Source organism: Halomonas sp. ANAO-440 (assembly GCF_019915905.1).
GTDB lineage: Bacteria > Pseudomonadota > Gammaproteobacteria > Pseudomonadales > Halomonadaceae > Halomonas > Halomonas chromatireducens.
On sequence record NZ_JAHXBV010000021.1, the window covers coordinates 1 to 115,343 of the forward strand.

Below are 115,343 nucleotides of genomic sequence, written 5' to 3' on the forward strand. Positions count from 1 at the left end.
CGCGCCCAAGGCGGAAGCCAAGCCCGAGCAGCCGAAGGCCGAGCAGCCCGGTGAGGCAGACGCGGATGCCGACGCCCCCAAGGACGAAACGCCGGCACAGCGCCGTCGGCGCCGTCGCGCTCACAACGATCCGCGGGAGATCCGCCGTCGTGAGCAGGAAGCCAAGGCCCAGGATGGCAAGCAGGGCTGACGCCCGCCTGCCGTAAAGGAAACGCCCGCGCATTTGCGCGGGCGTTTTCGTTTCGATGGCTGTCTTTCGACGACGGGCGAGCGACGACGGACTATCTATGACGGACTGTCCATCACGAACTATGGAGGCAGTGGCAATCAGCCCGCCAGGCGTGGCTCGCGCTCGAGTTCGACACTGAAACGCTCGGCCACCTGGCCGGCCACCGCTGCGGCAAAGTCCAGCAGCTCTGCGGCGCTGCCGCCACCAAAGTGGACCAGCACCAGGGCCTGGCGGTCGTGTACGCCGAAGTGCCCTTGCCGCCAGCCCTTGAGGCCACAGCGTTCAATCAGCCAGCCAGCCGCCAGCTTGATACGACCATCCGGCTGGGTGAAGTGCGGCAATTCCGGATAGGCCGTCAGCAGTCGATCGGCTGCCTCCCGGCTCACCAGGGGGTTCTTGAAGAAGCTGCCTGCATTGCCGAGCAGTGCCGGGTCGGGCAGCTTTTCGCGGCGCACCCGGCAGACGCCCTCGGCCACCTGCAGTGCCGTCGGAGCGTCGCCGACCCGGCTGGCCAGGTCGCCGTACTCGAGCCGCGGACGCGGCGTTCGGGAGAGGCGGAGCACCAGGCGGGTGATTACCACCCTGCCCGCGAGCTCATGCTTGAAGATGCTGTCGCGATATCCGAAGGCGCACTCCCCTGGCGTCAACACCTGTTCACGAGCGTCGTCCATGTGGATCAGGTGCACGGCCTCCAGCACATCGCAGAGCTCCACGCCGTAGGCGCCGATATTCTGGATCGGTGCGGCGCCACAGTGTCCCGGGATCAGCGCCAGGTTCTCGATGCCCCATAGCCCGTCAGCGGCCAGGGCCATGACCAGCGCATGCCAGTTGACCCCGGCCCCGGCATGCACCAGCACCTGGTCCGGCATCTCCTCCAGCCACCAGTCATCCAGGGCCGGCTGCAGCACCAGCCCCGGCAGCCGCTCCGGCAGGATCAGATTGCTGCCACCGCCCAGTAACGTCACCGGCGAATCCTGCTGCGTGGCCTGCATCAGGAGCGCCTGCAGCGCATGAACGCGGTTCGGTGCCGCGAAGGCCTCGGCGACACAGGGCAGCCCCAGGGTGTTGGCGCGGCTCAGGTCATGGTCGGTCAGGATCTCACCGCTCAAGACGGCTGCGCCTCGAGTCGCTGGCGAATCTCCTCGATCAGCCCCCTGGAAGCCGCATCAACCAGGTCCAGTACCTCCTCGAAGCCCTGCTCGCCCCCGTAGTAGGGATCGGGCACCTCGCGCCCGGCATGGCCGGCGAAGTCAAGAAACAGCCCCACATGGGCCCGGCAGCCGGCGGGGCGCTGCTCGTGCAGCGCCGCCAGGTTGGCCTGATCCATGGCCAGCAGGTAGTCGAAGCGGTTGAAATCGTCTGCCGCAAGCTGGCGAGCCCGCAGGCTGCCCAGGTCGACGCCCCGCCGCATGGCGGCTTCATGGGTCCGGGGGTCAGGCGCCTTGCCAACGTGCCAGGCAGCGATGCCGCAGGAGTCGACCTCGACCCGTTCGGACAGGCCGGCGGCTTCCAACTGCTGGCGAAAGACGCCTTCGGCAGTAGGGGAACGGCAGATATTGCCAAGGCAGACAAACAGTACGCGCATGGCGAGCTCCTCAGTGATTCCGGGCCAGCAGCGATCTGACCCGCTCAAGATCCTCGACGGTATCCACCCCGGCAGGATTGGGCAGCGCCGCCAGGGCGACCTGAATGGCATGGCCGTGATGCAGCGCCCTCAACTGCTCGAGCTGCTCGAGCTGCTCCAGGGGCGACGGCGTCCAGTCGCCATATTGCGCCAGGAAGCCGGCGCGATAGGCATACAGCCCTATGTGGCGCAGCCATCCATCGGTCTCGAGCCAGTCGGGGCGCGAGGCGAACGCCTGGCGGTCCCAGGGGATGGGGGCGCGGGAGAAATAGAGAGCCCGTCCGGAGAGGGCCCGCACCACCTTGACCACATTGGGATTGAACAGCGTGCCCACATCGGCGATCGGCTCGGCCAGGGTTGCGATGGAGGCCTCGGGGTCGTCGAAAAGCCTTGCCGCCACCTGATCGATCAATTGCGGCGGGATCAGCGGCTCGTCGCCCTGAACGTTGACCAGTACCGCTTCGTCCGCAAGGCCCAGCCGTTCGGCCACTTCGGCGAGTCGATCGGTACCCGACGGATGGTCGGCCCGGGTCATCACGACCTCGGCATCGAAGGGCGCCAACGCTTCGCGGATACGGGCATCGTCTGTCGCCACGATCACACGCTGGGCGGCGCTTTCACAGGCACGGCGCCAGACGTGCGCCACCATGGGCTCGCCGGCAATGTCGAGCAGCGGCTTGCCCGGCAGCCGCGACGCAGCGAAGCGAGCCGGGATCACGGCAATGAACGCATTGGCCGCGTCCCCCATCAGGCGCCTCCCATGCGTCCGGGTGATGTCGGCAGCTTTTCATCGACATCCAACTGACGGGCTTCTTCGGGCAGCATGACGGGGATACCATCGCGAATCGGATAGGCCAGGCCATCGTAGAGGCAGTGCAGTTCCTGGGCCTCACGATCATACTTGAGCTTGCCCTTGCACAGCGGGCAGACCAGCATCGCCAGCAGTTCCTTGTCCATCTTGTACCTCCGCGGTGAACGGTGACCGTCGCCAGACAGTGGCCACGGTATCGTATAGGTTATCGTAGCGCTTCCAGCCGAGCATCCAGCCATGCCGCGAATCCGGCATCCGGCTGCGCTTCCACCTCCAGCACCCAGCTGTCGGCCGGCGCAAGGAACTGGCATTTCTCGGCATCCTTGGCCGTCATCACCACCGGCAGCCCGTCGTCAAAGGCAAGGTCCCGCGCGGTGAAGGCGTGATGGTCGGCCATGGCATGAGGCCGGACCTCTATTCCCATCTCTGCCATAGTGGCGAAGAAGCGGCCCGGGTTGCCGATACCCGCCACCGCATGGACCGGCCCCGAGAAAGGCAGCGGCAAGAGAGGAAAGCGTGAATCGTCCTGCAGTGCGCGCCACTGCATCGGCGCCAGCCGAAAGGTCCAGCCCCGCTCGGGCATGGAAAAGGATGGGGCGCCGTTGACCAGCACCGCATCCACCTCCTCCAGTCGGGCCAGCGGCTCGCGTAGCGGACCTGCCGGGAGGCAGCGTCCATTGCCGAAGCCACGCCGTCCATCGACGATGACCAGCTCCATATCACGGCCCAGCGCCAGGTGCTGCAGCCCATCGTCACTGATCAGGATATCGCACCCCGCCTCGACCAGCGCCTTGCCGCCACGCGGACGATCCGGGTCCACCACCACGGGCAGCCCGGTCTGGCGTGCCAGCATGCGCGGTTCGTCGCCACAGCGATCGACCGGCGTCGTCTCGGTCACCCGCAGCGGGTAGTCGGTGGCGCTGCCGCCATAGCCCCGCGAGACGATACCCGGGCGCCAGCCCCGCTCGGCCAGGTGCCGCCCCAGCCAGGCCACCATTGGCGACTTGCCGGTGCCACCGAGAGTCAGGTTGCCGACCACGATCACCGGCACCCCGGCCCGCCATGTCCTGCGCCTGCCGCTGCGGTAGGCGGAGACCCGGCGCGCCACCGCGAGACGGTAGAGGGATTCCAGGGGACGCAGCAGCCTGAGCCAGCCAGCGCCGCCATAGGCGGCTTCCAGCCAGCGCTCTGCCACCCTCCCCTTCATGGCGTCGGGGTCTCCTGGAACTGCAGCCGGTGGAGAGCGGCATAGGCACCGTCTCGGGCCAGCAACTGATCGTGGGAACCCTGTTCGACGATACGGCCCTGCTCCATGACCAGGATGCGATCGGCCCGCTCGATGGTGGAGAGCCGATGGGCGATGACCAGAGTGGTCCGGCCCCGGCACACCGTCTCCAGCGCCTGCTGGATATAGCGCTCCGACTCGGTGTCCAGCGCCGACGTGGCCTCGTCGAGGATCAGCAGCGGCGCATCCTTGAAGATAGCCCGGGCGATGGCCAGTCGCTGACGCTGGCCGCCGGAGAGCATGACTCCGTTGTCGCCTACCACAGTGTCATAGCCCTGGGACAGCGGTTCGATGAACTCGTGGGCATGGGCCGCCCGAGCGGCGGCCTCGATGGCAGCCGGGTCCGCATCCGGAACGCCGTAGGCGATATTGTCGGCGATGCTGGCATTGAACAGGGTGACCTGCTGAGAGACCAGGCCGATCTGGCGTCGCAGCGGCGCCAACCGATACTCGTCAATGGGCACGCCGTCTATCAGCACGCGCCCCGCAGTGGGACGATAGAAGCGCGGCAGCAGCCCCACCAGGGTCGACTTGCCACTTCCCGAACGCCCCACGATGGCGATCATCTCACCGGCCTTGACCGTCACGTCGATGCCCTTGAGTACCTCGGGCTGGTCGTCGCCATAGCGGAAGTGCACGTCCTGCAGCTCCACCTGCCCCTCGAGCCGTCCCGGCTCTCGGGTGCCTTCATCGCGTTCGGGAGGCACTTCGAGCAGCCCGAACAGCTCGGCCGCGGCGGCGATGCCCTTCTGGATCTCGCTGTTGACCTCGGTGAGCTGACGCACCGGCTTGGCCATCAACGAGGCAGCGGTGATGAAGGCGACGAATTCACCGGGGGTCATGTCGTCGAGCAGGGCCGGGGACATCGCCAGCCAGACCAGCACCGCCAGCGACAGCGCCACCAGCAGCTGGATGACGGGCGTGCTGATGGCCTTGGTCAAGGCCTCCTTCATGCTCTGCTGGCGATTGTAGTTGCTGGCCTCGGCGAAGCGGGCCTTTTCATACTCCTCGGCCCCGTGGGTTCGCACCACGCGATAGCCGGAAAGGGCCTCCGATGCCACGTGGGTAACGTCGCCCATGGAGTGCTGTATACGCTGTGAAATGCGCCGGAAGCGCTTGCTCGCATATCTCACTACTCCCGCGATCAGGGGAGTCACGGTCATGAAGAGCAGCGTCAGCATCCAGTTGGTCCACATCAGGTAGCCCAACAGGCCGATGACGAACAGGCCTTCACGCAACACGATGGTGACCGCCTTGGTCGCCGCTCCGGTCACCTGCTCGACATGATAGGTGACCCGGGAGATGAGATGGCCGCTGGAGTGGGAATCGAAGAAGCGGCCCGGCAGATGCAACATGTGGTTGAACACATCGCAGCGCAGCGCATGCACCACGTTACGCGCCACGTTGCTCATGAAATAGGTGCCGAGAAAGGTACCCAGCCCCCGGGCGGCAAACATGCCGACCACGAACAGCGGCAGAAAAAGACGAAAGGCGGCGTCCGGGCTCTGGATACCATCGATCAGGCGCTTCATCATTTCCGCCAGGGCGGTACTGGAAGCGGCGTAGATGGCATAGCCGACAATGGCGAGGCCAAAGGAAACCCAGTGGGGCTTCACATAGCCCAGCAGGCGCTTGTATAGGGTCCAGCCCGAATCTTGGGTACCGGGTCGTGTCACGGTGTCTCCGCTTGGGTAGGTGTAGCCTGGGGCTCACGGGTCGCGATTCGCACCTGCCGGATGCCCAGCGCGCCTGCCTGGTCCAATGCACGCACCACGTCCGCATGCATGGCCCGCGCGTCGGCCTCGAGCACCAGGCCGTGCATGCGTGCCTGCTCTGCTTCGGCAGTCAGCGCCTGGTTCAGCTCGGCGGCGCTCAGCTCGCGCTCACTCAGCCGATAGCGCCCCTGCTCGGTAACGACCAGGGTCACCGGCGACAGCTCCAGGTCGGCGCCCGCCACGCTCTCGGGCAGTTCGAGCTCCAGCGCCTGGCGGGTTTCGAAGGTAGTGGACACCATGAAGAAGATCAGCAGCAAAAAGACGACGTCTATCAGCGGAGTGAGGTTGACCTCCACCGGGTCGCGGCGACGGCGCGCAAATCTCACGACTGCTTGCCCCCCGGCGCGAGGCGACCATCGGCCTCGACACGCTCCCCCTCGCCGCCATCGGACAAGGTCACGTTGCCCTGATAGTGGGCGATGAACTCGACCACCTGGCTAGCCTGCTCCTCCATGCGCACCGTTATATCCTCGACCCGCCGCTGAAAATAGCGATGGAACATCAGCGCGGGAATGGCCACGGTAAGGCCCGCCGCCGTGGTCACCAGGGCGCGGGAGATGCCGCCGGCCAGGTCGGCGGTACGGCTTGCCCCATCGCCGGCAACGATGACTGAAAACACCTCGATCATGCCTACCACGGTCCCTAGCAGGCCGATCAGGGGCGTGATGGCCGCAATGGTTCCAAGAGGGCTCAGGAAGCGCTCCATATCATGGATTACAGCGGTCGCGGCCTCCTGCAGGCGGGCACGCACCTGCTCATGACCCAGGCGGGCATTGCGCAGGCCGGCGGCCAGCACGCCGCCCAGCGGTGAGTGCCCCTCGAGCCAGTAGAGATTGACCTGGCCACGGGATACCAGGGAGCAGACCTCCTGCCCCAGGCCATAGGGTGCAATACGCTTGGCGCGCAGGGTCCACAAGCGCTCGATGATGATAACCGTTGCCAGCAACGAACAGCCCAGCAGCGGAATCATCAACCACCCCCCGGCGATGAGCGCATCCATCATGTTCATCCAACCCCTCCTTACGTAGCCACGACGGCTGCGGTCAGTGGGGCGATTCTACCGCATGGCACTCACCTTCGACACCGCTGCGGCGCCAGGGCATGACACGCGTGGCCTGAATGAAGGACTCCCTTTCTCTTCCGAGCCAAAGGGTCACGGCCCCGTCGAGAGCGGTACTCCACTGGCAGCTCCCCGCTCGACGAAAGCGTCGCACCACTTCATCGTGCGGATGACCGAAGGCGTTATGGCGACCGGCGCTATAGATCACGTGTCGAGGCGCCAGGGACTGAACCAGCTGAGGCCCCGAACTTGTCCGGCTGCCATGATGGCCCGCCAGCAGCGCCGTCACCGGACGCTCGACGTCGAGCAGAAAGGCACGCTCCACCTCGCGGCCGACATCGCCGGTGAGCAGCAGTCGATCAGCCCCCACCGTCACCTCAAGGACGCAGGAGCGATCATTGCTGGAAAGTGCCGCGGTATCCTCGGGCGGCCACAGCACCCGATAGGTCACCCCATCGCGCTGCCAGTGCTGCCCCCGGAGACAAGGTGTAAAGGGTACGTCGATCGTCTCCCCCGGCGGTGCGAGAAACTCACCCACGAGATGCTCCTCCGCCAGCAGCGGCACCCCACCAGCATGATCGATATCATCATGGCTGACCATGACGCGGTCGAAGCGCTGCCCTGGCGGCCACAGCGCAGCCAGCGGAGCGAAGCCGGACGCGAAGCGCGGCCCGGCATCATACAGCATGCGGTAGTTGGCGCTGCGCAGCTCCACCAGTTGACCCTGCCCAACATCCTGTATCCGCACCCGCAGCGAACCGGGCTCCTGGGTTGGCTCCGCCAGCCCCAGCATCGCCGGTACCAGCAGCAGACTGCCACCGACACGCAGCGTCGCCGCCAGTCCCGGGAGTGCCCATAGCAGGGCGATCAGCCCCAGCATGAGCGCCAGCGGCAGAATCATCTCTGTTGACGGCCACCACAACGGTAACCAGGCGACCGCGAGTTCGAGCAATGCGATCAACGCCAGAGTGATGCGCTCGAAGAGCCACCAGCACAGAGTGGAAAGCACCGGCACCGGCGTGAGCAGCCAGCCCAGCAGACCCAGCGGGACGAGCAGGGAGCTGACGACCGGTACGGCCACCAGGTTGACGACCGGTGCGGCGGGGGCCAGCCGAGCGAAGGCAAGCAGCACAGCTGCCGCCATCAGCGGCGCCAGCAACAGCTGGGTTCGCAGCAGCGCCCAGGCCCATCCACGGGCGCCTGCAGGCCGCGGCCGCCCCTGCCAGATCACGATCAGCAGCGCCACGGCGATAAAAGACAGCCATAAACCGGGGCGCCACACCGATAGCGGGTCCAGTACCACGATCAGCCCCAGCGCCAGCCACCAGGCCTGCCACGGACCCGGCGCATGGCGGCCGCTGGCCACCCAGAGACCGATCAAGGTCATGATCATGGCCCGCATGGCCGGGGGCTGCAGCCCTGCCAGCCAGGCATAGCCGATGGCCACTACACCGGCCAGCCACCAGGGCCAGACCGCCAGCCGCCAGCGCCGTGGAGCGACCAGCCGTGCAAGCCCCCGCGCCATGAGCAGTGTAAAGGTCGCCACCAGCCCCACATGCAGCCCCGAAATCACCATCAGGTGTGTGGTGCCACTGGCATTGAGCAGATCCCACTCTTCCCGCGTAAGACGCTCACCCGCACCCAGCGTCAGCGCCGCCAGCCAGCGTGTCGTCAGCGGCGGCAGCTGTCGTGCTTCGAGATGCGCCAGTGCCAGCCGCCGCGGGGAAACATCCGCCGGCTGAATACGTTCGGGCGGTGGTTCGCTGCGTACATAGCCGGTGGCCTGAATCCCCTCGCGCCACAGCCAGGCCCCGTAGTCGAACGCCCCTGGGTTGGCGAAGCCACCGGGGGGGCGCAGCCGAACGGTCAGGGCCCATCGTTCTCCCGGTGACATCTCGGGGGCCTGGTAGTGGCTGAGACGCACTCGGCGCAGCCGATCGCAGGGCAGACCCTCGTCCGCCAGGGGACGGCACTCCTCGACGCGCACCAGCAACCGCGTCAAGTGATCCTCTTCCTCGACAGATTCCAAGCGCCCTTCCAAGGCCAGATCGACACGCAGCAGGCCCAAGGGCAGATCGCCCCCCTTGGCCAGGAGAACCTGCCCCGCCGTCAATGCCACGAGCAGGACCAGTCCCACGCCTCGCCAGTTGCCTCTGGCCAGCAGCAGCAAAAGCGCAAGGCACCATAGTTCCACCAGGCCCTGAGGCACCCACCAACCCAGACCGACACCCGCCATGGCAGCTAAAGCTGCCGGTAACGCCATGCCAATTCGCATTCCCTTGCCCTTATCCCCGCCCCCCGACTGTCCACTCAGCGAGCCGCTGAACAATAGCCGGCCAGCCCTGGCATATCGACGCTTTCCTCCTGCCAACACCCACATACGGCATGGCGAGACAGCACCCTTCCATGGATAATAGCCGGGTCCCGAAGCAGCGAGCCAATCCGTCATGCCGCGCAGATTCCTGCAGCGCTACATGCCTCACCCCGAAACGCTCAGACGCCAGCGCTCGCTGCGTTTTGTGAGCCATATCATCGGCGACCCCGGCCTCTGGGCGCTGTCACGTCGCACCGTGGCCAACGCTTTCTCGGTTGGACTCTTCAGCGCCATGCTACCGATTCCCTTCCAGATGGTTGTAGCGGCATTTGGTGCCTGGCTGTTGCGCTGCAACCTGCCACTCTCGGTGGGGCTGGTATGGATCACCAATCCTCTCACCATGCCGTTGATTTTCTATGGCAATTATCGCCTGGGCGCCTGGCTGATGAATACCCCAGTCCGGGAGGCACCAGCCAGAGTTTCGACCCGCTGGATCGCCGACCGCATGGCCGACATCCTGCCGGCCCTGGCGCTTGGCTCGGTGGTATCGGCTATCGTCTTCGCTATCGTGGGCAATGTAATCATCAGGCTGGTCTGGCGATGGCATGTCTCACGCAGCTGGAAGCTGCGCGCCTTGAGACGCCGCCAAGCGCGCCTGGACAGGGAAGATTGAGCCCGGCCAGCGGCCGGGCTCGGGTCAGTATCAGAGAGGGTCGTGCTGCTCGGTGAGACGCCCGCCATCGAGCTTGAGTACGCGATCCTGGTGTGCAGCCATGGCAGGGTCGTGGGTCACGATGACAAAAGCACAGGCCGTGGTTCGGGCCAGCTCGTCCATCAGTGCCAGGATGCTGGCGGCCGTGGTCTGGTCCAGGTTGCCGGTGGGCTCGTCCATCAGCACCAGGCTGGGATCAGTTACCAGCGCTCTGGCGATGGCAACCCGCTGACGCTCGCCGCCAGAGAGCTCCCCCGGCTTGTGGTCGGCTCGCTCGGCGATACCTACCCTGATCAGCAGTTCCCGGGCCCGCGACTCGGCCGCCTTCTTCCTCTGCCCACGCACGATCAACGGCAGCGCGGCATTCTCCAGGGCAGTGAACTCTGCCAGGAGGTGATGGAACTGGTAGACGAAGCCGATATGCCGGTTACGAAAGCGACCCAGTGCCGTCTCACCAAGATCGAGCAGTGATTCATCGGCGATGCGTACCTCTCCCCGGCTGGGCCGATCCAGGCCTCCCAACAGGTTCAGCAGCGTCGTCTTGCCGGAGCCCGAGCTGCCGACGATGGCGACCCGCTCTCCCGCCCGCACTTCCAGCTCAAGCCCCTCAAGCACGGTGACATCCTGGGGACCTTCGCGATAAATGCGGGTCAGGTCATGGCATGCCAGCATTATCTTGCCCTTGGCGTTCGCCGCCTGGGTCATGGCGCTCTCCTTCACGGTGGCCGGATCATTCATAGCGCAGCACCTCGGCGGGCTGGACACGTGCCGCTCGCCACGCCGGATAGATCGTCGACAGGAACGTCAGCCCGAAGGCGGCAGCAACGATGTCTCGCACATCGGACCAGTGCAGGCGTGACGGCAGGTCACTGATGAAGTAGACCCCGGCGTCGAGGAACTTGATGCCCAGGGCCGACTCCACCCAGCCGATCAGGTCCGAGATGGTCAGCGCCAGCAGCACGCCGAACCCGACGCCCACGGCAATCCCGATGACCCCGATCGCCATGCCCTGCACCATGAAGATGCCCATGATCGAGCGGGGCGTAGCACCGATGGTTCGCAGGATGGCAATATCGGCATGCTTGTCGGTAACCACCATTACCAGGGTCGAGACGATATTGAAGGCCGCCACCGCAATGATAACGGTCAACAGCAGCGCGATCATGCGCTTCTCCATCTGGATCGCCTGGAACAGGTTGCCGTGGGTGAAGGTCCAGTCGGTACCGCGATAGCCAGTGCCGAGCTGATTGATGATGGCCCGGGTCTCGCTGGCGGCGACAAAGAGGTCGTCTAGCTCCAGACGCAACCCTCCTACCGCATCGCCCAGGCGGGCAAGGGTCTGCATGTCCTCGATGTTGGCATAGGCGAGGTTGGCATCCAGATCGGCGCCAACGCTGAAGATGCCGCTTACCGTGAAGCGCTTGAGGCGTGGAAAGACCCCCGCCGGGGTGATCGAGGCCTCCGGCACCAGCAGAGTAACCCGGTCGCCCACCCCGACGCCCAGATGTCGGGCCAGCAGGGAGCCCAGCACCACATTCCATTCGCCGGGGGCCAGATCATCGAGGCTACCCTGCTGCATGTGCCGCCCGATAATCGAGACGCGATCCTCCCATTCAGGGTGGATACCGTTGACCATGGCGCCCTCGTTGCGACCCGCCGAAGAGAACATTCCCTGCTGTTCAACGAAGGGTGCCGCACCGATCACCCGCTCGCGCTGCATCAGCTCTTCAGCCAGGGCCTCCCACTCCACCAGGCCGGCGCGCGACTCGATCTTGGCATGGGGCACCATGCCCAGGATGCGGGTGCGCAGCTCGTGATCGAAGCCGTTCATCACCGACAACACGAGTATCAGCACCGCCACGCCGAGCATCAAGCCCAGCATCGAGGTCAATGAAATGAATGAGATGAAGTGATTGCGGCGCTTGGCGCGCACATAGCGCAATCCGATCAACAGTGGCAAGCGGTCGAGCATGATGAGCGTTCCTTGTCAGCGGGGGGTCATGGTACGGTTTTTTGCCGTCCACTGCACCGGGTAGGATTACGTTTCCCCTATGCTTGCAACATTACCCGGCTGGGCCTACATTGCGCCGACTCGGCGATAGGACGCCGGACGACGAGACGCAAACCAGAGGCTCCCACCATGGCCAACCGCCTGCTTCCCGAATGGCACCCTCAGGACGCCATCCAGCTCACCTGGCCCAGCGCTACCAGCGATTGGGCGCCACTACTCGAGCGCATCGAGGCCACGATGGAAAACATCGTGGTGGCAGTCGCGCGCTACCAGTCCGTCGTGATCAGCGTGCCATCGACCGCGACACGCCACCACCTGCGGCGTCGCTTCGCCTACCTCGGCGTTCCTGCCGAGCGATTGCACCTGATCGTCGCCCCGGCCGATGACACCTGGACCCGAGACCATGGCCCCATCGGCATCGAGCGCGACGGTAGTCCCGCGCTGCTCGACTATATCTTTAACGGCTGGGGCGGCAAGTTCGAGGCCGAGCGCGACAACGGACTGACTCAGCGTCTGGCCGACGCAGGCATCTACGCCTGTGCGGCCGAAAGCCGGGACGTCATTCTTGAAGGGGGCGCCATCGAGACCGACGGCGAAGGCACCCTGCTCACCACAGAGGCCTGCCTGCTCAACCCCAATCGCAATCCGCAGCTCGACCGAGAGGCCGTGGAAGCCATGCTCACCGCCGATTTTGGCATAGAGCGTGTGCTATGGCTGGCTAATGGCCATCTGGAAGGTGACGACACCGACAGCCATATCGATACCCTGGCCCGTTTCTGCGACCCGACCACCATTGCCTACGTTCGCTGCGATGACGAAGCCGACGCGCACTATCCGGCCCTGGCCGCCATGGAGGCCGAACTGCAGACATTCAGGCGTGCCAATGGCGAGCCCTATCGCCTGGTGCCGCTGCCCTGGCCGCGGCCCTGTTTCGATCCAGTCGATGGACATCGCCTGCCGGCCACCTATGCCAACTTCGTTATCATCAACGGTGCAGTGCTGGTACCCACCTACGGCGATGCCGCCGACAGCCGGGCGCTCGTTGCCCTGGGAGATGCCTTTCCCGTCCGCGACATCGTGCCGATCGACTGTACCAGCGTAATCCGACAGCACGGCAGCCTGCACTGTCTGACCATGCAGCTCCCTCGGGGCAGCCTGGCGACACACACCTGAATCAAAGGCGACGCTCATGCCTTGGGATGTTGCAAGGCATGAAGCGCAGGGTGCCAGAGTCAAGTCGTTGAGGAGGTCCTACGCCATGGAAGGCGTCGGTAGCGTACAGGGAAGTATTCACAGCGCCTTCTCGAAGACTTGACGCAAGGCCAACCCGAGCGGTGGTCGCCATCTGCGATAGCCTTTAGATTAAGCCTAGAGCGTTGACACACGAGGAGAGTTTGCATCATGTCCCGTCATCTCAAGATCGGCCTTGTCCAGCAGCCCGCGTGGCTCGACAAGAGCAGAAGTCTCGCCGAGAGCGAGGCCGGCGTGCGCGAGCTGGCGGCCGCGGGCGCCGAACTGGTCATGCTTCAGGAGCTGCATGCCACGCACTACTTCTGTCAGTACGAAGATACGACGCTGTTCGACCTGGCCGAGCCGCTAGACGGCCCCACCGGCACTCGCCTGGCCGCACTCGCCGCCGAGCTCGATATCGTGCTGGTGGGTTCCCTGTTCGAGCGCCGCGCTCCCGGGCTCTACCACAACACGGCCGTGGTCTACGACCGCAGCCGCGGCCAGGTCGGCTACTACCGCAAGATGCACATCCCCGACGATCCGGGCTTCTACGAGAAGTTTTATTTCGCCCCGGGGGATCAGGACGACAGCCGCAAACAGGGTTTCCAGCCCATCGACACTTCGGTTGGACGACTCGGGCTCTTGGTATGCTGGGACCAGTGGTATCCGGAAGCGGCACGGCTGATGGCACTGGCCGGGGCGGAGCTGCTGCTCTACCCCACCGCGATCGGCTGGTGCCCCTCAGACGACAACGGCGAGAAGGCGCGCCAGAAGGAAGCCTGGACGCTGATCCAGCGCAGCCACGGCGTGGCCAATGGCCTGCCCGTGATCGTGGCCAACCGCGTCGGCCACGAGCCGGACCAATCCGGGGTTGGTGAAGGCATCGACTTCTGGGGCGGCAGCTTCGTCGCCGGGCCCCAGGGTGAGCTACTGGCCCATGCCGGCACCGAGGCCGAGCGCCTGCTGGTCACGCTCGACATGAGCCGCGGCGAAGACGTGCGGCGCATCTGGCCTTACCTGCGCGACCGCCGCATCGATGCCTATGGCGACCTGACGCGACGCTATCGCGACTGAGTGAAGCACTGCGGTTGATCCGGCGAAAACCGGAGTACTGGCAAGGAGGTGATGTTCTAGCACCTGTGGCTCCGCCGGGCGCCTGACGGCGCCAGTCCTGATGCGGAGCATTCCTCCTGCAGTGTTATTCTCGATTGAAGGTAGCTGTCTGTCACTTCCAGAAATCGCGGATCGAGGCAATGCCCTGGGCACCGACAGCGCGGGCGTGGTTGGCATCGAAGCGGGTCATGCCGCCCAAGGCGAAGACTGGCATGGCGGCACGCTCGACCAGCTGCTGGAAATCGTGCCAGCCCATGGGCGGCACCTCTGGATGGGATGGCGTCGTACGCAGCGGCGACAGGGTCACGAAGTCGCAGCCGATGCGCGAGGCCTGGGTCAGCTGCTTCTGGTCGTGGGTCGAAGCCGCCAGCCACTTGGCCTCCGAAATCGGACGTCGCTCCAGCGACATCAAGCGCTCACTGGTGAGGTGGATGCCATCGGCATCGACCTGCTCCAGCAGCGCGGGATCGGCGTTGAGGAGCAGCCTCGCCCCGTGCTCTCGGCACAGCGCCAGGGCTCGCTCGGCGCGGGCCAGGTAGGCCGCCTCGTCAAGGGACTTCGCGCGCAGCTGCACCAACCGCACGTTGTCCTCGACCAGCGCCCGAGCCAGGCGGGTCTCGAACACCGCGTCATCCGCCTCCTCCGCCGTGATGAAATATTCGGTGGGCAGCATCACGGCCTGGAGTATCGGCAGGTTGGCCGCCGGGAAGGGGTAGTTGACCAGTTCCTGGAGCGGCACCCAGCGTACCGCCTGGCCTTCGCGACCAAACGGTTCGCCGCTGAATTCATGCACCTGCCAGACATCCAGTAGAATGTGCTTGTCAGAGTATTCATGATGGATGCGGATCAGCGGCTGGGCACGCTTGATCTCGACACCCAGCTCTTCATGAAGCTCACGCTTGAGCCCTTCCAGCCCCGTCTCGTAGGGCGCCAGCTTGCCGCCGGGAAATTCCCACAGGCCGCCATGATCGACATTGGACGGACGACGGGCGATCAGTGCCTTATCGCCATCGCTGCTGACGATGGCGGCGGCCGCCACATGCACCCTTCTCTTAACCATTACGTTCATTAACCCTTTACCCGCTTGGCCCATGCCGTCCACCCGGCACAGGGTTGTTCGTCTGCCAAGCTCGCCTCAGCTGCGGTACTCGGCGTTGATGCTGACATAGTCGTGGGAGAGATCGGAGGTCCAGACCGTTGCGCTCTCTTCGCCACGCCCCAGGGTAATACGTATCACGATCTCTTCTTCGCTCATCACCCGACTGCCGGCTTCCTCGGTATAGCCTGCCGCCCTGCCGCCATGCTCGACCAGGCGAATGTCGCCCAGGTCAATGGTGACTCGCCCCACGTCGAAGTCCGTCACGGGAGCGCGCCCCACCGCCGCGAGGATCCGCCCCCAGTTGGCATCGGAAGCGAACAGCGCCGTCTTGACCAGGGGGGAATGAGCGACGGTAAAGGCGACGTCCAGCGCCTCCTCCCGACTCAACGCCTCGTTGACCTGCAGGGTCACGAACTTGGTTGCCCCTTCGCCGTCACGAATGATCGCCTGAGCCAGTTCGGTCATCACACGCTGCAGACCATTGCGGAACACCGCAATTTGCTCGTCACTGACCACCTCGGCGCCTCGCCCGGTGGCGATCAACATGCAGGCATCGTTGGTGGAGGTATCCCCATCGACGGTGATGCAGTTGAAGGAGCGGTCCACTGTCTCGCGCAGCAGTGCATCCAGCAACGGCTGTTCGATAGCGGCATCAGTGGCCACGAAGGCCAGCATGGTGGCCATATTGGGCTTGATCATGCCCGACCCCTTGCTGATGCCATTGATGATAACGGTACGGTCGCCCATTTCCAGGCTCACGCTGGCACCCTTGGGCCGGGTATCGGTGGTGAGGATACCCTCGCCTGCCTGTTGCCACGCCTCGGCGCCCTCGCCCAGGGACGACAGCGCCGCCGGCAGGCCGCCCAACAGCCGCTCCATGGGCAGCGGTTCGCCGATCACTCCGGTGGAAAACGGCAGTACAGCCTCCTCGCCGACGCCTGCCAGCCTTGCCAGTTCAGCGCAGGTGGCCTGGGCATCGCGCAGCCCCACCTCGCCGGTGCCGGCATTGGCATTACCGGTGTTGATCACCAACAGGCGTGGGCCCTCACCGCGCGACTGACACTCGGTCAGATGCTGCCTGGCCACCGTGACGGGAGCGGCACAAAAGGCATTTCGCGTGAAGCTGCCGGCCACCCTGGCGCCAGCTGGAATCTCGATGACCACCAGGTCCCGCCGTCCCGGCTTCTTGATGCCCGCCATGGCGGTGCCCAGGCGCAGCCCGTCTATCACCGGCATTGCCGGAAAGCGTGTCTCACCCACAGCCATGGAAAGTTTACTCCTCAATCAGTTAGGGCGATCAAATTGCCGAGCGAGATGAAGCGCCAGGCGCCAGGCATTCGATTCAGCTCAGCTGGCCGCAGCACTGCTTGTACTTCTTCCCCGAACCACAGGGACAGGGATCGTTACGACCGACCTTGGGTCCTTCGCGCCGAACCGGGCGGCCATCGGCACCCGGCGCCATGGCCGCCGGCGCACGCTCGTCGCCCTCTTCAGCCGGCGGAGCGTCATGCCGGCTGTTGGCCGCGGCCTTCTCACGCTCCAGCGCTTCACGCCGCTGGCGTTCCAGCTCGTCGACCTCCTCGGGCTTGCGCACGTGTACGTGACTCGTCACGCGGGTAATATCCGCCTTGATATTGGTCAACAGCGTCTGAAACAGCTCGAAGGACTCGCGCTTGTACTCCTGCTTGGGGTTCTTCTGAGCATAGCCGCGCAGGTGAATACCGCGACGCAGATGATCCATCGACTGGAGATGCTCCTTCCAGCGAGTGTCGAGAATCTGCAGCATGATCTGCTTCTCGAAGCGTCGGATCAGTGCCGCACCGGCCGCCTCGACCTTCTCCTCGTATGCCTTGCGATGCATCTCCCGCAGGCGTTCGCGCAGCTGCTCCTCATGGAAGCGGTCATCCTGCTCGGCCCACTCCACCACCGGCGCGTCGAGGTTGAACTCGCTGCGCAAGTGCTCCTGCAGCCCGGGCAAGTCCCACTGCTCCTGCAGGCTCTGGGGCGGCACGAAATCACTGATGGTCTGTTCCAGCACTTCATCGCGAATGCCCAGCACGTTCTGGGAGACGTCGTCGGAGGAGAGAATCTCGTTGCGTTGCTCGTAGATCACGCGCCGCTGATCATTGGCCACGTCATCGTATTCGAGCAGCTGCTTGCGGATATCGAAGTTGCGGCTTTCCACTTTTTTCTGAGCGCGCTCGACGGCGTTGGAAACCATCTTGTGCTCGATCGCCTCACCGCGCTCGAGACCTAGTGCCTTCATCATGCGCTGCACCCGGTCAGAGCCGAACAGGCGCATCAGGCTGTCTTCCATGGAGAGGAAGAAGCGAGTCGAACCCGGGTCGCCCTGGCGGCCCGCACGGCCGCGAAGCTGGTTGTCGATACGCCGCGATTCGTGGCGCTCGGAGCCGACCACATGCAGGCCGCCCGCTGCCAGCACCGCCTCGTGGCGGACACGCCACTCCTCCTTGAGCTGCTCGATCTGCTCGTCGGTGGGGTTCTCGATCTTGGCCGCCTCCGCCTCCCAGTTGCCGCCCAGCACGATATCGGTACCGCGACCGGCCATGTTGGTGGCAATGGTAACGGCGCCGGGACGGCCGGCCTGGGCGATGATCTCGGCTTCGCTCTGGTGCTGCTTGGCGTTGAGCACGTTGAAGGCGAGGCCGTCCTCCTTCATCAGATTGGCCAGGTACTCGGAAGTCTCGATGGATGCCGTGCCCACCAGCACGGGGCGCCCCGCCTCGGTCTCGGCCTTGACGTCCTTGATGATTGCCTCGAACTTCTCCTCGGCTGAGAGGTAGACCAGATCATTCAGGTCCTTGCGAATCAGCGGCCGGTTGGTGGGAATCACCACCACGTCCAGCCCGTAGATCTGGCGGAATTCGAAGGCTTCGGTATCGGCGGTGCCGGTCATGCCGGCCAGCTTCTCGTAGAGACGGAAGTAGTTCTGGAAGGTGGTCGACGCCAGCGTCTGGCTCTCGCGCTGTACGGGCACTCCCTCCTTGGCCTCCACCGCCTGGTGCAGACCCTCCGACCAGCGACGTCCCGGCATGGTTCGCCCGGTGTGCTCGTCGACGATAACCACCTGGTTCTCGGCAACGATATAGTCGACGTCACGCTGATAGAGATGCCGAGCGCGCAGCGCCGAATGCATGTGCTGCAGCAGGTTGAGGTTCTGGGCGGCGTACAGCGAGTCGTGCTCGCCCAGCAGCCCCTCTTCGCGCATCAACTCCTCGACCTTGTTGTGGCCCGATTCGGTGATCTCCACCTGTTTCTGTTTTTCCTCGATCAGGAAGTCGCCGCTGACCGGAACGTCCGGGTCCTCAGACACCTCTCCCTTGACCAGATGCTTCGCCAGCCGGTCCACCACCTGATAGAGCTCGGTGTTCTCGTCCACTGCACCCGAGATGATCAGCGGCGTGCGCGCCTCGTCGATCAGGATGGAATCGACTTCATCGATGATGGCGTAGTGCAGCCCCCGCTGAACCTTGTCCTCCAGCGAGAAGGCCATGTTGTCGCGCAGGTAGTCGAAGCCGTACTCGTTGTTGGTCCCGTAGGTGATGTCGCAGGCATAGGCGCTGCGCTTCTCCTCGGATGTCTGCCCCGCGTAGATGGTACCTACCGACAGTCCAAGGAACTCATACAGCGGACGCATCCACTCCGCATCGCGGCGAGCCAGGTAATCGTTCACGGTGACCACGTGCACGCCCTTGCTTGGCAGTGCATTGAGATAGACCGCCAGGGTGGCGACCAGGGTCTTGCCCTCACCGGTCTTCATCTCGGCGATGCGCCCGCGGTGCAGCGTCAGACCGCCTACCAGCTGGACATCGAAGTGACGCATGCCCATGACCCGCTTGCTCGCCTCGCGCACCGTGGCGAAGGCTTCGGGTATCAGCGAGTCGAGTGTTTCACCAGCCGCAAGGCGTTCGCGGAACTCGGCGGTCCGCGCCTGGAGCGCAGCGTCGTCCAGCGCCTCGAACTGAGGCTCCAGAGCGGTGGCCTCGGCGGCCTGGCGGTGCATTCGCTTGACTTCACGGTCGTTCTTGGAGCCGACGACCTTGCGTAAAAGAGAGTTGATCATGAAACGTCCAATATCGGCATATGACAATCGGCCAGTAGTGAAAGCGGACATGGCATAGCGCCAAGCCCCCACCGGCAGGAATCGATGGCTTCAGAGGTGGCGTCGCGGGCCAGGTGGGCCGCGGCGCGTCAGGACGTCATGAGCGGCAGGCCAGCACCGCCAGGGCGGCAGCTGCCGCGGAGGTCGGATACGACAAGCCATGACCCTTGGCTTGCGCGGTGGCCAGTGCGGCAACGCTCGACGGCGTGCCACGTAACGGCAGCGGGCACGCATCAGCGTCGGGGCCAGGATGCAGGTCTGGACCACCCGTTCCGCCAGCCGCAGGGTCTCCGCCTGGCTCAGCCCGGCGGGCAGCAGACAGCTCACCAACAGGCCGGCCAACCACCAGCGCGAGCGCTGTCGGCGGCGCGCCGCTGCCCCGGGGTTCGGGGCGCCGACGGTACGGCCTTGGGGCAGGACAGTGGTCATGCTGTAGCGTATCTCCCGAGCGTGCTAGGCTTTGCCGTAACCACGGGCGTTGGACATCAGGACAGCGGCCAAGGTCGCAATCGGCAACCTGGAGAAGGCGTTTGCCCCCGAGAATAAGCCCATGAGTATAAAGGTTAAGCGTTCACGCGCACAGCCCATGTCTCGCCTGCTTGGTGGCAACGGCGAATTGGCCCCGTTGATGCGCACGGCAAGGCTGATCGCACGGGCCCAGCAGCACCTGCGGGACAGCTTGCCGGAAGAGGTGAGCGAACATGTCCACGTCGGGGGATTTCGCGAAGGAAAATTGACGATCATCACCGACCGCGCCGTGTGGCTGACCTGGCTCCGCTATGAACAGCAGCGCCTGCTCACCCTACTCCATCAGCTGCCTGAATTCGCCGCTGTCACAGGATTCAACCTCAAGGTGAGACCGGTGCGCCCGCTCAAGGTGCCGGCGCGCCAGGTACGACAGCTGCCGACGCCAGCCGCCGACGAGATCGCCGCCTGCGCCGCCGACACCGAGGACCCCCGCCTCAAGCACGCCCTGGAGCGTCTCGCCTCCCACGCTCAGCCCCGCGACTAGACCAGCCTGCGCGGGATCGCGTCCGCACCCGCAGGCTCATAACAACCGATACCGCTCATTCCAGTCGATAGGTATCGCCCTCGACCTCGACTTCCTTGATGTCGGCAAACGAGACCATCACGCCCTGGATGTCGCCGGGCTCCCCGTCGTGCTCCGTCAATGTCGTCTCGGGAATGACCTTCACCCCGGTAGCCCCGACATGCTGAACACGGGCCGAGAACCGCTTGCCCTCACGCTCTACCACGACTCGCTCACCAAACATGCAGCGCCCAATCTGGACCAGTAGCTCGGCTTCATTCACTGGCTTGACGGCCATGTCTCTCCTCCCTGATACGTTTGCCCTTGATCGCTTGTCTACCCCAGTGACAAGGAAAAAGCTCATGAATTCACTGTGCTGCTAGTACTGTAGGCAATTCTTCACTCCTTCACCCGCAACCGAGCTTTTCGGGTGCCTGTGGCTAACCCACCGGTGCTAACGCTATGCTTTAACGAGACGCAACTTTCGCTAGTGACGCCGTGCTCAGTTGAAGCAACACCCTTATTCCAGGAACCGACATGTCTCTCAGCAAGACCCGCTCCAGTTTCTACCGCCGACTCTACGTGGCTCACCTGATAAGGACCGGAGTCGCCAGCGTGGCGGCCATCATCGAAGCAACCGGCATGCCGAGACGTACCGCCCAGGACACCATCTCGGCCTTGGCCGAGCTCGATATCCACTGCGACTTCGAGCCCGAACCCGGCAAGAGACACAACATCGGATGTTACGTAATACGTGACTGGGGCCCTATATCCCCTGAGTGGGTCGCCGCCCATGCCGACCGGCTTCGCCAAGCACTCGACTATCCCGCCATGTCATGAGACAGCTGTTCCCTTCCATCCTGCCACTGCAACATCGCCTGCCCAGGCTCGCCTTGCTGATGGTCGCCCTGCTGTCATCGGGTGGCTGTGTCAGCAACGCAACGCTGCAGTCGCCAGGCCCGGGGGCCGAAGAACCGAGAATCACGACGCATCAAGTCGTTGCCGACGATGGCTATCGGCTTCCTCTACGCCATTGGCCCGCCCAGGGCGAAGCCGGCAGCGTGGCTCTGGCAGTGCATGGTTTCAATGACCATGCCGGTAGCTTCAGCGTGCTTGCCGACGCCCTGACCCGCCAGGGCGTGGAAGTCTATGCTCATGACCAGCGTGGCTTCGGCACCACCGAACAGCGCCGTCTGTGGGCGGGGCACCAGCGGCTGAGCGATGACGTAGCTCTGCTCGCCGATTTGATGCGTGAACGTCATCCTCACACGCCCATCTACCTGATCGGCAAAAGCATGGGTGCGGCTATCGTGATACTCACCATGACCGGCGACGACCCTCCCCCGGTGGATGGCAGCGTATTGATCGCCCCCGCCGTGTGGGGACGAGAGGCGATGCCGTGGTACCAGCGGCTGGGGCTGTGGCTCGGTGTTCGCCTGATACCACAGGTGTCCTTCTCGGTACGCACCACGCGGCGCCTGGGAATCGAGCCCACCGATGACGAAGCGATCAAGCGCCAGCTGGCCCAGGATCCCTACATCCTGCGCAGCGCCCGTGTCGACACACTGGCCGGCTTGACCCAGGCAATGGGAAGGGCCCTGGAAGCCGCCAGCGAGATGCCGGGTCCGACACTGATCCTGTATGGCGATGAAGATCAGGTCATTCCCGAGGACGCCTATTGTGCCCTGCTGGAGCGCCTGCCGGATCACGAAGCCATACGCCTCGCCTTCTACCCTGGCGGCTATCACATGCTTACGCGTTACAGCCAACGCGAGCGCACCGAACAGGACCTGGTCGCCTGGCTCCATGACCCCCTCGCCGAACTACCCTCCGGTTTCGAAGTGGCGCGAGAGATTCCTCTGGCCACCCTTTGCGAGTAAGCCTCGAGCCGTGCCACACCGCGCTCTTCTTCCAGCGGCGAATCGCCTCGACCTGCTGGCGCCGGTCGTGCCGGCAAGAAGCGATAAAAAAAGCGGCGGGCAAGGCCCGCCGCAAACCACCGATCAGACAACTGACCGAGAGAGATGCCTGGATAATCAGATTTCGAAACCGCGACCGAAGTCCTCGGAAGAGAGCGCCATCAGCGGCTCCGCCCCGGCCTGAACCATGGCGGCATGGGCGCGGGTCCGCGGTAACAGGCGAGCAAAATAGAAGCGCGCCGTCTTGATCTTGGCTTCGTAGAAGGCCGCATCGTCGCTGCCGGCGGCGAGTGCCGCCTTGGCCTGCTTGGCCGCCCGGGCGAAGAGGTAGGCCAGGGTCACGTAGCCTGAGTACATCAGGTAATCGACGCTGGCGGCACCCACTTCCTCACGATCGGTCATGGCCTTCATGCCGATCCCCATGGTCAGCTCGCCCCATTCGGCGTTGAGCTTGGACAGCGGCCCGATGAATTCCGCCAGCTCGGCATTATCGGCTTCGGCCTGGCAGAACTTGTGGATCTGCTTGGTGAAGACCTTGAGCGTCTCGCCCTGACTCATCAGCACCTTACGGCCAAGCAGGTCGAGAGCCTGGATCCCCGTCGTGCCCTCATAAAGCCGGGTGATGCGTGCATCACGAACCAGCTGCTCCATGCCCCATTCCTGGATGAAGCCGTGGCCGCCGAAGACCTGGACGCCCTCATTGGTGGCCTCGAACCCCACCTCGGTAAGGAACGCCTTGACGATGGGTGTGAGCAGACCCAGCAACACCTCCGCCTGCTCTCGCTCGGCGGCATCCTGCCCATGCTCGACGATATCCAGCATCTGGGCGGTATAGAGCACCAGCATACGCCCGCCTTCGGCGAAGGCCTTCTGGGTGAGTAGCATACGGCGCACGTCCGGATGGACGATGATGGGATCGGCAGGCTTATCTGGCGCCTGGGGGCCGGAGAGCGCCCGCATCTGCAGGCGGTCACGGGCATAGGCCAGGGCGTTCTGGAAGCTCGCCTCGGCCAGACCCAGACCCTGGATGCCCACGCCCAGCCGGGCCGCGTTCATCATGGTGAACATGCAGGCCAGTCCCTTGTTGGGCGGACCCACCAGGTAGCCACGGGAACCATCGAAGTTCATCACACACGTGGCGTTGCCGTGGATGCCCATCTTGTGCTCAAGGGAGCCACAGGAGACGCCGTTGCGCTCACCGGGATTGCCTTCAGCGTCGGGCAGATACTTTGGCACCACGAACAGCGAGATGCCCTTGGAGCCCTCGGGGGCGTCCGGCAACTTCGCCAGCACCAGATGGACGATATTCTCGGCCATGTCATGATCACCGGCCGAGATGAAAATCTTGGTGCCGGTAATATCAAAGGCGCCGTCTGCGGTGGGCACGGCACGGGTCTTGATCAGCCCCAGGTCGGTACCGCAGTGAGGCTCGGTCAGACACATGGTTCCGGTCCACACACCTTCCACCAGCTTGGTCAGGTAGGTGGACTGCTGCTCTTCGGTGCCGTGATGACGGAGGGCATCGGCGGCGCCATGGGAAAGCCCCGGGTACATGCCCCAGGCCAGGTTGGTGGAACACACCATCTCGTTGAGCACCATGGCCAACGAATGAGGCAGGCCTTGACCCCCATGTTCCGGCGAGGCAGCCAGGCTGGGCCAACCACCCTCCACGTACTGCTCGTAGGCAGCCTTGAAGCCCTTGGGGGCCTTGACCTCGCCACCCTCGAGCAGACAACCCTCCTGGTCCCCCGTCTGGTTCAGCGGCAGCAATACCTCGCGGGCGAAGCGTGCGCCCTCCTCGAGGATAGCGGCTACCACATCGGGAGAGGCTTCCTCACCGCCCGGCAGGCGAGCGTAGTGAGCGGGGAATTCCAGCATCTCGTCCATTACGAAGCGCAGATCGCGCAGGGGGGCCTGATAGTCGGGCATCTTACTCTCCACAAAGGTCGCCACAAAGGGTCGCTGCCAAGGCTCACCGCTGAGGGTCGCCTGAAGTTGGGCGCGTGAAGGCGGCAGCAGCCGCTTTCAAACATGTGTTTGAAACTAGCCTGCAAAAGATCGAGAGTCAAGCGCTTGTTTGAACCTTTTGCCAAACGAAGCACGCGGAACTCTATCGGTGAGCATGTCGGGTGACGTCGGCCTTGGGCCAGGTTCAGGGCATGGCTTCCTGTAGACGCGCGCGCAGTGTTTCAAGCCTTGCCTTGAGGGAGTTGAGATCGTCGAAGGACGCGCCGCTGGCCATCACCACGCAGTCCGGGATCTCCTCGGCACGTTCGCGTAGCTCCCGCCCGGCGCCGGTCAGGAAAAGTTCGACGACTCGCTCATCGGTGGTGCTACGTACTCGCTTGAGCAAGCCGTCGGCTTGCAGGCGCTTGAAAATGGGCGTCAAAGAACCGGTATCGGTCATTAGTCGGCGACTGATGGTACCCGCAGTAAGACCATCCTCTTCCCACAGCGTCATCATGACCAGGTACTGTGGATAGGTGAGGCCCAGAGCCTGGAGCAGGGGCTTGTAGAACTTGGTCATCAGGAGGGAGGTAGAATAGAGGGCAAAGCAGAGCTGATCGTCGAGCTGTAATGTAGAACAGGTGTCATTCTGGGCCATGGCTGGCGCTCCGGATTACGGTTTGCACCACAATCTAGCGCGCCACCCAATTGATGCCAAGCCCTCACTCCTCAGCGCTTTTCAAACGGTACTACTGCATTCGAATCCCGCCGTCGAGGCGGATCACCTCACCGTTGAGCATCGGATTGCCGATGATCTGTTCGGCCAGGCGAGCGAACTCATCGGGCTTGCCGAGTCGCTTGGGGAACGGCACCGAGGCAGCCAAGGCCTTGGCGGCTTCGTCGGGGATCTCGCTCATCATCGGGGTCTGGAAGACCCCGGGAGCGATGGCCATGACGCGAATGCCATGCCGCGAGAGCTCACGGGCCGCCGGCAGGCTCATACCCACCACTCCGGCCTTGGAAGCACTGTAGGCACACTGCCCCACCTGGCCGTCGAAGGCAGCAACGGAGGCGGTATTGATGATCACCCCACGCTCTCCGTCCTCGCCCGGCGCGTTGCCAGCCATGGCGGCAGCCGCCAGCCGCATGACGTTGAAGGTGCCCACCAGGTTGATCTGCACGGTACGGGCATAGGCGTCGAGGTCCGCGGGGTTGCCCTCACGGTCGACCAGCTTGGCAACGCTGACGACGCCGGCACAATGTACCACGCCCGCCATGCCCTTCTCGCCGCCCAGCGCCACGGCAGCATCGACCGCGGCCTGCATGTCCACAGCCGATGTCACATCGCCACGACAGGCCCGGGCGCTCTCCCCCAGGCTTTCCGCATGCGCCACCACGCTGTCATTGAGATCGCACAGCACCACGCGCCCGCCGGCGGCGACGATGCGCTCCGCGGTGGCTGCCCCCAGCCCGGAGGCGGCGCCGGTAATCAGAAAGGTGTTGTCCTTCAGTTGCATCTAGCGTGTCTCCACAGTGTTCATTTGGCGGCTTCTGTCTCGGCCTTCTCAGCGGCATCGGCGCGCAGCTTGAAGCGCTGTATCTTGCCGCTGGGCGTCTTGGGCAGTGTATCGACAAATTCGATCACCCGGGGAAACGCGTGGGTGGAGAGTCGCTCACGCACCTGCTGACGGATCTCGTCGGCCAGCGCATCGCTTGCCTCGTAGCCGTCGCGCAGCACGACATAGGACTTGATGATCTCGCCTCGAATCTCGTCAGGCTGCCCCACGGCCGCGGACTCCGCCACCGCTGGATGGGTCATTACCGTGTTCTCTACATCGGTAGGCCCGACCCGGTACCCGGCGGTGGTGATGATGTCGTCATCGCGGCCGGCAAACTGGAAGGTGCCGTCTTCGTTGCGGATCACAACGTCGCCGGTCAGGTAGTAGCCCTTGGCGAAAGGGTGCTTCTCCTGCCAGGTGTAGCCGGCAAAGAAGTGAGCGGGAGAACCCTCGACATCCACCGCCAGTACGCCCGGCTCGCCTGGCGGCAACTCGTTGTACTCGGCATCCAGTATCGCCAGCCGGTAGCCGGGCATCGGCACACCCATGGCGCCGACATGCTTGGGATGCGCCAGGGCGTGGTGGTTGCAGCAGGTCATGCCGGTTTCGGTCTGGCCGTAGTGGTCCATGACCGGACAGCCCAGTGAACGCTCGACCCAGGTGACCACCTCGGTGTTGAGCGGCTCACCGGCAGAGCTGGCCACCCGAAGATCGAGTACCTCATGGGCACTATCGAACAGCCCCGAGGCTTTCATCAGCCGGTAGGCGGTGGGGGCGGCGGCAAAGTTGGTGATGCGATGGCGTTTCATGAAGGCCATGGCGCCCTCGGCACTAAAGCCAGCCTCGCAGAAATGGGTGGTGACGCCCAACAGCAGCGGCCCGGCAATGGCGTAATAGAGGCCATAGGCCCAGCCTGGGTCGGCCATGTTCCAGAAGCGGTCGTCCTCGCGCAGGTCAATGGCCAGCTCCATGTAAAGCGCGAAGGCCGGCATGCCGGAGAGAGGCACCGCCACTCCCTTGGGCTTGCCCACGGTACCGGAGGTGAACATCTGCAGGAACGGGGCCTCCGGTGACAGACGTGGCGGCTGAGTCTCGATGGGTGAATGCGCGAGGGCATCGCTCCAGTCCAGGTCATCACCATGCCCGGCGCTCGGCCCGCCCACGGCGAGTACCGGCGGGCACAGGGTGAGCCCCTCGAACTTGAATCGATTGGCATGATCGGTAATCACCAGCTTGGTGTCGGCACGCCCCAGGCGGTAATCCACGGCATCCGGACCGAAGGCCGTAAATAGCGGCTGGTAGACGGCACCGATGCGCCAGGTCGCCAGCACCGCCACCAGGAGTTGCGGCGAGCGCGGCAACATGCAGGCGATCCGGTCGCCCACCCCCAGGCCCCGCTCAGACAGCCAGCCGGCCAGCTTGGCACTTTCTGCCTCCAGCTCGGCATAGGTCATCTGGTTCACGTTACCGCTGGCATCCTCATGCACCAGGGCGAGCACATCGCCACGCCCCGTACGCAGATGCGTGCCACAGCAGGATTCAAAGGCGTTGAACTTGCCGTCCCGATGGTCGTCGAGCCGGGCAATGACCTCCTCGATGGAAAAGCGCTCGAGAAAGGTGGAATACTCGGGAAGGGAATGGGTGCTCATTTACTGCCCTCTTGTGCTCGGAACCCGATTCGGCGCGGCACTCTCACACTGGCCGGAAGTGACCGTATGACGTGCGACGTGAACCGTCTGCTCCTTTGTGCTTGTTGTTGGCAATGGCGAAACGTTTCGCTGCTTTACAGGTGACCTTGAGGACACCTGTGCTGTAGAAGACTGACTACTTCTTGATAGATTCAGTTAACGTAAGCGTCAACCTAGCAAGCGCTAGGTACAAGCTAGAAGCAAAGCGCGCGCAGGGCAACCCCCGCGACGGTTCTGTGAGCCTATACCTTGGTCGACCCTGCCGGGACGGCGTGGGTGGAAGGAGCGATCATGGCGATCAATTCATGGGCCAGGTCCTCGGGCTTGCGGGGGCCCTCGGGATCGTACCAGCGTACCGTCCAGTTCAGCGCCCCCATGACGAACCGCGAAACCAGAAAGCGATCACCATGAATCAAGCCGGCATTCAGCGCCTCATCGATGACCGCTTCCCACAGCGCCTCATAGGCGTCGCGAAGATGGCTGAGATGTGCCCGGGCCTGGCTATCCAGGCGACGCCACTCGTAGAGCGCCACTACATGGGCGTTGCGATCGGTCAAGAGGGTTTCCAGATGTGCTCGCGCCATGGCATGCAGCCGCTCCTCGGGCGAGGCGCCACACTGCTCGAGCGCATGTCGCGCCAACGAGAGGGCGTTCTGGGTCCCCTCCTCGATCACTGCGGCGAGGATCTCCTGCTTGTCGCGAAAGTGGTGGAACAGACTGCCGGACTTGATGCCCATCTCCTGGGCGAGCATACGCACCGTCGTCCGGTCGAAGCCCTCCTGCACGAACAATTGGGCGGCCAGACGTGTCAATTCCTTGCGGCGGGGGGACTCGTTAACGACATTCATCGGGTTTACACTAGCGCTTGCTTGGTTGATCTTGAGAAAAACACAGCCCCGCCGACAGGTCAATCCACCTGAAAGCCCGGCGCTCGTATCGAATCCCTATACTGACAACATTCACCACTCTCCGGGAGAACACACCATGAGCAGCCCCACCGATATCGTCTTCCTTTCCGCCGCCCGTACCCCCATGGGCGGGATGCTGGGCAGCCTTTCCAGCATGACGGCTCCCGAACTCGCCGCCACCGCCATTCGTGCCGCCATCGAACGTGCCGGTATCGAGGCATCAGCAATCGACGAAGGGATCATGGGCTGTGTGCTGCCGGGCGGCGTCAAGCAGGGCCCCGCCCGCCAGGCCATGCGCCAGGCCGGGATTCCCGATGGCATCGGCGCCACCACCATCAACAAGCTTTGTGGCTCGGGCATGAAGGCGGCCATGCTGGCTCACGACCTGATCCGCGCCGGCAGCGGCGAGATCCTGCTGGCCGGCGGCATGGAGTCCATGTCCAACGCCCCCCACGTGCTAACCAAGGCCCGGACGGGGTATCGACTCGGCCATGGCGAGCTCAAGGACCACATGTTCCTCGACGGCCTCGAGGATGCCGAGACCGGCAAGCTGATGGGGGTCTTCGCCCAGGACGTCGCCAGTTCGCGGGACTACAGCCGCGAGCGGCTGGACGACTTCGCCATCGCCTCACTCGAGCGAGCCATGGAAGCCACCAACGCCGGCCATCTGGACGCCGAGATGGCCCCGGTCACCGTCACCAGCCGCAAGGGCGAGACCGTGGTAAACCATGACGAGCAGCCGTTCCAGGCCAAGCTCGACAAGATCCGCGAGCTGCGTCCGGCCTTCGCCAAGGACGGGACCATCACCGCAGCCAACTCCAGCTCCATCTCCGACGGCGCCTCGGCGCTGATACTGGCCAGCCAGGCAGCGGCAGACAGGCATGGCGTCAAGCCGCTGGCCCGCATGCTGGGGCACAGCACCCACTCACAGCACCCCAGCGAGTTCACCATCGCTCCGGTTGGCGCCATCGACAAACTGATGAAGAAGCTGAACTGGAGCGTGGCCGACGTCGACCTGTTCGAGATCAACGAAGCCTTCGCCGTGGTCACCCTGCTGGCCATGGACGGGCTCGACATTCCCCACGACAAGGTCAACGTCTTCGGCGGTGCCTGCGCCCAGGGTCACCCCATCGGCTCCACCGGCTCTCGGATCATTGCCACCCTGATCCACGCCCTGCGCACCAAGGGCGGCAAGCGAGGCATCGCCAGTCTCTGCATCGGCGGCGGCGAGGCCACCGCGGTGGCGGTCGAACTGATCGACTGACCAACCGGCCACATCACCGCATGGGAGCCAGCGTCAGCCGACGCTGGCTCCCGTTTGTCTCGGCTGAACGGGTCTCGGCTGACAGGAGACAACAGTGGCAAAGGAATTCTGGATTGACACCCCCCACGGCCGGCTCTTCGCCAGTCGCTGGGGATACGAACGCGCCGATGAAGCTCCGCCAATCGTGCTGCTGCACGATTCTCTGGGTTGTATCGCACTATGGCGGGACTTCCCGGCACGACTGGCCAAGTCGACGGGGCGCGAGATAATCGCCTACGACCGCCTCGGCTACGGGCGCTCGGCGCCCTACCCCGGACCGCAGCCGACCAGCTTCATCGCCGACGAGGCGGGGGGCGCCTTTGCCGCCGTTCGCGAGCAGCTGGAACTCGAGCGATTCGCGCTGCTCGGCCATAGCGTGGGCGGCAGCATGGCTGCCCACGCTGCCGCCCGGCACGCCGACAGCTGTGAGGTACTGATCACGGTAGCGGCCCAGGCCTTCACCGAGCCGGGCACCTTGGCCGGCATTCGCACGGCGGAGCAAGTCTTTCTTCAGCCTAATGGCCTGTCACGGCTGGCGAAGTACCACGGTAACAAGGCTGAGTGGGTGCTGCGCAGCTGGGTCGACAACTGGCACTCGGAGGCCTTCCGCGAATGGCGGCTGGACAACGCCCTCGCTCAGGTGCGCTGCCCTACGCTGGCTATCCACGGCGAACTCGACGAGTACGGCTCACGGGAGCAACCGGCGCGCATCGCCGCCCTGACGCCGGGCCCCTCCGAGCCATACCTGCTAACCGGCTGCGGGCACGTGCCGCACCGCGAATGCCCGGAGCGACTGATCGCCGCCATCATCGACTTCCAGGGTTGAGCAGGACGGGATACTAGCCAGGCACCGCCAATCGATCGAGCCGCAACCGCTCACGGGCATCGAACAGCCGGCGACTGCCCGCCGCCACCGCCGCCAGGGTGCCGAAGCCGGTGCCCAGGGTAATGGTAAACATCACCAGAATCTGATACTTGACCGCCAGGGCCGGTGAGGTACCGGCCAGTATCTGGCCGGTCATCATCCCTGGCAGGCTGACCACCCCGGCGGCGGCCATGGCGTTGATCATGGGCATCAGGCCGCTGCGCATCGCCTCGCGACGAATGTCACCGATGGCTTCCTGCCAGGGCTGGCCCAGCATCAGCCGGTTCTCGATCACCGCCCGCTGCTGCCAGGCGGTATCGGTGAGACGGTCCAGTGCCAGGGCAACCCCGGTCATGGTGTTGCCGAGCATCATGCCCAGCAGTGGAATAGCATACTGCGGCCGGTACCAGGGGTCCGGGCCGATGATCACCGTCAGCGTCAACACGGTAACGGTGAACGACGACAGGAACATCGACAGGGTACCAATACCGAAGGCCCAGCCGCCCTTCAAGCGGCGTTTCTGCCGCGCCATCACCTCGCGCCCGGCGATCAGCAGCATGGCCACTGCCATCAGGCTCACCCAGACCAAGCGTTCGGCGGCGAACAGCGCCTCCAGCACCAGGCCGATCAGCGCCAGTTGAACGACAGTACGCAAGGCGGCGATGAGCAGGCTGCGACTCATGCCCAGCCGCATCACGGCCGTGCAGCCGGCCAGCACGACGACCATCGAGGCCGCAAGGGCCAGCTGCCACCAGGAGAGCTCGATCACGTCCATGCCGCCTCCTGCACAAGCAGCCGACTGCCCTCGATACGCAGATGGCGATCTGCCACCCGCACGATCTGCCCCCTGTCGTGGGCCACCCACAGCGTCGGCCAGCCACGCGATTCAATCCGCGACGCCAGCCAGTGTTCCACCCGGTCTCGGGTCGCGTCATCCAGGTTGGCAGTAGGCTCATCCAGCAACAGCACCCTGGGCTCTCGGCTCACGGCCCGCAGCAGCGACAGGCGCTGCTTTTCGCCTGTGGAGAGCCGGCCGACCTGCCATGACATCACCTCGCGCTCGAAGCCAAGCGCTTCGAGATCGCCATCCTCGACCCCATCGGAAAAGTGCTCGCCCACCCGGTCGCTCCACCACTGGCTTTCCGCCGGCACCAGCATCACCTGGCGCCGCCAGCGATGGGCCGGTATCGTCGACTGGGCCTGACCCGCCAGCCATACCTCACCCCCGTGGGGCTCGAGATCGGCCACGGCACGCAGCAGGCGGCTCTTGCCGGATCCACTGGCCCCGGAAAGGCAGACAATGTCACCTGGGCTTACGCTGAGGTCGACGGCTTCCAGCTCGCCTACCGTGAGCCTCTCGAGGCGTAGCGAAGTGGGCTGCACATGCACTCCTGGCCGGATGAACTGGCAATTTCCTGTTGATCATACCAGCCTTCTACCGGCTGACTGGAAGGGAGATGAATTGCCCATATATGGAATTCCATATATCCTAGACGAACAAGCATGCCTCTGGCCAAAACCCCGCCATGACCACATCAGGACTCAAGGAATGACCGCACTTCAGGATTCGCAGTCCCCCTCCACCAGCGAAGGCATGGGCCTCTTCGAGCGCTTTCTCTCGATTTGGGTGGCGCTGGCGATCGTCGCCGGGGTACTGCTCGGCCAGTTCGCCCCGGCCGTTCCCGAGACCCTGTCGCGCTTCGAGGTCGCCCAGGTGTCGATCCCGGTAGCCATCCTCATATGGGCAATGATCTTTCCGATGATGGCACAGATCGACTTCGCCGCCGTTCTGGGCGTACGCCGCCAACCGAAAGGATTGATTATCACCACGTCGGTGAACTGGCTGATCAAGCCCTTCACCATGTTTGCCATCGCCTGGTTCTTCCTGATGGTGCTGTTCCGCCCGTTCATTCCCGAGGAGCTGGCCCGACAGTACCTGGCCGGCGCCATCCTGCTGGGGGCGGCACCCTGCACCGCCATGGTCTTCGTCTGGAGCTACCTCACCCGTGGCGATGCCGCCTATACCCTGGTGCAGGTCTCGCTCAACGACCTGATCATGCTGTTCGCCTTCGCCCCCATCGTGGTACTCCTGCTCGGCATCTCCAATATCCAGGTGCCCTGGGATACCGTCGCGCTCTCGGTCTTTCTCTATATCGTGATCCCGCTGGCCGCCGGCTACCTGACCCGACGCACCCTGATCGCCCGTAAGGGCGCCGAATGGTACGACAACGTCTTCATGAAGCGGGTGGGGCCAATCACACCGATCGGCCTGATCATCACGCTGGTGCTGCTGTTCGCCTTTCAGGGCGACGTGATCATCGCCAATCCGCTGCATATCGTGCTGATTGCCATCCCGCTGATCATCCAGACCGTGCTGATCTTCTTCATCGCCTATGGCTGGGCCAAGGCGTGGAGGGTACCCCACAACGTGGCCGCCCCCGGCGCCATGATCGGCGCCAGCAACTTCTTCGAGCTAGCGGTGGCTGCGGCCATCGCGCTGTTCGGCCTGCAGTCCGGCGCGGCGCTGGCCACGGTGGTGGGGGTGCTGGTGGAAGTGCCCCTGATGCTGGCGCTGGTACGCATCGCCAACAAGACACGTCACCACTTCCCTGCCGCCAGCGAGGCCAGGGGCTGAGCCGTGGCCATCGAGATAAGCGACAATGCCCGCGCATGGATTGAGCGCAACGGGGGCGTGCTGACCGTTCGCCTCTCTTCCCGCCATGGCTGCTGTGGCGGCGGCGCAGACATTGCCGTGGCCGAAGCACGCACGCCCAGTGACTTAACGCACTACCGAGAACTGGACCTCGATGGCCTAAAGCTATTCATCGAACCAGCCCTGATCGACCAGGGTCTCATCGTCGAGGTTGAAGGATTGCTGGGGCTTAAGCACCTCTTCGTAGACGGCTCGCCCATCGCACGCCGGCGGGACTAGACGAACCGCCTACTTGTTTTGTCATCCCGGCAGGCCAAGCCAATACAGCCATGCGATGAAGCAATACGATGCGGGCTTACCTGACCGCCCCATCCTTCGCTCCGAAGGCTTCGCTCAAGGAACCCTGATAGCGCCACCCTTCGGGGAGCCTGAGTTCGTGAGACTGGCTGCCAGCCAGCCGGCAGATCGCCACGCTGGGAGGCGTGCCGCCGATACCGATATTCGCCGTCTCGAAGGTGAGCCAGTCGCAGGGGGTGATCAGTCCGCGCTTCTGGTCGGCAAAGGCGATATCCTCGAAACTCCCCTCCCAGTCGAAGAGCAGCCCTAGCCCGACCAATCGATCCACCAGGTGCCGGACCTCGGTCGGATCCACCAGGCTGATGCTGACCAGCTCATCGTCGGAGCAGACAGCCGTTTCGGGCAGGCAAGTCCGCAGTGCGTCCCAACCATCAGTTATCCGTTCCTCAACCGCCGCCGCTCGCAGGATTACTGCCGTGGCTTCCACCAGTACCGCCATTTGCCTCTCCCGTAATACTTCAAAGAAACTTGATCCAGGACAACTCTACCCTTCTGCCGGCTAACACTTTGGGCTAATTGGCGTGGCGAAACATACTAGCCTCTGCCAAGCTGCCGCCTATACATATGCTGATACGCATATAACTATAACAAGACATTCGGCAGACCACTATGCCACAGACTCCCAGCCCCTCGTACATTACGCCCAAACCACTTCGGCCCTCGCTTCCTGGTATCGGCTGGCTGAAATTCCGCTGTCTACAGGCGCCGCCACATCCACTGGCCTGTGCGAGTTGCATCGACGCCTGCCCTTCGGAAGCCCTAGCCTTTCATGAGAATGGTGACGGTGTTTCTCTCTTGGCGAGCGACGCCTGTCACGGCTGCGCCCACTGCGTTCCGGCCTGTCCCACCGAGGCCCTGGTCAGCGCCGAAATCGACGCCCTGGTGGCGGTCCAGGCAGAGGGCGAGCCGCTACGACTGGGCTGCCACCGCGCTAGCAACGAGACTGGCTTGAGGCAACTCCATTGTCTGCGCTCCCTTGGACCGGATCAGATCGCATGGCTCAGGGTGCGGGCAATGCCCGCTCAGCTGGAGCTGCACCTGCCAGATGCCTGCAAAGGCTGCCTGGCGGCGCCGCTGCCTGGACACGACAAGTGGTTCGAGCAAGCCGACCTTTTGTGCCGGGTCTTTACGTCGTCAGCTTCAGCCGACTACCAAAGCCCCTCTCATCCCGTGAGCCGTCGTGCCCTGCTGGTGGGTCGTGCAACCCCGCAGCTTCCGATGATCGACGCAGATGACAGCGCCCCGAAGGCGCGCCGTCTTCAGCGCTACATGGCCGTCGGCCCACAGCTGGATGACCTTGCTAGTCCGCCACTGCCTGGCCTGACCCTGGATCAAGATGCCTGCCAGGGCCACGGCGTCTGCGCCCGTGTCTGCCCTACCACGGCCCTGCAAGAGACACCCAGCGGCGAGCTGATATTCAACGCCATGGATTGCCTCGATTGCGGCCACTGCCTGACAGCCTGCCCGGAGGATGCACTTCAAGTTGTCGAGGCTTGGCAACCGGTGCCGGTGACGCTGCGACAGATCGAACAAGCCAACTGCTTCGAATGCGGGCGTCCTTTCACGCGAAAAAACCATGCATCCGCCAAGACCTGTCCTGCCTGCCGTCGAGAGAAAGCGCTGATGCAAGAGAGCTTCCAAGACCTCTTTGGTTAACCCTCCACCGAGGGCCGATGCCATCCATTGATAGCGATAACAGCGACAAGTGAACGACAAGACGTGACCCCGAGGGAGACACCATGAAACTGTTTCAAACCTTGCTGGACCGGCGCCGCTTCCTGCAATCGTCGGCTGTGGTTGGCGCCACGGCCAGCGCCGTAGGCGTAACCGGGCTGACCGGGCTTGCCCAGGCGCCACAGGCTCGTGCCCAGACACCACGTGGCGAGACGGTCGTCACCAAGAGTATCTGTGCCCAGTGCCCGGCACGCTGTGGCATCGACGTCTACACCACCGACGGGCGCGTGCATGCCATCTACGGCGACACCGGCAACCCCATCGCCAACGGCAAGCTCTGCCCCAAGGGGCACCTGGGCAGCTACTTTCTCTATGACCCGGACCGTTTCAAGGGGCCCATGAAGCGCACCAATCCCGAGAAGGGGCGCGACGAGGATCCCGGCTTCGTACCGATCTCCTGGGACGAGGCCCTGGACATGGTCGCCGAACGGCTCAACGGGCTGCGCGAACGGGGGGAGTCCCATCGCTTCGCCCACTTCTACGGTCGCGGCTGGGGGGCATCCGATGCCGGCCTGTACGGCGACTTTGGCAAGCTCTACGGCACGCCCAATTCCGCTATCGGCCATGCCTCGATGTGTGCCGAGGGCTCCAAGCGCGCCAAGCGCGCCACTGATGGCAACGACTCCTACAACTCCTACGACTACCGCAACACCAACTACCTGCTGATCATGGGGGCGAGTTTTCTCGAAGCCTTCCGCCCCTACAACAACGTGATGCAGATGTGGGGCCATATGCGCAGCAAGAGCCCCAAGACCCGCGTCACCTGCGTCGATGTGCGCATGAACCCCACCATGGCGGCTGCAGACCGGGCGCTCTACATCAAGCCAGGGACCGACGGCGCCTTCGCCCTGGCGGTGGCCCATGTGATTTTGACCGAAGCCTTGTGGGACAAGGAGTTCGTCGGCGACTTCTATCAGGCCTCACGCCGCTTCGTCAGCGGCGAGTCGATTCCCGAGGATTCCTTCGAGGAGAACTGGGTTCACGGCCTGACCGAATGGTGGAATCAGGAGCTGAAGGACCGCACCCCGGAGTGGGCCGAGGCGATCACCAGCATCCCCGCCCGGCATATCCGCCAGACCGCCATCGAATTCGGTTCAACCCGCCCCGCCGTGGCGCTGTTCGAGCGCGGCCCCACCGGCCACACCAACGGCACCTACAACGGCATGGCCATTCACGCACTCAACGCCCTGGTGGGCTCGCTGTTCGCCAAGGGCGGGCTCGGCTACCAGATGGGCGTGCCTTACGGTGATCTACCGGTCAGCGCCGATGACTACCTCGACGACTATGCCCGCGACGGTGCCTGGAAGGATCAGCCGCGCATCGACATGGCAGGCACCGAGCGCTGGCCGATGACCAGCCACATGATGCAGGAGACAGGCCCCAACCACCTGGCGGGCGACCCCTACAAGCTCGACACCGCCATGTTCTTCTACACCAACCCGATCTGGACTGCTCCGGATCCCAAGGTATGGGAAGAAGCCTTCAAGGATGTGTTCATCATCGACACCTCGCCGTTCCCCGGCGAGACCGCCATGTACGCAGATCTGATCCTGCCGGACTCGACCTATCTGGAGCGGCTGCAGGACTCGCCTACCTACCCCTTCGAGGGCTGGCCGATGACCGCCCTGCGTGTGCCGGCGGTCGAGCCGATCTACGACACTCGCCATTTCGGCGACATCCTGATCGGGATCGGCAAGCGCCTCAACGGCCCGGCAGGCGAGTACTACCGGGCACTGGACAGCGTCGAGAATGTGCTGCATCACCGCGCCGCCGGCTTCGCCGACAACCCCGGCGACGACGGCGTGAACGACTTCGAGAGCTGGAAGGAGAAAGGCGTCTGGTACAAGAAGCCCTATCACTGGCGGCTGGATCGCGGACGCTTCTATGAGTGGGGCGGTCTCGACTACGACCTGCAAATGAGCCCTGAGGAGGTCAAGGCCAAGCTGTTCAAGACCCCTTCCGGCAAGTGCGAGTTCAAGTCCGGCTTCCTGGAAGAGCATGCCGCCTATATCGAAACGGAAATGGGCATTCCCCGCGAGCGCGTGGGCCTGATCCAGTGGGTCGAGCCGCAACACAGCGGCGGCGACGGCGATCTCTACTTCGTGACGCCCAAGACCCCGCTGCACGCCGAGGGTCGCGGCGCCAACGTTCCCCACAACATCGCCATCCACCAGCCCATCGTCGGCGGCCGCGACACCGTCTACCTGGAGGTGCATCCGCGCACTGCCCAGGAGCGTGGTATCCGCAACGGCGACCGGGTCAGGATCACCTCCGATCTCGGCAGCATCGAGGCCGAGTGCCGCTTCGTGGCAGGCCACCGCCCCGACACCCTGGTACTGCCCTTCGAGTTCGGCCACTGGGCTCAGGGACGCTGGGCCAAGGGCCGCGGTCCGGGGCACTCCGGCGAGATCACGGCCAATGTGTCCGACCCGATTTCCGGCCTGGCCAGCTACTACACCGGCAAGGTCAGGCTCGAGCGCGCCTGATCTACGGACAAAGAATTCTTGAGGAGTCATCACCATGGCAAAGTGGGGAATGGTCATCGACCTGGACAAATGCACGGGCTGCCAGGCCTGTACCACGGCCTGCTCGATGGAAAACAACACCCTGCCGGGGGAGAGCTGGCAGGACGTGCTTTTCTACCATGAGGGCGAGTATCCCAGCGCACAGATGAAGTGGCTGCCGCGGCCCTGCATGCAGTGTGAGAATCCTTCATGCGTGCATGTCTGTCCGACCCGGGCCACCTACAAGGACCCGGATGCCGGTGGCATTGTCTTCGTCGACTGGAACAAGTGCATCGGCTGCAAGTACTGCATGATCGCCTGCCCCTATGGGGTGCGCTTCTATGCCGACGAGAAGCCACTTATCGAACCCGACATCCGCGAGGCCTACCCGAGCGACAACGGCCAGCTGTGGAGCCCGCCCTACCAGAACCCGGAAGAGGACTGGCAGCGAGGCATCGGCATTCAGCCCCCCGGCGTGGTGTCGAAATGCACCTTCTGCTACCACAAGGTCAAGCATGCGCCCGAGGGCGTGGTCGACCTTGATGAGGACAACCCCGAGGTCAAGGAGTACGTGCCGGCCTGCGTGCGCACCTGCGCTCCCAAGGCGCGCTACTTCGGAGACCTGGACAACCCCGAAAGCCAGGTCAATCTGCTGATCGGCGACAGGCATGGCGTACGCCTGAAGGATCACACCGGCAACAGACCGCAGGTCTACTATCTTGGCGCCGGCGCCAGCGTGCCCGCCTTTACTCCTGCCGACAGGGAGCATGACGCATGAATATCTCCATGAAAGACATGCAAACCAGGACTCAAGCAAACGTCCTGCAGGGGCCTCTGGGCTGGGGGCTGCTGGTGGCAGCGGGAATCGTGCTGCTGGCCAGCCTGGCCTTTGCTCTCGTCCAACTCGTGACCAGCGGCCATACCTCGTTCAATACCAGCTCGACTCTTCCCTGGGGTCAACCCATTGCCACTTACCTCTACTTCGCCCTGGCATCATCGGGACTGGGCCTGATCGCTTCGTTGCCGCTGGTGTTCGGCTTCAAGCAGTACTACCCGGTGGCCAAGCGCTGCATCTTCCTGGCCTTTATCGTGCTGATCTCGGGGATGGCAGTACTGGCTCTCGAGCTTGGCAACGTGTTCCGCATGCTGTGGGCCATCCCGCTGAACCTGCAGGTGCAGTCGGCAATGTTCTGGATGGGCGTGTTTTACGCCCTGGACCTGCTGTTCCTGCTGTGGAAGTTCAGCAAGCTGCAGGGCGGCGAATGGGACAGCAAGACCGCCAAGCAGGTGGGTATCGCCTCCTTCATCGGCGTGCTGCTGGCAAGCGGCAACCTGGCACTGATCTTCGGCATGATGAGCATGCGACCGTTCTGGTTCGATGCCCTGCTGCCGATCTATTTCTACTTCACCGGCGTAACCAGCGGCGTGGCCGCACTGGTCTTCTTTACCTACCTGGCCCACGGGTTTCGGCGCGAGCGCATGCCGCCCGCACTACAGGCACTGCTCACAGGGGCATTGCCCAAGCTGTTCGCCGCACTGATCGGCGGAACCCTGCTGTTTATCGCCGTGCGCGCCATCACCGGGCTCTACAGTAACAACCCGGAGATCAACCTGGTGTGGACCGGCTATCTGTTCGCCTCGCCGCTCTACAACGCCTCCCTGCTGCTGGGCCTGTTGCTGCCCTTCGTGGTGATGCTGAGTGCCTCGCTGCGCAACCGCGCAGGCGTACAGGTGCTGGTCGCCTGCCTGGTGTTCCTGGGGCTTTTCGCCGAGCGTTTCTACTTCGTGGTGGGCGGCCAGGTGGTTCCACTCTTCCGCGGCACCTGGCAGCCCGGCCTGATCAGCTACACGCCCTCCGCCACAGAGTGGTCGCTGACCTTTGTCGGCATATCGCTGTGCTTCGTGCTAAACCTGCTGGGTGAGAAATTCCTCAACCTGGGGGATATGCCTCGGCATATGGCCGAGGCTCCGGCCGGCGCCCAGGCGAATACCGCCTGAACCACACTACCAGTCGCATTCTGAAGGAGAAGGTGCAGCCTGCCCGCCGGCAGGCCGCTCCGTCAGCAAGATGACACAATATCCTCGTTTCCCAGATCTGCTGCCGGCTGCTGAATTCAGCCTCTGCCTGTCGCGAGCCTTCCTCGCCCCGACCACGGGGGTGACACTGGCGGAGCTTCGCGGGCCACTGCTCGACGACCTTCGCAACCTGGCCGAGACGCTACCCACGCTCAATACCGAGCGCCTCGAGGCGCTCTCACAGGCACTGGCGGCACTGACCGATACCCAGCAGGTAATGCTGGGCTACAGCCGTCTGTTTCTTACGCCACCGGCGCCTGCGCCGCTCAATCTGGGCGCGTATCTCGACGGTGGCCTGATGTCCCGAAGCGTGCCCTCCATGGAAGCCCTCTATCATCGCCATGGCCTGGAGCGCGACCCGGCGTTCCGAGACCTTCCCGACCACCTTTCGCTCCACCTGCAGTGGCTCGCCTGGGTCTACAGCGAGGCGATGGAGGCACGAGAGGCCGCGACTGACGCCTCCCCCGCGATGACGGACGCCGCGACCATGCTGCACGATTTCACCCTGCCCGCCATGGCCGGGGTTCGCCGCAAGGTGACACAAGCGGCAAAGTACGAGACCACCCTGCCCTGGCGACTGCTGGTCGAATTGACCCATGACCAGTTGACCGAAGACTTCGCGCGCCTAAAAGCTGCACTGCCCTCCTTGGCACTTCAGCAGTCCCGCGCCCCCGGGCAGGTAAAGGTCACGACCGGAGTGGAGTCCTTTGAGGCAAGCGAGGCCCCGCGGGAAACGCTGACCTGCCGCTCCTGTGGCGAGTTTTTCAAGAGCGATCCGGTAATGGCAGAGATGCGCCAACGCCTTACCGCAGCCTGCGTCAGCACCGACCATCTGGCGATCTGCCCCCGCTGCCAGGGCCGCGATGCCGCCTCGCATTCACTGAAGCCGCCCGGCGCAAGCCTGAAGGCGTGGCAGTAAGCAACCGAGAGGAATCTCACATGACACGAATCGCCCCCCTGTGCGAGGTCACTACCGAGTACGTGGTAACCGACGAGGATGGCGAGCGCCTGGCGGCCTCGACACCGGAAATGCCGCTACGCTACATACATGGTACGGGCCAGATGTTGCCGGCTCTCGAGGACGCACTGGAAGGCTGCCAGGCCGGTGACACACTCGGCGTGACGCTGACGCCAGCTCAGGCCTATGGCCCTCACCGCCCCGAACTGGTCTTTGAAGCGGTACGCGAGAACCTGCCACAGGACAGGGATATACGCGTCGGCATGACGCTGACACCGGGCGGGCAGCGGGGGAAATTCTCGCTGAAGGTGGTGGGCTTGACCGAACGCGGCGCCATGCTGGACGGCAACCACCCGCTAGCGGGCAGGATGGCGACTTGGGAGCTTCGGGTCCTGGAGGTCCGGCCTGGCAAGCGGCCAGTGCAGGGGAAGCTGGAATACCAGCCGATCCACTGGGTGGAAGTAGAGTAGCACCAGCGAGTGAATCCGATCAGCACATCGCCAAGCGACGATCGGGCCGGTTCCCCATGGCGGCCAGGCGCGCCTGCAGGTCAACAAGTCGCTGATTCTGGCCCTTCTCGGCCGCCAGCAGCACTTCACTGACCCAGCTGGGGACCGTGTCGGAGAGGCTGTAGTAGACCCACTGACCGTCACGCCTGTCACTCAATAGCCCGCAGGTACGCAACTGAGCCAGGTGCCGTGAGATCTTGGGCTGGGATTCCTCCAGGGCGTGGGTCATTTCGCAGACGCAGAGCTCCTCTTCACGGCGGATCAGCAGCGTCAGCGTCAGGCGGGTCTCGTCGCCCAGGCATTTAAACAGTTTGTTGGGTTCCAGAGAGATCAAGGTACTTCCCAGGTTTCTGAGTTATTACTCAGTTTACCGCAACCTGACCATGGCGTCAGTTCAACCGGGCACTTGCTGTGTATGCCGTTCTGCCCCCGGGCGATCAAAGCAGCAGCCCAAGAGCGGCCAGGGTGCAGAGCGACAGCGATGCTCCCTGAAGCAGGCGGCGATCAAGGCGGTGGGCGATTCGGTCCGCCAGGGCATTGCCGGCGAGTACCGCCGGCAGAAATGTCAACGCCAAACACAGATGCCACAGCTGCACTTGACCCGCGAGCGCCAGCGTTGCCAAGGTCAGCAGTGACGTGATGATAAAGAACGCCGCCAGGTTGCCGCGCAGACGATCCGGTGAGAGCCCATGCAGCAGAAGCACAATGGGGGGACCACCTATGGCAGCCACGGTGCCGAAGATGCCTGATAGCACACCGGCGCCAAAAAGGGTTGCTCCATTGACCGGCAAGCGCAAGCGGAAAAGGGTCACCGCCACGGCGAAAAGCACGCTGGCGGCAATCAGCTTCTCGAGCACGACCATGGGGGCAGTGAGCAGCAGCCATAGCCCGAGGCCATTGCCGGGCAGCCGCCCCACCAAGGCCATGCCAATCTCGCCGACCCGGACCTCATGCCAGTACTGTCGAACCATCATGAGCGAGACCATGAATCCGAACAGCACCAGGATGACCGGTACCAGGCGTGGCTCCAGCATCAATAGCAGCGGCGCCCCTATCACTGCCAGACCGAAACCGGTGGCACGTTGAACGAAGGCCCCCAACATCAGCACCAGCGCACTGCCCAGCCAGACCATGGGGTCCAGATCCAGCCACGACGCCAGCGCCTCAGGCATGGGCCGGCTTGCCTGCAAGGCGACGCAACCCCAGGTTGCCGATCAGCGATGCCAGCAGCATGGTCAATACCATGGGCCACAGGCTCTCGATCTCGAAGATACCGACCATGACGCCGGCAAGTGCGGCAGAACCGAACTTGATCCCGCCCATCATGGCGGTTGCCGTGGCGCTCATATGGCCAAAGTGATCGAGTAGTGCGGACATGGCGTTGGGAGTGATCAGGCCGATCATGCCGGCATAGACCATGACCAGCAGGACGACAACAGGAAGCGTTGCAAGGCCCAGTGCCGCCGCCAGCGCCAGCGCCATGGCAGCGACCAGTTGAATACTGAGCCCGAAATGCAGGTTCTGTTGCGGTGAGTGACGAACCAGCAAATGAATGTTCACCCGATTGGAGAGCGCGATCACCAGCACATTCGCCCCGAACACCACCGGGTACATGGCCGGCGACAGGCCGAAATATTCCAGGTAGATATAGGGCGATGCCGTGATGAAGGCGAACAAGCCGCCGAATGAAGCAGCCACGGCACAGATGTAGCCCATGGCCTCGCGGTGGCGCAGGACACTCGCATAGTTGGCCAGCACCTGGCGAAACGACGCGACGGGCTGGCCAGGATCCCGGGTCTCGGGTAGCCGGGTACTCATCAGCCACAGCAGGAAAGCCGCATAGACCGCCAGGAAGACGAAGATCAGCCACCAGTCGGCGAGATAGAGCAACCCACTCCCCACCACCGGCGCCACCAGCGGCGCCACCATCATGATCATGACCATGGTGGACATCACGCTCGCCGCCTCGCGACCACTGAAGCAGTCGCGAACGATCGCGGCCGAATTGACCACGCAGGCACCGCCTCCCAGCGCCTGGACGAAACGCCAGGCAAGCAGCTCAGGCAGCGTGCTGATGGTGGTAATCGCCAGGCTGGCCAGCAGGAATAGTACTAGCCCGCCCAGCAGGACAGGCTTGCGCCCCACCCTGTCGGAAAGCGGCCCAAAGAGCAGTTGACCGATGGCAAAGCCGGCGAGGAAAACGCTGATCGACAGCTCTGTATGATGAATGCTGGCCCCGATACTGTCGGCGAGCGCCGACATCGCGGGCAGATAGGCGTCGATGGCGAACGGTGCCAGTGCCGTATTGGCTGCCACCAGCAGTGCCACGCGTCGAGGATTGAGATTCAAGACAGCTCCCTGTCGGTTGATGTCCGGCATTTTGCTAGGCTGCTAATGATAGACCAAGTCAGCTCGACTGTCGTGCATCCCCTGTTACCACTGCAGGTCGCTTGCTAAAGTGAGCGGATACTCAACCCCAGGAGCTTGAAAAAATGGCAGAGGACCTGCTTTCACAACTCAAACAGATGAGTACCGTGGTTGCCGATACCGGCGATATCGACACGATCAGACGCTTCACCCCTCAGGATGCCACGACCAATCCGTCACTCATTCTTCAGGCGGCACAGCAGGAAAACCGGCGCGCTCGCCTGGCGGAGATTGCCTGCCACAGCACCGATATCGACGACGCCCTGGACGCCGTGGCGGTAGAAATCGGCAGTGAGATCAGTGCGCTGGTGCCCGGCTATGTCTCGACCGAAGTCAGCGCCAGGCTCTCCTTCGATACCGACGCGACATTGGCGCGTGCGCGCTCCCTGATCGAGCGCTATGACCGCCACGGCATTCCTCCCGAACGCATACTGATCAAGGTCGCAGCCACCTGGGAAGGCATTCGCGCTGCCCGTCAGCTGGAACGGGAAGGTATCCGCACCAACCTGACCCTGCTCTTCAGCTTCACCCAGGCACTTGCCTGTGCCGATGCCGGCGTCACGCTGGTCTCACCTTTCGTCGGACGCATCCTGGACTGGCACAAGGCCGAATGGCCGGATGGCGACTTCAGCGGGGACAACGACCCCGGTGTCAAATCGGTCAGGCGAATCTACGAGCACTACAAGGGGCACGGGTACCGTACCATCGTCATGGGGGCGAGTTTTCGCAACATGGGCGAGATCCAGGCGCTGGCGGGCTGCGACCGGCTGACCATCTCTCCTGCCCTGCTTGGCGAACTGGCGGAGACCCAGGGTCACCTCGAGCGCCGCCTGGTGCCGATCGATGCCGAAACCTCGGCCCCGGAACCCCAGGATGAAGCTGAGTTTCGCTGGTCTCTCAATGAGGATGCCATGGCAACCGAGAAGCTGGCAGAGGGGATCCGTAAGTTCACCGACGACCAGCGTAAGCTGGAAGCGCTGCTGGCAGAATTGCGAAAACAGAACTGAAAAGAAGGTTGTCAGGAGAGGAGCGAGAGCCTGAACGCACGCCGCCAGGGCATGGGCGCCTTGGCGGGAGGAATGCCTAGGCTCGGCTGATGGTAACAGAAGCTGCGTTCAAGGCTGTTTTGAAGCGTCTTCCTGAGCTTCCAGCATCTCGACGAGCGGCTGAAATTCCTCTCGATTATGCTCGTTCATACGCATGAGGATACGGTGCGCCTCGATGATGCGCTGCCGGGTTTCCTCCAGATCGGCCGGTACTTCGGGGAGTTCGCACAGGGCGCAGGACTCGGTGATGGGCGTCTCCATCATGGTGAAGAACTGCGAAAAGCCCATGACCTCAAGCATGCGTTGCACATCGGGGTTGTGAACCACGATGGTGGGTTTGTACAGAATGCGGTCCTTGACCGCCATGGCCACCTTGGCCAGGAACCCCAGGGCGGTGGAATCCACATTGGTTGCCTCACGCAGATCGATAATCAGCGTCTCAAGGCCAGGCGTCTCCGCCAGCTGCTGAGCCTGGGTGTCCAGCGTGGCGCACAGCGTGAGCCGCACGTCACCGCACAGCTTGAGTACGAAGACACCGGAATCGAACGCTGCCTTTACGCGGCCCTCATTAATGATCATCGCCAAATCCGCTCAACATCATGATCGTCAGGTCATCGGGCAGCTCTTCGCCACTGAGATCCTCCTCGGTATCGATATCACCGGAAGCGTGCAGGGCCAAACTGTCTCGAAGTCGTTCCAACGTAGTACAAGTTACGATACGTTGCTCCAGCTCCCTGAGCCTCATGTCGAGCGTCTCGCCCGGCAGGCATTCCAGAATCCCATCTGAGCACAACCATAACGTGAAGTCAGCCGGTAACCTATAGCTCAAACGTGGATAATCCACATTAGGAAACAAACCAACCGGCATGCCCTCGCCGGGCAACTCGACGGCAATGCCTTCAGCTACCAGCAGCGGCTTTGGGAGCTGCGCCCCCAGCGAGTAGTAGAGGCAATGGTCGACATGGTCGATCACGCCAACGAACAGGGTCGCATGCTTGCCGATTCCGGTATCCAGCAGCTCCCGGTTGAGCGCCGCCAGCCAGTCTGAAGGCAGGCGGTCCGGCTGCTTGCCGTCCCACTCATTCAACCAGCGATTACACAGGTACTTTAGCAGAACGGTGACGAATGCAGAGGAGGCACCATGTCCCGAGACATCGGCGAAATAGAACAGCGTGAAACGATTATCAAAGCGCTGGAAGTCGAGGAAATCGCCCGACAGGTAGAGCGACGGCATCAGCCAGTAGTCGCAGGTGATGCCCCCCAGCGTCTGGGGATGGGGAGGCAGTAGCTTGCGCTGGATCTGGCCCCCGGCCTGCTGGTCCAGGCGCAACAGGGCCAGATGAGTCTCAAGGCTCTCATTGAGCTCTTCCAGATGCTGGTTCAACTGGGCCAGGCGCTCGCGATCGAGATTCCTCTCATCCTCGAGCCGACGCAACTCGATGGCCTTGCGGATCATCCGCCGCAGCAGCTGCCCATGTCGCATGGGCTCGACGACATAGTCCACCAGTCCAACGTCCACTGCCGTCAGCAGATCAGCATCGAGACGAGAATCGCTGACCACCACCGTGGGCAGACGCTCGGTGAGGCTTGCCCAGGCAAGGCTCGGCACTGCTCGCGCATGAGCGACGACCAGCGACGTCTCGGCAGGAAGGTCCTCAAGCCGCTGAGCGGCAAGCACCGCCAAGCCATCGCGAGCAATGGTGTCGGCCAGGGCATCACGATATTCCCCGGGCTCATCGAGTACGCCAATCAACGGCTTGGGTGCATCCATGGATCAGGCCTCAATCGGCGAAATCAGAGTCGTCGAAGTCCGCATCGTCAAAATCGAAGTCGAAGTCATCGCTGGCAAAGGGGTCGTCGCCCAGCTCCCCGTCGCTGACTTCGAAACGCCGTCGCTGCAGGTAGGCATCGCGAATAAAGACGTAGCGGTCACCACGTATCAACTCTTCCTGATCGAGAAGGCCTGCACGCATGTCCACTACCCGCAACGCGGTCAGTCCGTAGCGCACCTTGTCATCTTCTACATAAGTGAGAGGATAAGTATAGGTGTCAAGCGGCAGCCCGGCAGTGTCACGCACGGTACTCGGCCCCAGGAGAGGCAGTACCAGGTAGGGACCTTCGCCGACACCCCAGACTCCCAGCGTCTGGCCGAAATCCTCATCGCGTCCGGTGATGTCCATATGAGTCGCAAAGTCCCAGAGGCCGCCGATACCGACGGTGGTATTGATCAGGAAGCGCGAGGTGGCGATGCCGGCATTGCCGGGCTTGCCCTGGAGCAGGCTGTTCAGCGCCGTACGGATCTCACCGAGGTTGGAAAAGAAATTGCCCACCCCTGTCTGTACCGGCTGGGGTGTGACGGTACGGTAACCACGTGAAACCGGTTTGAGAACCGCACGATCCAGCGCGTCGTTGAAGGCGAACACCTGGCGATTGAAGCCCTCCCAGGGGTCATCCGGATGGCGATCCTCGACCGGTATGTTGCTGGCACAGCCGGCCAGCATGACCATTGTCATCAAGGCGACCAGGAGCCCTGTGACGGAGCCGGTCCGTTTATTGCCCATCGCGAGAGACTCCTTTCATGGATAACCGGGGTGTCAGCATCATTGGCGACGCACCACCACGCAGCCGGCACTGTACCCGGCTCCAAAGGAGCAGACTACCCCCAGTGCCCCCGGCGCCAGGTCGGCATGATGCAGATGGAAGGCGATGATGGAGCCTGCCGAACTGGTATTGGCATAGCGATCAAGGATGATAGGCGCCTGGCTGGCATCGGGATCGTGCCCCAGCACACGGCGCGCAATCAGGTCGTTCATGTGGCGGTTGGCCTGATGCAGCCACAGCCGTGAAAGATCGCTGCCGGAGAGCTCGAGGCTGGCCAGGTGGTCGCCGATCAGGGCCGCCACCATGGGACAAACCTCCTTGAATACGCGGCGTCCCTCCTGCACGAACAGCTTGTCGACCGCACGCGGATCCGCGTCGGTGACCCGATTGAGAAAACCGGCATTGTTGCGGATGGCATTCGAGAAGCGTGTCACCAGGCGTGTGCCGAGGATCTCGAAGCGTACCTCTGCGGTTGCCAGCTCCGCGTCCTCGAGCACCACGGCGGTACAGGCATCGCCGAAGATGAAATGGCTGTCCCGGTCACGGAAGTTGAGATGCGCCGAACAGATTTCGGGGCTGACCACCAGCGCCCGCTTCACGTTTCCGGAGCGAATCGCATTGCTGGCCATGTCGATGGCGAAGGTGGCCGACGAGCAGGCCACGTTCATGTCGAAGGCGCAGCCGGTGGCGCCCAGTGCCGCCTGCAGCTCCACCGCCACCGCCGGGTAGGGGCGCTCCAGGTTGGAGCAGGCGACGATGACCAGCCCGATGTCGCTGGCTTCAACACCGGCGGCTGCAAGGGCCTGGCGAGCAGCCGTCAGACCCATTTCGCACTGGATCGACGGCTCGTCGTTGCCCCGTTGCGGCAGGTGCGGACGCATGCGCTCGATATCGAGAATGCCCTCGGCATCCATCACGTAGCGGCTATGTATACCGGAGGCCTTGACGATGAACTCGCTACTGGAGTGCGCCAATGGCACTTGATCGCCAGCCTCGATGGCAGCTGCATTGCGGCCGTTTTCCGCATCGACCCAGCGATTGAAAGACGCCACCAGGGCGTCATTGTCGATGGCGTGCTCCGGCGTGAATAGACCCGTGCCGGTGATCACGACGTCTGTCATGGTGTTCTCCCTCATGCGACCACCTGGCCGCCTGTTCTGTGACGGACACCGGCCTCGCCGATGCCCCATTGTCCTGGGCCTCGCCCTGCTGGCCCCACCCTGCCGCTATCATCAGCCGCCGGTCGGCCTTGTACCTGTCAATTCGTACCTGTCAATTAGTACCTGTCAATTCGGCCCAGCGTCGCTCCAGCCGCTTGGTGGAGACCGGCATCCGGGTGCCGAGTTGCTGTGCGAACAGGGAGACACGCAGCTCCTCGATCCACCAGCCGAACTCGACCAGCTCCGGGGCTTCGTGTCCACCACGCCGCTGGCTCTCACGCCGGGCCGCCAGACGCGCCTCGAAGTCCTGCACCATCTGCATGTGCATCTGGTCGCGCATGCGCTCCCGTGGCGCCTTCTCCAGGCGAAGCAGGGCGGCTTCCATGTAGCGTGGATACTCAAAGAGCCAGTCACCCGCCTCACCCACGAAGCCTGGATGGACAAGACGCTGCATCTGGGCCTTGATATCACTGTAAACCAGCGCCAACGCCAGGCTGAGATTGCCCTTCAACGCCTTGGTCACTGCCAGGTGCCCTTCGAGTCCGGCCTGCAGGGTAGCGACCAGGGTTTCGGCATGCGGCACAAGCTCTGCGGCGGAGCGGCTGATTCGAGACGCCAGTTCCTCCCGCGAGCGAGGCAGGGGCGACATGGCCAGCACCTGGGTGAATACGGCTTCCACCACGTCCTCGTTGAGCTGCCGCTTGCTGCCGACCTTGGCAAACAGCAGCGCACAGGTGTTGAGTCCGGACAGCCGCTCGATGGCCCTGACCTGCTCAGGCAGTCTCGCCATGGCAAGCCGCGCCACCCCGGTGCGATGCGCCCACTCGGCCTTGTCCGGATGGTCGAAGAGTTCGACGCGAAAGGCATCGCCATCGGGCACCAGCGCAGGATAGGCCTCGACCCGGATACCGGCCTGCGTGGTCACACGCGAGGGCGGCAGCGCCTCCATGGGCAGGTCCGTGACCGCCTCGGCGGCACTGGCTTCCGCGGCAAGGGCCCTGGCGCCTTCCCCGGCGGCCGCCTCGAAACGACGCTCAAGAGCCCTGGCATCGCGACCCTCGCCCAGCGCCTTCCCCTCGTGATCGACCACCTTCAGGTTCATGATCAGATGAGGCTCGAGCTGCTCCGTACGCCAGTCATCCGGGTGGACCCGCGCACCGGTCTTGCGGCGCAGGAACTCGCCCAGGGCCTCGGTCAAGGGAATGTCGTCGGGCACCAGTGCCTCGAGGGCCGCATCCACCCAGTCGGGTATCGGCACCACCTGGCGACGCAGCGACTTGGGCAGCGACTTCAGCAGCGCAATGCACTTGTCGCGCAACAGGCCCGGCACCAGCCACTCCAGCCGTGCCAGTGGCAGCTGGGGCAACATGGCAGCCGGTACCGTCAAGGTCACGCCGTCGTCAGGCGCGCCAGGCTCGAAACGGTAGCTCAGTGGATAGCGTACTCCATTCAGCATCAGTTCATCGGGGTATTGTGCCTGGGTGATCTCTTCCGCTTCCCGGGCGAGCAGTGCCTCACGGTCGAACTTCAGAATATCGGGGTCGTCACGCTCGGCTTGCCGCCGCCAATGCTCGAATCCCTTTCCATTGAATATATCAGCGGGAATGCGGGCATCGTAGAAATCGAACAGTGTTTCTTCATCGACCAGAATATCACGCTTTCGTGCCCGATCCTCTAGCCCCTCCACCTCTTCGACCAATGCGCGATTGTGGTCGAAGAAGGCACCTCGTGTGCGGAACTCGCCTTCCACCAGGGCGCGACGCAGGAACAGCTCCCGTGCCTCACCGGGGGCGATGGGGCCATAGTGAACCTTGCGCCCCGAGATGACGGGCAGCCCGAACAGGGTCACCTGCTCATTGGCCACCACCTGGGCCCGCTTCATTTCCCAGTGGGGATCACTGTAGGTGCGCCTGACCAGGTGCCCGGCCAGGGGCTCTATCCACTGTGGCTCGATCCTGGCCACCGTGCGGGCAAACAGCTTCGACGTCTCCACCAGCTCGAAGGCCATCAACCACTTGGGCGATTTCCTGGCCAGCCCCGACCCGGGGTGGATGAAGAACTTGCGGTTGCGCGCGCCCAGGTATTCCCGGTTCTCTGTGAGCAGGCCGAGATGAGACAGCAACCCGGGAAGCAGCGCCTTGTGAAGCTGCACGGCGCTCTCGCGATGTGCCCGCTCCCTGGCCTGCTCGTCCTCGACCTCATTTGGCGCCCGCATGGGAGGAGGTACCTCGATCTCCATCTCGCGCAGCAGCTGGCGCAACTGGCGAAAGGTGTCATGCCATTCGCGCAGGCGCAGGTAATTCAGGTAGTGCTCCTTGCACCAGCGCCGCAGCCGGTTGCCGGAAAACTCGTCGCGCGCCGCCTCGAAGCCATGCCAGAGATTGAGCAGCGCGACGAAATCGGAGTCAGGATCCTGCCAGCGCCGATGGGCCTGATCGGCGGCCTCGCGCTTGTCCGCCGGCCGGTCGCGGGGATCCTGCACCGCCAGTGCCGAGACCACGACCAGCACCTCGCGCAGCCCACCCTGCTCCGCGCCGGCCAGCACCATTCGGGCCAGGCGGGGGTCGATGGGCAGCCGGCTCAGCTTGCGGCCCAGCGGCGTCAGCCGGTTGGCCTGGTCCACCGCGCCCAGCTCGAACAGCAGGCGGAAGCCATCCTTGATGAAACGGGCATCCGGCGGGTCGACGAAGGGGAAATCCTCGATGTCACCCAGCTTCAGCGACAGCATGGACAGGATCACCGAGGCCAGGTTGGTGCGCCGGATCTCGGGGTCGGTGAAGCCAGGGCGGGAGAGGAAGTCCTCCTCGTCATAGAGGCGAATGCAGACACCTTCCGCCACCCGGCCACAGCGCCCCTTGCGCTGATCGGCACTGGCCTGGCTGATCGGCTCCACCGGCAGCCGCTGGATCTTGGACTTGTAGCTGTAGCGGCTGATGCGCACCAGCCCGGGATCGATGACGTAGCGAATGCCCGGTACCGTGAGCGAGGTCTCGGCAACATTGGTGGCAAGCACGATGCGGCGCCCGGCGTGGGCTGCAAATACCCGGTTCTGCTCGGCGTTGGAGAGCCGCGCATAGAGCGGCAGTATCTCGGTGCCCTTGAGGTCGGCACGTCGCAGGGTATCCGCCGCCTCACGGATCTCACGCTCCCCGGGCAGGAAGATCAGGATATCCCGGGGACCATGGAACCAGCGCTTCTCGCGCTCGACCGCCTCGATCTCCTCCACCGCATGCAGGATACCCTCCTGCAGGGTGCGGTCAGCCTCGTCGTCAGCGTCACGCACCAGGGGCCGGTAGCGCACCTCCACCGGATAGGTACGGCCCGACACCTCCACCACCGGCGCCGGCCTTGGCTCGCCATCCTCACTGGGCAGGGCAAAATGCGCGGCGAAGCGTTCCACATCGATGGTCGCCGAGGTAATGATCACCTTGAGATCAGGGCGTCGTGCCAGCAGCCGCTTCAAATAGCCGAGCAGGAAATCGATATTGAGGCTGCGCTCGTGGGCCTCGTCGATGATGATCGCTTCGTAACGGCTAAGGTCCGGATCATGGCGCGTCTCGGCCAGCAGGATGCCGTCGGTCATCAGCTTGATCAGGGTGTCGTCGCCGGTCTCGTCGGTGAAGCGGACCTGGTAACCCACCTGACCGCCCAGGGGCACGGCCATCTCCTCGGCGAGCCGCGTCGCCACGGAGCGTGCCGCCAGCCGGCGCGGCTGGGTGTGGCCAACCAGGCCGCGACGACCGAGGCCCAACTCCAGGCAGAGCTTGGGCAGCTGGGTGGTCTTGCCGGACCCCGTCTCCCCCGCCACCACGACTACCTGGTGCTCGCGCAGGGCGGCAAGAATATCGTCGCGCCGCTCGACCACCGGCAGGGCGTCGGGATAGGCCAGCGTCACCGGCATTGCCTCACGCCGTGCAACCAGCGCGGAGGAACGCTCGACTGCCCGCCCGGCCTCGGCGAGCCCCCGGTCAGCCGGCTTGCCCTCTTTCAGGCGTCGCGCCAGCCCATCGAGCCGACGCTCGAGCCCGGCACGGTCACGCAGCATGACAGCATCGAGCGCCCGATAGAGGCGGTCGAGTTCGTTGTGTTCCGGGGCAGTGGCGGCTGAACCTGGACGGGTGGCGGTGGTCACGGCATCCTCGCGCAAATGGAAAAAACCTGCCCGCTCCGGGCGGGCCGGAACGGGCAGGTCATTGTAACGCTCAGCGGTGGGTCGCGCCTAATGACAGCTGGCGGCGATCCGGGCAGGTCAGGCCTGCTGTTCTCCCTGCCTCCCCTGCTCTTCATCGCGCAGCTGGCGACGCAGCACCTTGCCGACGTTGGTCTTCGGCAGTTCATCGCGGAATTCCACGAACTTGGGCACCTTGTAGGCGGCCAGTTCCTTCTTGCACCAGTCACGCAGGCTCTGCTCGTCGAGGCTCTCGTCCTTGGCGACCACGAACAGCTTGACCGCCTCGCCGCTGCTCTCGTCGGGCACGCCGACGGCTGCCGACTCGACGATGCCGGGGTGGGCCGCCACGACATCCTCGATCTCGTTGGGATAGACGTTGAAACCCGACACCAGGATCATGTCCTTCTTGCGATCGACGATCTTGATGAAGCCATCCTCCTGCAACACGGCGATGTCACCGGTGGAGAACCAGCCGTCGTCGCTGAGCACCTTGGCGGTTTCCTCGTCGAGGTTCCAATACCCCTTCATCACCTGGGGACCCTTGACGCACAGTTCACCGGGCTCGCCCAGCGGCAGGTCGTTGCCGTCGGCATCCACGACCTTCACCGAGGTACCGGCCACCGGCTTGCCGATGGTGCCGAGCTGGATATCATCGACCGGGTTGAAGCTGACAACCGGAGAGGTCTCGGTGAGCCCATAGCCCTCGGCAATATCGCAACCCGTGACTTCCTTCCAGCGCTCCGCCGAGGCCCTGGTCAGCGCCATGCCGCCGGAAATGGTCAGGTGCAGGCGAGAGAAGTCGAGGCTGCGGAAGTCGTCACGGTTGCACAGGGCATTGAACAGCGTGTTCAGGCCAATGAAGGCCGTGAACTTGATGCTCTTGAGCTCCTTGACGAAATTGTCCAGGTCGCGGGGATTGGTGATCAGGATCGAGTGGTTGCCGGTCTTCATCAGGAACAGGCAGTTCACGGTGAAGGTGTAGATGTGATAGACCGGCAGCGGCGCGATCACCACCTCCTTGCCCTCGTCCAGGCCGGGGCCTATGGCCGCTTCCGCCTGCAGCATGTTGGCCACCAGGTTGCAGTGGGTCAGCATGGTGCCCTTGGGCATTCCGGTGGTGCCGCCGGTGTACTGCAGCGCGGCGATATCGTCCAGTTCACGCTCGACCTCGCGATGATTGCGCGAAGCACCGTCCTTCAGCGCCTTGCGAAACGGCACCGCCATGGGCAGCGAGTAGGCGGGCACCATCTTCTTGACATACTTGACCACGGCATTGATCAGGAAGCGCTTGGGGAACCCGTGCAGGTCGCCAAGCTCGGTGACCAGCACATGTTCGATATCGGTGCGGTCGAGCACCTTCTCGAGCTTGTCCGCCATGTTGGCGAGAATGAGGATTGCCTTGGCGCCGGAATCCTTGAACTGGTGGGCCATCTCGCGCTCGGTATAGAGCGGATTGGTATTGACCACCACCAGGCCGGCACGCATGGCGCCGAACACCGCCACGGGGAATTGCAGCACATTGGGCAGCTGGATGGCGATGCGGTCTCCCGGCTGAAGTCCGGTTTCATGCTGTAGCCAGGCGGCAAAGTGTCCGGAGAGCTTGTCCAGTTCCGAGAAGGTGAGGGTCTGGCCCATGCAGGTGAATGCCGGGTTGTCGCCAAACCGTTTCACCGCCTCATGGAAGACATCCATGAGCGACCGGTAATTTTCCATCCCCTTCAATTCGGGGCCAGTCAGTATCTGGGTATTGGCGTGCTCACTCATCAACATAATCTCCGCAGCATCGTCGACGTCGGTCGGTCGCTCGCCATCGATCATCGACAGTTTTTATTGTGGCCAGGCGGCTACGATATACCAGGCGCCACACCACTGTAAAACAGTCGATTGAAACAGGCGTTCATCTCCACGCCATCCGTCCCATTGGCAAGCTGCTGCTCTCAAAGCTGGGCAATAAAAGACAAAAAGGCAAATTGCCGCTTCCACGCAGCGACCCGGCCTTGCCGTCAGTCGATGCCCCCATCGCAGCCGAAGCGGGCCTCGATCCTGCCGTGGCGCCAGACCAGAAGCTCGCCCGGTTGCATTCGCACCCACTCCTCGTTGCAGGTCAGCGGCTCGGTGGCCACCACCGATACCACGTCCGCTGTGGTGGTGTGCTCGGCAAAGTTCACCGTCAGTTCGGCATCGGAAAGCTCGGCCTTGCCGAAGGGTGCCCGTCGAGTGATATGGGCAAGCTTGGTGGAGCAATAGGTATAAAGGTACTCGCCGTCCGCCAACAGCAAGTTGAAGACGCCCAGGCTGCGCAGCCGCTCACAGAGCTCATGCAGCCATTGCCAGAGCTCCTGTGCCTCGCCCTGCCGAGGGGCATCGGGGAAGCGATGGCGCAGCTCGGCCAGCAGCCAGCAGAAGGCATGCTCGCTGTCGGTATCGCCCACCGGGCGATAGAAACTCAGTGGCAGCGCCTGCCAGCCCTCGAGCTGACCATTATGGGCATAGCACCAGGTGCGCCCCCACATTTCCCGGGTGAAGGGGTGAGTATTGGCCAGGCGCACTTCTCCCACGTTTGCCTGGCGAATATGGCTGATGGCGATATGCGACTTGATCGGGTAATCGGTGATCAGCCGGGCGATCGGCGAGCGAACCGAAGGGTGCGGGTCGCGAAAGTCGCGATAGCCTCCCGCTTCGTAGAACGCGATACCCCAGCCGTCCCGATGCGGTCCGGTGCCGCCGCCACGGTGCAGAAAGCCGGTAAAGCTGAAACAGATATCCGTGGGCACGTTGGCACTCATACCCAACAACTCACACATGCGGCTCCTCCCGTCGCGTCGTCGTGAAGCGTCGCCGCCCGCGCCGCTGCTGGCGCCGCCAGGTCAGACCCAGCAACAACAGCACCACAGCGACCAGCAATACCAGCCCCCAGATACGCGGGTCCTGCCTGCCGGCCTCGATCTGTCGGTCCAGAATGGGCCGCCAGTCTTCCCATTGGCTCTGGGCCAGCCGCGGGAGGCGCTCCACAAGAGAGAGGAATCGGTCCATGCCGCCGGACTGCGAGGCGGGGGAACTCGATTCAGGCACCAGGTCCAACTCCTCATGGAAGCGCTCGATGCCCAGCACAGCAGGGCCCGCAGCCTGGTCGATCGCGGTTTCGCTATGGGGAAAAAGCACCAGCCTGGGCAGACGCAGCTCACGTGTCTCACCGTCGAGCGTCACCTCTGCACGCAACAGCAGCGGCTGGCTGAGCCCGGGGTCCAGCTCCGGCAGCCCGATCAGCCAGCGCCGCGACGCCTGTGGCTCAGCGTCCAGCCGGGCCCCCTGCAACTGCCCGTGCAGTCGCGTGTTGTCGTGATCCAGCAACGGATGCTCGGCCGTCAGCAGGACCCGGTCACTCTCCGCCTCATGCCGCGCCGCGATCGCCGGCAGGACATTGACTGTCTGAATCCGCTGGCGCCTGAATCCCTGCCCCTCGGCTCGAATCACCAGTTGGGCCGTTCCGGTCAACGCCGGTGCCGGCAAGGTCCCGATGAAGCGATCGGCCGCCTGCTCGAGCACCACCGCCGACTGGGTCGAACCCTTGTCGTCATGCAGTATCGCGGTCATCTCCAGATGCGCCGGCAGGGCGTCCTGGCCCAGCACCTCCCCGTCATGAGTCAGCCAGGCTTCCAGTGGCACGTCGAAGCCCAGGTATAGCGTGCCGGGTATGCCGCCGGTCTGCAGGCTCAATGGTGAGACGATGGTGATCCGGCTATCCTTGTCCACCCCCCCTTCCAGGCGCCACTGCCCCGGCATGGGGTCAGGGACCTGGATCAGGTCGTAGCGGGATTCGCTTCGCCAGGTGGCGCCATCAGGGGGAGCCTCCACCGTGAATCGTCTGCCATCCGGTGCGATCAGAACCGCCGGCGCCCGCTCGCGGCCTTCGGCCTCATCCGGCGCTTTGCGAAACAGCAAGGCAGTGAAGCCATCGAGGCCGGGCTCGACGAGAAATTGATCGTCGGTCAAAGGCAGGCGATCGCTGGGGAAGATACGGTCGAAGATATTGAGGAAAGCGCCCAGCAGCGCATCGGGGCTCTCGACCGGTGCCGACAGGCCGCCGGTCTGCTGGGACAGGCGCTCCACCAGGTCCAGGTCGGCCTCGTCGGAGAAGGCAATGGCATGAATCGCGACGTCACCGGCGGTCAGACGAGGACCAAGGGATTCCAGCAGTGTCCGACGGGAGACATCGTCGATGCCCGGCTTGGCACCGAGCCTCGGGGACAGGTCGATCACTCCATCGGTCAGCAGCACCAGATGGCGATGACCGTCGGTTTCGGGAGCCGCCGCCTCACGAATGGCGGACTCGATGTCGGTGAACTGCTGATACTCCACCAGCCGGGGCGACAGCGACATCGCCTGTTCTCGCCAGGCGGAAGTCACCGGCCCCAGGGGGAGTGGATTCTCCACACGCTCACCGAAGGTCCAGACGCCGGCTCTCGCCCCGCTGGGTAGCAAGGCCACCAGCAATTCCAGCGCTTCCGCCGCCAGCTGCTCCGGATCGTTATGGCGCATGCTGCCGGAAACGTCGATGATCACCCTGACGTCCGGCCGCTCCTCCAGAGGGGCCGCAGGAAGGCTACCCGACAGCAACGCTGGACCCAGCAGCACTGCCAGCCAAAGCCAACTCTTATGCAACACCCTCCCCATCGGGGGCTCCCTAGCCGATCATCGGCTCACGGCGCTCGCGCGGCTCACGGGATTGTCTTCCGTCGCGGCCATCACGCCCATTGTTATCGTCATCGTCGATTTGTGCATACTCATCGGCCGGCCGCAACATCCACCATTGCAGTAACCCAACGGCGATGCCCAGGCCGGCGCCGGCCGCCACCAGTAGCGCGGATGACATCATGGCCGCGCTATTGCGTTCAAGAAAGGCAACGGCTGCCACCACCACGGCCGGCGCCATCCCGGTATAGAATTCACCTTCCTCCACCAGCGGCAAGCGGAAGCGAGTAGGCACCCAGAGTATGCCCGCCACCGCCCAGGTGATCGGCAGGCGTAAAATGCGCGGCAGGAAGGCCAATCCCAGATAGCCGGTGACGAGTATCACCAGCGACAAACCCAGATAGGTCAGCCATAGTAGGGACATCGAATCGGTCGTCAGCATCGATACCTCATTTTCAGCGCCACGGCCCGCCAAGAGACGGACCGCACAGGATGGAATTCGTTATAGAGTATGGTACACGCGACCCAATGAAAGCACAGCTACCCCGTAACACCAGCGATGCGTTGTCAGCCGATGGACACCCCCCTTCCCCCGTCAGCCGTTTTCGTCGAACCGACGATCCAGAATGGCACTGGCTGGAGAATCGTGACGACCCTGACGTCAGCGCCTTCCTCGAGGCGGCCAACCGGGAATCCCGCGCCTGGCTGATGCCACTCGACGGCCTGGTGGAGCGCCTCTACCACGGCCACCTTGCGCGCCGGGAGCTGGCGGTCCATGGCCTGCGAACGGCACTGGACCATCACACCTACTGGAGCGAGACGGCGGCCGATGCCGACTACCCGGTCTGGTGGCGCCACCCCAACGGCCGCGAGCAGGACGCCGTCCCCTTTCTCGACCTGCATGCCCGGGCGGAGCAGCAGCGGTTCCTCGAACTCGGCGATATGGCACTGTCGCCGGACGAGTGCTGGCTTGCCTGGACCGAGGATATCAGCGGAGATGAGCGCTACACACTCTATATCAAGCACCTGCCACACGGCGAGCCGGTTGCCCTGCTCGATGACATCGCCTCGGAACTGAGCTGGGCGGAGGATAATCGTACGCTGCTCTTCACCCGGTTCGATGCGACCCAGCGCCCGGACAGCATCTGGCGGTTGCCCCTACGCCTGGATGCCGGCGTCGCCCCCCGGGCGGATGAGCCGATATGCATGCTGCAGGAAGCGGATCCAGAGTTCTGGGTCGGCCTGGGCAAGACACGCTCACGGGAGTGGCTGGTGCTGGACAGCGCCTCCAAGGACACCAGCGAATGCCATCTGGTCCCCGCCAGGGACCCCACCGCCGCTCCTCGCTGCTTCCGGCCACGAGAAAAAGGCGTGGAGTACGGCGTTGAACACCGCCCCGGCCACTTCTACGTCCTGCATAACCGTGACGCCCCGCACTTCCGCCTGGACAGGCTGGACGAAGCCCAGCCCGATGGTGCCTGGCAGCCACTGGTAGCACACCGCGACGAGGCCACGCTTGAGGGCATCGATGCCTTTGCCTGGGGTCTGGTAGTCACCGAACGCGACCACAATGAAGCGCAGGTCCATGTGCGTATCATCGAACTCGATCAACATCATGTCGCAACACGTGATGAACGGCTGCCACTGCCCGAGTCCCCTTGCAGCCTGATGCTGGGGGATGTGCCTCACTTCGCCAGCCGCCGCCTGCGCTTGCGTGAAGAATCCTTCGTCATGCCGGTTCGCTGGCTCGAGCACGAACTGGACAGTGGCGAACGCCGGGTAGTGAAGACCCAGGCGATCCATGGCGACCTGCAGCCCAACGATCTCGCTTGTCAGCGAATCTGGGCCACGGCCCACGATGGCGAACGCATCCCCGTCTCGGTGGTGATGCGTGCCGACCTGGCCGGGCGGCCGCTTCCCACGCTGCTCTACGGCTATGGGGCCTATGGCGAGGTGCTCGACCCCTGGTTCTCGGTGGCCCGCCTCGAGCTGCTCAGCCGCGGCATGGCATTTGCCGTTGCCCATGTTCGCGGCGGCGGCGACCGCGGTGAGCCCTGGTATCTCGCCGGCAAGATGGAGCACAAGGAGAACAGCTTCCGTGACTTCCTGGCCGCCCGAAATGCCCTGGTCGATCAGGGCTTCAGCGATGGGGAGCGCATCGCGGCATACGGCGCCAGTGCAGGAGGCCTACTGGTGGGCGCCAGCCTAAACCTGGCCCCCGAAGCCTTCTGCGCCGCAGTTCTGGACGTGCCCTTCGTCGATGTCCTGCGCACCATGGAAAACCCTGACCTGCCGCTGACAACAGCCGAGTACACGGAGTGGGGCAACCCCGATATCCCGGACATGCGTCGACATATCCGCAGCTACTCCCCCCTCGACAACCTTTCTGCCCAGCCCTACCCGGCCCTGTTCCTTCAGGGCAGCTGGCACGACTCCCGGGTGCCCTACTGGGAGCCCGCCAAGCTCTACGCTCGCGTCACCGAGCTGGGTTCGGCCCGCGGGCCCGTGCTGCTTCGCACCGACATGGATGCCGGCCATGGCGGCGCCTCTGGCCGGTTCAAGGCATGGCACGACAATGCCCGCCAGGATGCCTTCATTCTCTGGGCGCTGGGGCTGGCTGCCAGGAATACGCAGGGGGGTTGAAAGGCTTGCAGAACCAACGAATTCCAGGCGGGACTGGAGGGGCGATCAGCCGTCAATCGGAAGGATAGCGATGATATGATCTTCCAGCTGTTCTTCCGGCACATCCCGATGGGAGATGGCAAAGCTGCGCACGCTGACTCCCTTGCGGTGGACCCGCTCCGGGTCTCCGGAAATCAGCGGATGCCAGCCTGCCAGCTTGCGCCCCTCCGCCACACGGCGATAGGCACAGGACCTGGGCAACCAGCGAAATTCGTCGATGCGCTGCGGCGTCAGCCGCTCACAGTCCGGCACCCGGGCTTGGCGATTGGCATAGTCGCTGCAGCGGCAGCTATGGATATCGAGCAACTCACAGGCCACGCCCAGGACGGCCAGGTCACCGGTGTCGTCGTCCTGGAACTTGAGCAGGCAGCACTGGCCGCAGCCGTCGCACAGGGCCTCCCACTCTTCAGCGGTGAGCTCCTCGAGCGGGTAGTGCTCCCAGAATCGTTCACGCATCATGGCGCCTCCAGGCCGCCGGCCGAACGCTCAATAGCGTGCCTCGGTGGGAGTCCGATACAGATCCATCAGATACTCCTCCTTGGCCGGCGGCATCTGGAAGTAATACCCCTTCTCGCGAATGGCCGCGATGACATCGCTCGCCTTGGCGCGTGCCATCGGCTTGTCCACCGTCAGGATAAGCGTCATGGTCGAAACCGGCTTGCCGAAGCGTTCGAGCAATGCCTCGGGTACCTCCTTCAAGCCCTGGCGCTTGTCCACGTAGAGATACATCTCCTCCTTGCGAGAACTCTTGAAGATCTCGCACAGCAGCTTGTCGCCTTTCATACGATCATCGGTCATGACGCATTCACCTCGGAGAGCACATTTTCAAGGGCCTCGGCAAGGCACTCGCCCCGCCACCCACCCGGCAAGGGCAGTACCTCCCCCTTCAGGTCCGCGGTCACCATGGCCTCGAGCTCGCGGCGGCGCAGCAACACCTCCGGCGCCAGGCCCAGCCGCTCAGCCTCACCGTTGACCACCCGCTTTAGCGCCTTGAGACGTCGCTTGAAGGCCGGATCCATGGGGGAAGGCAACTCGGGGGGGAGGGTTTCACCCTCTGCCTCCCGAGCCTGTTTCACCAGCGAAAGGAAGGTGTCACCGTCGCGCTTGATCAGCCCCGGCTTGATATCTTCGACTTCGGCCAACTGGTAACGGTTCTCGGGCATGCGCTCGGCGATGCCATGGAGGACTCGGTCATTGACCAGCCACCCCCGCGGCAGGTTGCGACGCCGTGCCTCGCCTTCCCGCCATATCGTCAACAGACGGTAGGCCTCTATCTGACGAGGCGAGAGCCGCCACAGCTGGCGATTTCGGAGATACCACTGCCCATCCGCCCCTTCACTGCGTAACGCCTGGGCCACCAGCTCGCTGCAGTCGGCCTGCAGCCATTCCATGCGCCCCAACCGATCGAGAGCCTCTCGCTGGTGCTCCCAGACCTTGAGCAGAAAGACCACGTCCAGGGCCGCATAGAGGCACTGGGATTCGCTCAGCGGACGTACCAGCCAGTCGGAGCGCGTCTCATCCTTGGGCAGCACTTCACCGGTCCAGTGCTCGACCAGACGCTGATAGCCCATGGCAGCATTTTCTCCCAGCAGGGATTGGGCGATCTGGGTATCGACCAGTGGCGCCACCGCCCCGCCTGCCCAATGAGCCAGCACTTCCAGATCCTCGCTGCTGGCGTGCAACAGCTTGAGCGGCCCTTCGCTCAGCAGGCGGCGGAAGGCGTCGGTGCAGTCCACGGCAAGGGGGTCGATCAACCAGGCCGGACCGCCGGCGGAGAACTGGATGAGCGCCGGCACTGGATGAAAGGTCTTCTCGCGGAAGAACTCGGTATCCAGTGCAATGACCGAGGCATCCGCGACTAGGGCACAGGCGGCGTCGAGCGCCTCGGGCGTATCGATCCAGTGTATCTCGGGGGTCAGGGACATGCAGTCATCCGGCAGTTTAGGGAAGTGAATCAGTCGCCGCGAAACGGCAGGCGACCATTGAACGCGCGGCTGAGCGTACCACCATCGACGTATTCCAGCTCGCCACCCATGGGCATGCCATAGGCAAGCCGTGACAGCGACACCCCATATCGCTCGGTCAGTTGAGCGGCGATGTAGTGAGCCGTCGCTTCGCCCTCCACGGTTGGATTGGTTGCCAGGATAACCTCCACTACCCCGCCCTCGGCCACACGCGCTTCGAGCTGTTCCAGGCCGATATCTTCCGGGCCGATGCCATCCAACGGCGACAGATGGCCATGGAGCACAAAATAGCGCCCGCGGTAGCCACCGGCCTCCTCGATGGCCAGCTGGTCGGCGGGAGACTCCACCACACAGAGCAATGAGTCATCTCGCCGTCCGCTGGAACAGATGGAGCAGATCTCTTCTTCCGTGAGCGTGCGGCAGCGCCGGCAGTAGCCGACCTCTTCCAGCGCCTGCTCCAGCACCGCTGCCAGGCGACGACCGCCGTCACGGTCACGCTCGAGCAGATGCATGGCCATGCGCTGCGCGGTCTTGGGGCCGACGCCGGGCAGGACGCGCAGCGACTCCATCAGTCTCTCGACAAGGGGAGAAAAGCTCATCGCTTAGAAGGGCATCTTGAAGCCCGGCGGCAGATTAAGCCCCGCCGTCGCCTCCTCCATCTTCGCACGGGAGCTGACTTCCACCTTGCGCACGGCATCGTTCACCGCAGCCGCCAGCAGGTCCTCGAGCAGCTCCTTGTCCTCCTCCATGACGCTCTGGTCGATATCGACCTTGCTCACGTCATGGCGACCATTCATGGTCACCTTGACCATGCCAGCACCCGCTTCACCGGTCACCTCGGCCTTGGCAACCTCTTCCTGAGCGCGCTGCATCTTTTCCTGCATCTCCTGGGCCTGCTTCATCAGGTTGCCCATTCCACCTTTCATCATGGTCGTTCCTCTCGTTGGCTAAAGCGACTGGTCGGGCTCAGGCCCGCTGCGATGCATCTACCGGCTTGACGCTGGAAGTGATGAGGCGTGCACCGAACGTCTCCTGCAACTGGCGCACGTGCGGATCCCGCTCGAGCGCCTCCACCGCCACGGCATGCCGCTCGGCGGCAATGCGATCGGCACGCTGTCGAGGCGTCTCGACCGCCTCCGGCAAGGGCCCCGCCTCGATGATCAACTGTCGCGTCACACCGATACCAGCCAGGGCTTCCCGCACACGCCGAACATGAATCTCGGCATTCATGGCGTCCTGGGAGGGGGCCAGCCGAAGTAGCAAACGGCTGCCATCGTCGGATTCGACCACACAATGTGCCGCCAGGTTGCGTGTCAGCCCGCCCAGGCCCAGGGAATCGAAACGCTCAAGCCAGACCGCATGGGTGAAACATGCCGAATCGTCACCGGTTGCATGCCCCGCCTTCGGCATTTCGGCCGGGGCAGAAGACGGCGACGCCGACGGCGGATCCAGGTCCTCGACGCCAGCCGGCTCGGGAATCACAGCGGGCCTGGAAACGGCCGACTCTGGACCGGCAACGACAGACGCCTCGGCAGTCGAAAGCGGAGCCGGAGCGGCGGCGATGGCCACCTCGCCCTCCTTCTCGCTTTCCTTTTCCCTTTCCCTTTCCTTCTCATTCTCCGCCGGTCTCGGCGCCGCCTCCCGGCCCTGGTTCAGACCGTCAGCCACGGCGGGAGGTGCCGTGGAGGCCTCCGGTAACGCTTCCTCCCAGGGCGGCGGCGCTTCGAACCGATCTTGCGCCATCGGCGGCTCGGGAGTCGGCGCGAGATTCGCATTGTCCCCGGCATCCGGCAGGCCGTCCTCGCCAGCATCGGGGAGGCCTGCGCCCTCCCTCCCTGCCGCGGCGGGCGCCTCGTCAGGCGGAGGGCTGCCCGAAGGCCCGGCTCCGGCAGCCGATGGAGTGACGGGGCCGGGTTCCCCCCGCAGCGGCAGCGGCGTTTTCGCCGGCTGAGGCACGCCCTGGGGACGGAAGGCCAGCATGCGCAGCAGGGTCATCTCCAGGGCGGTGCGCAGGTCTGGGGCATGCGCCATGTCGCCGCGACCCTGGATACCGATCTGGTAGTAGAGCTGGATGTCCTCGGGGGTGAAGCGCGCGGCCAGTGCCAGCAGCAGATCCCGGTCGCCATGGCCATTGTCCAGCGCGCCGGGCACCATCTGGGCCACCGCCAGGCGGTGCAGGACACCGGTGACATCGTCGAGCACCGCTGCGAAGTCCGGCCCCTGTTCCGCCAGTTGGGACACCTCATTGAGCACACGGGCCGCATCGACCTCGGCCAGCGCCTCGACCAGCGCCACCACATGACGGTGGTCCAGGGTACCCAGCATGGCGGCCACATCGGCGTGGCAAATCTGCCCCTGACCAAAGGCAATGGCCTGGTCGGTCAGGCTCATGGCATCGCGCATGGAGCCATCGGCCGCCTTGCCCAGCAGCCACAGCGCACTTTCCTCGAAGCCGACCTGTTCCGCCTCGAGCACCTTGGCCAGGTGTTCAACGATACGCTCGGGCGGCATGTTCTTGAGCGTGAACTGAAGGCAGCGCGACAACACCGTCGGCGGCAACTTCTGAGGGTCGGTGGTGGCAAGCAGGAACTTGACGTGGGGCGGCGGCTCTTCGAGGGTCTTGAGCAGGGCATTGAAGCTGCTGGTGGAGAGCATGTGTACCTCATCGATGAGATACACCTTGTAGCGCCCCTGGGTCGGCGCATACTGCACGTTGTCGAGCAGTTCGCGGGTGTCCTCCACCTTGGTACGCGAGGCGGCATCGACCTCGATCAGGTCGACGAAGCGCCCCTCGTCGATTGCCCGGCAGCTGTCACACTCGCCACAGGGGGTCGATGTCACGCCCTCCTCGCCATGGCCCTTTGCCGTACAGTTGAGGCACTTGGCAAGTATTCTTGCCAGTGTTGTCTTGCCGACCCCCCGGGTGCCGGTAAAAAGGTAGGCGTGGTGCAGGCGACCCTGATCGAGTGCATTGACCAGCGCTCGCTGGACATGCTCCTGCCCGACCAGTTCATGGAAAGTGCGAGGCCGCCACTTGCGGGCCAGAACCTGATAGCTCATGCAGCGCGGAATCCTTGCAGCTGGGCTGGCTGGCAGCCGGTCTGAAAGTGCCTGCACGTCGCGAGACCCCTCCCCGGACGTGCCGACCACGAAAGCAAACCGCCATTCTACCGGCTGTGGCCTGGGGCGCAAAGCACAGCCCGAAACGCCTCCGGCTGAATGCCTCGATAGCCGCTCACATGGCGCGAGGCGAATCGATTGACGCAGGGAGCGCTTGCACTCTATTTTTCGTATACGAAATACGGTATTCATTGAAAGGAAACTCGCATGGAAGCCCTTCCGACTCCCACCCAGCTGGTGCAGCGCGTGCACCAGTCCCTGCTGGACGCCATCTGCAGCGGCGAACTGCCGGCCGATACCCGCCTCAACCAGGACTCACTCGCCAAGCGGCTGGGGGTATCGCGCCAGCCCATCGTCCAGGCCATCCAACTGCTCAAGAACGAGGGCTTCGTCTGCGCCATGGGCCGTCGCGGCGTCAAGGTGGCGCCGCTCAGCGCCGCTCACGTCCGTCACCTCTATCAGGTACGCGCCTCGCTGGATGCCCTCGCCGCCAGAGAAGCGGCCCTGCACGCCCCCGACGAGGCACAGCGACATGGTCAGACCCTGCTCGAGGCAGGTCGCCAGGCCTGTGCCAGCGGACAACCGCTGGCCATGATCGCGGCGGACATGGCCTTCCATCGCCTGATCTACCGGCTGTCAGGGAATCCCTTGATCGAAGAGACCGTTGCGACCCACTGGCACCACCTGCGCCGTGCCATGGGTGCCGTTATCGATGCCTCGTCGCCCCCCAGGCGTGTCTGGGAGGAGCACAGCGGCATACTCGACGCGGTGGTTGACGGCGATGCCAGCCGGGCGGAGCAGCTGGCACGTCAGCACGCCGAGCAGGCCGGCGACGCGCTGGCCCAACGGCTGACCCGCTATCTGGCCGACTTCTCCCTCACTGCGGAGGCGCAGGAAAGCCAGCCCGATCCCTGACGCCGGGCTCGCGGGCTGGCGTTACTAGCCCCAGCCTGTGCTAGCATGATGTTGAGTATTTTCGACACTTGCTACTGCTACTGGAGCCCTCATGCCCAGCCCTCGCTGCGACTCCTACTACACTGCAACGATTCACGAAGAGTCGAACTATCCGCAGCTCGCAGGTGATGTGACGGTCGACGTCGCCATCGTCGGCGGCGGCTTCACCGGCGTGGCCACGGCAGTGGAGCTGGCCGAGCGGGGCTACCGGGTGGCCATCGTCGAGGCCAACAGGATCGGTTGGGGCGCCAGCGGTCGCAACGGCGGTCAGGTGACCGGCAGCCTCTCCGGCGAAGCGGCCATGCGCAAGCAGATGCGCCGCACCCTGGGCGAGGCCGCCGAGGACTTCGTCTGGGACCTGAGATGGCGCGGCCAGCGCATCATTCGCGAGCGGGTCGATAAATATGCCATCCCATGCGATCTCAAGCAGGGGCATCTTCAGGCAGCCTGGAAGCCCTCTCACATGGCGGCGCTGCAGGCCGACTTCGAGGCCTGCCAGATCCGCGGCATGGGCGAGCACGTCGAGCTGCTGGATGCGAGTCAGGTCCGTGACGTGGTGCGCACCGAGTGCTACCACGGCGGCCTGCTCAACCGCTACAACCTGCACCTGCATCCGCTCAATCTGTGCCTGGGCGAAGCACGGGTCGCCGAGAAGCTGGGTGCGAAGCTCTTCGAAAACTCCCCCGTGACACGCATCGACCACGGCCCCTCTCCTGCGGTGGTAACCGAACATGGAACCGTGCGTGCCGACCGGGTGCTGCTGGCGGGCAACGCCTATCACCGCCTGGAGCGACGCAGGCTGGGCGGCCGGCTGTTCCCGGCATCGCTTGGCATCGTCACCACCGCCCCGTTGGGTGGACTGGCCGACGCCATCAACCCCCAGGACCTGGCCGTCTACGACTGCCGCTTCGTGCTCGACTATTACCGTCTTACCGCCGACGGCCGGCTGCTGTTCGGCGGTGGCGCCAACTATTCAGGCAAGGACTCACCCGACATCGCCGCCGAGCTGCGCCCACGTCTGGAGGCCACCTTTCCCCAGCTCAAGGGCACGCCGATCGACTACGCCTGGCAGGGTATGGCCGGCATCGTGGTCAATCGCATCCCCATGCTGGGCCGACTGTCCGACAACGTCTATTACGCCCAGGGCTACTCGGGGCATGGCGTGGCCACCTCGCACATCGTCGGCGAGATCATGGCCAAGGCGATGGCGGGACATATGGAGGAATTCGATACCTTCGCGGCCTGTCGCCACCTCAAGGTGCCGTTCGGGGATGCCCTGGGCAATCCGCTGCTGGCCATCGGCATGTGGTATTACCAGTTGCTCGAGCGCTGGCGCTAAGCTATGCCTGAAAAATGGCTGTGCTTGCCCATACTGCGTTAAAATTCAGTTCAAAGTACTCATTTACACTAGCAAACTCCGTCTTTTCGCTGAATTTTGCCTTGTCTGGCCTTCGCTCGCCGATTTTTCAGACAAAGCTTCGGCGTCATTCAATAACTAGAATAGCGGGCCGGCCATGACAGCATCCTTTCCCGAGCGCATCGACGCCTTCCGTATCGCCCGCCTGCCGGACATCCAGTTCGGTGCAGGTAGCATCACGCGCCTGCCGGGACTGATCGCCGAACATGGCAATCGCGTGCTGGTGGTAACCGGCAAGCGCTCCTTTGTCACTTCGCGCCACTGGAGCGAGTTGGTCGCTGCCCTCGAGACGCAGGGCGCCGCCTGGCATCACGTCACCATCGAGGGTGAGCCCTCGCCGCAGCGAGTGGATGCCATCGTCAGCGAGCACCAAGAGAACGACATCGACGTGGTGGTCGCAATCGGCGGCGGCAGCGTGCTGGATGCCGCCAAGGCCGTCGCCGGCCTGCTACGCACCGGCGATTCGGTAATGGATCATCTCGAGGGCGTGGGCCGTGGTCTCCCCTACCGAGGCCCGGCGGTGCCGCTGATCGCCGTACCGACCACCGCCGGCACCGGCAGCGAAGCCACCAAGAACGCCGTGCTCAGCGTGCAGGGTGCAGATGGCTTCAAGAAATCGTTTCGCGATGAGCGTCTGGTCGCCGCCGTGGCGCTGGTCGACCCCGAACTGCTGGCAGGCTGCCCCAAGGCGCAGATTGCCGCCAACGGCATGGATGCCTTTACCCAACTGCTGGAATCCTACGTCTCGCTCAATGCCAGCCCCGCCACCGACGCCCTGGCCTGGTCCGGCATGCAGGCGTTCTGTCGCGGCTTCTGGCCTGCCTGGGAAGAGGACCACCCGGAGGCAAGCCGAGGCTACGGCCAGCTCGCCTACGCCTCGCTGATGTCCGGGGTGACCCTGGCCCAGGCGGGCCTGGGCTCGGTGCATGGACTGGCCTCCCCCCTGGGCGCCTTCTTCCCGATCCCTCATGGCACGGTGTGCGGCACCCTGGTCGCCGAGGCCACCGCGGCCAACGTCGCGGCGCTGCGCCTGCGCGAGCCGGGCAATCCGGCACTGGCCAGGTACGCCGAGGTCGGCCGCCTGCTCACAGGCAAGCACGAACTGAGCGATGGCGAAGCCTGCGATGCACTGGCCGCAACGCTACGCGATTGGACCCATCGCCTGGCGATGCCGAGACTGGGCGCCTACGGCATGACAAACGCGGATATCGAACGGGTGGTCGCCGGTGCCCGGGGCGGCAGCATGAAGACCAACCCGCTGGTACTCACCGACGCCGAGCTGGGTACCCTGCTGGAAACCCGCCTGTAGCCAGGCTCAGGCGGATTCGAAGCCGCTCAGCACATTGACCACGTTGATGCCGATCTCTTCCACCGCGTAGCCCCCTTCGAGCAGGAAGACGGTGGGCAGCCCAAGCGCGGCCAGGCGCCGGCCGATATCCGGGTAGTCCTCACTTTTCAGCGTGAAGCTGCTGATCGGGTCGTGCTCGAAGGTGTCCACTCCCAGCGACACGACAAGCAGCTCGGCGCCGGACTGACCAATGCGCGCCAGACCTTCATCGAGGGCGGCCGACCAGCGGGCATAGCCGGTACCGGGCGGCATAGGGTAGTTGATATTGAAGCCCTCGCCCCGGCCGCTGCCGGTCTCATCGGCGTGCCCCAGGTAGTAGGGAAAGCAGTGCAGGGGATCGCCGTGCAGCGAAACGACGATCACGTCGTCACGGGAATAGAAGATTTCCTGGGTGCCGTTTCCATGGTGGAAGTCGATATCCAGCACCGCTACCCGCGAGAGGCCATGCTTGAGGGCCTGATCGGCGGCAATGGCCGCGTTGTTGAAGAAGCAGTAGCCGCCGAACTGATCCGACGACGCATGATGGCCCGGCGGGCGACACAGACCGAAGCTCGGCTCGCCGGTCTTGAGGGTATGGCCCAGCGCCGACAGGGCAATGTCCTTGCTGATATCGGCGGCTTCGAAGGTATTGGCACAGATCGAGGTCTCACCGGTCTGGGCGTAGTAGCCGAGCCGCCCCTCGATATGCTCGGGGACCCGCGTGCCGGGCATGGAGCGGGACGGCCAGATGTTGGGGATCGCCTCGCCCGCCATGCCGATGGCTTTCCACTCCTCCCAGCAGCTGGCCAGGAACTCCACGTAGGCGGCATCATGCACAGCCAGCACGGGCTCGAGACCATAGCGAGTCGGTGCCTGAACCGCACCAAGCCCGGTCGCCCGCACCCGCTCTAGCACCAGGTCGACCCGCTCGGGGCACTCGAAGGGGGCGACCAGCAGCCCTTCGTTGAGCTCGGTCTTGGCACGACGCAGCTTGGTTGCCTCGCTGTGGAACGTGATCATGACGACATCTCCTCGGGATGGTCCGCTTGACCTTGCCATGCCCATGGCCGGTGTACCAGCCCAGGCCCCTCAACGTCTGGGACGCAGCGGCAGGCGAGGACCAGGAATGCTAGGTCATGGACTCACCGTAGCTCTCGAGCAGCACCCTGCCCCGCTGGCGAAGGAAGTCGAGCACCCTGGCCTGCTTCCAGTCGTTGCGATAGACCAGCCCGAAGCTGAACGCCATGGCCGGCGAGAAAGGCCGCATGACCACCCCATCCCGGGGGGTGAGCTGGTCCTGGGCAGTAATCGGATTCATCACGGTAATGCCGACATGGCTGGCCACCAGCGCCGTGATGGTGCCGATATTGGCCTCCGTCTTGCCGGCGATCTGCACGCGATGCTGACTGGTCAGCTCCAGCAGTGGGTTGGTACTGATGCTCGGCTGGTTGCTGATCACCAGGTGCTGGTCGCGCAGATCCTCCACCTCGACACACCCCCTCATCGCCAGGGGATGCCGTTCTGGCACCAGGCAGACCGCCTCGGTGGTAAACCAGGGGTCCACCTGCAGCACCCGCGAGGTAATGGGCAGTGTAACGAAGCCGATGTCGGCATGGCTCGACTCCACGGCAAGTTGCACCTCATGGCTCGACATCATGTCAAGGCTGACGCTGAACTGCCGGTTCTCCTCCAGTAGCGCGGCCACCAGCCGGGGCACGAAGCCGAACGACAGCCCGGGAATAGCGGCGATGCGCAGCCGCGATGTACCGAACTCCTTGAGCGCCAGCACGCTATGTCGCAGCTCCTCGATATTGCCCATCAGACGCAGGATCTCGTCATAGACCTCCCGCGCTTCCGGGGTCGCCACCAGGCGATTCTTCTCTCGCAGGAACAGCTGGATTCCCAGGTTTTCCTCAAGTTGCGCCAGTGAGCGACTCACCCCCGACTGGGTGATCCCAAGCGTGCGTGCCGCCTGGGAAGCGGTACCCGCTTCATACAGTGTCTTGAAGATCGCCAGCGACTTGAGCGAGTGGATGTTGACATCAGCCATGACTGCAACTCATCGAATTCGATAAAAAGATCATATATTGAAATACTTGTTGATCGCTACTTAGACTGCAGAGACCCGTTTACAAACACATAACGACAACGGACGCTGCAATGGACCCATCTCCCCTTTTCTACCAGGCCGGTCCGGCCCTGCCCGAAGTCAGTCATGCCCGGGGCGTCTATCTGTGGGACGAAGCCGGACGGGAATATCTCGACGGCTGCTCCGGCGCCATTTCCTGCAACCTGGGGCATGGTCGCCGTGACATCCGGGATGCCATGCTCGCCCAGCTCGACCGGGTGGCCTTCACCTATCGCACCCAGTTTGAAAATGCTCCCGCAGTGGCCCTGGCCAAGGCCCTGGTCGGCTTGACGCACGATCAACTGCAAAAAGTCTTCTTCGTCTCCAGCGGCTCGGAGGCGGTTGAATCGGCGCTCAAGCTGGCACGCCAGTACTTCGTTGCCTCGGGTGAACCAGAGCGGCGCCGCTTCGTCTCCCTTCGCCCCTCCTATCATGGCAGCACCCTGGGGGCACTGGGCGTAACGGGCTATCAGCCGTTGGAAGCGCCCTTCACCGACATCACCATCGGCTCGCTCAAGGTGGCCGGCCCCGACTTCTATCGCCATGCCGATGCTGACGACACCCTGCATGTGGAGCGCATCCTCGCCGAGACCCGCGCTGCCATGGAAGCGGCGGATCCCGACACCATCGCGGCCTTTATCCTTGAGCCCGTGGGCGGCGCCAGCACTGGTGCCCGAATGCTCGGGCAGGCCTATCTCGAGGGCATTCGTGCCCTGTGTGACGAGTTCGGCTGCCTGCTGATCCTCGATGAAGTACTGACCGGCGTCGGTCGTACCGGCACCTGGTTCGCCTATCAGCACTATGGCGTCACACCGGACCTACTGGCCACCGCCAAGGGGCTTGGCGCCGGCTACTACCCGGTGGGGGCGGTACTCGCCCGCGCCGACATCGTCGAAGCCGTCATGGGCTCTGGCGGCTTCCAGCACGGGCATACCTACGCCGGCAATCCACTCGCCTGTGCCACCGCGCTGGCGGTGGTGGAAGCCATACAGCGCGAAGGCGTACTCAGCAACGTGGCCGCACGCGGCTGCGAACTGGAGGCTGGACTCGAGGCACTCAAGGCCCGCTTCGCCTGGGTGGGCGACGTTCGTGGCCTGGGGCTGCTTTGGGGGGTGGAGCTGGTCGCCGACAGCGATACCAAGGCGCCTTTCCCCGCCGAGCAGAACCGTTTTGCACGGATAACGGCGCTGGCCAAGGAGGAAGGCCTGCTGATCTATCCGCGACGCACCCTGGATGGCGTTGCGGGCGACCATTTCCTGGTCACCCCGCCACTGACCATCGACGCCGCTGATACGGCCGAGCTGCTCGCCCGGCTCGAGCGTGCCATGGTGCGCTTCGACCATGAGTTGAGCGCGGCGGCGCCAGCAAATGCACTGACCCCCTGATCGCCAAATGGAAAAGGCTCTTTCATGACGCTACTCAACCAGAAATATTGCCTCATCGAGGAGGCCATAGCCGCTATCCCGGATGGCGCCTCGATCATGATCGGCGGGTTCGGCTCACCGGGCACGCCCTTCGCCCTGATCGACGAACTGCTGGACCAGGGGCAGCGCGATCTCACCCTGATAAAGAACGATGCCAATGAACCTGGTATCGGCATCAGCAAGTTGATCGAGGCCGGCCGCGTCAGCCGCCTGATTACCTCGCACATCGGACTCAATCGAGTGGCCATCGAGGCAATGAACCGAGGCGAGCTCCATGTAGCGATGCACCCCCAGGGGCTGCTGGCAGAAAAGATACGCAGCGCCGGGGCCGGTCACCACGGCTTTCTCACCGACATCGGTCAGGGCACAGAGATTGCTGCCGGCCGCCGTGAAATCGAAATGGACGGCCGCAGATGGGGCATCGAGCCGGCACTCTATGCCGACTTCGCCCTGGTCCACGCCGAGCGCGCCGACCGCTATGGCAACCTGATCTACCGCGCCACCGCGAGCAATTTCAACCCGCTGATGGCCATGGCCGCCGATATCGTCATCGCCCAGGCCTACCGGGTCGACGAACCCGGCAGCCTGCCACTCGAAGCGGTCCATACCCCCTGCGCCTTCGTCAGCCAGGTGGTCCAGGTCGCTCCCGCCACCAGCGAACAGGGGAGGCGCGCCCATGTCGGCTGATCAGCAACGCATACTCGCTCGCGCCGCTCGGGAAGTGATACCGGGCCAGATCGTCAACCTGGGCATTGGCCTGCCCACCCGGCTGTTTCACTACCTGCCGGACGAAATGGAAGTGCTGGTGCATTCGGAGAACGGCGTGCTGGGCTCTCGCCCGCGCAAGGACGGCGAGTCACCAGACTACGACATGATCGATTCCGGGGGCGCCTACATCGCTACCCGCCCCGGCGCCAGCGTATTCGACAGTGCCATTTCCTTCGCCATGATCCGTCGCAGTCGGGTAGACCTCACTTTCATGGGTGCCTTCGAAGTGGATGAGCTTGGCAACCTGGCCAATTGGAAGATACCCGGCAAGTTCTCGCCGGGCATCGGCGGCGCCATGGAACTGGCACAGAAGGTCAAGCGCCTGGTGATCCTCTGCTCGCACAACGACAAGCACGGCAAGCCCAAGATCCTGCAGCGTTGTCGTCTCCCGCTCACCGCCGAGCACTGCGTGTCACGCATCATCACCGACAAGGCGGTGATGGACGTGACCCCGGAAGGTCTTGCCGTGGTGGATATCGCCGAGGGGCTTGGCATTGATGAGCTGCGTGGGGCCACCGAAGCCAACTTGATTATCGACGAGCGTCGACTGGGGAGGTTCTGATGCTGACCACCACCGAGAAGCGCATCGTCGAGCGCTGCGAGGCGCTGATGGACGACACCCTGGCGCTGACCCGCGACCTGGTGCGCGGCTACAGCGTACTGGGCGAGGAGCATGGCGCGCTCGCGACCATGGAACGCTGGTTCGAGCGTCTCGAGCTGCCGGCCACCCGGGTACCGCTTGACGCCCCCGGCTTCGCCGAGCACCCTCACCGCGCTCCAACCGAGTGGTCGTGCGACGGACGCTACAACCTGGTGTCCCGGCTCAACGCCGGCGCCAGCGGGCCACATCTGGTCTTCAATGGCCACCTGGACGTAGTGCCCGCCGAACCCCTCGACATGTGGACCCGACCGCCCTGGGAACCCTGGGAGAAGGACGGCTGGCTCTATGGCCGTGGCGCCGGCGACATGAAGGCCGGCATCGCCGCCATGGTCATGGCCGTGCAGGCGGTACGCGAGGCCGGCGTTCCCATCGACTTTCCCCTGTCCCTGCAGACAGTGATCGAGGAGGAGTGTACCGGCAACGGCGCACTGGCCTGCCTGCACCAGGGGTATAGCGGTGACTTCGTGCTGATTCCGGAACCCTTCGGCAGCCAGATCTATGCTGGCCAGGTGGGCGTACTCTGGTTTCGCATGCGCATCGACGGCGTGCCGGCCCACGTGCTCGACACCCGCGCCGGCAGCAACGCTATCGAAACGCTGATCGAGTACCTGCCCGCCTTCAAGGCGCTGGAGAACGAGATCAACGCGCTGCCGCGTCAGGCGCCCTACGACAGCCTGGATAGCCCCTTCAATCTCAGCATCGGCAAGATCGAGGGCGGCAACTGGGCATCCAGCGTGCCGGCCCATGCCGTGCTCGAAGGCCGCGTAGGGTTTCCGCCCGGCATGACGCCCGATGAAGCCATGAACCGCGTTCGCCGGTGCATCGAGTCTCGCCATACCGAACTCGCCGATGGCAGCCCCGCCCCCCGGGTGGAATTCCACGGCTTCCGCTCCGAGGGCTTTCTGGTCGACCTCGAAACGCCAGGTATCGAGCTCCTCTCCCGCTGCCATCAGGACCTGCTCGGTGAGCCACCGAGGACCTATCTCTCCACCTGCACCACCGACCTGCGCGCCTTCCACGTCAGCGGCGAAATCAATGGCACCTGCTACGGCCCGGTGGCCCAGCGGATCCACGGCGTCGACGAGTGCGTGGAGATCGACTCGATTCGACACGTTCTCACCACCTATGCCCTGTTCATTCACCGCTGGGGAGAGCTAGCCGGTGCCGGAGGAAACACAACATGAGAGATGTCTACCTGGCCGACTACGCTCGCAGCGCCTTCACCCGCGCCCACCCACGCAAGCCCGAAGTGGACAGCTGGGCCGGGACTCGCGGCGATGCCCTGCTTGCCTTGGTGATTGATGCCCTGCTCGACCGTAGCGGTATCGACCCGCAGGTCGTGGAAGACCTAAGCGTCGGCTGCGCGCTGCCGGTCAAGGAGCAGTGGAATTTTGGCGGCCGCTACCCGCTTTGGCTTTCTCAGCGCCTGGGTCCGCATAACCATCAATGCGCCACCCGTCAGATCGATCAACAGTGTGGCTCGGGGCTTGCTGCCCTGCGCAGCGCCGCCCGCGAGATACAGGCAGGCGCCGTGGACGTGGCTATCACCGGGGGCTTCGAGAACATGACCCGGGTACCCATGGGCCCCGCCCTGTTCAAGGAAGGGGTACTGACTTCACCCGAGGCGCTGAAGGATGCCGAATGGCTCGAGCTCGAGGTGGCGCTGAACATGGGCATCACCGCCGAACGCCTGGCCCAGGGGGCCGGTATCGAGCGTGATGAAATGGATGCATTCGCGCTGGAGTCCCACCGCCGTGCTGCCCGGGCCGAGGCCGACAGCCATCTCGCCGGCGAACGACTTACGCTGACCAACCCAGCCGGGGAGGTCATCGACCGGGACGCCAATATCCGCCCCGATACCAACCTGGAAAGGCTCGCCGGACTCGATCCGGTCTTCCTCGAAGGCGGCCGGGTCACCGCCGGCAACAGCTCGCCGCTCACCAGCGGTGCCGCTGCGTCAGTCGTGATGTCCGCAGCTGCTCTCGAGCGCCATGGTGCCAAGCCGTTGGCCCGTATTGTCGCCATCGCCGACGTGGGTGTGCGCCCCGGACTCATGGGCGCCGGGGCCGCTGCGGCGGCGGAACAGGTGCTGGCGCGTGCCGGGCTGGTCGCCTCACAGATCGATGCCTGGGAGATCAACGAGGCCTTTGCCGCCGTACCGCTACATGCCATGCGCAAGCTCGGACTGGACCCAGGCCGAGTCAACGTCTGGGGCGGCGCCCTCGCCCTGGGGCACCCCCTTGGGGCGACCGGCATACGCCTGGCCGGCACTCTGGCACGGATACTCGCCCATCGCGGCGGCCGCTACGGCTGTGCCACCGCTTGTGTGGGCGGAGGACAAGGGATTGCGGTGATTCTCGAGCGGCTATAAGCCGTCGGCAATGCTCGCAAATGGCCACATCGATCAAGCACAGATAACAGGAGGTGAGAGTCCAGCAAGGCCCGCATCTGCTGCCTTTGCGTGAGGAAACATCGAAGCATGTCGCGACACGATGGTGTTGCAAACCCACAGAAATAAACCAACCTTGAAAAGGAATCGACATGACAATTCACAAGAAGTCCTTCCATCGTCCTCTTATTGGCGCCTTGACGCTACTTGGGGTTATTTCCTTTGCCAGCATGAGCGCCCAGGCGCGAGATTTTTCCGAGATTCAAGCCGACGTCTTTCAGGTGGCCAACTCTGGCGCCTACCCCCCCTTCAGCTATGTCGATACCGCCGGGAACCTTGTCGGCTTCGACGTGGATATCGCCGAAGCGCTGGCAGACAGGATGGGAGTCGACGTCAATATCCAGACATCGCCGTGGAACGGCATCGTCGCCGCCCTGGCAGGCGGCCGCTTCGACGCTTGCATCTGCAGCATGAGCGTCACGGAAGAGCGTGAGCGCGCCGTCGACTTCACCGACAGCTATTACAGCTCGGGGCTCTCCATCTGGGTCAGGCAAGAGACCGATGACGTCAACAGCATCGAAGACTTCGCCGGCAAGCGGGTGGGTTCAACCCTGGGTGAAACGGGCAACCAATGGGCCACCGAAAACAGCAACGGAAACTGGCGCAACCAGACATTCCAGGGCTTGCCCGACATGCTTAACGGGCTCACCACCGGACGAATCGACGTCATGATCGCCGATGACATCCCCGTTTACGTGGCGCTCAATGATCAGGAACTCCCCATCAAGCAGGTCGAAGTCGGGGAGCTACCCAGTTGGCCTGCCGCCATTGCCATTCAGAAGAACAAGCCTGAGCTGAAAGAGGCCCTGAACACGGCACTGGCCGAGATCAGGGAAGATGGTACCTACCAGGCAATCGTCGACAAATGGATCGGCGAAGGGGTCCAGTTCGACTGACAGTCGTGAACAGCAGGGCGCAAGCCCTGCTGATTTCCATCCCATTTTTATTACAACGACAGAGTCTAGGGGATCATGGATATCAATCTGATGATCGAAATATCGCCGTTGCTGGTGAAGGCGGCCTGGGTAACCGTCGATATATCGGCTCGAGCCCTGTTTTTCGGCTTCTTCATCGCCTCCGCGCTGGTGGCACTGCGAAGCTCACGAATTCCCCCCATCCGCTGGCTGGCACGCGCCTACATCAGTGTCGTTCGTGGCACGCCCTATTTCGTCCAGCTGCTGCTGGTCTTCTATGGCGGACCCGCCATCGGCCTGCGCCTGGACCCCTTCACCTGCGGCGTGGTAGTGGGCGCCTTCAACATCGGTGCCTACATGAGCGAGGCCATTCGCGGCGCCATCGAGTCGGTAGACAGCGGGCAGAACGAGGCGTCGCGGTCGCTGGGGTTTGGACGCTTCGCAACGCTTCAGCACATTATCATGCCTCAGGCTGCCAGCTTGATGATTCGCTCCATCGGTGTGCTGGCCATTATCCTGGTCAAGAACTCATCACTGGTGTCCATCATTTCGGTCGTCGAGCTGACCTACCAGGCCCAGCGCCTGATCGGCTCCACCTACAAGCCCCTGGAAGTCTTTGCGCTGAGCGCCCTGATGTATATCGTCATCATCTATGCGGTCATGGGGATCGTTGAACTCCTATACCGTCGTGCCACGCGATACACCTATTTATAGAAACGCCAGGCAATCAAAGAGTCAGGCAATAAAACAAACAGGGTAAGCCGCCATGGAATTTGATTTCAGCCCCGTCATTACCTACTTCCCTACTCTTATAAAGGGTATAGGGGCCACGCTTCTGATTGGCCTGGTGGTCGCCATCATGTCAATTATCGGCGGACAGATCGTCGCCGTGATAACCCTCTATACGAGGAAAACCGTTAACTGGCCGCTGCGCTTCCTGATCTGGCTATTCATGACAACGCCGCTGCTTCTCCAGCTGTACTTTCTCTACTTTGGCATTGGTCAATGGATATTGATTCCGGCCATCGTGGTAGGCGTTCTTGGCCTCGGCTTTCACTATATGGCCTACAATGCCGACATCTTCATCGCCACCATAAAGTCGGTCTCGAGAGGTCAGTATGAAGCGTCGCGTTCATTGGGATTTAGCCATATCGCCACCATATTTTACATTATCCTGCCACAGGCGCTCTATCGCGCCACACCCCAGCTCGGCAACAACATGATCATCATGGTCAAGGATATCTCGGTGCTCTCCGCCATCGGTATCGCCGAGCTGGTGTACCTTTCACAGTATGCCATCAGCGTGACGTTTCGCCCCTTCGAGTTCTATATCACGATCGCTGTCATTTACTACTTGATCAACGTACTGATGGAAATCGGACAATCCTGGATAGAGCGCCGCGCCGCCTACCGCCGCTAGCCCTTCCCTAACGAGGACCTGACATGACACACGCGAAAGACACGCCCATGGTGGAGCTAAAGGGAGTCAAGAAACGATTCGGTGACCTTGAGGTACTCAAGGGGATCGACCTCAAGGTCGAACGCGGCAAGATCATATCCATCATCGGACCATCAGGGTCCGGAAAAAGCACGCTGCTACGATCTATCAACAACCTGGAAGTGATCGATGAGGGCAGCATCCTGCTGGATGGCATGCAGGTCAACCGGCCAGACTTGAAGGGACTTGCCTTCGAGCGCCATATCAACCATATACGCCAGAACATGGGCATGGTATTCCAGCACTTCAATCTGTTCCCTCACCTTTCGACGCTGGAGAACGTGACGCTTGCACCGAGAAAGCTGAAAGGCATGGATGCAAAAAGTGCCCGTGAGCTGGGCATGGAGCTACTCGAGCGAGTGGGGCTGGCGGACAAGGCCTCCGTCTACCCCAGCGCCCTGTCGGGCGGGCAGAAACAGCGTGTCGCCATTGCCCGCGCCCTGGCCATGCGCCCCAAGGTCATGCTCTTCGACGAAGCCACCTCGGCCCTGGATCCGGAGCTGGTGGAGGAAGTAAACCAGGTGATGAAGGGGCTAGCCGAGGAGCACATGACTATGCTCATCGTCACCCATGAGATGGGCTTTGCACGTGACGTCTCTGATTGGGCAATGTTCATGGACGGCGGCGTCGTAGTGGAAGCGAACACCCCCGACCACTTGTTCTCCCACCCTGACGAGGAGCGCACCCGCAACTTCTTGCGCAAGCACCTGGGGGCCCAGGCACAGACACAAGGGCAAGCTTGAACCGCAGGTCATCGAAGCCGAATGGAATATGCTCTTGCCGGTAAGAAGCGACATAAGCGAAGAAGGAGGCCATAGGCCTCCTCTCTTGTATATTCGGCAATGCCTTATTCAGGCGCAGTCGGCGGCACCCGAACCGAACATGTCGAAAAGCAGCTCGCGTCCCAGCGAGGTGAGTACGAACCTGCCGGACTCATTGTAGGAAGCGGCTTCGCTACGCTCCAGCACCTGCTGGCAGGCAGCCCAGTCGCCAGACGCCTGGGTGAGGTTCTGGATGGCGCTCCGATCCAGGCCTCGGTGAGGAACGGTAACTGTCTCCAGAACGTGTCCATGGCGGTAAAGGAGTGCGGCCATGTGGGAAATACACTGGCGCAAGCTTCTCTGGATACCAGCGGCTGTGGATGTTTCGTCGGTCATGATGCCTTGTGCTCCTCTCGCAAGAGTTTGCTGCAGCGCATTATACCAATCGAAATGGCTTGCGACCATAGTCTATTGCGACGAAGGTCGAGAGCCTGGCACGCAAAGGGCCATGACCGGCCTGCAAGGCGCAGTCAGCCGCTATCGCAAGGAAAAGCGCAAACGAGAGAGGAAAGAAGGCACCCAAAATGGAGGCAGCCCCGACAGCCACATCCCGGCACACGCGACCACCACTACCGTTGCTCCCTTCCGGGCCTGGCGGGGTTTGCGGCTTAGCGTTGCGGGAGGACCGACGGGGCCACCACTGCACGACATCTGCTGCATGAACTAGGCTAGTAAGACAGCCTGGTGGGCAGTGCCGAACTCGGCGTGGCATCAATGGCTTGCCGAGTGCGGATGCACTATACCAGCGGCCAGGCGGGCCAGCAAGAGCGGCCTCGCCGCCTTGGGCTCGACCATGCTAAGCGTTGACGATTCGTGTAGGGTGGATGGGAAAACGACGACGAAGAACACGACACCGCCAGGAGGCGTATCATGAACAAGGACACCAACAAGGGCTATATTGCACTACTCGGCTGGAGCCTCAGCGCCATCGAAGCCGCAGAGAATTTCGATCGCCGCTACATAGTGGTCGCCCCAGACTGGGCGGAGGAGTATTGCACGAAGCACGACATTCCCTATGTTCCCTGGAATTTCGAGCGCCTCAACGACCGCTCAATGGAGATCGCGGAAACGCTGAATGAGATGGGCGTCGATGTGGCCATCCCCCTGTTCGAGGAAACCGTCGAATGGGCCGGTGCCATCAACTCCCTGCTCATGGACAAGCCGCGCCTATACGGCCAGTCGCTGCTGCTGCGTGACAAGGCGCTGATGAAGCGCCGCGCCCAGCTTGGCGGCATCCGCGTTGGCATTTTCGAGGAAGCCCACGACAAGGGCGATGTCATCCGCTTTCTCAAGCGGGTCAACCAGACCCTGCTCAAGCTCGACGGCGACCCCAACGACCCCATCCACCTCAAGGCCTTCGACAAGGCCGGCTGCCTGGGCCATCGGGTGATCCGCACCCCGGACGAAGTCGATACCATTCCGGACGAAGAATTCCCGGTTCTGATGGAGTCGCACCTGGACGGCTGGGAGTTCGCCGTCGAGGCCTGGATCCACAACGGCAAGATCGCCTTTCTCAACATCTCCGAATACGTGACCCTGGGCTACTCGGTATTCGTGCCGGCCTCTCCGGAACTCGAGAGTTACCGTCCGCAGATCACCGCTCAGATCGAGAAGCTGATCAAGGCCTTCGATATCGACTTCGGCCTGATTCACCCCGAGTACTTCGTCACCAGCGACGGTGAGATGTACTTCGGCGAGGTCGCCTATCGCCCGCCGGGATTCAAGGTGTTCGAGCTGCTGGAGCGGGTCTACGGCTTCAATGCCTATCAGGCCAGCATGCTGGTCTTCGACCCCAAGACCACGCCGGATGAGGTCAAGGCCTTCTTCCCCAGGGAAGTGGAAGATGCCAAGTGCTACGCCGGTTGCTTCGGGGTGTATCCACGTCGCCGCGTCGTCAGCCGCCTGGAGATTCCGGAGGAGGTCGAGGACGATCCCTACTTCGAGTCCCATGAACTGACGCCGCCCATGGAGGAGACCGTCACCAAGCGTACCGCCTTCGGCACCCACTGGGGGCTGATCTACTTCAAGGGCGACGAGGCGGCACGCATGAAGGAACTGCTCAAGAACATGGAAGAACTTGATTTCTATGTCTGATCAAGGCGTCATGTGCACAATGACAGCCTGAAAAAGGAGTCGGCGTGACCACGCACCGACACACGCAAGAAATGAGCACCTCGCCAGCAGGCGACGACAAGCTTCAAGGCCTGCTGGCGAAGCTCGACGAGGCGACCACCCTGCTCGCGCAAGCGCGCGCGTTCACCAAGCCGACGAAGCTACCCCGCGTGCTGGATACCGCACGACGGGTGCTGATGCAGGAGGGTGGCGCCGCCGAAGTCGAGGCCCGCTCCCAGGCACTGGAGGAAGCCGGCGTCTTCGCCGGCTCAGACTGGGATACACCGCAGTACCTGCTGCCCTCCCTGACCACCCATGCCCTCAAGAGTGCCGATCCCAACATGGTGGTGATCGAGTCGCTGAGCGAGCTGCGCCTGGTGGCGGTGGCCAAGGGCGACTATCTGCACCCCCTGATATCCGCCGAGCAGGCCCACCACTACCTGACCCAGGTGCTGGCGCTCAACCTGTGGCTGCTGTTCAGCGCTCCGAGCGAAGCCGAGCGCGAAACCCAAGGACGACTGGCCCAGATACCACGCCAACTGTTTCGTCACCTCGCCGATCGCATCGGCTACGAGCACATCATCGACAAGCTGATCGAGGAGATCTGGCGCATCCTCCAACAGCGCCCGATCCAGGTCGATTCGGTCAAGCAGATGATCACCCAGATCGCCATCTGCCAGGCCGATCCGTCGATCGACCTGGGGATCAGCGGTCAGGGCGCTGACCGCCTGGTCAGTTCGCTGTTTGGCCCTACCCAGGCGTGTCGGGAGGATCCAGGCGTCGAGGTCTACCGCGAGCGGCTCTCCAGCATGGACAACTCGGCCCTGCAAAGCGAAGCCACCGGCTTTGCCCGCGCCATGCATGATACTGGCCTGGCGTCGGCCTACCATCCGGTGCTGATCCGCCACCTGCTCGATCACGGCGATCATCTGGTAGCCGAGGCCCTCGGCCTCTCCTCGACCGGCAGGGACTGCCTGCTCTGCTATCGCGAGCTGGTACATGCACTGATCCGCGGTGCCGTTCACCCGGCAACGCCCCAGGCGGTCTATGGCCTGGCGCTCATGCTCGAGCGCGGCATCCTCTACCAGCCTCCCGTGGCGCCGGCCATGTGGCGCCAGCTGGGCCTCTCGCTCTCCGAGTGGTCCAAGTCGCGGATCGAACTGGCCTATGGCGACGCGGTCTCGCCGCGAGCCAGGTTGCTCGAAGGCGTGCTCTGCATGCTGGGGCTGCCGCTGGGTGTGGGCCAGGGCAACAACCCCACCTGCCAATCGGCGCGCGCCTTGTCGATGTGGGCCTACAACGACCCGGACTACCTGCTGCAGATGGTCGCCTGGGCCGCTCGTGACGACGAGATCATCATGCACTTTGAAGGCATGCCCCTCTCGTCAATGGCCAGCCTGGAAGGAGTCGCCAAGGAGCTGCCGGTGGACCTCGACCCCGTCTCCCTGCTGGTGGTTCCGCACCTGGATCGCATCTATGCCGAGATGGGGCGGCGCTGCATCGGGCGCGAGGGGGATCCCCACCGCTGGGTCAATCCCGAGTTCCACGGCTGGTGGTCCGGCCGCGGCTTTCGCATCAACGTCGATGTGGCAACGGGGCAGCTCCACGACCTGGACGCCTTCCTGCGCCATTTCTACGCCAGCTACCACCCCTACTACAACGGCAACCAGCCCCTGATCCACCCGCAGCCTGCCGGCATCGCCGTGACCGACAGCGCCGCGCGATTCATCGGCTGGCACGCCATTACGGTGCTGCGTGTCACGCTGGACCCCAGCGATGTCATGCGGGCCTATTTCTACAACCCCAACAACGACAGCGGCCAGGACTGGGGCGATGGCATCAAGGTCAGTACCGCCGGCAATGGCGAACGCTTCGGCGAGGCGTCCCTGCCCTTCGAGCAGTTCGCCTCCCGCCTCTACATCTTCCACTACGACCCGCTCGAGCGTGGCGAGCTGCACAAGATCACCCAGGAAGAACTCGACCAGGTGATCGGCTACATCCACCGCAGCTGGGGCTCCGACCGTATCCCGCCAACGGAACTCCAGGCCGACGAGGGACCACGCCCCCCGTCGTAACGTCCGGTTGCGATACCCTCAGCGGCTTCCAGCCGCCCTCCTGCTGATCAGGTATCGCGCCCAGAAGGGCGCGAACACCATAAGGACGACCATTCGCAGCAGGTGATGGAAGGCGACGAAGACAGGATCGATGTCCAGCGCCACGGCGAGTATCGCCATCTCACCAATGCCGCCTGGCGCCAGCGCCAGCAAGGCGACATCGCGAGGCACGCCGATCAGCCGGTGAATCGTCTCGGCGAACAGCGCCAGTACCGCCAGCGCCAGCAGCGTCGCGACACCGGCTTCGAGCAGGTAGCGGCCCAGGCGCGCCCGGGACAAACCCTGGAAACGCGAGCCGATGGCGCTGCCCAGCACCCAGAGCATCACGTTCAGCCCCCAGTCGGGGAGCTGCAGGCTGGCAATATCGAAGCCGGACAGCACCGCGGCAAACAGCAGGGGAGCCAACAGCGACGCGCTGGGCAGCCTGAGCCGGTTACCCAGCATGATCAGCAGCGGCAGCATCAATAGCATCCAGAGGTGAGCCGATGCCACCGCCGCCGCTTCGACCTGGCCGGCGGCACCGCCCTCCCAGAGCCAGAACAGGGGCGGCAGCCACAGCACCACCAGGATGATGCGTAGCGACTGGGCAATGGCGATGCGCTGGGGGTCACCGCCGCACTTCTCGCCCATCAGGATCATCGCGGTCATGGCCCCGGGCGCCGAGGCGAACCAGGCGCTCACCGGGTCGAAGCCGCAGCGACGATACCAGGCCGCCGCCACCGCCGTGGAAACCGCCACGCCGACGAGCAGCAGCGCCGCCGACAGCGGCCAGTCCAGTACCCGATCGGCCAGCTGCGGCGTGACCTGGCTACCCAGCACCAGGCCCAGCACGCCGAGAAAGGCCTCACGAAGGCCTTCGGGGACGCGGACATCGACGCCCCGCGCCGAGACCAGCAGGTTGGCCACCAGCGGACCCAGCATCCAGGCCAACGGCAGGCCGGTGAGCTGGAAAAGCAGCCCGCCCAGCGCTCCGATGCCCAATGACCTCGCCAATGCCCAACCTGCAGCGCGCCCCATTACTCTCCCTTCTGTTAACCGGCTAACGAAATGAGTATGCCATAATGCCGGCCCAGCTTCTTGACACCCATACTTGCCATCTCATCCTTGCACACCTGCTTGCCGGAGACGCCCATGCCCCGCCTCGATCAGCTAGTCGTCAGCCAGGGCCTCGCCCGTTCGCGCACACGGGCCCAGCGACTGATCCGCAACGGCCGCGTCAGCGTTGCCAGCAGCGGACGGGTGCTCGACAAGCCAAGCGAGAAACTCGCCGAAGATTGCCGCCTCACGGTCACGGAGGATCCTGAGGAGCGCTACGTATCGCGGGCGGGACTCAAGCTCGAGGCATTGATCGAGGCGCTGGGGCTCGATCTCGAGGGCAAGTTGATACTGGACGTGGGCCAGTCCACCGGCGGCTTTACCGATTGCGCGCTGCGCTACGGAGCCCGCCATGTGGTCGGCGTGGAGGTAGGCCACGGTCAGTTGGATGCCGAACTGCGTGGCGAGCCGCGGGTCACCTGCCTGGAGGGGCTCAACGCTCGGGCCATGGCCGACGAACCGCGACTCCATGCGGCTCTGACGGCTCAGGGCGCCGAGAGACCCGACATTGCGGTAATGGACGTCTCCTTCATCTCACAGACGTTGATACTGCCCCAGCTCGCCGCCCTGTTGCCCCCTGGTGGCGAGCTGCTCAGCCTGGTCAAGCCGCAGTTCGAACTCGGCCCGGGGGGCGTCGACGGCCGCGGCATCGTGAAGGACCCGGCAAGCTACCTCGCCGTGGAAACCCGGCTTCGCAGCGGCTGCGCTGACACCGGTTTCCGTATCCTTCACTGGCAGGAGAGTCCTCTGCTCGGCGGCGACGGGAACCGGGAGTTCCTGTTACACGCCGTGCGGGAAGCGAAGGACTAGCCAGGCGCACCTACCGCCCGCCATCCCCACCGCCATCACCGCCACCGTCGCTGTCTCCTGCACTGATATCGCCGGGGTCGCCATGGGCCCCGGGAGCGGGGTGGGCGGGATCGATTCGCTGGCCGGCCGGCCCGCTCACCACCTTCCTGCTGGCACCATCGGGGCGATGCAGCCATACCTCGAGCTGGTTGAAGGCAATGTCCACCTCGTGCTCGGCAAACAGCTCCCCGACACGACAGTTGATCTCGTCGGTGGCGTAAAGCCGATCCCCCAGGGCGTTGACGAAGACACGAAGTTCGAAATTCAGCGTGCTATCGCCATAGTCCATGAAGAACACCTGCGGTTCGGGCTCGGCCAGTACCCGCGGATTCTCGTCGGCCGCCTGGCGCAACAGCTGATGGACCAGACGATGATCCGAGCCGTAGGCCACGCCGAAATTGAGTACCACCCGGGTGATCGTATCCGACAGCGACCAGTTGATCAGCTGGTCGGTGACGAAGGTCTTGTTGGGTATGATGATCTCCTTGCGATCGAAGTCGGTCACCGTGGTGGCCCGTATACGGATCTTGCTCACCGTACCGGAGAGATTGCCAAGCGTGATGGTGTCGCCAATGCGCACCGGGCGCTCGAAGAGGATGATCAGGCCCGAGACGAAGTTGGCGAATATCTCCTGCAGGCCGAAGCCGAGCCCCACGCCCAGTGCTGCCACCAGCCACTGTAGTTGGCTCCAGGCCACCCCCAGGGTCGCCAGCGCCACGATGAGGCCGGTACCGACGATGGTGTAGGAGAGCAGCGAGGTGATCGCATAGGCGCTGCCCTGCTTCAACTCCAGCCGCGACAGCACCATTACCTCCAGCAGGCCGGGCAAGTTGCGCGCCATTATCAGCGTGAAGCCGAACACCAGCAGCGCGGTAAAGATATCGGCCACCGAGAGGGCACTGGTGACCAGGTCCGCCCCCACGCCGTCGGAGGCCTCCCAGATGGCAACGCGCTCCAGGTAGCCCAGGACCGTGAGCAGGTCCGACCAGACCAGATAGAGCAGCAGCGCAAAACCGATCAACAGAATCAGTTTGGATAGGCGCAGCGACTGCTGGTTGATCTGCTCCATGTCCAGCGGCGGCTCTTCAACCACTTCCACCCCACCTTCGGCCCCCTCCTGCACCTGCGACCGACGACGAGCCAGCGCTCGCTTGAAGGCCAGCCGGCGGGCCGCCACCGCCAGTCCGCGCACCACCGTGGCCTCGACCAGGATCCACATGGCCAGCAGGTAGAGCGTAATGACAAAGCGCCCCACCAGGCTCAGTGCCGTGTATTCGTAGCCGGAAACGATCAGGCCGACGAGCGCCAGCGGAACCACCGCCAAGACCAGCCCCAGGACCAGGCGGAACAGCTTGACCCCGAAGAACGGCGTATGGGCCATGATCAGGCGTGCCAGCAGTACGCTCATGGCCAGCAGGCCGCCGAGCAGCAACGTCAGCGCCAGGGGGCGCGTGGTGAGGCTGATCTCGCCATCCCGCGCCAGGGTCGAGATCAGCAGTGTCGGCACCAGTGCCAGGCCCAGCCATCGCAGCAGCTCACGCAGCCGGGCGACATATCCCGCCGGCCAATAGAAATGCTTGGTCGCCACGCCGTCACGCACCAGCAGTCGCCGCGACCAGGCAATGAAGGCCCAGGCCAGGGCCAGGTGCCAGAAGGCCAGCCCCAGCCCCGAGGCGATGCCCTGGCCATCGGCCACCAGCGCAGTGCCGAGGCCACCCAGGGCCAGGGGGCCCGGGAGCGCCAGCAATGCGTTCAGCGCGACCGCCTGGGGCGTATGGCCCTGGGAGTCGCTGCGCAGCCGACCTATCTGCTCGTGCAGTGCCACCAGCCTGGCCTGGATGCGTCGGCGTGACCAGAGCAGCGCCAGCGACAGTAAAAGAAAAGGCAACCCGACCAGCGCCTTGGCATCCGGGATCCGCCAGTGATGCGGCAGCGCCTCGCGCCACTCCCCCACCTGCCACTCCAGCACCAGGTTCGCCGGCAGTTGCCGGAACCAGGCCAGATCCAGCGGACGGGTATTGGCGATCCAGAAGAGCTGCTCGTCAATAGTGCTGCGCAGCTCTCTCGACGTTTCCAGCAGCTGCTGCTGGTTGAGCTGGAACTCGATAGCCGAGCTCAACAGGTTGCCATAGCTCTGCTCGAGCTGATCCACCAGCTCACGCCGCGACTGGTAGAGGTGCTGCAGCGACTCGATCAGTGCCGGCGTCACCTCCACTCCCGCCTCCTCCAGGCGCTGGTTGGCCAGGCGCTCGCCCTGGCGCAGCATATCGCGCTGTCGCACCAGGTCGAACTGCCGCAAGCGCAGGTCGGCGATCTCATCCTGAAGGTCGCCCCGGGCATCCACCTGGGGCAGTGAGCGACGCTGTTCACGCAGAATACGCGACAGCAGCAGGCTGCCGCGGATCGCATCGATCTGCTCATTGAGGCTGCGCTGCAGCTGGCGCACATGGTCGAGCTGGCTGCGCAGTGCCAGGCTTTCCCGCACCAGGCCATTGATACGATCATTGGCCCGAAGCAGCTCCAGGCTGAGTTCACGATTGACCTGCTGTGCCCGCTCCAGCACCGGGTGACCCGCCTCGAGCAGCGGGTCGTCCCGGGCGGCATCGGCAATGGCCTGCTCCGATGCAAGCCGCCGCTGCCGATCGATGACGCTCTGCAATATGGCGAGCTCGGTCTCCTGTCGGGTCACCTGCTGCGTCAACAGGTCGCGCCGCTGCTGTGCCAGCTCACGCAGTCGGGTATTGCTGCCCAGCTGGCGCTGGTGCAGCCTCAGGGAGCGCTCGGCCAGGCGCCGCTCGACCTGGCGTTGCCACAGCTGCGGCGCATCTTCGGTCAACCCTTGCCCCTCCAACGCATCCAGCGCGCGCCGGGATCGCTCAGCGGCCTGCATCGCCTCGGAAATGGCCTGCTGTGCCCGCTCGGGAAGCGTCTGGGCAGAAAGCAACTGGGTGTTGACCTCGGCCAGACGGTCCTGGAGCTGCTGCAGCTCGAAAACCGCCTCCTGCTGACGATACTCGAGCTCCTCGAGGGGCTGGTCATCCAGCTCGGTGGCCGACCGCTCGCGCGCGGCCTCCTCTTCCTGCAACAGCTCCCGCTCGAGCCGCATCAGTTCCCCGGGGGCCTCCTCGAGTCGCTGCTCGAGAGCGTTAAGACGCTCTTCGACCCCCGCCAACTGCTCCAGCGCTTCAAGCGTCGCCTCCAATGCCTCGATGGCACGCTGATCGGCTTCACTGACGCTTTCCCCTTCGGCAGGACGCAGTTCGTCCAGGCGCGCCTCCACCGCCGCTCTATCGGGCAAATCTTCATCGGCTACTGCCGCTGCACCCGGCAGCAACAGCAAAGCGGCCAGCAGACAGAGCCCCAGGAACGTGGACCGGATGGCACCGGCAGAAACAGAAATGGCGTACACGATATCCTCTTTGACAAGGGCCCCTTGCCCGGCCCGATTCTCGGCCTACCGGACGAACTTGGCAATGATTGTCGTCAGCAGTTGACTTGCGTCGGCGTCATGGTAGAAACGGAACTCAAATGCCTCGCTTCGAGTTGCCCTAATGACCATTCGTTCCATCCTGTTCGTCGGTGCCAGTCTGCTGGGAGTGCTGCCGCTCGTTGCCCTGGCCCAAGCCACCCCCCAGAGAGATATTGAACGAGAGGCCCTGGAAAGCCGCATCGAGGCCCTGTCCAGCGAACTGGATACCCTTCAGCGCCAGTTGGAAACGCTCCCCGAGGACCCCGAGATGGCGGCCGACCCGGATGACGTGGTACAGGAAGAGATGGCTCAGCGTCGCCAGTTGGAGCGCGAGTCGACCCGCAATCCTTTCGCCATCACGACCCATCGGCGCAACTACCTCTTTCCGCTGAGCTACACCACCAACCCCAATCATCCGGCCTTTCGTGACATCTCGGCCGATAACGGCCCCAACGACCTCGAGGTCAAGTTCCAGTTCAGCGCCAAGGTCAACATCGCCGAAGACCTGTTCGGTGACACCGGCGACGTCTACTTTGCCTTCACCCAGCGCAGCTGGTGGCAGGCCTATAATACCGACGCCTCCTCCCCCTTCCGGGAAACCAACTATGAGCCGGAAATCTTCCTGGACCTGGACACCAACTGGCGCATGTTCGGCTGGACCAATACCCGCAACCGCTTTGCCCTCAACCATCTCTCCAACGGACGCTCCGAACCCTTGTCACGCAGCTGGAACCGCGCGTACCTGGAGAGCGTCTTTCAGCGCGGAGACTGGGCGGTTGCCGTCGCACCGCACTGGCGCTTCCCGGAATCGCAGACCAGTGATGACAACCCCGACATCGACCGCTACATGGGCTATGGCGATGTCACCGTTGCACGGCGCATCAACGGCGACCAGGAGGCCAGCCTGATGGTGCGCGGCAATCCCAGCGCGGGCAACCTGGGCTCACAGATCGACTACTCCTGGCCCTTTTTCGGGAATATCCGCGGGCATGTCCAGTATTACTACGGCTACGGGGAGAGCATGATCGATTACGATCATCGCAACCACCGCCTGAGCGTTGGCTTCAGCCTCAATCCCATGTTTTCCGGCAGCGGCAGTGTCCGTTGAGGCTATCCTTGAACGCCTGCAACACAATGACGTGCATTGAAGTCGCACCAACGAATGCTATGCTGAGCCTGTCATTCATCGTCAAAGGAAGACCGTCATGGCATCTCGCAAGCCCAGTACCGACGACACCACGCATCAACTCAAGGAAGACCTGCACCATCTCACTCAGACGATCGAGGACCTGGTCAGCGCTACCGCCGACGACTCCCGGAGCAATATCAAGGAGCTACGAGCCCGCGCCGAGAAACGACTGAAAGAGACCCGCGACCGACTCGAGTCACGTGGCGAGCGCCTCTATGACGAAGCGCGTGATTCAGTGTCCCATCAGGTGGATGCCTGTGACCGCTACGTTCACGACAACCCCTGGACCAGCGTCGGCCTGGGTGCCGCCGCCGGTATCGTCATCGGCATGCTTATCGGGCGTCGCTGATGGAGTCGAGCCAGGGACCGGTTCAACGGCTATTCAGCGCCGGCAAGCGGCTGCTCAACAGCCTGCTTGCCGTCGGCGAGACGCGCCTGCGTCTCGTCGTGCTCGAGCTCGAAGAAGAAAGAGCACGACTGTTTACCCTGCTGCTGCTATCCGGCCTGAGCCTGCTGCTGATGCTGCTGGGCCTTGGCATGCTGATGCTGCTGGTGGTGGTGATCTTCTGGGACACGCACCGCCTGGCGGCCATTACGATCAGTGCCGCCGTACTGCTCGGAGGGGGTCTCTTGCTTGCCCTGCTGGTGATACGCCTGGCACGGCGCCATACCCTGCTGAAGGATACGCTGGCTCAACTGGCCACCGACCGTAACCTGATGAACCGTGATCTGGTGGAGAGTGCCCGTGACGAGCCGCGCCGCTGAGCGACAGCAGGGCCAGCCCCCCAGCAGGGCCGAACGCAAGGCCCGACTGCTTGCAACCATAGAACAGCAGCGCATCGATATCCTGGTGGAATCCAGCCGCTGGCGCGAAGCCAGCCGGCCCCTCGACGATGGCTGGCGCTCCCTGATGCGGTTCAGGAGTGTCATACTCGCTGCGGGCGGCCTTGCTGTATTGCAGAGCGCCCGACACCCCTCCTCGCTGGTTCGTGTCGGCAAGCGTGTCGCTGCCGGCGCCCTGCTGCTCAATCGCGCACGCCGGCTGTTCAATCAGTTCCGCTGAGATAGGCGGGACACGTCATGGGGAGTTCGACAATGGCACTCGCCATCACCCTGCACATGCTTGCCGCGGTCATCTGGGTCGGCGGCATGTTCTTCGCCTGGATGATCCTGCGCCCGATAGCGGCGAGCCAACTGGAACCGCCGCAGCGGCTGCCGCTCTGGGTTGGCGTATTCAAGCGCTTCTTTCCCTGGGTCTGGTTGACCGTTATCGTGCTGCTCGGCACGGGGCTATGGATGCTCTTAGCCGTATTCGGCATGGCCGGCGCCCGCTGGCACATCCATCTGATGCTGCTCACCGGTCTGGTGATGATGGGCATCTTCGGGTACATCTATTTCGCCCCCTACCCACGCCTCAAGGCGGCAGTGGAAGGTCATGCCTGGCTCGAAGGAGGCAAGCAGCTGGCGGAAATACGCCGCTGGATCGGGATCAACCTGATTATCGGCCTTGTCACCGTGGCGATAGCCTCCGGTGGTCGCTTTCTGTAAAGCCCGATACAACCACTGACGTTTCAGCCTCCGCCGGGCGCCTGGCGGCGCCAGTCGCGATGGGAACTCGGAGCGCCGAACCGAGCGCTCCAACAGCGAATCTCTCCACCGACGGCGCCACGCCGCTGTTGGAGTATCTTTAGATCACGACTGGAGGCCGAAGGCCTCCCGGCGGTGTTGCCGATGCCGGCGACCACTGCCAGCGTTGCGGCCTCCGCCAAGGCGCCTGCAGGCGCCAGTCGCGACGCGGAGCGGCGCTCCAACAGCTGTTTTTTCCTGCCTTGGCAATGACCGCCGAGGCGCCTGGCGGCGCCAGTCGCGGTGGGAACTCGGAGCGCCGAACCGAGCGCTCCAACAGCGTTTTTTCTAATGTTGAAGCAGCTTCAGCTCGCGACTGGAGGCCGAAGGACTCCCGGCGGTGTTACCAATGCTGGAGATTGCCGCCAGCGTTGGCAGCTTCCGCCAAGGCGCCTCCCGGCGCCAGTCGCGACGCGGAGCGGCGCTCCAACAGCTGTTTTTTCCTGCCTGGTACTGACCGCCGAGGTGCCTGCCGGCGCCAGTCGCGACGCAAAGTCGGAACACTGAACCGGGCGCTCCAACAGCTGCTTTCTTCACCGATGGTAACTACCCGCTATAGGGAAGCCGAAGCCGGGCTGGCCGCCTTTCGCTTCATCCCCGGGACCCATTTCATGCAGCTTTCCCCGCGCTTTAGCCGGCGTTCGACGAACTGTCGGGTACGGCGCTGGCCATCGCTGCTGTCGCAGGACCAGACGGCTAGGGTGGCGACAAACAGGCTGGTCAGTGCCACCTCCTCGACCTGAGCCCGCCGGGTACCATAGCGCGCTTCCAGCCGGGCGGCTTCGCGCAGCCACTGCACGGTGCGCGACAGGTCGAAGGCCATGGGTACCCAGGTATGCAGATGCGGCAGGTGGGCCTTGGTCCGCAGCATCTGCACGGTGACCCGGCGATGGGCGGCGAAGGCGTCGAACCACGCCAGCAGGCAGTGCTCGATGCGGATCCGCTCAGGCCAGTCCTCGAAGGTGTTCGGTTTCTCCGCCAGCATGGCCCGCCAGCCACGCTGGAACCAGGCGTTGGCCACGTCATCCATGTCGCGAAAGCGCTCCAATACCACGGACATCGGCAATTCGAGACTGTGTGCGACCTCGGAGAGACGCACTGCCTGCCAGCCCCGCTCTTCTGCCTGGCGCACGGCCTCATCGACGATATGGTCGGCGAACGGAGACGCCTTGGAATCGGAGGAGTCCTGAATCGCTATCATGGTCATGGCGGCCCTCTGCTTACAGCGTGGTTCTGTTATGCAGCATAGACCGGAATTCCGGCGAAGCCATCAGGCGGCACGCTCCAGATAATGGATGCAAAACAGCGCGTGGCGATCCGTCCAGTAAGCCCGCGGTACGAAGCCAGCTCCTCCGGCAAGCTTACGAAAGCCGGTAATGCTGTACTTGTACGAGCTTTCGGTATGCAGGGTCTCGCCCTCCTCGAAGTCGACCCGCTCCCCCGCCACGCGGATGGCCTGGTTGTGCAAGCTCACCAAATGCATCTCGATGCGTGAATCGGCCTCGTTGTAGAAGGCGCTGTGACGAAACGCCTGCGGCTCCACCTCGGCCTCGAACTCATGTCGCAGTCGTTCCAGCAGGTTGAGGTTGAAGGCCGCGGTCACACCGGCGGCATCGTTATAGGCAGCATCGAGAATCGCGCGGTCCTTGATAAGGTCGACGCCGATCAGCAGTCCACCGCCGGCGGGCAGTAGCGTCGCCAGCCCCTCAAGGAAGCCTTTTGCCTCCTCGGGAGTGAAATTCCCTACGCTCGAACCGGGAAAAAAGGCCACCGGACGTTCTCCCGCCAGCCCCTCCGGCCAGGTCATGGGGCGCGTGAAGTCGGCGCAAGCGGCGTGGACCTCAAGCCAGGGGTAATCCTTTGCCAGGCGATGGGTGCTCGCCAGCAGAAAGTCACGAGAGATATCCACGCCCAGGTAGCAGACTGGATTCAGCGCTTCTAGCAACAGGCGCACTTTGCGGCTGGCGCCGCTACCCAGCTCGATGAGGGTCGCGTCACGGCCCACCATCTCGGCAATATCAGCGGCAGCCGCGCGCAGGATCGCCTCTTCGGTGCGGGTCAGGTAGTACTCCGGCTGCTCGCAGATGGCAGCGAACAGCTCGGAGCCGCGTCGGTCGTAGAAGAGCTTGGGGGAGGTATGCTTGGGCGTAGCGGCAAGCCCGGCTAGCAGTTCCTCGCAAAGTGAAGCCGCTGCCTCCGGCGGATGCTGGTTGTGAAAGTGTACGAGCGGGTCCATGTCATACCTCTCTGGCTAACCGAAAACCGGAAAATGCCCAGCGTGCCTGGGTTGGGTAGAAGTGGGTACCCGGCAGGGAACGAAAGCCCGGATAGGGCCGGTAGGCACACTCCTGATGACTAACCACATCCGGGACGAACCGATTTTTCCAGCTTAGCAATGCCCCAGAGAATATCCGGTTATGTTGGGTAAGGTTTTTCGTGTGCCTCTCGTTTACAGTGAAAGCCCACACGCCACCCCCGAGGCCCAGGCCCACTGGAAGTTATAGCCGCCAAGCTCACCGGTCACGTCGAGCACCTCGCCGATAAAGCGCAGCTGAGGCAAGCCCTCGACGCTGAAGTCCTTCGAGGAAATCGGCGCAGTGTCGACACCGCCCAGGGTCACCTCGGCCGTACGCCAGCCTTCGGTGCCGGCAGGCTTTACCCGCCAGCGGTTCAGGTGCTCCTGCCACGCCGCGATGCGCGCATTGGAGAGATCGGCCAGGACCGGATCCTCGCCGTGCCATTCGCCCAGGGACTGGGCCAATCGCTTGGGCAGGCGCTCGCCCAGCCAGGTGGAGAGCTGGCGTCTTGGGTTTTGCCGACGAGCGGCCGTCAGGGCCTCTCCCACGTCGATGCCGGGCAGCAGGTCTATCTCGAGTTCGTCGCCTGGCAGCCAGTAGCTGGAAATCTGCAGCATGCCCGGCCCCGAGAGGCCGCGGTGGGTAAACAACAGGGGCTCGCGATAGCGTCGCTCACGCCCCGGCCCCTGTCGCTGGCCATCACGCAGCGCGCTGACCGCCACATCGCAGGACACGCCCGAGAGCGCCGCCGCACGTGCCTTCCACTGTGAGGTCAGCGTAAACGGCACCAGCGCGGGGCGGGTGTCGGTGACCGCCAGGCCGAACTGCCGGGCGATGTCGTAGCCGAAGCCGGTCGCCCCCATGGTGGGAATCGACAGGCCCCCGCAGGCCACCACCACGGCACCGGTCTCGATGCGGCCCAGTGATGTCAGCACTTGCATCCCCTCCCCCTGCCGCTCGACCCGCTCCACCGAGCACTGCAGGCGAATATCGACCCCGGCCCAGTCGCACTCGGTGAGCAGGACATTCAGGATTTCCTTGGCGGAATCGGCGCAGAACAGCTGTCCAGGGGCCTTTTCCACGTAGTCGACCCCGTGGCGCTCGATCAGCTCCACGAAGTGCTCTGGCCGGTAGCGCTTCAACGCCGAGATGCAGAAGTGCGGGTTGTCTGAAAAAAAGTTGGCCGGGCCAGTCGACAGGTTGGTGAAGTTGCAACGCCCCCCGCCGGACATGAGGATCTTCTTTCCCGCCTTGTTGGCATGGTCGACGACCAGTACCCTCCGCCCGCCGTAACCGGCCGTCAGCGCGCACATCAGACCGGCGGCGCCCGCCCCGATCACCACCACGTCATAGGTCATGCGCACATGTCTCCCGGCCATGCTGTCAGGGCGCGCATTCTAGCAGCCGCATGCGACCGCGCCCATTCAGGTCCTCTCAATTAGAAACAGTGTCGCCAAGCTGTGCTAGGGTCAACAAGCCAACCGAAGAAACATCACAATCAAGAAAAGAGGTTCAATAATGACGTATCCGAAGAAGGCAATGCTGGGCGGCGCTCTGCTGGCTACCACTCTGATGACGGGCGGCCTGGTGCAGGCGGACGACTTCCCGAGCCAGCCACTGACGATGGTGATCGGCTTTGGCGCCGGGGGGAGCACCGATATCCAGGGTCGTGTTCTGGCCAATGTGCTGGAGGATGAGCTGGGCCAGCCGGTCAACGTGGTCAACCAACCCGGTGCCGGCATGGGCGTGGCTCTAACGCGCCTGGTCAATAACGATGACGAGGGCTACACCTTCCTCTACGGTCCTACCTCGCCGATTACTTTCGGCCCCCTGGCGACCGAGGTCGACTACGACATGGATGACTTCCGCTATATCTCGGCGGTCTCCCTGGCGCAGGCCGGTATCGTCACCGGTGAAGATCGCCCCTTCGGCGACAGCTGGGAAGAGCTGCTCGATTATGCCCGTGAGAACCCGGGGGTCAGCTATGCCACCCAGACAGCCCAGGATAGGCTGATCATCGACTATATCGCCGAGCAGGAGGGGTTGGACCTGCGTATCGTGCCGACAGCCGGCGGGGCGGGCATGGCCCCACTGATCCTGTCCGGTGATGTCGATTTCGCCTATAGCGGGGGCACCCACTCTGGCTATGCCGATTCCGGAGAGATGCCCGTACTGCTGAGCCTGGCAGAGGATCGCCTCGTCGCCTTCCCAGACGCTCCGACTCTGGTCGAAGCCGGCTACGACATCACGCCGGGCGACATTCTCATGGCGGCCCTGCCGAAGGGCGTGCCCGATGAGCGTGCAGAGCGCCTGGCCCAGGCCCTGGAAGCGGCGACACAGGACGAGCGTTTCATTGAAGTGACCGAGGAGCGTCTGCTGCTCCCGGTCAATTATATGGACGAGGAGGAACTGACCGACACGCTCTATGCCCAGCGTGACGCTTTCGCCGAGCTGATCGACGAAATGGGAGGGGTTGAAGCGCCAGAGTGACCTTGCCGCCGGCTCCTTTCCGGGGCCGGCATTTCCGCCTCACATCTCTTCTCTTCTCTTCTCTTCTCTTCTCTTTTTTGTACAATATACGTACAATTAAATCTGACTGCGTCACTGTCACTGCGTGGAACTTGTGAATTGTTGCCACACTTCCACCAAGCCGCGTGGCTAGTATTATCACGGTGCCCCAAAGGATTGGGTCGTCTCTCAGTCATGCATCGTCCGATTCGCCACAAGAGCCCCGATGAAAACGATTTCACGCCTCAAGCCCCCCAAGTGGCACGACACAGTGTTGTTGCTGTCATCGTTGTTGCTGCTAACACTCGCTCTGCTTTTGCTGAGCCTGCCGCTTGCCGCTCAGGAGCGCACCGCGGTGATTGCCTCCCGCGTGACGCTGGAGCCCTGGTCCGACCCCCTCGAGGCGCTGGGCACCCTGCGCGCCGACGAGAGCGTCACCCTGTCTGCCACCGTTACCGAGATCGTCGCCGAGCTCAATTTTCGTGACGGTGACCTGGTGGAAGCCGGCCAGCTGCTGATCCGCCTGGAGGATGGCGAGCAGCAGGCACAGCTGCGAGCCGCCCAGGCCCAGCGCGACGAGCGACGCAGCGCGGTCAACCGGCTCACCCAGCTGCAGGAACGCAACATGGCGCCCCGCGCCGACGTCGAGGACAGCCAGGCACGACTGCGCCAGGTGGAAGCCGAGATCCAGGGACTGGAGGCGCGCCTGACGAACTACCAACTGCGCGCCCCCTTCGACGGCCGGGTGGGCTTTCGCAACATCAGCGTGGGCAGCCTGGTCACCCCCGGTACCCAGCTGGTAACCCTGGACAAGACCGACGTGATGAAGCTCGACTTCAACGTGCCTGAGGTCTTTCTGGCGATCCTCGAGCCTGGCCTGCCACTGACCGCGCACAGCGCGGCCTTTCCCGACGATGTCTTCGAGGGCGAGGTAGCCAGCGTCGGCTCGCGGGTCGACCCGGTCAGCCGCAGCGTCAGCGTTCGCGCCGAGCTGGCCAATCCCGAGCTTCGGCTGCGCCCGGGCATGCTGATGGAGGTCGTGGTCCAGCGCAGGCCCCGACAGGCCGTAGTGGCACCCGAGTCGGTACTCGTTCCCAGCGGTGACCGACAATATGTGATGGTGATTGATGAAGCCGACGGCAACCGACTCGAGCGCCGCCGCGTCACCGTGGGAGAGCGCCGTACCGGTCAGGTCGAGATACTCGAAGGCCTGGCCGAGGGTGAACTGGTGGTCAACCATGGATTGCAGCGTGCCCGGGAGGGGGACAACGTGAGGCTGCTGGGCATCGCCGACGACGATGCCACGATCCGCAAGATACTCGAGCGGAACCGCAGTGAGGAAAGCTCCTGATGCGGCTCTCGGACCTATCCGTCCAGCGCCCGGTGATGGCCACCGTCCTGGCCCTGCTGATCGTCGCCTTCGGCCTGCTGGCCATGCAGCGCCTGCCGCTGCAGGAGTACCCCTCCATCGACCCGCCGGTGGTCAGCATCGACACCCGCTACCCCGGCGCCTCGGCCAACGTGGTCGAAACCCGGATCACCCAGTTGCTGGAAGACCGCATCGCCGGGGTCGAGGGCATCCAGCTGATCACCTCCTCCAGCGAGGATGGCCGTTCACGGATCAACATCGAGTTCCGCCTGGACATGGACATCGATGCTGCCGCCAACGACGTACGCGACCGCATCTCCGGCGCCCTGCGCAACCTGCCCGACGAAGCCGACCCGCCGGAAGTGCAGAAGGCCGACTCCAGCGAGGAGGTGGTGCTGTGGCTCTCCCTCTCCGGCGACGACTACACGATTCCCGAGCTCACCGACTATGCCGACCGCTACCTGGTGGACGGCTTCTCGGTACAGCCCGGCGTGGCAAGGGTACGCGTGGGGGGCGGACGGGAGTATGCCATGCGGGTGTGGCTCGACCGCAATGCGCTGGCGGCCCGCAACCTCACCGTGGGCGATGTGGAAAGCGCCCTGCGTGCCGAGAACGTGGAACTGCCGGCCGGGTCGATCGAGTCCCGCGATCGGCAGTTCATGGTTCGCCTGCCGCGCACCTTCAACCAGCCCGATGATTTCGAGCGCCTGGCGCTGACCCAGAGCCCCGATGGCTACCTGGTTCGCCTGGGCGATGTGGCGAGAGTGGAAATTGGCTCGGTGGATGATCGCTCGATCTTCCGCGCCAACGGCGTGCCGATGGTGGGCCTGGGAATCATGAAACAGTCCACCGCCAACGTGCTGGAGGTCTCCGAGGGCGTGCAGGCGGAGCTGGCGCGGGTGCAGAACAGCCTGCCCCAGGGCATGTCGCTCTCCCTCAACTATGATGCCTCGGTCTTCGTTTCCGGCGCCATCCAGCAGGTGGTGATCACGCTCGTCATCGCCATGGGTCTGGTGGTCGTGGTGATCTTCCTGTTCCTGGGCAACGTACGCACCACCCTGATACCCGCGGTAACGGTGCCGGTGGCGATGGTCGGCGCCTTCATGGCCCTGGCCCTGATGGGCTTCTCGATCAACCTGCTGACCCTGCTCGCCCTGGTGCTGGCCATCGGCCTTATCGTCGATGACGCCATCGTCGTGCTGGAGAACATTCACCGCCGCATGCACGACTACGGCGAGACTCCGCTGGTGGCGGCCTTCCGCGGCACCCGCCAGATCGCCTTTGCAGTCATTGCCACCACGCTGGTGCTGATCGCCGTGTTCGTGCCGCTGGGTTTCCTGCAGGGCAACGTCGGTCGCCTGTTCACCGAGTTCGCCTTGACCATGGCCGCCGCCGTGGCCATATCCAGCGTGCTGGCGCTCTCCCTGACCCCGATGATGGCCTCGAAGATTCTCAAGCCTTCGATGCACGAGGGCCGCATCGCCCTGGCGGTCCAGTGGCTGCTGGAATTCACCCAGCGCATCTATCGTACCCTGCTGATCTGGATACTCAGGGCGCGTGCCGCGGTGCTGGCGGTATTCGTGGCGCTGATTGCCGCCACCGTCTGGCTCGCCGACCTGCTGCCCAGCGAATACACCCCGCAGGAGGATCGCGGCAGCTTCATCATCCTGGTCAACGGCCCGGAGGGGGCCACCTTCGACTACATCATGGATTACATGGATGAGATCGAGACCCGGCTCGATCCCATGCTTGAGAGCGGCGAGCTCGAGCGAGTGGTGGTGCGCGCCCCACGCGGCTTCGGCAACATCGAGAATTTCAACAACGGCTTCGCCATCATCAGCATGTCCCCCTGGGGCGAGCGTCGCGATGCCTGGTCGATCATGGACGAGGTTCGCCGGGAGCTGGCCGACCTGCCCGGGGTGCAGGCCTTCCCGGTGATGCGCCAGGGCTTTGGCCAGCGCATCAGCAAGCCGGTGGAGTTCGTGCTGGGTGGCGGCACCTACGAAGAGCTTGCCGAGTGGCGCGATACCCTGATGGATCATATCCGCGAGGACAACCCGAGGCTGATCGGACTGGACAGCGACTATCGCGAGACCCAGCCACAGCTGCGCGTCGATATCGACTACTCCCGTGCAGCAGACCTGGGGGTCACCGTTACCGAGATCGGCCGCACCCTCGAGGTGCTGCTGGGCGGGCGCAACGTGACGCGCTATCTGGACAACGGCCAGGAGTACGACGTCATCGTCGAGGGTGACCGGGGCAGCCAGGCCAGCCCCCGCGCGCTGGACAACATCCAGGTGCGCTCGGCGCGCTCGGGCGAGCTGATTCCCCTGGCCAGCCTGGTGAGCTTCTCCGATTTCGCCGGTGCCAGCACCCTGAACCGCTTCAACCGGCTGCGCGCCATCACCATCGAAGCCAACCTGGCCGACGGCTACTCCCTGGGTGAAGCCCTGGATTACCTGGAGGTCGCCGCCGCCGAGGTGCTTCCCGGACAGGCCCAGACCGATGTCAGCGGCGCCTCCCGCGACTTCCGCCAGGCCAGCGGTGCCACTACCTTCCTGCTGATCCTGGGTGCGCTGGTGGTATTCCTGGTATTGGCGGCTCAGTTCGAGAGCTTCATCCACCCCTTCGTGATCATGCTTACGGTGCCTTTGGCCATGAGCGGCGCCATGCTGGGGCTGTTCGTCACCGGCCAGTCGCTCAACATCTACAGCCAGGTAGGCCTGGTGATGCTGATTGGCCTGGCGGCCAAGAACGGTATCCTGATCGTGGAGTTCGCCAACCAGCTGCGCGACGAAGGCCTGGCCTTCCGCGACGCCCTGCTCGACGCCGCGGTGACGCGCCTGCGCCCGATCCTGATGACGGCGGTGACCACCATGGCCGGCTCGATCCCGCTGATCGTTTCCAGCGGCGCCGGCGCCGAGTCGCGCATGGTGATCGGCACGGTGATTCTCTCCGGCGTCGCCGCCGCCACCCTGTTCACGCTGTTCGTGGTGCCGGTGGCCTACGACCTGCTGGCTCGCCACACCGGCTCCCCCGGCGATGTGAAACGCCGCCTGGAAGCGGAGATGAGCGTCGGCCCGGCCGCCCGAAGCGATGGAACCCACCATCAGGACGGCACCGACAGTCAGAAGGCATGAACGACGAAGGCCACCCAGAGGTGGCCTTCGTGTATGCCGCTGCTGGCGATCGTTCAGCAGTCGCCGAGGCGCTCGCCTTCGATCGTCGTGTTCATGGTCATCTCACCCATCGGCGAGTCGGTCTGGATATTGACGCTGCCTTCGACGCGCTCGCCCAGGAAATCCATCCGGCCGTCGATATCGGCCTGGCCACCATCGGCGTGGCACACCATCTTGTAATCGACACCGTCAGCGGAGACGTTGTGCTCCAGCAGCTCACACCCCTCTTCCACTTCCAGGAACTGGAAGTCGGCATCGTCGAGGTCGCCCTGCACGATGCACTCCTGATGGCTCTCGGTCTGGTCGGGGATCGGCATATCGCCTTCGACCGATGTGGTACTGGTGAACTGCCACTGGCCGGGTACGATATTGGGCGATTCTGCCACGGCGGTCAGCGGCAACATCAGCACGGTAGCGGCAAGCAAGGAACGAAAGGGCATGAAGACTCTCCAGTGGTTTAGTGAAGGGCGGAAGAAGACAGGCCGCCGGTAATATCTGATACGTGATACAGCTTACCCTAGACAAGGAGCCGGTGGGAAAACCCAGCGCGGCCCTATCACGTACCATGGGTACAGGAGACCTGGCCCACCTGCAGCTCCGCCACCGGCTGCGGCCTGCCGAAGAGATAGCCCTGGAAGGCTTTGCAACCGTTTGCCAGAAGCCACTGGTGCTGCGCCTCGGTCTCTACCCCTTCTGCGGTCACGTCAAGCCCAAGGCTAGCCGCCAGGGTGATGGTGGCCTGGACAATCGCGGCATCCACCGGGTCGTCAAGCACGCCGTCGACGAAAGCCTGGTCGATCTTCAATTCATCCAGTGGCAACCGCTTGAGATAGTTCAGCGAAGAGTAACCCGTACCGAAGTCATCCAGGGCAAAGCGGATGCCGATCTGATTGAGCCGCAGCATGATTTCGCGTACCCGCTGGTGATCATCCATCAGCAGGCTCTCGGTCACCTCCAGCGTCAGTCGACAAGGATTGGCAGCCGTTTCTTTCAGTATTTGCTGGACTCTCACCACGAAATCCGGCTGATGGAATTGCACGGAGCTGACGTTGACGGCAATGCTCAAACTCTCCCGCTCCGGCTCCTGTGCCCAAACGACAAGCTGCCGGCAGGCGGTTTCGAGGACCCAGTACCCGATCGGTAGAATCATTCGATTCTTTTCCGCCAAGGGAATGAACATGCCGGGCGATACCATGCCACGCTGCGGATGCTCCCAGCGAATCAACGCCTCGACCCCGGTGACACGTGAAAGGGAGTCCACCTGCACCTGGTAGTGAAGGCGAAACTCATCCCGAGCGAGGGCCAGGTGCAGATCGGCTTCCAACTGGACACGTGCCATCACCGTGGCCTGCATGGCGGAATTGAAGAAGCGCAGGGTATTGCCTCCCGCCCCCTTGGCCTGTTGCAACGCCATGTCGGCCTGTTGCATGGCGCTCTCCACGCTGGTCTCGCCGTCGGCGAACAGCGTGACGCCGATGCTGCCGGTAATCGGCAGGGTCAGCGCCTGCTCCTGATCCTGCTGGGCTTCCTGAATGCGGGCCAACAGCTTTTCCGCCACAAGCTCGGCAGCATGAGCCGCCTGCTCCTGATCGGGATCCAGGTCGTGAATCAGCAGAACGAATTCATCGCCCCCCAGCCGCGCCAGGGTGTCGCTCTCTCGTACCGCACGCGAAAGGTGGTCGGCAACGTGACGCAGGAGATGATCGCCCTGCGAGAGCCCCTGAGTGTCATTGACCAGTTTGAAATTATCCAGGTCAATGAACATCAGTGCCGCATAGCGATCCGTGCGCCGGGACCCCTTGACCACCATTTCCAGACGATCGAGCATCAGGCGCCGATTGGGCAGGCCGGTCAGCGGATCATAGAAGGTCAGGCGATAGTTGCTTTCCTGGATCGCATGGCACTCGGTGATATCGGTGGCTACACCACACGGCAAATAATCCCTGCCATCTGAATCGTTGGCCAGTTTCACCTTGTCGGCCGGCGAGTGAGCGGCCCTTCGGGAACCCACGCGCCGGCCCCACCAGGCGCCGCACGCTGCCGCCAACGCCAGGCCTACAAGGGCGACGATGGCAAGCACCGCCCAACTGGAGGCAGGCACCAACGCTGCCCCCTCCACGCTGCCTGCCGCTGTCGACGACAGCCCAGCCAGCATCCCTGCGAGCGCGTACCGTCGAACGATCGACAGCAAGCCAGTCAATGACATTACGTCACCATTTTAAGTTTATAACACTATGTATAGCAGAAAAATCTGAAATGACCGACAGATAACCGACTGATGCCATGTACGAATCTGCACCAACCTCCATTAGTCATCGCCTGTTGCCTGTGACCGTGCCCAGCGAGGATACTGTATATAATGACAGCATTCGCGAGACCAACTCATGTCACACGATACGATCCTTTCTGCACACCCTGCACCGCCCTCCCTTGCGCTGCCCTACCCGCTTGCCCTGGGCCGCGCCGGCCTCGCCGGTTTTCCCAGCCCGGCCCAGGACTACGAGGGCCGCACGCTCGACCTCAACGAGCGCCTGGTGAAACGCCCCTCGGCCACATTTTTCATGACCGTCACCGGTGACAGCATGATGCGCCTGGGCATCCACGAAGGCGACCTGCTCTTGGTCGATCGCTCCATCGATCCCCGGCCCGGCCATATCCTGGTGGCCATGGTCGACGGCGAGATCACCGTGAAGCGGTACGAGCTGCTCGACAACCGGCCGCATCTCTGCTCGGGCAATACACGCTATGCCCCGATCTCCCTTGAGAACCTCGACTGCCAGGTATGGGGCGTGGTGCGCGCCGTCATCCACGAGTATCCGGTATGAGCATGATCGGCCTGGTGGACTGCAACAGCTTCTACGTCAGCTGCGAGCGTGTGTTCCAGCCACGGCTGGATGGCCAGGCCGTCGGTGTGCTCTCCAACAACGACGGCTGCCTCATCGCCCGCTCCAACGAGATCAAGGCTCTCGGCATCGCGATGGGCACGCCCGCCTTCAAGCTCCAGCACCTGGTGCGCCAGGGCCGGATTCACCTGCTCTCGAGCAATTACGAACTCTACGGCGACATGAGCCAACGGGTTCAGAGCGTGCTTGAGGAGTACGCGCCCAACGTCGAGCCCTACTCCATCGACGAGATGTTCCTACGCTTCGACGGCTTCGAGCCGACGCAACTGCTTGACCATGCCCGGCAATTGCACCATAAGGTGCGACAGTACACCGGCATCCCCGTATCGGTGGGCATTGCCCCCACCCGCACCCTGGCGAAGCTGGCCAACCGCGCGGCGAAGAAAATCCCGGCCTACGGCGGCGTCTGCGTGCTCCAGGCCGAGAGCACGGAAACCCGCGCCCTGCTGAAGCGCCTCGAGCTGGGCAAGTTCTGGGGCGTGGGCCGACGGCTGGCCGAGCGCCTCGCCATGCTGGGCATACACACCGGCTGGGACCTCGCCCAGGCTGACCCCAAGCGCATCCGCCGACAGTTCAGCGTTACCGTCGAGCGCACCGCCCTGGAGCTGCGCGGCATCCCCTGCATCGAGATGAATGACTTCCATGAGCCCCGCCAGCGCATCATGACCAGCCGGTCGTTCGGCAAACTGACCGACAGTCTGGACGAGATACGCGAAGCGATCCGTCAGCACGGCCAGCGTAGCGCCGAGAAGCTGCGCAGACAGGGCAGCCTCGCCCGTGCGGTACTGGTGTTCCTCAAGACCAACCCGTTTCGTGACGACCTGCCCCAGTATTCGCCCAGCCTGGCCGTCGAGCTGCCCCGCCCCACCGACGACAGCCGCAACATTCTTGACGCCGCCGGTACCGCCCTGCAGCGCATCTACCGCAAGGGCTACCGGTACCAGAAAGGGGGCGTGATGCTGCTCGACCTCATCGACGCCGATCGGCAGCAGCTCTCGCTGCTCGACACGCCACAGAGTGACGCCGACCGGCAGCGTAGCCAGAAGCTGATGGGCGTGATGGATGAACTCAATCAACGCATGGGCCGCGGGACCGTGAAGCTCGGCACGCCCAGCCCAGGCGCTGCCTGGCACCTGCGCTGCGACAACCTCACCCAGCGCTATTCGACGCGCTGGGAAGAGCTTCCCGCGGCAAGAGCCACATAACAAGAAGCCCGGCCGTGAGGCCGGGCTAAATCTTCGCTTCCTTTCCACTGCCTCAAGCATCCTGCCTGAGCATCCCTTGGTGCGTGAGTCTCCCTGACTCGGCCTTCCCTGTAGAGCCTCCTTGCCCGATGCGCTCACTATGACAGCTACGAAGGGAGATCACTATTACCCGGGGATACCATTTCTGTAAGAGATTACCGACACGTGCTGTAAGCAAATGCGCTCGCACCGGACCGGAATGAATGGACAAGCTACGCACCCGAGGCCACGGTGATGGGTATCTGGAAATCCCGGGGCATTCACCTTGCACTTCTGGAGATGCAATGACTCTTTTTGCCCCTCAGTAATACGAGAGCGCTGCCGATGAATACTGCATGACGATATTTACCCATCTCATGATCGACCCCCATGCCCTGGGGGCCATTCAGGGCGTGCATTACGCTCCCCTCGTGCTCGTTTCATGGGCTGTCGCGCTGGCAGCCGCCTATACCGGACTGGACATTATCAATCTCGTCGGCACGCTCAAGCGAGCAGGTTGGCGCTGGCTCTGGCTGATTGCCGGAGCCAGCGTAATGGGCCTTGGGGTATGGAGCATGCATTTCACTGGCATGCATGCCTATCAGCTTGATTTTACCGTCACCCATGCACCAGCCCTGACCGTGCTGTCCATTATTCCCGCCATGCTGGGGAGCCTGGCGGTCATGCTGGTACTGTCCCGGCAGAAAATCCCGCCCCACCGCACCTCGCTGCTGGCCGGGGCCGGCCTGGGGCTCGGCATCGGGCTCATGCACTACACCGGCATGGCCTCCATGCGCATGCCTGCCGAGCTCTACCACTCCCTTGGGCTATTCCTGGTCTCACTGGGCGTGGCCATCGGCCTTGGCATCCTGAGCGTCTATGCCTACCGCCTGTGCCGCCAGGAGTGGGGCCAACAGCGTGCCAGGACCGGCGCTCTCATCTCGGCGCTATGTGTATCGCTTGCCATCAGCGGCATGCACTACGTGGCCATGCAGGCAGCCTGGTTCGTGCCACTACCGGGCGCCACAGCAACTTCATCGACGGAGTCACACTGGCTGATCTACCTGATCAGTGGCAGCGCCTTGCTGACAGCGCTGCTTACCATCGCCGCCTCTCGGGTTCAGCGTCGCCTGCAGGCCAGTGAGCATCATCAACACATGACACGGACCCAGCTACTGGAAGTTATCTCGGCACTGCGCGATGGAGTGGTGCTATTCGACGATCGGACCCGCATTCGGCTCTGCAACCAGGCTTTCGAAAAACTGCTGGGATTGGAGCATCAGGACACGACCGGGCGCTCTCTGTGGGAGATGGCGTATGTCGATGACAGCCGGGTATTAAATCGGCGCATCCAGCAATCTCTGGCGGAGAAAGGCGAGTGGAGCGGCCTGATCGAGGCACAGCACCGCGATGGCACCTCCTTTCCTGCCTGGCTGAGCGTCAGCCAAGTGCGCTACGCCGACAGTGAAGAACGGGACTACGTAGCGCTGCTCAGTGACCGCTCCGCCGAACAGCAGGCCCAGCAGCGGATACTCTATCTTGCCTACCATGATTTTCTGACCGAGCTTCCCAACCGCCGAGCCCTGCAAGAACGACTTGATGGCTCCAAGAAGCTGCCCGGGCCCGCCGGCTCACTGGCTCTGTTGGTGCTGTTCGACATCGACCGCTTCAAGTTTCTCAATGATAGTCTGGGACAGGACGTCGGAGACGAGATGCTTCGCCAGTTGGCCGCTCGTCTGCGTGGCTGGGCCAGCAACGATCTGTTCGTGGCACGGCTAGATGGGAATGAATTTGCCCTTCTGACCCCGCTTTCGACGCGGGATCAGTCCACTGCGGAACATCAAGCACACCGCCTTACCGACCGTGTCATGGCCTCTCTTACCGCGGACTACCAGCTCCAAGGCCACACCTATCCGTGCCGAATCAATGTCGGCATGCTGATCTTCTCGCCCCATCCGGGGGGAGGAACCACACACCTATTGAAGCGCGCCGGCCTGGCCATGCTGGAGGCCAAGCGCGAGCGCAATGGTTCCCCTCGGCTGTTCTGTCCCGCGCTGGAGAAGGAGCTGGAGGAGCGCCTTGCTCTTGAACGTGAGCTTCGTCTCGCTATCGACAGCGATGAATTCCACCTGCACCTGCAGCCCCAAGTGGATGCCGTGCAAGGAGTGGTAGGCGCTGAAGCCCTGATCCGTTGGCAGCATTCAAGCCGCGGCCTAATATCCCCAGGGGTGTTCATTCCGCTGGCTGAGGAGAGTGGGCTGATCCTGCCACTTGGCAGCTGGGTCCTGCAGGAAGGGTGCCGGTTGCTGGGAGAGTGGCGCCAGCAGCCAGCGCTGCGCGCGCTGAAGCTGTCCCTGAACGTTAGCGTGCGTCAATTCCAGCAGCCGGACTTCGTGAATCAGGTTCTCTCGGCTATCCAACGCCATCGCGCTGACCCAGCGTGTTTGACCCTGGAGCTTACCGAGTCCCTGTTGCTTAGCGACCCGCAGGGGACCATCGAGAAGATGACCATGCTGAGGCGCCAGGGCATCCGCTTCGCACTGGATGACTTCGGGACCGGCTACTCATCCATGGCCTATCTCAAGTCGCTACCCCTGGATACGCTCAAGATAGACGTCGCTTTTGTCCGCGACCTGAGTCACGACACACAGTCGACGCCCATCGCTGCCAGCATCATCGCCCTGGCAAAGAGCCTGGAGATGTCAGTGATCGCCGAAGGGGTAGAAACGGAGATGCAGCGCGCGGTTCTCGCCGGTTTGGGATGCAGCCTGTATCAGGGTTATCTGTTTGGCCGACCGATGCCACAGCATGAATTTCTGGCCATGCTCGGCAACAACGCTTCAGCCTGATACCTGGAATGGAGATCCTATCTTTGGATCTGTACCCAACGCGCCGGGAGGAACTACCCGCTGTCCTGTATAAGGACGAGCCACACAAAAGAAACCCGGCCATAAGGCCGGGCTGAATCTTCGCTTCCTTTCCACTGCCTCAAGCATCCTGCCTGAGCATCCCTGGTACATGAGTCTTCCTGACTCGGCCTTCCCTGTGGGCCTCCTTGCCCGATGTCCTCACTATGACAGCTACTAAGGGCGATCACTATTAACCTGGGATACCTTTCTCTGTAAGAGATTGCCGACACGTGACGTAAGCAAGACCGTTCGTCGTGGCTTTCACTGCAAGCTGTCGGCTCTCTCGCGTACCGAGCGCCTTGATCTTCACAGCGAAAGCCCCGAGCCGAATTTTCCGTCCTGGTAGTCGCGCACCGCCTGGGCAATCTCTTCCTGCGTGTTCATGACGAAGGGGCCATGGGTAACGACCGGCTCGCCGATGGGCTCGGCATGCCCGAAGAGATAGCAACACTGCGTCTCGGCCTCGATGACAAGAGTATCACCATCGTCGTTAATCTCGACCAGATGCCAGGGTTCCACTCGTTCGCCTGCCACACGCGCCTGCCCGGAAACCGCATAGAGAAACACGTTACGCCCTGACGGCGCGGGCAGTTCAGCCCGCCCTCCGGCAGCCAGGCGAAGCACCGACATGAACACCCCCGTCAGCGATTCAACCGGGCCGGTTTCACCAGCGTGCTCCCCCGCGATAAGTTCGAGCGTCACCCGCCCCTCGTCGAGGGATACGTCGGGTATGTCTTCCCGCTGCAGCCCCACATAGTGCGGCGCCACCATCTTCAGGCGCGAAGGCAGGTTAACCCACAGCTGAAGGATTTCGAGCGCACCGCCATGCTGCTTGAACTCCGGCGGCGAGATTTCGGCATGCACGAGGCCCGAGCCCGCGGTCATCCACTGCACGCCGCCGGCCTCGATCACACTCGCATGGCCGCCCGAATCATGGTGCGCCAGACTGCCCTCGAGAATGAAGGTAACCGTCTCGAAGCCACGGTGAGGATGCGGACCGAACGGCAGCCCGCCATTGTTAGGCGGGTAGACCTGCGAACCGTGGTGATTGAGAAACAGGAATGGGTCGACCTGCTGCACACCCGGCCCCGGCAAGGGCCGGCGAGTCTGCAGGTCGCCGATATCGTCGCGATAGGCGGGACGAACCGAGGCTACGGAACGGCGTTTCATCTGATCTCCCTGATGACGGCATGTTGGCTCAAGTGTGGTAGCTCACGAAGCGCATGACCAGGAACGGAGCGCATCACCAACTCGGAGCGATACCAGGGTGGATGTCATCCTTGCTGTTTGACCAGCGACAAAAAAACCGGCTCATTGAGCCGGTTTTCTCGGAATCTGTGGCGGAGGGGGAGTCCGTATACTTACTATCCAACTCGATACAAAGAAGACCTGCAAACCATTGATGTTAAATGATTTTAACTGCCTTACTGTCCAGTACTGCCTTATGTAGTCCTGCTAATCACTGGACCTATGTGTGGGTCAAAGTGTGGGTCAGGTTGTGGTAGGCTGCATGGCATCAAGCAGCGGCGCAACAGGGACACTCATGGGCAAGCTCACCAGCAAGGCGGTACAGAAGCTCGCGAAGGAAGGCAAGAAGGGCATGACCGGCGATGGCCAGGGGCTGTACCTGCAGATCACAGCCGGTGGGTCGGTGAGCTGGATCTACCGGTTCAAGCTGCAGGGCAAGCAGCGCTACATGGGCCTGGGTAGTTTCCCGGAAACGTCCCTCGCGGAAGCCCGAGAGCGAGCATCCTACAACCGCAAGCTCGTCAAAAGCGGAGTCGACCCCATGGTGGTCGACATTGAGGAGGGCCATGCTGATGAAGCAACGCCCTCCTTCACCAGCTGCGCCGCCCGCTACATCATGTCCCATCGACGCAGCTGGCGGAACGCCAAGCATGCCCGGCAATGGGTCAGCACTTTGAAGGCCTACGCTCGGCCAGTCATCGGGAGCAAGCCTGTCGATGAGGTCACCACCCAAGACGTCCTGAAGATCCTGTCACCGATCTGGACCAGCAAGACCGAAACGGCCAAGCGGGTTCAAGGTCGGATTGAGAATGTCCTCGACTACGCGGCGGCGCATAACTACCGAGACCCCGTAAATCCGGCTCGCTGGCGTGGCCATCTCGACAAGCTGCTGGCCAAGCCTTCCCGAGTAAAGAAGGTGACACACCACCCTGCCATGCCTTACGACGAGGTCACCGCCTTCATGGCTGAGCTCCAGGGCTACACCAGTATCTCCTCCAAGGCACTGCAGATTCTGATCCTGACAGCGACGCGGACCTCGGAAGTTCTTCGCTCAGAGTGGCCAGAGATCGACCTCGACAATGAGACTTGGACGATCCCAGCAGACAGGATGAAGGCTCGACGCGAACATCGTGTGCCGCTATCACGACAAGCGGTAGAACTGCTGAGCCAGCTCCCACGAGTTAAGGGCAACCCCTATGTCTTCCCCGGCGCACGCCATGAACGCCCCCTCTCCAACATGGCCATGCTCCAGCTGATGCGTGGGATGGGTTACGGTCTTGACGGTAAACGTGGCGACTATGTGCCCCATGGCTTCCGCTCGAGCTTTCGGGATTGGACCGGTGAAGTCACCAGCTACCCCCGCGACGTGGCCGAAATGGCGCTAGCCCACACCATCGAGAACAAGGTTGAGGCAGCCTACCGGCGCGGCGATTTGTTTGAGAAGCGACGGGCAATGATGCAGGAGTGGGCTGACTACGTTGTCTGAACTACCGAATACAAAAGCACTACTTTGGCCGATTTCTCGGTTCTATGAGGCCACATTCATCAGCTAGTATGTTTATATCTTCTCGGCGTGCCGGCTTGTTCTATTCAGCAGGCTGTTGAACGAACGATCCTGCTGCCGCACGTCCAGTATCACGGAGCTCCATGTCCCTTGCGCTGATTGTCGCCTAAGGTTTGGGGAACACAGCTATATAAGACTCTCCCACCAACCTGGATGCTTAGCTCCCCCCTTCCGATCCTAAGGGGGAGGCCCCAAGTATGAAGCCTTGCAGGGAGGCCATAATTTTCAACCAATTACCCAGTGATCTGCGCTGAACAACCACCTCCCACACCGTCCCCAACAGGAAGCCTCATTAGAACTTAATTCACGATTTTTGCAGCCGCAACTATCAGCAGGACCCAACACACCGCTGAGTACCCTAATCTCCGATCCAACAAGAGCAGGCCATCTGCATAGCCGCCGGCCTAACAGAACTTCTCCGTGAGGAGTGAGTACCATTATCCCGACGGGGAGTGGTACGGCTTTTCCATCTCCCCTAGATAAAGTGGAATTTTTATTTTTCCAGGTTATCCCCATACGGACCTAAGCTTCAAAAGCTCGCAGTATAAGAAGCCCTACTCAACCATCCCACCCATAGGCGATTATCTAATGTGAAGCGATACAACATTATCGCTCTGGGTGGGATAGGGTAGCTTATCCTTACCGGTACGATAGATGAGGAAGGGGACCTTGGATAGCCGGGTATCACGGACCAAGGCTTGCTGGCGCTGAGTGAAGTCAAGATGCTCGAGAGACCTCAGCCAGTCTTCGAACATGCCGGCCAGTAGCTCGTCTTCTAACTGGCCAAGTAGTGTCGGGGTGAATAGTTCCCCAAGTTCGCCGAGAAATCGCTCAATGGCGTAATCGCGATCCTTCTCACTACCCTTCATGCGACGCTCAGCAACGGCGCGCCTCAGTACAGCTTTGATGTGGTGCATAGCTCCTCCATTTCGGCTAACCCTTAGGCTTCAACTAGCCTTGGTATTGATATTTAATATGATATCGTATTTGCATTAATTTTAAAAATTTATCAACCCCTCTTACCTACTACTTTACTTAGGACCGTGACCAAGGATCAACCATGCACTTACTCAACTTTCATTAAATGCATTAGCTGCAACAACATCATACCATCTCATCTTGCAATCACATATTAATACAACATGTCGTGAAGGCTAACTCCATCCAAATCAGTTATATCGTTAGAAACAAATATTTTCATATCTTTGATAATTCCATACGCCTCATCAGGATCCTGTATCTCATGACGAAAACGTTTTGAAAGCGCATGAGCAAATTTTGCCTTGGCGAAGTCGTGCAACAAATGAAAATCACTGCTTTTCTGTAGCCGACCCATAGCTTGCAAAAAGGCAGCCTTTCCTTCTTTACCCTCGCCGCTTGCAGTCTTCTCCAGCTCATCTTTAATAGCATTTGCATCAAAAAAAACTATAGCTTTTTCCTCAAGCCCAATAGTCGACAAGGAGACGTTCTTAGGTACCGTTTTTTTTCCAGACTTTCTAGATTTCGATTTAACAGTATAAGAAAATCGGACATCACTAGGATTTCCAACAACTGCTAATGTAATAACATCCTGATGCTCTTCATGCAAATCCATCACCAATGGTGACATATCATCTTCGGAAAATCCACCAACCCAGTTCCAACAAAGTTCCTTATCCCAACCAAGAAAATCATCAAACGAAACTTCCTTTCTAAGATGGCAGTCAATTTTATATAGAATTCTCCCTATAAGCGGCTCTAGCCCTTTCGCTTCTTCTATATCAGCATTGTTCAACTGACCAGGAAGCACCTTCATCTCTATTTCCTCATCATTTTGCAAATCCTTCAAAACAAATTCACAATACTTGACAAATGGGCTTTCTAGCTCGTACAAATAACCAAAGGAAAGCTCCTCACCTTTATACTTAAATACGACAGTCATTTCCTTCCTCCGCAATAAAGAAAACTGAAAAAACCTAAACCACACTTGCATGCCTACTACTTAGCCATCCAATAAAGCTGCTTCCTCTTACCTCACCAAATCCATCAGCTTGTCATAGGAGTCCACCACGTCATACTTCACCTTCGCCGTGGCGATAGTGTCGAAGAATTCCGTGGCGCACTTAATCTTGGCCTGCTCGATTTCGCGCAGCTCCAGCGATGACATGCTGCCCTTGGTCTCGGCCACGAAGTAGACGTGCTTGACGTTGTTCTCGTTGAAAGCAATGGCCCAGTCGGGGTTGTAGTTGCCCACCGGCGTCGGGATGAAGAAGCTCTTCGGCAGCTTGGCATAGACCACCACCTCCCTGCCGGTATCGAGCTCTTCGACGAAATCCCGCTCGATCTTGGAGTCGGTCACCACGTAGTCGAAGACATGGCGCTTGGCCTTGTAGGCTCGATCCAACTGGTTCTCCGGCTTCTCGATGGTAAAGATTTCCTGACTATGCTGCTCGTTGATGGGGTCGTAGCTGATGTGCTCGACCACCATGCTGGCCTTCTGCTCGTTGATCAGCCTAGCAGCTTGGGCCATGAAATCCTCTGGGTTCATCTGGTACTGCTTGAAGGTCTTCGGCTGAACCTTGGAGAGAATCGCCGCTACGGTTCGCCGCGTCAGCTGCGTGGCCTCGGCCAGGCGGCCAATCAGGTCATACTGGACCGCCGAGTGAATCGAGCCGTCATGCTTGACCCTCTCGCTCTCATTGACGGTGAAGGCCTGTCCGCTGGTGATGTCCTGGTAGCTGGCTTCCGCCTTCTGGGTGCCGCGCTCAACCTGGTACTCCAGGCGCTTCACACCGAGCTTCAGGTCCAGATAGCCTACGCATTTCTCGATCAGCTCGTTGGAGTCGAAGCTGACCGAGTAGGCCGCCTTGCGGTTGATGCGCTCCCAGAGCTCCTGAAATTCTTTCTTGTGGAAGTTGTCGTTGAGCGGGTTGAGCTTGGCCTTCCGACCGTCCTCGATGTGCGGCAGCTGGGCGTTGCTGAAGACGCTGTCGATCAGCTGGAAGACTTGCTGGGCATGTGGCTGTAACGACTCCGGCAGCTCGGCCAGGGTTCCCTCCTCCTTGGCCTGGTGGTAGGCCTCGGTGATGTGGTCGGCGTTATCCGTGTAGTCGTGCTTGAGCAGGTAGCGGTAGATCTCCTTGGCCATGGCAGGCGTGACCTCTACCTCACCCTCCTCCGACACGAGCAGCTTGCCGGTGAAGTAGGCCTCATCGGCGACCCTCGGGCGCTCGGAGAGCTCGTTGCCGATATCACGCTGCAAGGCGGTGACGAAGTCCTTGTAGCTCTCGCTGGCGACGACCGTCAGCTCGTTGATGTCGTGCACCGTCAGCGGGTCATCCATGCGATCCCCCAGTTGGTTGACTGCGAGACGCAGGCCGCGCCCCACCTCCTGGCGCCGGGAGATGCTGTTGTCGCTGTGCTTCAGCGTGCAGATGACGAACACGTTCGGATTGTCCCAGCCCTCCCGCAGTGCGGAGTGGGAGAAGATGAATCGCGTGGGCTCCTCGAAGGAGAGCAGGCGCTCCTTGTCCTTCAGGATCAGGTCATAGGCAGCGACATCGTCCGTCTCGGTGGAGCGCGCCCTGGTTGCAGGGTCGACGAGACGCTTGGACTTCTTGTCGATGGAGAAGTAGCCGTTGTGAGTATCCGAGGCGCTGATACCCTTCAGGTAGCGGTTGTACTCGCTGTCCTCAAGGGTCAGCACCTGGTTGAGCTGGTGGTTGTACTCCTCCTCGAAGATCCGGGCGTACTCACCCAGCACTTCACCGCTCTCATCGTACTGGCGGTACTTAGCCACCTCATCGATGAAGAACAGCGTGAGCACCTTGACGCCCTGGGAGAACAGCAGCTGCTCCTTCTTGAAGTGCGCCTTGACCGCCTCGCGGATCTGGATCTGGCGCAGCGCCTTCTCGGTGACGTCGACGGTCATTTCCCCGGCGCTGAGCTCGACGCCGTTGGTGAAGCTGAGCTGGTCGATACGGGCGTCAATATCCGAGACGACGAACCCCTTGTACTGATCCAGCCCACCCGACAGCTCGTGGAGGTTGTCGCCCTTGCCCAGCTTGCGGCGCTTGCGCTTCACGCCGCT

General features: G+C 63.1%; 102 protein-coding genes and 1 other RNA gene (1 of these 103 running past the window's edge). 46 read left to right on the plus strand and 57 right to left on the minus strand.

Annotated elements, in window-relative coordinates:
• A partial coding sequence (locus tag KZO25_RS14740) for a hypothetical protein (protein ID WP_223137542.1) occupies positions 1-190 on the plus strand: 190 nt, incomplete at its 5' end.
• A 137-nt stretch (positions 191-327) separates the two neighbouring features.
• On the opposite strand, the gene murB is transcribed toward KZO25_RS14740, so the two are convergent.
• From murB to KZO25_RS14785, 9 genes are read right to left on the minus strand one after another with little or no spacing between them, the layout of a single operon-like run.
• Positions 328-1,338, minus strand: a complete 1,011-nt coding sequence (murB, locus tag KZO25_RS14745) for a UDP-N-acetylmuramate dehydrogenase (protein WP_223137543.1) — start codon at positions 1,336-1,338, stop codon at positions 328-330.
• Positions 1,335-1,814 carry a low molecular weight protein-tyrosine-phosphatase gene (locus KZO25_RS14750; RefSeq protein WP_223137544.1) on the minus strand — a complete coding sequence of 160 codons (480 nt, stop codon included), beginning with the start codon at positions 1,812-1,814 and terminating at the stop codon, positions 1,335-1,337. The genes murB and KZO25_RS14750 overlap by 4 nt, the downstream gene beginning before the upstream one ends.
• Before the next feature lie 10 nt (positions 1,815-1,824).
• The gene (gene kdsB / locus KZO25_RS14755; protein ID WP_223137545.1) at positions 1,825-2,601 is read right to left on the minus strand and encodes a 3-deoxy-manno-octulosonate cytidylyltransferase; all 777 of its coding nucleotides are present in this window, start codon (positions 2,599-2,601) and stop codon (positions 1,825-1,827) included.
• Positions 2,601-2,810: a Trm112 family protein gene (locus KZO25_RS14760; RefSeq protein ID WP_223137546.1), complete on the minus strand. Its 210-nt coding sequence runs from the start codon at positions 2,808-2,810 to the stop codon at positions 2,601-2,603. Before KZO25_RS14760 ends, kdsB begins: the two co-directional genes overlap by 1 nt.
• A 59-nt stretch (positions 2,811-2,869) precedes the next feature.
• On the minus strand, positions 2,870-3,871 hold the full coding sequence (gene lpxK / locus KZO25_RS14765; RefSeq protein WP_223137547.1) for a tetraacyldisaccharide 4'-kinase: 1,002 nt from the start codon (positions 3,869-3,871) through the stop codon (positions 2,870-2,872).
• A complete protein-coding gene (gene msbA / locus KZO25_RS14770) occupies positions 3,868-5,625 on the minus strand; it encodes a lipid A export permease/ATP-binding protein MsbA (protein WP_066446527.1) in 1,758 nt (585 codons plus the stop codon). The genes lpxK and msbA overlap by 4 nt, the downstream gene beginning before the upstream one ends.
• Complete coding sequence (locus KZO25_RS14775) at positions 5,622-6,050, minus strand: ExbD/TolR family protein (protein ID WP_066446519.1); 429 nt, start codon at positions 6,048-6,050, stop codon at positions 5,622-5,624. The genes msbA and KZO25_RS14775 overlap by 4 nt, the downstream gene beginning before the upstream one ends.
• Complete coding sequence (locus KZO25_RS14780) at positions 6,047-6,733, minus strand: MotA/TolQ/ExbB proton channel family protein (RefSeq protein ID WP_262489048.1); 687 nt, start codon at positions 6,731-6,733, stop codon at positions 6,047-6,049. The genes KZO25_RS14775 and KZO25_RS14780 overlap by 4 nt, the downstream gene beginning before the upstream one ends.
• A 34-nt stretch (positions 6,734-6,767) precedes the next feature.
• Positions 6,768-9,047: a DNA internalization-related competence protein ComEC/Rec2 gene (locus KZO25_RS14785; RefSeq protein WP_262489049.1), complete on the minus strand. Its 2,280-nt coding sequence runs from the start codon at positions 9,045-9,047 to the stop codon at positions 6,768-6,770.
• A 184-nt stretch (positions 9,048-9,231) separates the two neighbouring features.
• Here KZO25_RS14785 and KZO25_RS14790 point away from each other — a divergent pair, with 184 nt between their 5' ends.
• Positions 9,232-9,771: a DUF2062 domain-containing protein gene (locus KZO25_RS14790; RefSeq protein ID WP_223137549.1), complete on the plus strand. Its 540-nt coding sequence runs from the start codon at positions 9,232-9,234 to the stop codon at positions 9,769-9,771.
• 30 nt (positions 9,772-9,801) lie between these two features.
• Here the strand turns inward: KZO25_RS14790 and KZO25_RS14795 are convergent, their stop codons facing one another.
• Both KZO25_RS14795 and KZO25_RS14800 read right to left on the minus strand, forming a co-directional pair.
• On the minus strand, positions 9,802-10,548 hold the full coding sequence (locus KZO25_RS14795) for an ABC transporter ATP-binding protein (RefSeq protein WP_223137550.1): 747 nt from the start codon (positions 10,546-10,548) through the stop codon (positions 9,802-9,804).
• Positions 10,541-11,782, minus strand: coding sequence for a lipoprotein-releasing ABC transporter permease subunit (locus tag KZO25_RS14800; protein WP_066446510.1), 1,242 nt, complete (start codon positions 11,780-11,782; stop codon positions 10,541-10,543). The genes KZO25_RS14795 and KZO25_RS14800 overlap by 8 nt, the downstream gene beginning before the upstream one ends.
• Before the next feature lie 168 nt (positions 11,783-11,950).
• Between KZO25_RS14800 and KZO25_RS14805 the strand changes: the two genes are divergently transcribed.
• Positions 11,951-12,994 carry an agmatine/peptidylarginine deiminase gene (locus KZO25_RS14805; RefSeq protein WP_223137551.1) on the plus strand — a complete coding sequence of 348 codons (1,044 nt, stop codon included), beginning with the start codon at positions 11,951-11,953 and terminating at the stop codon, positions 12,992-12,994.
• A gap of 228 nt (positions 12,995-13,222) precedes the next feature.
• Positions 13,223-14,125, plus strand: coding sequence for a carbon-nitrogen hydrolase (locus tag KZO25_RS14810; protein WP_223137552.1), 903 nt, complete (start codon positions 13,223-13,225; stop codon positions 14,123-14,125).
• A gap of 151 nt (positions 14,126-14,276) precedes the next feature.
• Here KZO25_RS14810 and KZO25_RS14815 read toward each other — a convergent pair whose 3' ends face one another.
• The 4 genes from KZO25_RS14815 to KZO25_RS14830 form a co-directional block, all read right to left on the minus strand.
• Positions 14,277-15,224: a Nudix family hydrolase gene (locus tag KZO25_RS14815; RefSeq protein ID WP_066446502.1), complete on the minus strand. Its 948-nt coding sequence runs from the start codon at positions 15,222-15,224 to the stop codon at positions 14,277-14,279.
• 75 nt (positions 15,225-15,299) lie between these two features.
• A complete protein-coding gene (gene argJ / locus KZO25_RS14820; protein WP_223137553.1) occupies positions 15,300-16,529 on the minus strand; it encodes a bifunctional glutamate N-acetyltransferase/amino-acid acetyltransferase ArgJ in 1,230 nt (409 codons plus the stop codon).
• A 76-nt stretch (positions 16,530-16,605) separates the two neighbouring features.
• Positions 16,606-19,347, minus strand: a complete 2,742-nt coding sequence (gene secA / locus KZO25_RS14825) for a preprotein translocase subunit SecA (RefSeq protein WP_066446256.1) — start codon at positions 19,345-19,347, stop codon at positions 16,606-16,608.
• Positions 19,348-19,437: 90 nt separating this feature from the next.
• Positions 19,438-19,815: a hypothetical protein gene (locus tag KZO25_RS14830; RefSeq protein ID WP_223137554.1), complete on the minus strand. Its 378-nt coding sequence runs from the start codon at positions 19,813-19,815 to the stop codon at positions 19,438-19,440.
• A 121-nt stretch (positions 19,816-19,936) separates the two neighbouring features.
• Between KZO25_RS14830 and KZO25_RS14835 the strand changes: the two genes are divergently transcribed.
• On the plus strand, positions 19,937-20,398 hold the full coding sequence (locus tag KZO25_RS14835) for a DUF721 domain-containing protein (RefSeq protein WP_066452244.1): 462 nt from the start codon (positions 19,937-19,939) through the stop codon (positions 20,396-20,398).
• Positions 20,399-20,453: 55 nt separating this feature from the next.
• On the opposite strand, the gene KZO25_RS14840 is transcribed toward KZO25_RS14835, so the two are convergent.
• Entirely contained in the window at positions 20,454-20,714 is a 261-nt protein-coding gene (locus tag KZO25_RS14840) for a hypothetical protein (protein WP_066446254.1), read from the minus strand.
• 239 nt (positions 20,715-20,953) lie between these two features.
• On the opposite strand from KZO25_RS14840, the gene KZO25_RS14845 reads away from it, so the two are divergent.
• Positions 20,954-21,256: a helix-turn-helix domain-containing protein gene (locus tag KZO25_RS14845; RefSeq protein WP_066446245.1), complete on the plus strand. Its 303-nt coding sequence runs from the start codon at positions 20,954-20,956 to the stop codon at positions 21,254-21,256.
• On the plus strand, positions 21,253-22,296 hold the full coding sequence (locus KZO25_RS14850) for an alpha/beta hydrolase (RefSeq protein WP_223137555.1): 1,044 nt from the start codon (positions 21,253-21,255) through the stop codon (positions 22,294-22,296). Before KZO25_RS14845 ends, KZO25_RS14850 begins: the two co-directional genes overlap by 4 nt.
• A 156-nt stretch (positions 22,297-22,452) precedes the next feature.
• On the opposite strand, the gene KZO25_RS14855 is transcribed toward KZO25_RS14850, so the two are convergent.
• The 5 genes from KZO25_RS14855 to KZO25_RS14875 form a co-directional block, all read right to left on the minus strand.
• Positions 22,453-24,264 carry an acyl-CoA dehydrogenase C-terminal domain-containing protein gene (locus KZO25_RS14855; protein WP_223137556.1) on the minus strand — a complete coding sequence of 604 codons (1,812 nt, stop codon included), beginning with the start codon at positions 24,262-24,264 and terminating at the stop codon, positions 22,453-22,455.
• Between the two features lie 223 nt (positions 24,265-24,487).
• Positions 24,488-24,940, minus strand: coding sequence for a MarR family winged helix-turn-helix transcriptional regulator (locus KZO25_RS14860; protein WP_066444700.1), 453 nt, complete (start codon positions 24,938-24,940; stop codon positions 24,488-24,490).
• A gap of 91 nt (positions 24,941-25,031) precedes the next feature.
• Positions 25,032-25,799, minus strand: a complete 768-nt coding sequence (locus tag KZO25_RS14865) for an SDR family NAD(P)-dependent oxidoreductase (RefSeq protein ID WP_223137557.1) — start codon at positions 25,797-25,799, stop codon at positions 25,032-25,034.
• A 20-nt stretch (positions 25,800-25,819) separates the two neighbouring features.
• Entirely contained in the window at positions 25,820-27,490 is a 1,671-nt protein-coding gene (locus KZO25_RS14870; protein WP_223137558.1) for an AMP-binding protein, read from the minus strand.
• A 281-nt stretch (positions 27,491-27,771) separates the two neighbouring features.
• Positions 27,772-28,377, minus strand: coding sequence for a TetR/AcrR family transcriptional regulator (locus KZO25_RS14875; RefSeq protein WP_223137559.1), 606 nt, complete (start codon positions 28,375-28,377; stop codon positions 27,772-27,774).
• A gap of 136 nt (positions 28,378-28,513) precedes the next feature.
• Between KZO25_RS14875 and KZO25_RS14880 the strand changes: the two genes are divergently transcribed.
• Both KZO25_RS14880 and KZO25_RS14885 read left to right on the plus strand, forming a co-directional pair.
• On the plus strand, positions 28,514-29,701 hold the full coding sequence (locus tag KZO25_RS14880) for an acetyl-CoA C-acyltransferase (protein ID WP_066449839.1): 1,188 nt from the start codon (positions 28,514-28,516) through the stop codon (positions 29,699-29,701).
• 94 nt (positions 29,702-29,795) lie between these two features.
• On the plus strand, positions 29,796-30,566 hold the full coding sequence (locus KZO25_RS14885; RefSeq protein ID WP_066449842.1) for an alpha/beta fold hydrolase: 771 nt from the start codon (positions 29,796-29,798) through the stop codon (positions 30,564-30,566).
• Positions 30,567-30,579: 13 nt separating this feature from the next.
• On the opposite strand, the gene KZO25_RS14890 is transcribed toward KZO25_RS14885, so the two are convergent.
• Positions 30,580-31,380, minus strand: a complete 801-nt coding sequence (locus KZO25_RS14890; RefSeq protein WP_223137560.1) for an ABC transporter permease — start codon at positions 31,378-31,380, stop codon at positions 30,580-30,582.
• Complete coding sequence (locus KZO25_RS14895; RefSeq protein WP_066449848.1) at positions 31,371-31,988, minus strand: ATP-binding cassette domain-containing protein; 618 nt, start codon at positions 31,986-31,988, stop codon at positions 31,371-31,373. Before KZO25_RS14895 ends, KZO25_RS14890 begins: the two co-directional genes overlap by 10 nt.
• A gap of 166 nt (positions 31,989-32,154) precedes the next feature.
• Here KZO25_RS14895 and arsB point away from each other — a divergent pair, with 166 nt between their 5' ends.
• Both arsB and KZO25_RS14905 read left to right on the plus strand, forming a co-directional pair.
• Positions 32,155-33,240, plus strand: coding sequence for an ACR3 family arsenite efflux transporter (arsB, locus tag KZO25_RS14900; RefSeq protein WP_066449849.1), 1,086 nt, complete (start codon positions 32,155-32,157; stop codon positions 33,238-33,240).
• 3 nt (positions 33,241-33,243) lie between these two features.
• Positions 33,244-33,537, plus strand: coding sequence for a CC/Se motif family (seleno)protein (locus KZO25_RS14905; protein WP_223137561.1), 294 nt, complete (start codon positions 33,244-33,246; stop codon positions 33,535-33,537).
• Positions 33,538-33,613: 76 nt separating this feature from the next.
• On the opposite strand, the gene KZO25_RS14910 is transcribed toward KZO25_RS14905, so the two are convergent.
• Positions 33,614-34,054, minus strand: a complete 441-nt coding sequence (locus tag KZO25_RS14910; RefSeq protein ID WP_066449851.1) for a hypothetical protein — start codon at positions 34,052-34,054, stop codon at positions 33,614-33,616.
• Positions 34,055-34,224: 170 nt separating this feature from the next.
• On the opposite strand from KZO25_RS14910, the gene KZO25_RS14915 reads away from it, so the two are divergent.
• The 6 genes from KZO25_RS14915 to KZO25_RS14940 all read left to right on the plus strand — a co-directional run bounded on the left by KZO25_RS14915 (position 34,225) and on the right by KZO25_RS14940 (position 41,357).
• Entirely contained in the window at positions 34,225-35,271 is a 1,047-nt protein-coding gene (locus tag KZO25_RS14915) for an ATP-binding protein (protein ID WP_316935710.1), read from the plus strand.
• 83 nt (positions 35,272-35,354) lie between these two features.
• On the plus strand, positions 35,355-37,835 hold the full coding sequence (locus KZO25_RS14920; protein ID WP_223137562.1) for a molybdopterin-dependent oxidoreductase: 2,481 nt from the start codon (positions 35,355-35,357) through the stop codon (positions 37,833-37,835).
• Positions 37,836-37,869: 34 nt separating this feature from the next.
• The gene (locus tag KZO25_RS14925) at positions 37,870-38,631 is read left to right on the plus strand and encodes a 4Fe-4S dicluster domain-containing protein (protein WP_201025322.1); all 762 of its coding nucleotides are present in this window, start codon (positions 37,870-37,872) and stop codon (positions 38,629-38,631) included.
• Between the two features lie 8 nt (positions 38,632-38,639).
• Entirely contained in the window at positions 38,640-39,851 is a 1,212-nt protein-coding gene (gene nrfD / locus KZO25_RS14930; protein WP_223137563.1) for an NrfD/PsrC family molybdoenzyme membrane anchor subunit, read from the plus strand.
• 70 nt (positions 39,852-39,921) lie between these two features.
• Entirely contained in the window at positions 39,922-40,848 is a 927-nt protein-coding gene (locus KZO25_RS14935; RefSeq protein WP_223137564.1) for a molecular chaperone, read from the plus strand.
• A 20-nt stretch (positions 40,849-40,868) separates the two neighbouring features.
• Complete coding sequence (locus tag KZO25_RS14940; RefSeq protein WP_223137565.1) at positions 40,869-41,357, plus strand: peptidylprolyl isomerase; 489 nt, start codon at positions 40,869-40,871, stop codon at positions 41,355-41,357.
• 19 nt (positions 41,358-41,376) lie between these two features.
• On the opposite strand, the gene KZO25_RS14945 is transcribed toward KZO25_RS14940, so the two are convergent.
• The 3 genes from KZO25_RS14945 to KZO25_RS14955 all read right to left on the minus strand — a co-directional run bounded on the left by KZO25_RS14945 (position 41,377) and on the right by KZO25_RS14955 (position 43,745).
• Entirely contained in the window at positions 41,377-41,727 is a 351-nt protein-coding gene (locus tag KZO25_RS14945; protein WP_083517731.1) for a metalloregulator ArsR/SmtB family transcription factor, read from the minus strand.
• A 106-nt stretch (positions 41,728-41,833) separates the two neighbouring features.
• Entirely contained in the window at positions 41,834-42,568 is a 735-nt protein-coding gene (locus tag KZO25_RS14950; protein WP_223137566.1) for a sulfite exporter TauE/SafE family protein, read from the minus strand.
• Positions 42,561-43,745, minus strand: coding sequence for a Bcr/CflA family multidrug efflux MFS transporter (locus tag KZO25_RS14955; RefSeq protein ID WP_066449864.1), 1,185 nt, complete (start codon positions 43,743-43,745; stop codon positions 42,561-42,563). The genes KZO25_RS14950 and KZO25_RS14955 overlap by 8 nt, the downstream gene beginning before the upstream one ends.
• Positions 43,746-43,888: 143 nt before the next feature.
• Between KZO25_RS14955 and tal the strand changes: the two genes are divergently transcribed.
• Complete coding sequence (tal, locus tag KZO25_RS14960) at positions 43,889-44,830, plus strand: transaldolase (protein WP_223137567.1); 942 nt, start codon at positions 43,889-43,891, stop codon at positions 44,828-44,830.
• A gap of 108 nt (positions 44,831-44,938) precedes the next feature.
• Here the strand turns inward: tal and KZO25_RS14965 are convergent, their stop codons facing one another.
• From KZO25_RS14965 to KZO25_RS15005, 9 genes are all read right to left on the minus strand, one after another.
• Positions 44,939-45,448 (minus strand): STAS domain-containing protein, encoded by a 510-nt coding sequence (locus tag KZO25_RS14965; RefSeq protein ID WP_066449869.1) that lies wholly within the window; start codon positions 45,446-45,448, stop codon positions 44,939-44,941.
• Entirely contained in the window at positions 45,438-46,640 is a 1,203-nt protein-coding gene (locus KZO25_RS14970) for a PP2C family protein-serine/threonine phosphatase (RefSeq protein ID WP_066449872.1), read from the minus strand. Before KZO25_RS14970 ends, KZO25_RS14965 begins: the two co-directional genes overlap by 11 nt.
• 10 nt (positions 46,641-46,650) lie before the next feature.
• Positions 46,651-47,430, minus strand: a complete 780-nt coding sequence (locus KZO25_RS14975; protein WP_223137568.1) for a VacJ family lipoprotein — start codon at positions 47,428-47,430, stop codon at positions 46,651-46,653.
• A 39-nt stretch (positions 47,431-47,469) separates the two neighbouring features.
• Positions 47,470-48,591 (minus strand): beta-ketoacyl-ACP synthase III, encoded by a 1,122-nt coding sequence (locus tag KZO25_RS14980; RefSeq protein ID WP_223137569.1) that lies wholly within the window; start codon positions 48,589-48,591, stop codon positions 47,470-47,472.
• Positions 48,592-48,742: 151 nt separating this feature from the next.
• Entirely contained in the window at positions 48,743-52,762 is a 4,020-nt protein-coding gene (hrpA, locus tag KZO25_RS14985) for an ATP-dependent RNA helicase HrpA (RefSeq protein ID WP_223137570.1), read from the minus strand.
• Positions 52,763-52,879: 117 nt separating this feature from the next.
• Positions 52,880-54,565 carry an AMP-binding protein gene (locus KZO25_RS14990; protein WP_223137571.1) on the minus strand — a complete coding sequence of 562 codons (1,686 nt, stop codon included), beginning with the start codon at positions 54,563-54,565 and terminating at the stop codon, positions 52,880-52,882.
• Positions 54,566-54,804: 239 nt separating this feature from the next.
• Positions 54,805-55,605: a class II glutamine amidotransferase gene (locus tag KZO25_RS14995; protein WP_223137572.1), complete on the minus strand. Its 801-nt coding sequence runs from the start codon at positions 55,603-55,605 to the stop codon at positions 54,805-54,807.
• Positions 55,598-57,463, minus strand: coding sequence for a vWA domain-containing protein (locus KZO25_RS15000; protein ID WP_223137573.1), 1,866 nt, complete (start codon positions 57,461-57,463; stop codon positions 55,598-55,600). Before KZO25_RS15000 ends, KZO25_RS14995 begins: the two co-directional genes overlap by 8 nt.
• Positions 57,464-57,485: 22 nt before the next feature.
• Positions 57,486-57,935 carry a hypothetical protein gene (locus KZO25_RS15005; protein ID WP_066449888.1) on the minus strand — a complete coding sequence of 150 codons (450 nt, stop codon included), beginning with the start codon at positions 57,933-57,935 and terminating at the stop codon, positions 57,486-57,488.
• Positions 57,936-58,021: 86 nt separating this feature from the next.
• Between KZO25_RS15005 and KZO25_RS15010 the strand changes: the two genes are divergently transcribed.
• The gene (locus KZO25_RS15010) at positions 58,022-60,136 is read left to right on the plus strand and encodes a S9 family peptidase (protein WP_223137574.1); all 2,115 of its coding nucleotides are present in this window, start codon (positions 58,022-58,024) and stop codon (positions 60,134-60,136) included.
• 45 nt (positions 60,137-60,181) lie between these two features.
• Here KZO25_RS15010 and KZO25_RS15015 read toward each other — a convergent pair whose 3' ends face one another.
• The 6 genes from KZO25_RS15015 to dnaX are packed head-to-tail and all read right to left on the minus strand — an operon-like array spanning position 60,182 to position 65,199.
• Complete coding sequence (locus KZO25_RS15015) at positions 60,182-60,631, minus strand: YcgN family cysteine cluster protein (RefSeq protein WP_066452349.1); 450 nt, start codon at positions 60,629-60,631, stop codon at positions 60,182-60,184.
• Between the two features lie 30 nt (positions 60,632-60,661).
• On the minus strand, positions 60,662-60,973 hold the full coding sequence (locus KZO25_RS15020; RefSeq protein ID WP_066449895.1) for a YcgL domain-containing protein: 312 nt from the start codon (positions 60,971-60,973) through the stop codon (positions 60,662-60,664).
• On the minus strand, positions 60,970-62,100 hold the full coding sequence (gene rnd / locus KZO25_RS15025; RefSeq protein ID WP_223137575.1) for a ribonuclease D: 1,131 nt from the start codon (positions 62,098-62,100) through the stop codon (positions 60,970-60,972). The genes KZO25_RS15020 and rnd overlap by 4 nt, the downstream gene beginning before the upstream one ends.
• A 29-nt stretch (positions 62,101-62,129) precedes the next feature.
• A complete protein-coding gene (gene recR, locus KZO25_RS15030; protein ID WP_223137576.1) occupies positions 62,130-62,738 on the minus strand; it encodes a recombination mediator RecR in 609 nt (202 codons plus the stop codon).
• A gap of 3 nt (positions 62,739-62,741) precedes the next feature.
• On the minus strand, positions 62,742-63,068 hold the full coding sequence (locus KZO25_RS15035; protein ID WP_066449904.1) for a YbaB/EbfC family nucleoid-associated protein: 327 nt from the start codon (positions 63,066-63,068) through the stop codon (positions 62,742-62,744).
• 37 nt (positions 63,069-63,105) lie between these two features.
• On the minus strand, positions 63,106-65,199 hold the full coding sequence (dnaX, locus tag KZO25_RS15040; RefSeq protein ID WP_223137577.1) for a DNA polymerase III subunit gamma/tau: 2,094 nt from the start codon (positions 65,197-65,199) through the stop codon (positions 63,106-63,108).
• 267 nt (positions 65,200-65,466) lie between these two features.
• Here dnaX and KZO25_RS15045 point away from each other — a divergent pair, with 267 nt between their 5' ends.
• The 3 genes from KZO25_RS15045 (at position 65,467) to KZO25_RS15055 (ending at position 68,939) form a co-directional block, all read left to right on the plus strand.
• Positions 65,467-66,174: a GntR family transcriptional regulator gene (locus KZO25_RS15045; protein WP_223137578.1), complete on the plus strand. Its 708-nt coding sequence runs from the start codon at positions 65,467-65,469 to the stop codon at positions 66,172-66,174.
• Positions 66,175-66,265: 91 nt separating this feature from the next.
• Positions 66,266-67,552, plus strand: coding sequence for an NAD(P)/FAD-dependent oxidoreductase (locus KZO25_RS15050; RefSeq protein ID WP_223137579.1), 1,287 nt, complete (start codon positions 66,266-66,268; stop codon positions 67,550-67,552).
• Between the two features lie 175 nt (positions 67,553-67,727).
• A complete protein-coding gene (locus tag KZO25_RS15055) occupies positions 67,728-68,939 on the plus strand; it encodes an iron-containing alcohol dehydrogenase (RefSeq protein ID WP_223137580.1) in 1,212 nt (403 codons plus the stop codon).
• A gap of 6 nt (positions 68,940-68,945) precedes the next feature.
• Here the strand turns inward: KZO25_RS15055 and KZO25_RS15060 are convergent, their stop codons facing one another.
• Entirely contained in the window at positions 68,946-69,977 is a 1,032-nt protein-coding gene (locus KZO25_RS15060) for a histone deacetylase family protein (protein WP_223137581.1), read from the minus strand.
• 109 nt (positions 69,978-70,086) lie between these two features.
• Complete coding sequence (locus KZO25_RS15065) at positions 70,087-71,007, minus strand: LysR family transcriptional regulator (RefSeq protein ID WP_066449919.1); 921 nt, start codon at positions 71,005-71,007, stop codon at positions 70,087-70,089.
• A 110-nt stretch (positions 71,008-71,117) separates the two neighbouring features.
• Here KZO25_RS15065 and KZO25_RS15070 point away from each other — a divergent pair, with 110 nt between their 5' ends.
• The 9 genes from KZO25_RS15070 (at position 71,118) to KZO25_RS15110 (ending at position 79,542) form a co-directional block, all read left to right on the plus strand.
• Positions 71,118-72,470 carry an aspartate aminotransferase family protein gene (locus KZO25_RS15070; RefSeq protein ID WP_223137582.1) on the plus strand — a complete coding sequence of 451 codons (1,353 nt, stop codon included), beginning with the start codon at positions 71,118-71,120 and terminating at the stop codon, positions 72,468-72,470.
• Positions 72,471-72,494: 24 nt separating this feature from the next.
• Complete coding sequence (locus KZO25_RS15075; RefSeq protein WP_066449925.1) at positions 72,495-73,196, plus strand: CoA transferase subunit A; 702 nt, start codon at positions 72,495-72,497, stop codon at positions 73,194-73,196.
• Positions 73,186-73,839 (plus strand): 3-oxoacid CoA-transferase subunit B, encoded by a 654-nt coding sequence (locus tag KZO25_RS15080; protein WP_066449931.1) that lies wholly within the window; start codon positions 73,186-73,188, stop codon positions 73,837-73,839. The genes KZO25_RS15075 and KZO25_RS15080 overlap by 11 nt, the downstream gene beginning before the upstream one ends.
• On the plus strand, positions 73,839-75,122 hold the full coding sequence (locus KZO25_RS15085; RefSeq protein WP_223137583.1) for an ArgE/DapE family deacylase: 1,284 nt from the start codon (positions 73,839-73,841) through the stop codon (positions 75,120-75,122). The genes KZO25_RS15080 and KZO25_RS15085 overlap by 1 nt, the downstream gene beginning before the upstream one ends.
• Positions 75,119-76,309: an acetyl-CoA C-acyltransferase gene (locus KZO25_RS15090; RefSeq protein WP_223137584.1), complete on the plus strand. Its 1,191-nt coding sequence runs from the start codon at positions 75,119-75,121 to the stop codon at positions 76,307-76,309. The genes KZO25_RS15085 and KZO25_RS15090 overlap by 4 nt, the downstream gene beginning before the upstream one ends.
• Before the next feature lie 170 nt (positions 76,310-76,479).
• Complete coding sequence (locus tag KZO25_RS15095) at positions 76,480-77,283, plus strand: transporter substrate-binding domain-containing protein (protein WP_223137585.1); 804 nt, start codon at positions 76,480-76,482, stop codon at positions 77,281-77,283.
• A gap of 75 nt (positions 77,284-77,358) precedes the next feature.
• Entirely contained in the window at positions 77,359-78,015 is a 657-nt protein-coding gene (locus KZO25_RS15100; RefSeq protein WP_223137586.1) for an amino acid ABC transporter permease, read from the plus strand.
• A 52-nt stretch (positions 78,016-78,067) separates the two neighbouring features.
• Positions 78,068-78,721 carry an amino acid ABC transporter permease gene (locus tag KZO25_RS15105; RefSeq protein WP_223137587.1) on the plus strand — a complete coding sequence of 218 codons (654 nt, stop codon included), beginning with the start codon at positions 78,068-78,070 and terminating at the stop codon, positions 78,719-78,721.
• Between the two features lie 47 nt (positions 78,722-78,768).
• On the plus strand, positions 78,769-79,542 hold the full coding sequence (locus KZO25_RS15110) for an amino acid ABC transporter ATP-binding protein (protein WP_223137627.1): 774 nt from the start codon (positions 78,769-78,771) through the stop codon (positions 79,540-79,542).
• A gap of 108 nt (positions 79,543-79,650) precedes the next feature.
• Here the strand turns inward: KZO25_RS15110 and KZO25_RS15115 are convergent, their stop codons facing one another.
• Together KZO25_RS15115 and ffs are read right to left on the minus strand one after the other, a co-directional pair.
• Entirely contained in the window at positions 79,651-79,956 is a 306-nt protein-coding gene (locus tag KZO25_RS15115; protein ID WP_223137588.1) for a hypothetical protein, read from the minus strand.
• 198 nt (positions 79,957-80,154) lie between these two features.
• Positions 80,155-80,251, minus strand: an RNA gene (gene ffs / locus KZO25_RS15120) — signal recognition particle sRNA small type.
• 239 nt (positions 80,252-80,490) lie between these two features.
• On the opposite strand from ffs, the gene KZO25_RS15125 reads away from it, so the two are divergent.
• A complete protein-coding gene (locus tag KZO25_RS15125) occupies positions 80,491-81,714 on the plus strand; it encodes an acetyl-CoA carboxylase biotin carboxylase subunit family protein (RefSeq protein ID WP_223137589.1) in 1,224 nt (407 codons plus the stop codon).
• Between the two features lie 71 nt (positions 81,715-81,785).
• Positions 81,786-83,807 (plus strand): hypothetical protein, encoded by a 2,022-nt coding sequence (locus KZO25_RS15130; RefSeq protein ID WP_223137628.1) that lies wholly within the window; start codon positions 81,786-81,788, stop codon positions 83,805-83,807.
• Positions 83,808-83,825: 18 nt separating this feature from the next.
• Here the strand turns inward: KZO25_RS15130 and KZO25_RS15135 are convergent, their stop codons facing one another.
• Positions 83,826-84,863, minus strand: a complete 1,038-nt coding sequence (locus KZO25_RS15135; RefSeq protein ID WP_223137590.1) for an AbrB family transcriptional regulator — start codon at positions 84,861-84,863, stop codon at positions 83,826-83,828.
• A gap of 114 nt (positions 84,864-84,977) precedes the next feature.
• On the opposite strand from KZO25_RS15135, the gene KZO25_RS15140 reads away from it, so the two are divergent.
• Positions 84,978-85,751 carry a TlyA family RNA methyltransferase gene (locus KZO25_RS15140; RefSeq protein ID WP_223137591.1) on the plus strand — a complete coding sequence of 258 codons (774 nt, stop codon included), beginning with the start codon at positions 84,978-84,980 and terminating at the stop codon, positions 85,749-85,751.
• 10 nt (positions 85,752-85,761) lie between these two features.
• Here KZO25_RS15140 and mscK read toward each other — a convergent pair whose 3' ends face one another.
• Entirely contained in the window at positions 85,762-89,190 is a 3,429-nt protein-coding gene (gene mscK, locus KZO25_RS15145; RefSeq protein WP_223137629.1) for a mechanosensitive channel MscK, read from the minus strand.
• 151 nt (positions 89,191-89,341) lie between these two features.
• Here mscK and KZO25_RS15150 point away from each other — a divergent pair, with 151 nt between their 5' ends.
• From KZO25_RS15150 to KZO25_RS15170, 5 genes are all read left to right on the plus strand, one after another.
• The gene (locus tag KZO25_RS15150) at positions 89,342-90,367 is read left to right on the plus strand and encodes a phospholipase A (protein ID WP_223137592.1); all 1,026 of its coding nucleotides are present in this window, start codon (positions 89,342-89,344) and stop codon (positions 90,365-90,367) included.
• A 97-nt stretch (positions 90,368-90,464) separates the two neighbouring features.
• A complete protein-coding gene (locus tag KZO25_RS15155; protein ID WP_223137593.1) occupies positions 90,465-90,797 on the plus strand; it encodes a YqjD family protein in 333 nt (110 codons plus the stop codon).
• On the plus strand, positions 90,797-91,213 hold the full coding sequence (locus KZO25_RS15160; protein ID WP_223137594.1) for a phage holin family protein: 417 nt from the start codon (positions 90,797-90,799) through the stop codon (positions 91,211-91,213). The genes KZO25_RS15155 and KZO25_RS15160 overlap by 1 nt, the downstream gene beginning before the upstream one ends.
• A complete protein-coding gene (locus tag KZO25_RS15165) occupies positions 91,194-91,511 on the plus strand; it encodes a YqjK family protein (RefSeq protein ID WP_316935712.1) in 318 nt (105 codons plus the stop codon). The genes KZO25_RS15160 and KZO25_RS15165 overlap by 20 nt, the downstream gene beginning before the upstream one ends.
• 32 nt (positions 91,512-91,543) lie before the next feature.
• Positions 91,544-91,996, plus strand: coding sequence for a CopD family protein (locus KZO25_RS15170; RefSeq protein WP_223137596.1), 453 nt, complete (start codon positions 91,544-91,546; stop codon positions 91,994-91,996).
• 631 nt (positions 91,997-92,627) lie between these two features.
• Here KZO25_RS15170 and KZO25_RS15175 read toward each other — a convergent pair.
• The 3 genes from KZO25_RS15175 to KZO25_RS15185 all read right to left on the minus strand — a co-directional run bounded on the left by KZO25_RS15175 (position 92,628) and on the right by KZO25_RS15185 (position 95,729).
• Complete coding sequence (locus KZO25_RS15175) at positions 92,628-93,281, minus strand: hypothetical protein (protein ID WP_223137597.1); 654 nt, start codon at positions 93,279-93,281, stop codon at positions 92,628-92,630.
• Positions 93,282-93,344: 63 nt separating this feature from the next.
• Positions 93,345-94,310, minus strand: a complete 966-nt coding sequence (gene egtD, locus KZO25_RS15180) for an L-histidine N(alpha)-methyltransferase (RefSeq protein WP_223137598.1) — start codon at positions 94,308-94,310, stop codon at positions 93,345-93,347.
• Positions 94,311-94,523: 213 nt separating this feature from the next.
• Positions 94,524-95,729 (minus strand): NAD(P)/FAD-dependent oxidoreductase, encoded by a 1,206-nt coding sequence (locus tag KZO25_RS15185; protein WP_223137599.1) that lies wholly within the window; start codon positions 95,727-95,729, stop codon positions 94,524-94,526.
• 160 nt (positions 95,730-95,889) lie between these two features.
• Between KZO25_RS15185 and KZO25_RS15190 the strand changes: the two genes are divergently transcribed.
• From KZO25_RS15190 to KZO25_RS15200, 3 genes are all read left to right on the plus strand, one after another.
• Positions 95,890-96,861, plus strand: a complete 972-nt coding sequence (locus KZO25_RS15190; RefSeq protein WP_223137600.1) for a Bug family tripartite tricarboxylate transporter substrate binding protein — start codon at positions 95,890-95,892, stop codon at positions 96,859-96,861.
• Between the two features lie 244 nt (positions 96,862-97,105).
• Complete coding sequence (locus KZO25_RS15195; protein ID WP_223137601.1) at positions 97,106-98,230, plus strand: efflux RND transporter periplasmic adaptor subunit; 1,125 nt, start codon at positions 97,106-97,108, stop codon at positions 98,228-98,230.
• Positions 98,230-101,388 (plus strand): efflux RND transporter permease subunit, encoded by a 3,159-nt coding sequence (locus KZO25_RS15200; RefSeq protein WP_223137602.1) that lies wholly within the window; start codon positions 98,230-98,232, stop codon positions 101,386-101,388. The genes KZO25_RS15195 and KZO25_RS15200 overlap by 1 nt, the downstream gene beginning before the upstream one ends.
• 53 nt (positions 101,389-101,441) lie before the next feature.
• On the opposite strand, the gene KZO25_RS15205 is transcribed toward KZO25_RS15200, so the two are convergent.
• Both KZO25_RS15205 and KZO25_RS15210 read right to left on the minus strand, forming a co-directional pair.
• Positions 101,442-101,867: a DUF3617 domain-containing protein gene (locus tag KZO25_RS15205; RefSeq protein WP_066452247.1), complete on the minus strand. Its 426-nt coding sequence runs from the start codon at positions 101,865-101,867 to the stop codon at positions 101,442-101,444.
• 116 nt (positions 101,868-101,983) lie between these two features.
• Positions 101,984-103,633 (minus strand): putative bifunctional diguanylate cyclase/phosphodiesterase, encoded by a 1,650-nt coding sequence (locus KZO25_RS15210; RefSeq protein WP_223137603.1) that lies wholly within the window; start codon positions 103,631-103,633, stop codon positions 101,984-101,986.
• Positions 103,634-103,811: 178 nt separating this feature from the next.
• Here KZO25_RS15210 and KZO25_RS15215 point away from each other — a divergent pair, with 178 nt between their 5' ends.
• From KZO25_RS15215 to KZO25_RS15225, 3 genes are all read left to right on the plus strand, one after another.
• Complete coding sequence (locus KZO25_RS15215; protein ID WP_223137604.1) at positions 103,812-104,252, plus strand: LexA family protein; 441 nt, start codon at positions 103,812-103,814, stop codon at positions 104,250-104,252.
• A gap of 2 nt (positions 104,253-104,254) precedes the next feature.
• Positions 104,255-105,535 carry a Y-family DNA polymerase gene (locus KZO25_RS15220; protein ID WP_223137630.1) on the plus strand — a complete coding sequence of 427 codons (1,281 nt, stop codon included), beginning with the start codon at positions 104,255-104,257 and terminating at the stop codon, positions 105,533-105,535.
• A gap of 374 nt (positions 105,536-105,909) precedes the next feature.
• Positions 105,910-108,402 (plus strand): EAL domain-containing protein, encoded by a 2,493-nt coding sequence (locus KZO25_RS15225; RefSeq protein ID WP_223137605.1) that lies wholly within the window; start codon positions 105,910-105,912, stop codon positions 108,400-108,402.
• 366 nt (positions 108,403-108,768) lie between these two features.
• Here KZO25_RS15225 and KZO25_RS15230 read toward each other — a convergent pair whose 3' ends face one another.
• Positions 108,769-109,632 carry a pirin family protein gene (locus KZO25_RS15230; RefSeq protein WP_223137606.1) on the minus strand — a complete coding sequence of 288 codons (864 nt, stop codon included), beginning with the start codon at positions 109,630-109,632 and terminating at the stop codon, positions 108,769-108,771.
• Positions 109,633-110,005: 373 nt separating this feature from the next.
• On the opposite strand from KZO25_RS15230, the gene KZO25_RS15235 reads away from it, so the two are divergent.
• Positions 110,006-111,196 carry a tyrosine-type recombinase/integrase gene (locus KZO25_RS15235; RefSeq protein WP_223137607.1) on the plus strand — a complete coding sequence of 397 codons (1,191 nt, stop codon included), beginning with the start codon at positions 110,006-110,008 and terminating at the stop codon, positions 111,194-111,196.
• A gap of 659 nt (positions 111,197-111,855) precedes the next feature.
• Here the strand turns inward: KZO25_RS15235 and KZO25_RS15240 are convergent.
• From KZO25_RS15240 to KZO25_RS15250, 3 genes are all read right to left on the minus strand, one after another.
• Positions 111,856-112,191: a hypothetical protein gene (locus KZO25_RS15240; RefSeq protein WP_223137608.1), complete on the minus strand. Its 336-nt coding sequence runs from the start codon at positions 112,189-112,191 to the stop codon at positions 111,856-111,858.
• A gap of 215 nt (positions 112,192-112,406) precedes the next feature.
• Complete coding sequence (locus tag KZO25_RS15245; protein ID WP_223137609.1) at positions 112,407-113,195, minus strand: hypothetical protein; 789 nt, start codon at positions 113,193-113,195, stop codon at positions 112,407-112,409.
• 87 nt (positions 113,196-113,282) lie between these two features.
• Positions 113,283-115,343: the 3' portion of a type III restriction-modification system endonuclease gene (locus tag KZO25_RS15250; RefSeq protein WP_223137610.1), read on the minus strand. Its footprint extends 987 nt past the window's final position; only the last 2,061 of its 3,048 coding nucleotides appear in the window; its start codon lies off the right edge, out of view; it ends in the stop codon at positions 113,283-113,285.

Coding starts and splice junctions, on each gene's coding strand:
- KZO25_RS14750 (WP_223137544.1), bottom strand. CDS start 1,814: ATGCGCGTACTGTTTGTCTGCCTTGGCAATATCTGCCGTTCCCCTACT.
- kdsB (WP_223137545.1), bottom strand. CDS start 2,601: ATGGGGGACGCGGCCAATGCGTTCATTGCCGTGATCCCGGCTCGCTTC.
- KZO25_RS14760 (WP_223137546.1), bottom strand. CDS start 2,810: ATGGACAAGGAACTGCTGGCGATGCTGGTCTGCCCGCTGTGCAAGGGC.
- lpxK (WP_223137547.1), bottom strand. CDS start 3,871: ATGAAGGGGAGGGTGGCAGAGCGCTGGCTGGAAGCCGCCTATGGCGGC.
- KZO25_RS14780 (WP_262489048.1), bottom strand. CDS start 6,733: ATGAACATGATGGATGCGCTCATCGCCGGGGGGTGGTTGATGATTCCG.
- KZO25_RS14785 (WP_262489049.1), bottom strand. CDS start 9,047: ATGGCGTTACCGGCAGCTTTAGCTGCCATGGCGGGTGTCGGTCTGGGT.
- KZO25_RS14790 (WP_223137549.1), top strand. CDS start 9,232: ATGCCGCGCAGATTCCTGCAGCGCTACATGCCTCACCCCGAAACGCTC.
- KZO25_RS14795 (WP_223137550.1), bottom strand. CDS start 10,548: ATGAATGATCCGGCCACCGTGAAGGAGAGCGCCATGACCCAGGCGGCG.
- KZO25_RS14800 (WP_066446510.1), bottom strand. CDS start 11,782: ATGCTCGACCGCTTGCCACTGTTGATCGGATTGCGCTATGTGCGCGCC.
- KZO25_RS14805 (WP_223137551.1), top strand. CDS start 11,951: ATGGCCAACCGCCTGCTTCCCGAATGGCACCCTCAGGACGCCATCCAG.
- KZO25_RS14810 (WP_223137552.1), top strand. CDS start 13,223: ATGTCCCGTCATCTCAAGATCGGCCTTGTCCAGCAGCCCGCGTGGCTC.
- KZO25_RS14815 (WP_066446502.1), bottom strand. CDS start 15,224: ATGGTTAAGAGAAGGGTGCATGTGGCGGCCGCCGCCATCGTCAGCAGC.
- argJ (WP_223137553.1), bottom strand. CDS start 16,529: ATGGCTGTGGGTGAGACACGCTTTCCGGCAATGCCGGTGATAGACGGG.
- secA (WP_066446256.1), bottom strand. CDS start 19,347: ATGATCAACTCTCTTTTACGCAAGGTCGTCGGCTCCAAGAACGACCGT.
- KZO25_RS14830 (WP_223137554.1), bottom strand. CDS start 19,815: ATGACCACTGTCCTGCCCCAAGGCCGTACCGTCGGCGCCCCGAACCCC.
- KZO25_RS14835 (WP_066452244.1), top strand. CDS start 19,937: ATGAGTATAAAGGTTAAGCGTTCACGCGCACAGCCCATGTCTCGCCTG.
- KZO25_RS14840 (WP_066446254.1), bottom strand. CDS start 20,714: ATGGCCGTCAAGCCAGTGAATGAAGCCGAGCTACTGGTCCAGATTGGG.
- KZO25_RS14845 (WP_066446245.1), top strand. CDS start 20,954: ATGTCTCTCAGCAAGACCCGCTCCAGTTTCTACCGCCGACTCTACGTG.
- KZO25_RS14850 (WP_223137555.1), top strand. CDS start 21,253: ATGAGACAGCTGTTCCCTTCCATCCTGCCACTGCAACATCGCCTGCCC.
- KZO25_RS14855 (WP_223137556.1), bottom strand. CDS start 24,264: ATGCCCGACTATCAGGCCCCCCTGCGCGATCTGCGCTTCGTAATGGAC.
- KZO25_RS14860 (WP_066444700.1), bottom strand. CDS start 24,940: ATGGCCCAGAATGACACCTGTTCTACATTACAGCTCGACGATCAGCTC.
- KZO25_RS14865 (WP_223137557.1), bottom strand. CDS start 25,799: ATGCAACTGAAGGACAACACCTTTCTGATTACCGGCGCCGCCTCCGGG.
- KZO25_RS14870 (WP_223137558.1), bottom strand. CDS start 27,490: ATGAGCACCCATTCCCTTCCCGAGTATTCCACCTTTCTCGAGCGCTTT.
- KZO25_RS14875 (WP_223137559.1), bottom strand. CDS start 28,377: ATGAATGTCGTTAACGAGTCCCCCCGCCGCAAGGAATTGACACGTCTG.
- KZO25_RS14880 (WP_066449839.1), top strand. CDS start 28,514: ATGAGCAGCCCCACCGATATCGTCTTCCTTTCCGCCGCCCGTACCCCC.
- KZO25_RS14890 (WP_223137560.1), bottom strand. CDS start 31,380: ATGGACGTGATCGAGCTCTCCTGGTGGCAGCTGGCCCTTGCGGCCTCG.
- arsB (WP_066449849.1), top strand. CDS start 32,155: ATGACCGCACTTCAGGATTCGCAGTCCCCCTCCACCAGCGAAGGCATG.
- KZO25_RS14910 (WP_066449851.1), bottom strand. CDS start 34,054: ATGGCGGTACTGGTGGAAGCCACGGCAGTAATCCTGCGAGCGGCGGCG.
- KZO25_RS14915 (WP_316935710.1), top strand. CDS start 34,225: ATGCCACAGACTCCCAGCCCCTCGTACATTACGCCCAAACCACTTCGG.
- KZO25_RS14920 (WP_223137562.1), top strand. CDS start 35,355: ATGAAACTGTTTCAAACCTTGCTGGACCGGCGCCGCTTCCTGCAATCG.
- KZO25_RS14925 (WP_201025322.1), top strand. CDS start 37,870: ATGGCAAAGTGGGGAATGGTCATCGACCTGGACAAATGCACGGGCTGC.
- nrfD (WP_223137563.1), top strand. CDS start 38,640: ATGAAAGACATGCAAACCAGGACTCAAGCAAACGTCCTGCAGGGGCCT.
- KZO25_RS14935 (WP_223137564.1), top strand. CDS start 39,922: ATGACACAATATCCTCGTTTCCCAGATCTGCTGCCGGCTGCTGAATTC.
- KZO25_RS14940 (WP_223137565.1), top strand. CDS start 40,869: ATGACACGAATCGCCCCCCTGTGCGAGGTCACTACCGAGTACGTGGTA.
- KZO25_RS14950 (WP_223137566.1), bottom strand. CDS start 42,568: ATGCCTGAGGCGCTGGCGTCGTGGCTGGATCTGGACCCCATGGTCTGG.
- tal (WP_223137567.1), top strand. CDS start 43,889: ATGGCAGAGGACCTGCTTTCACAACTCAAACAGATGAGTACCGTGGTT.
- KZO25_RS14965 (WP_066449869.1), bottom strand. CDS start 45,448: ATGATCATTAATGAGGGCCGCGTAAAGGCAGCGTTCGATTCCGGTGTC.
- KZO25_RS14970 (WP_066449872.1), bottom strand. CDS start 46,640: ATGGATGCACCCAAGCCGTTGATTGGCGTACTCGATGAGCCCGGGGAA.
- KZO25_RS14975 (WP_223137568.1), bottom strand. CDS start 47,430: ATGGGCAATAAACGGACCGGCTCCGTCACAGGGCTCCTGGTCGCCTTG.
- KZO25_RS14980 (WP_223137569.1), bottom strand. CDS start 48,591: ATGACAGACGTCGTGATCACCGGCACGGGTCTATTCACGCCGGAGCAC.
- KZO25_RS14990 (WP_223137571.1), bottom strand. CDS start 54,565: ATGAGTGAGCACGCCAATACCCAGATACTGACTGGCCCCGAATTGAAG.
- KZO25_RS14995 (WP_223137572.1), bottom strand. CDS start 55,605: ATGTGTGAGTTGTTGGGTATGAGTGCCAACGTGCCCACGGATATCTGT.
- KZO25_RS15005 (WP_066449888.1), bottom strand. CDS start 57,935: ATGCTGACGACCGATTCGATGTCCCTACTATGGCTGACCTATCTGGGT.
- KZO25_RS15010 (WP_223137574.1), top strand. CDS start 58,022: ATGAAAGCACAGCTACCCCGTAACACCAGCGATGCGTTGTCAGCCGAT.
- KZO25_RS15015 (WP_066452349.1), bottom strand. CDS start 60,631: ATGCGTGAACGATTCTGGGAGCACTACCCGCTCGAGGAGCTCACCGCT.
- KZO25_RS15020 (WP_066449895.1), bottom strand. CDS start 60,973: ATGACCGATGATCGTATGAAAGGCGACAAGCTGCTGTGCGAGATCTTC.
- rnd (WP_223137575.1), bottom strand. CDS start 62,100: ATGTCCCTGACCCCCGAGATACACTGGATCGATACGCCCGAGGCGCTC.
- recR (WP_223137576.1), bottom strand. CDS start 62,738: ATGAGCTTTTCTCCCCTTGTCGAGAGACTGATGGAGTCGCTGCGCGTC.
- KZO25_RS15035 (WP_066449904.1), bottom strand. CDS start 63,068: ATGATGAAAGGTGGAATGGGCAACCTGATGAAGCAGGCCCAGGAGATG.
- dnaX (WP_223137577.1), bottom strand. CDS start 65,199: ATGAGCTATCAGGTTCTGGCCCGCAAGTGGCGGCCTCGCACTTTCCAT.
- KZO25_RS15045 (WP_223137578.1), top strand. CDS start 65,467: ATGGAAGCCCTTCCGACTCCCACCCAGCTGGTGCAGCGCGTGCACCAG.
- KZO25_RS15050 (WP_223137579.1), top strand. CDS start 66,266: ATGCCCAGCCCTCGCTGCGACTCCTACTACACTGCAACGATTCACGAA.
- KZO25_RS15055 (WP_223137580.1), top strand. CDS start 67,728: ATGACAGCATCCTTTCCCGAGCGCATCGACGCCTTCCGTATCGCCCGC.
- KZO25_RS15060 (WP_223137581.1), bottom strand. CDS start 69,977: ATGATCACGTTCCACAGCGAGGCAACCAAGCTGCGTCGTGCCAAGACC.
- KZO25_RS15065 (WP_066449919.1), bottom strand. CDS start 71,007: ATGGCTGATGTCAACATCCACTCGCTCAAGTCGCTGGCGATCTTCAAG.
- KZO25_RS15070 (WP_223137582.1), top strand. CDS start 71,118: ATGGACCCATCTCCCCTTTTCTACCAGGCCGGTCCGGCCCTGCCCGAA.
- KZO25_RS15075 (WP_066449925.1), top strand. CDS start 72,495: ATGACGCTACTCAACCAGAAATATTGCCTCATCGAGGAGGCCATAGCC.
- KZO25_RS15080 (WP_066449931.1), top strand. CDS start 73,186: ATGTCGGCTGATCAGCAACGCATACTCGCTCGCGCCGCTCGGGAAGTG.
- KZO25_RS15085 (WP_223137583.1), top strand. CDS start 73,839: ATGCTGACCACCACCGAGAAGCGCATCGTCGAGCGCTGCGAGGCGCTG.
- KZO25_RS15090 (WP_223137584.1), top strand. CDS start 75,119: ATGAGAGATGTCTACCTGGCCGACTACGCTCGCAGCGCCTTCACCCGC.
- KZO25_RS15095 (WP_223137585.1), top strand. CDS start 76,480: ATGACAATTCACAAGAAGTCCTTCCATCGTCCTCTTATTGGCGCCTTG.
- KZO25_RS15100 (WP_223137586.1), top strand. CDS start 77,359: ATGGATATCAATCTGATGATCGAAATATCGCCGTTGCTGGTGAAGGCG.
- KZO25_RS15105 (WP_223137587.1), top strand. CDS start 78,068: ATGGAATTTGATTTCAGCCCCGTCATTACCTACTTCCCTACTCTTATA.
- KZO25_RS15110 (WP_223137627.1), top strand. CDS start 78,769: ATGGTGGAGCTAAAGGGAGTCAAGAAACGATTCGGTGACCTTGAGGTA.
- KZO25_RS15115 (WP_223137588.1), bottom strand. CDS start 79,956: ATGACCGACGAAACATCCACAGCCGCTGGTATCCAGAGAAGCTTGCGC.
- KZO25_RS15125 (WP_223137589.1), top strand. CDS start 80,491: ATGAACAAGGACACCAACAAGGGCTATATTGCACTACTCGGCTGGAGC.
- KZO25_RS15130 (WP_223137628.1), top strand. CDS start 81,786: ATGAGCACCTCGCCAGCAGGCGACGACAAGCTTCAAGGCCTGCTGGCG.
- KZO25_RS15135 (WP_223137590.1), bottom strand. CDS start 84,863: ATGGGGCGCGCTGCAGGTTGGGCATTGGCGAGGTCATTGGGCATCGGA.
- KZO25_RS15140 (WP_223137591.1), top strand. CDS start 84,978: ATGCCCCGCCTCGATCAGCTAGTCGTCAGCCAGGGCCTCGCCCGTTCG.
- KZO25_RS15150 (WP_223137592.1), top strand. CDS start 89,342: ATGACCATTCGTTCCATCCTGTTCGTCGGTGCCAGTCTGCTGGGAGTG.
- KZO25_RS15155 (WP_223137593.1), top strand. CDS start 90,465: ATGGCATCTCGCAAGCCCAGTACCGACGACACCACGCATCAACTCAAG.
- KZO25_RS15160 (WP_223137594.1), top strand. CDS start 90,797: ATGGAGTCGAGCCAGGGACCGGTTCAACGGCTATTCAGCGCCGGCAAG.
- KZO25_RS15170 (WP_223137596.1), top strand. CDS start 91,544: ATGGCACTCGCCATCACCCTGCACATGCTTGCCGCGGTCATCTGGGTC.
- KZO25_RS15175 (WP_223137597.1), bottom strand. CDS start 93,281: ATGACCATGATAGCGATTCAGGACTCCTCCGATTCCAAGGCGTCTCCG.
- egtD (WP_223137598.1), bottom strand. CDS start 94,310: ATGGACCCGCTCGTACACTTTCACAACCAGCATCCGCCGGAGGCAGCG.
- KZO25_RS15185 (WP_223137599.1), bottom strand. CDS start 95,729: ATGACCTATGACGTGGTGGTGATCGGGGCGGGCGCCGCCGGTCTGATG.
- KZO25_RS15190 (WP_223137600.1), top strand. CDS start 95,890: ATGACGTATCCGAAGAAGGCAATGCTGGGCGGCGCTCTGCTGGCTACC.
- KZO25_RS15195 (WP_223137601.1), top strand. CDS start 97,106: ATGAAAACGATTTCACGCCTCAAGCCCCCCAAGTGGCACGACACAGTG.
- KZO25_RS15200 (WP_223137602.1), top strand. CDS start 98,230: ATGCGGCTCTCGGACCTATCCGTCCAGCGCCCGGTGATGGCCACCGTC.
- KZO25_RS15205 (WP_066452247.1), bottom strand. CDS start 101,867: ATGCCCTTTCGTTCCTTGCTTGCCGCTACCGTGCTGATGTTGCCGCTG.
- KZO25_RS15210 (WP_223137603.1), bottom strand. CDS start 103,633: ATGTCATTGACTGGCTTGCTGTCGATCGTTCGACGGTACGCGCTCGCA.
- KZO25_RS15215 (WP_223137604.1), top strand. CDS start 103,812: ATGTCACACGATACGATCCTTTCTGCACACCCTGCACCGCCCTCCCTT.
- KZO25_RS15220 (WP_223137630.1), top strand. CDS start 104,255: ATGATCGGCCTGGTGGACTGCAACAGCTTCTACGTCAGCTGCGAGCGT.
- KZO25_RS15225 (WP_223137605.1), top strand. CDS start 105,910: ATGACGATATTTACCCATCTCATGATCGACCCCCATGCCCTGGGGGCC.
- KZO25_RS15230 (WP_223137606.1), bottom strand. CDS start 109,632: ATGAAACGCCGTTCCGTAGCCTCGGTTCGTCCCGCCTATCGCGACGAT.
- KZO25_RS15235 (WP_223137607.1), top strand. CDS start 110,006: ATGGGCAAGCTCACCAGCAAGGCGGTACAGAAGCTCGCGAAGGAAGGC.
- KZO25_RS15240 (WP_223137608.1), bottom strand. CDS start 112,191: ATGCACCACATCAAAGCTGTACTGAGGCGCGCCGTTGCTGAGCGTCGC.
- KZO25_RS15245 (WP_223137609.1), bottom strand. CDS start 113,195: ATGACTGTCGTATTTAAGTATAAAGGTGAGGAGCTTTCCTTTGGTTAT.